The 111,523-nt window shown below is 72.9% G+C and carries 103 protein-coding genes and 3 tRNA genes (2 of these 106 only partly in view); 60 read left to right on the forward strand and 46 right to left on the reverse strand.

What is annotated here, in order from left to right; genetic code table 11:
* A protein-coding gene (locus AB0M93_RS04020) for a hypothetical protein (protein WP_364268139.1) crosses the window boundary here: on the reverse strand, window positions 1-124 show its 5' end (the start). The gene continues 395 nt to the left of window position 1, outside the view; 124 of the gene's 519 nt are visible here — the first part of the coding sequence; it begins with the start codon at window positions 122-124; its stop codon lies off the left edge, out of view.
* Window positions 125-252: 128 nt separating this feature from the next.
* On the opposite strand from AB0M93_RS04020, the gene AB0M93_RS04025 reads away from it, so the two are divergent.
* Window positions 253-1,275, forward strand: a complete 1,023-nt coding sequence (locus tag AB0M93_RS04025; protein WP_364268141.1) for an LLM class flavin-dependent oxidoreductase — start codon at window positions 253-255, stop codon at window positions 1,273-1,275.
* Between the two features lie 37 nt (window positions 1,276-1,312).
* On the opposite strand, the gene AB0M93_RS04030 is transcribed toward AB0M93_RS04025, so the two are convergent.
* The 3 genes from AB0M93_RS04030 to AB0M93_RS04040 all read right to left on the reverse strand — a co-directional run bounded on the left by AB0M93_RS04030 (window position 1,313) and on the right by AB0M93_RS04040 (window position 4,949).
* The gene (locus AB0M93_RS04030) at window positions 1,313-2,077 is read right to left on the reverse strand and encodes a polysaccharide lyase family 7 protein (protein WP_364268143.1); all 765 of its coding nucleotides are present in this window, start codon (window positions 2,075-2,077) and stop codon (window positions 1,313-1,315) included.
* Between the two features lie 149 nt (window positions 2,078-2,226).
* Window positions 2,227-4,500: a catalase/peroxidase HPI gene (katG, locus tag AB0M93_RS04035; protein WP_364268145.1), complete on the reverse strand. Its 2,274-nt coding sequence runs from the start codon at window positions 4,498-4,500 to the stop codon at window positions 2,227-2,229.
* Window positions 4,497-4,949 (reverse strand): Fur family transcriptional regulator, encoded by a 453-nt coding sequence (locus AB0M93_RS04040; RefSeq protein WP_364268147.1) that lies wholly within the window; start codon window positions 4,947-4,949, stop codon window positions 4,497-4,499. Before AB0M93_RS04040 ends, katG begins: the two co-directional genes overlap by 4 nt.
* A gap of 106 nt (window positions 4,950-5,055) precedes the next feature.
* Between AB0M93_RS04040 and AB0M93_RS04045 the strand changes: the two genes are divergently transcribed.
* Entirely contained in the window at window positions 5,056-5,853 is a 798-nt protein-coding gene (locus AB0M93_RS04045) for a thymidylate synthase (RefSeq protein WP_364268149.1), read from the forward strand.
* Window positions 5,850-6,308, forward strand: a complete 459-nt coding sequence (locus tag AB0M93_RS04050; protein WP_364268151.1) for a dihydrofolate reductase — start codon at window positions 5,850-5,852, stop codon at window positions 6,306-6,308. Before AB0M93_RS04045 ends, AB0M93_RS04050 begins: the two co-directional genes overlap by 4 nt.
* 9 nt (window positions 6,309-6,317) lie before the next feature.
* Here AB0M93_RS04050 and AB0M93_RS04055 read toward each other — a convergent pair whose 3' ends face one another.
* Window positions 6,318-9,845 (reverse strand): CHAT domain-containing protein, encoded by a 3,528-nt coding sequence (locus tag AB0M93_RS04055; RefSeq protein WP_364268153.1) that lies wholly within the window; start codon window positions 9,843-9,845, stop codon window positions 6,318-6,320.
* Window positions 9,846-9,917: 72 nt separating this feature from the next.
* On the opposite strand from AB0M93_RS04055, the gene AB0M93_RS04060 reads away from it, so the two are divergent.
* The 4 genes from AB0M93_RS04060 (at window position 9,918) to AB0M93_RS04075 (ending at window position 14,449) form a co-directional block, all read left to right on the forward strand.
* Window positions 9,918-10,274 (forward strand): hypothetical protein, encoded by a 357-nt coding sequence (locus tag AB0M93_RS04060; RefSeq protein ID WP_364268155.1) that lies wholly within the window; start codon window positions 9,918-9,920, stop codon window positions 10,272-10,274.
* Window positions 10,271-11,143: a hypothetical protein gene (locus AB0M93_RS04065; protein WP_364268157.1), complete on the forward strand. Its 873-nt coding sequence runs from the start codon at window positions 10,271-10,273 to the stop codon at window positions 11,141-11,143. Before AB0M93_RS04060 ends, AB0M93_RS04065 begins: the two co-directional genes overlap by 4 nt.
* 106 nt (window positions 11,144-11,249) lie before the next feature.
* Window positions 11,250-12,878: a GMC family oxidoreductase N-terminal domain-containing protein gene (locus tag AB0M93_RS04070; RefSeq protein WP_364268159.1), complete on the forward strand. Its 1,629-nt coding sequence runs from the start codon at window positions 11,250-11,252 to the stop codon at window positions 12,876-12,878.
* The gene (locus tag AB0M93_RS04075; RefSeq protein WP_364268161.1) at window positions 12,875-14,449 is read left to right on the forward strand and encodes a succinic semialdehyde dehydrogenase; all 1,575 of its coding nucleotides are present in this window, start codon (window positions 12,875-12,877) and stop codon (window positions 14,447-14,449) included. Before AB0M93_RS04070 ends, AB0M93_RS04075 begins: the two co-directional genes overlap by 4 nt.
* A gap of 3 nt (window positions 14,450-14,452) precedes the next feature.
* Here the strand turns inward: AB0M93_RS04075 and AB0M93_RS04080 are convergent, their stop codons facing one another.
* The 7 genes from AB0M93_RS04080 to AB0M93_RS04110 form a co-directional block, all read right to left on the reverse strand.
* Window positions 14,453-15,910, reverse strand: coding sequence for a phospholipase D family protein (locus AB0M93_RS04080; RefSeq protein WP_364268163.1), 1,458 nt, complete (start codon window positions 15,908-15,910; stop codon window positions 14,453-14,455).
* 51 nt (window positions 15,911-15,961) lie between these two features.
* Window positions 15,962-16,879: a PDR/VanB family oxidoreductase gene (locus AB0M93_RS04085; protein ID WP_364268165.1), complete on the reverse strand. Its 918-nt coding sequence runs from the start codon at window positions 16,877-16,879 to the stop codon at window positions 15,962-15,964.
* Window positions 16,876-17,037 carry a hypothetical protein gene (locus AB0M93_RS04090; protein WP_364268167.1) on the reverse strand — a complete coding sequence of 54 codons (162 nt, stop codon included), beginning with the start codon at window positions 17,035-17,037 and terminating at the stop codon, window positions 16,876-16,878. The genes AB0M93_RS04085 and AB0M93_RS04090 overlap by 4 nt, the downstream gene beginning before the upstream one ends.
* Window positions 17,034-18,065, reverse strand: coding sequence for an aromatic ring-hydroxylating dioxygenase subunit alpha (locus AB0M93_RS04095; RefSeq protein ID WP_364268169.1), 1,032 nt, complete (start codon window positions 18,063-18,065; stop codon window positions 17,034-17,036). The genes AB0M93_RS04090 and AB0M93_RS04095 overlap by 4 nt, the downstream gene beginning before the upstream one ends.
* 69 nt (window positions 18,066-18,134) lie before the next feature.
* On the reverse strand, window positions 18,135-18,899 hold the full coding sequence (locus AB0M93_RS04100; RefSeq protein ID WP_364268171.1) for an IclR family transcriptional regulator: 765 nt from the start codon (window positions 18,897-18,899) through the stop codon (window positions 18,135-18,137).
* A 22-nt stretch (window positions 18,900-18,921) separates the two neighbouring features.
* Window positions 18,922-19,863: an acyl-ACP desaturase gene (locus AB0M93_RS04105; RefSeq protein WP_364268173.1), complete on the reverse strand. Its 942-nt coding sequence runs from the start codon at window positions 19,861-19,863 to the stop codon at window positions 18,922-18,924.
* Window positions 19,864-19,951: 88 nt separating this feature from the next.
* Window positions 19,952-22,549, reverse strand: coding sequence for an alpha-glucuronidase family glycosyl hydrolase (locus tag AB0M93_RS04110; RefSeq protein ID WP_364268175.1), 2,598 nt, complete (start codon window positions 22,547-22,549; stop codon window positions 19,952-19,954).
* 178 nt (window positions 22,550-22,727) lie between these two features.
* Between AB0M93_RS04110 and AB0M93_RS04115 the strand changes: the two genes are divergently transcribed.
* Entirely contained in the window at window positions 22,728-26,060 is a 3,333-nt protein-coding gene (locus AB0M93_RS04115) for a TM0106 family RecB-like putative nuclease (protein ID WP_364268177.1), read from the forward strand.
* Here the strand turns inward: AB0M93_RS04115 and AB0M93_RS04120 are convergent.
* On the reverse strand, window positions 26,015-26,173 hold the full coding sequence (locus tag AB0M93_RS04120; RefSeq protein WP_364268179.1) for a hypothetical protein: 159 nt from the start codon (window positions 26,171-26,173) through the stop codon (window positions 26,015-26,017). The two genes, AB0M93_RS04115 and AB0M93_RS04120, sit on opposite strands and share 46 nt — an antisense overlap.
* A gap of 46 nt (window positions 26,174-26,219) precedes the next feature.
* Window positions 26,220-26,834, reverse strand: a complete 615-nt coding sequence (locus tag AB0M93_RS04125) for a DUF2231 domain-containing protein (RefSeq protein WP_364268181.1) — start codon at window positions 26,832-26,834, stop codon at window positions 26,220-26,222.
* 63 nt (window positions 26,835-26,897) lie between these two features.
* Between AB0M93_RS04125 and AB0M93_RS04130 the strand changes: the two genes are divergently transcribed.
* From AB0M93_RS04130 to AB0M93_RS04140, 3 genes are all read left to right on the forward strand, one after another.
* Window positions 26,898-27,821: a DMT family transporter gene (locus AB0M93_RS04130; RefSeq protein WP_364268183.1), complete on the forward strand. Its 924-nt coding sequence runs from the start codon at window positions 26,898-26,900 to the stop codon at window positions 27,819-27,821.
* On the forward strand, window positions 27,818-28,270 hold the full coding sequence (locus AB0M93_RS04135; protein ID WP_364268185.1) for a hypothetical protein: 453 nt from the start codon (window positions 27,818-27,820) through the stop codon (window positions 28,268-28,270). Before AB0M93_RS04130 ends, AB0M93_RS04135 begins: the two co-directional genes overlap by 4 nt.
* Window positions 28,271-28,345: 75 nt before the next feature.
* A complete protein-coding gene (locus AB0M93_RS04140) occupies window positions 28,346-29,137 on the forward strand; it encodes an FkbM family methyltransferase (RefSeq protein WP_364268909.1) in 792 nt (263 codons plus the stop codon).
* On the opposite strand, the gene AB0M93_RS04145 is transcribed toward AB0M93_RS04140, so the two are convergent.
* Complete coding sequence (locus AB0M93_RS04145; protein ID WP_364268187.1) at window positions 29,134-31,173, reverse strand: glycosyl hydrolase family 65 protein; 2,040 nt, start codon at window positions 31,171-31,173, stop codon at window positions 29,134-29,136. The genes AB0M93_RS04140 and AB0M93_RS04145 overlap by 4 nt on opposite strands.
* 196 nt (window positions 31,174-31,369) lie before the next feature.
* Between AB0M93_RS04145 and AB0M93_RS04150 the strand changes: the two genes are divergently transcribed.
* Window positions 31,370-31,723 (forward strand): hypothetical protein, encoded by a 354-nt coding sequence (locus AB0M93_RS04150; protein WP_364268189.1) that lies wholly within the window; start codon window positions 31,370-31,372, stop codon window positions 31,721-31,723.
* A gap of 448 nt (window positions 31,724-32,171) precedes the next feature.
* On the opposite strand, the gene AB0M93_RS04155 is transcribed toward AB0M93_RS04150, so the two are convergent.
* On the reverse strand, window positions 32,172-34,154 hold the full coding sequence (locus AB0M93_RS04155; protein ID WP_364268191.1) for an amino acid transporter: 1,983 nt from the start codon (window positions 34,152-34,154) through the stop codon (window positions 32,172-32,174).
* Between the two features lie 183 nt (window positions 34,155-34,337).
* Here AB0M93_RS04155 and AB0M93_RS04160 point away from each other — a divergent pair, with 183 nt between their 5' ends.
* Window positions 34,338-34,745, forward strand: a complete 408-nt coding sequence (locus tag AB0M93_RS04160; protein ID WP_364268193.1) for a ChaB family protein — start codon at window positions 34,338-34,340, stop codon at window positions 34,743-34,745.
* 18 nt (window positions 34,746-34,763) lie between these two features.
* On the opposite strand, the gene AB0M93_RS04165 is transcribed toward AB0M93_RS04160, so the two are convergent.
* Window positions 34,764-35,156: a hypothetical protein gene (locus AB0M93_RS04165; protein ID WP_364268195.1), complete on the reverse strand. Its 393-nt coding sequence runs from the start codon at window positions 35,154-35,156 to the stop codon at window positions 34,764-34,766.
* Between the two features lie 249 nt (window positions 35,157-35,405).
* Between AB0M93_RS04165 and AB0M93_RS04170 the strand changes: the two genes are divergently transcribed.
* Both AB0M93_RS04170 and AB0M93_RS04175 read left to right on the forward strand, forming a co-directional pair.
* Window positions 35,406-36,155: an ATP-binding protein gene (locus AB0M93_RS04170; RefSeq protein ID WP_364268197.1), complete on the forward strand. Its 750-nt coding sequence runs from the start codon at window positions 35,406-35,408 to the stop codon at window positions 36,153-36,155.
* Window positions 36,156-36,213: 58 nt separating this feature from the next.
* Window positions 36,214-36,594 (forward strand): hypothetical protein, encoded by a 381-nt coding sequence (locus tag AB0M93_RS04175; protein WP_364268199.1) that lies wholly within the window; start codon window positions 36,214-36,216, stop codon window positions 36,592-36,594.
* Between the two features lie 99 nt (window positions 36,595-36,693).
* Here AB0M93_RS04175 and AB0M93_RS04180 read toward each other — a convergent pair whose 3' ends face one another.
* Window positions 36,694-38,346: a glutamate--tRNA ligase family protein gene (locus AB0M93_RS04180; RefSeq protein WP_364268201.1), complete on the reverse strand. Its 1,653-nt coding sequence runs from the start codon at window positions 38,344-38,346 to the stop codon at window positions 36,694-36,696.
* 136 nt (window positions 38,347-38,482) lie between these two features.
* Between AB0M93_RS04180 and AB0M93_RS04185 the strand changes: the two genes are divergently transcribed.
* The 6 genes from AB0M93_RS04185 (at window position 38,483) to AB0M93_RS04210 (ending at window position 42,062) form a co-directional block, all read left to right on the forward strand.
* On the forward strand, window positions 38,483-39,088 hold the full coding sequence (locus AB0M93_RS04185) for a hypothetical protein (RefSeq protein WP_364268203.1): 606 nt from the start codon (window positions 38,483-38,485) through the stop codon (window positions 39,086-39,088).
* Window positions 39,085-39,387 carry a DUF1905 domain-containing protein gene (locus AB0M93_RS04190; protein ID WP_364268911.1) on the forward strand — a complete coding sequence of 101 codons (303 nt, stop codon included), beginning with the start codon at window positions 39,085-39,087 and terminating at the stop codon, window positions 39,385-39,387. The genes AB0M93_RS04185 and AB0M93_RS04190 overlap by 4 nt, the downstream gene beginning before the upstream one ends.
* Window positions 39,388-39,473: 86 nt before the next feature.
* Window positions 39,474-39,968 carry a YbaB/EbfC family nucleoid-associated protein gene (locus AB0M93_RS04195; protein WP_364268205.1) on the forward strand — a complete coding sequence of 165 codons (495 nt, stop codon included), beginning with the start codon at window positions 39,474-39,476 and terminating at the stop codon, window positions 39,966-39,968.
* Window positions 39,969-39,979: 11 nt separating this feature from the next.
* A complete protein-coding gene (locus tag AB0M93_RS04200) occupies window positions 39,980-40,315 on the forward strand; it encodes a hypothetical protein (RefSeq protein WP_364268207.1) in 336 nt (111 codons plus the stop codon).
* Window positions 40,312-41,439 (forward strand): hypothetical protein, encoded by a 1,128-nt coding sequence (locus AB0M93_RS04205; RefSeq protein WP_364268209.1) that lies wholly within the window; start codon window positions 40,312-40,314, stop codon window positions 41,437-41,439. Before AB0M93_RS04200 ends, AB0M93_RS04205 begins: the two co-directional genes overlap by 4 nt.
* A gap of 80 nt (window positions 41,440-41,519) precedes the next feature.
* Window positions 41,520-42,062: a hypothetical protein gene (locus AB0M93_RS04210; protein WP_364268211.1), complete on the forward strand. Its 543-nt coding sequence runs from the start codon at window positions 41,520-41,522 to the stop codon at window positions 42,060-42,062.
* Between the two features lie 158 nt (window positions 42,063-42,220).
* On the opposite strand, the gene AB0M93_RS04215 is transcribed toward AB0M93_RS04210, so the two are convergent.
* Both AB0M93_RS04215 and AB0M93_RS04220 read right to left on the reverse strand, forming a co-directional pair.
* Complete coding sequence (locus tag AB0M93_RS04215) at window positions 42,221-42,622, reverse strand: ATP-binding protein (RefSeq protein ID WP_364268213.1); 402 nt, start codon at window positions 42,620-42,622, stop codon at window positions 42,221-42,223.
* Window positions 42,623-42,690: 68 nt separating this feature from the next.
* Window positions 42,691-42,927 (reverse strand): hypothetical protein, encoded by a 237-nt coding sequence (locus tag AB0M93_RS04220; protein WP_364268215.1) that lies wholly within the window; start codon window positions 42,925-42,927, stop codon window positions 42,691-42,693.
* Between the two features lie 353 nt (window positions 42,928-43,280).
* On the opposite strand from AB0M93_RS04220, the gene AB0M93_RS04225 reads away from it, so the two are divergent.
* Complete coding sequence (locus AB0M93_RS04225) at window positions 43,281-44,387, forward strand: S1 family peptidase (protein WP_364268217.1); 1,107 nt, start codon at window positions 43,281-43,283, stop codon at window positions 44,385-44,387.
* Window positions 44,388-44,399: 12 nt separating this feature from the next.
* On the opposite strand, the gene AB0M93_RS04230 is transcribed toward AB0M93_RS04225, so the two are convergent.
* The 6 genes from AB0M93_RS04230 to AB0M93_RS04255 form a co-directional block, all read right to left on the reverse strand.
* The gene (locus AB0M93_RS04230) at window positions 44,400-44,660 is read right to left on the reverse strand and encodes a GlsB/YeaQ/YmgE family stress response membrane protein (RefSeq protein ID WP_364268218.1); all 261 of its coding nucleotides are present in this window, start codon (window positions 44,658-44,660) and stop codon (window positions 44,400-44,402) included.
* Window positions 44,661-44,811: 151 nt separating this feature from the next.
* The gene (locus AB0M93_RS04235; protein ID WP_364268220.1) at window positions 44,812-46,002 is read right to left on the reverse strand and encodes a hypothetical protein; all 1,191 of its coding nucleotides are present in this window, start codon (window positions 46,000-46,002) and stop codon (window positions 44,812-44,814) included.
* A 50-nt stretch (window positions 46,003-46,052) separates the two neighbouring features.
* A complete protein-coding gene (locus AB0M93_RS04240) occupies window positions 46,053-46,610 on the reverse strand; it encodes a PadR family transcriptional regulator (protein WP_364268222.1) in 558 nt (185 codons plus the stop codon).
* Window positions 46,611-46,616: 6 nt separating this feature from the next.
* Entirely contained in the window at window positions 46,617-47,006 is a 390-nt protein-coding gene (locus AB0M93_RS04245) for a nuclear transport factor 2 family protein (RefSeq protein ID WP_364268224.1), read from the reverse strand.
* A 142-nt stretch (window positions 47,007-47,148) separates the two neighbouring features.
* Window positions 47,149-48,735 carry a fatty-acid--CoA ligase FadD8 gene (gene fadD8, locus AB0M93_RS04250; RefSeq protein WP_364268226.1) on the reverse strand — a complete coding sequence of 529 codons (1,587 nt, stop codon included), beginning with the start codon at window positions 48,733-48,735 and terminating at the stop codon, window positions 47,149-47,151.
* 158 nt (window positions 48,736-48,893) lie between these two features.
* The gene (locus tag AB0M93_RS04255) at window positions 48,894-50,288 is read right to left on the reverse strand and encodes an alpha/beta hydrolase domain-containing protein (protein WP_364268228.1); all 1,395 of its coding nucleotides are present in this window, start codon (window positions 50,286-50,288) and stop codon (window positions 48,894-48,896) included.
* Between the two features lie 317 nt (window positions 50,289-50,605).
* Here AB0M93_RS04255 and AB0M93_RS04260 point away from each other — a divergent pair, with 317 nt between their 5' ends.
* Window positions 50,606-51,916, forward strand: a complete 1,311-nt coding sequence (locus AB0M93_RS04260) for a sigma-70 family RNA polymerase sigma factor (RefSeq protein WP_364268230.1) — start codon at window positions 50,606-50,608, stop codon at window positions 51,914-51,916.
* Between the two features lie 31 nt (window positions 51,917-51,947).
* Here AB0M93_RS04260 and AB0M93_RS04265 read toward each other — a convergent pair whose 3' ends face one another.
* Window positions 51,948-54,194: a PQQ-dependent sugar dehydrogenase gene (locus tag AB0M93_RS04265; RefSeq protein ID WP_364268913.1), complete on the reverse strand. Its 2,247-nt coding sequence runs from the start codon at window positions 54,192-54,194 to the stop codon at window positions 51,948-51,950.
* Window positions 54,195-54,516: 322 nt separating this feature from the next.
* Here AB0M93_RS04265 and AB0M93_RS04270 point away from each other — a divergent pair, with 322 nt between their 5' ends.
* The 4 genes from AB0M93_RS04270 to AB0M93_RS04285 all read left to right on the forward strand — a co-directional run bounded on the left by AB0M93_RS04270 (window position 54,517) and on the right by AB0M93_RS04285 (window position 59,244).
* Window positions 54,517-55,038, forward strand: coding sequence for a PadR family transcriptional regulator (locus AB0M93_RS04270; protein WP_364268232.1), 522 nt, complete (start codon window positions 54,517-54,519; stop codon window positions 55,036-55,038).
* Complete coding sequence (locus AB0M93_RS04275) at window positions 55,035-55,721, forward strand: ABC transporter ATP-binding protein (RefSeq protein WP_364268234.1); 687 nt, start codon at window positions 55,035-55,037, stop codon at window positions 55,719-55,721. Before AB0M93_RS04270 ends, AB0M93_RS04275 begins: the two co-directional genes overlap by 4 nt.
* On the forward strand, window positions 55,718-57,928 hold the full coding sequence (locus AB0M93_RS04280; RefSeq protein ID WP_364268236.1) for an FtsX-like permease family protein: 2,211 nt from the start codon (window positions 55,718-55,720) through the stop codon (window positions 57,926-57,928). Before AB0M93_RS04275 ends, AB0M93_RS04280 begins: the two co-directional genes overlap by 4 nt.
* A 65-nt stretch (window positions 57,929-57,993) precedes the next feature.
* Window positions 57,994-59,244, forward strand: coding sequence for a hypothetical protein (locus AB0M93_RS04285; RefSeq protein WP_364268238.1), 1,251 nt, complete (start codon window positions 57,994-57,996; stop codon window positions 59,242-59,244).
* Between the two features lie 6 nt (window positions 59,245-59,250).
* Here AB0M93_RS04285 and AB0M93_RS04290 read toward each other — a convergent pair whose 3' ends face one another.
* The 3 genes from AB0M93_RS04290 to AB0M93_RS04300 all read right to left on the reverse strand — a co-directional run bounded on the left by AB0M93_RS04290 (window position 59,251) and on the right by AB0M93_RS04300 (window position 61,431).
* Window positions 59,251-60,750, reverse strand: a complete 1,500-nt coding sequence (locus tag AB0M93_RS04290; protein ID WP_364268240.1) for a hypothetical protein — start codon at window positions 60,748-60,750, stop codon at window positions 59,251-59,253.
* A gap of 65 nt (window positions 60,751-60,815) precedes the next feature.
* A complete protein-coding gene (locus AB0M93_RS04295; RefSeq protein ID WP_364268242.1) occupies window positions 60,816-61,016 on the reverse strand; it encodes a hypothetical protein in 201 nt (66 codons plus the stop codon).
* Between the two features lies 1 nt (window position 61,017).
* The gene (locus AB0M93_RS04300) at window positions 61,018-61,431 is read right to left on the reverse strand and encodes a DUF6010 family protein (RefSeq protein ID WP_364268244.1); all 414 of its coding nucleotides are present in this window, start codon (window positions 61,429-61,431) and stop codon (window positions 61,018-61,020) included.
* Between the two features lie 116 nt (window positions 61,432-61,547).
* Between AB0M93_RS04300 and AB0M93_RS04305 the strand changes: the two genes are divergently transcribed.
* From AB0M93_RS04305 to AB0M93_RS04365, 13 genes are all read left to right on the forward strand, one after another.
* Window positions 61,548-62,564, forward strand: coding sequence for an SDR family NAD(P)-dependent oxidoreductase (locus AB0M93_RS04305; protein ID WP_364268246.1), 1,017 nt, complete (start codon window positions 61,548-61,550; stop codon window positions 62,562-62,564).
* 223 nt (window positions 62,565-62,787) lie between these two features.
* Window positions 62,788-63,429, forward strand: coding sequence for a TetR/AcrR family transcriptional regulator (locus AB0M93_RS04310; RefSeq protein WP_364268248.1), 642 nt, complete (start codon window positions 62,788-62,790; stop codon window positions 63,427-63,429).
* A 196-nt stretch (window positions 63,430-63,625) separates the two neighbouring features.
* A complete protein-coding gene (locus AB0M93_RS04315; RefSeq protein ID WP_364268250.1) occupies window positions 63,626-65,095 on the forward strand; it encodes an amidohydrolase family protein in 1,470 nt (489 codons plus the stop codon).
* Entirely contained in the window at window positions 65,092-66,234 is a 1,143-nt protein-coding gene (locus tag AB0M93_RS04320; RefSeq protein WP_364268252.1) for a M20 family metallopeptidase, read from the forward strand. Before AB0M93_RS04315 ends, AB0M93_RS04320 begins: the two co-directional genes overlap by 4 nt.
* Before the next feature lie 23 nt (window positions 66,235-66,257).
* Window positions 66,258-67,151 carry a GNAT family N-acetyltransferase gene (locus AB0M93_RS04325; protein ID WP_364268254.1) on the forward strand — a complete coding sequence of 298 codons (894 nt, stop codon included), beginning with the start codon at window positions 66,258-66,260 and terminating at the stop codon, window positions 67,149-67,151.
* The gene (menC, locus tag AB0M93_RS04330; RefSeq protein ID WP_364268256.1) at window positions 67,148-68,251 is read left to right on the forward strand and encodes an o-succinylbenzoate synthase; all 1,104 of its coding nucleotides are present in this window, start codon (window positions 67,148-67,150) and stop codon (window positions 68,249-68,251) included. Before AB0M93_RS04325 ends, menC begins: the two co-directional genes overlap by 4 nt.
* 19 nt (window positions 68,252-68,270) lie before the next feature.
* Window positions 68,271-69,656: a serine hydrolase domain-containing protein gene (locus AB0M93_RS04335; protein WP_364268258.1), complete on the forward strand. Its 1,386-nt coding sequence runs from the start codon at window positions 68,271-68,273 to the stop codon at window positions 69,654-69,656.
* Window positions 69,653-70,543, forward strand: coding sequence for a serine hydrolase (locus AB0M93_RS04340; RefSeq protein ID WP_364268260.1), 891 nt, complete (start codon window positions 69,653-69,655; stop codon window positions 70,541-70,543). Before AB0M93_RS04335 ends, AB0M93_RS04340 begins: the two co-directional genes overlap by 4 nt.
* A 217-nt stretch (window positions 70,544-70,760) precedes the next feature.
* Entirely contained in the window at window positions 70,761-72,416 is a 1,656-nt protein-coding gene (locus AB0M93_RS04345) for an ABC transporter substrate-binding protein (protein WP_364268262.1), read from the forward strand.
* Entirely contained in the window at window positions 72,413-73,393 is a 981-nt protein-coding gene (locus AB0M93_RS04350) for an ABC transporter permease (protein ID WP_364268264.1), read from the forward strand. The genes AB0M93_RS04345 and AB0M93_RS04350 overlap by 4 nt, the downstream gene beginning before the upstream one ends.
* A 2-nt stretch (window positions 73,394-73,395) precedes the next feature.
* Complete coding sequence (locus AB0M93_RS04355) at window positions 73,396-75,276, forward strand: dipeptide/oligopeptide/nickel ABC transporter permease/ATP-binding protein (RefSeq protein ID WP_364268266.1); 1,881 nt, start codon at window positions 73,396-73,398, stop codon at window positions 75,274-75,276.
* Between the two features lie 73 nt (window positions 75,277-75,349).
* Complete coding sequence (locus AB0M93_RS04360) at window positions 75,350-76,306, forward strand: ABC transporter ATP-binding protein (RefSeq protein ID WP_364268268.1); 957 nt, start codon at window positions 75,350-75,352, stop codon at window positions 76,304-76,306.
* Window positions 76,303-79,623: a serine hydrolase gene (locus AB0M93_RS04365; RefSeq protein WP_364268270.1), complete on the forward strand. Its 3,321-nt coding sequence runs from the start codon at window positions 76,303-76,305 to the stop codon at window positions 79,621-79,623. The genes AB0M93_RS04360 and AB0M93_RS04365 overlap by 4 nt, the downstream gene beginning before the upstream one ends.
* A 218-nt stretch (window positions 79,624-79,841) precedes the next feature.
* Here AB0M93_RS04365 and AB0M93_RS04370 read toward each other — a convergent pair whose 3' ends face one another.
* Window positions 79,842-81,284 (reverse strand): DHA2 family efflux MFS transporter permease subunit, encoded by a 1,443-nt coding sequence (locus AB0M93_RS04370; RefSeq protein ID WP_364268272.1) that lies wholly within the window; start codon window positions 81,282-81,284, stop codon window positions 79,842-79,844.
* A gap of 168 nt (window positions 81,285-81,452) precedes the next feature.
* Here AB0M93_RS04370 and AB0M93_RS04375 point away from each other — a divergent pair.
* Window positions 81,453-81,527 (forward strand) — tRNA-Val (locus tag AB0M93_RS04375).
* Window positions 81,528-81,565: 38 nt separating this feature from the next.
* Window positions 81,566-81,637: transfer RNA gene (locus AB0M93_RS04380), tRNA-Val, on the forward strand.
* A gap of 177 nt (window positions 81,638-81,814) precedes the next feature.
* Here AB0M93_RS04380 and AB0M93_RS04385 read toward each other — a convergent pair.
* Window positions 81,815-82,411, reverse strand: a complete 597-nt coding sequence (locus AB0M93_RS04385; protein WP_364268274.1) for a TetR family transcriptional regulator — start codon at window positions 82,409-82,411, stop codon at window positions 81,815-81,817.
* Window positions 82,412-82,504: 93 nt separating this feature from the next.
* Between AB0M93_RS04385 and AB0M93_RS04390 the strand changes: the two genes are divergently transcribed.
* A complete protein-coding gene (locus AB0M93_RS04390) occupies window positions 82,505-83,257 on the forward strand; it encodes a methyltransferase domain-containing protein (RefSeq protein WP_364268276.1) in 753 nt (250 codons plus the stop codon).
* Window positions 83,258-83,397: 140 nt separating this feature from the next.
* Here the strand turns inward: AB0M93_RS04390 and AB0M93_RS04395 are convergent, their stop codons facing one another.
* Window positions 83,398-84,156, reverse strand: a complete 759-nt coding sequence (locus AB0M93_RS04395; RefSeq protein ID WP_364268278.1) for an SDR family oxidoreductase — start codon at window positions 84,154-84,156, stop codon at window positions 83,398-83,400.
* 122 nt (window positions 84,157-84,278) lie between these two features.
* A complete protein-coding gene (locus AB0M93_RS04400; protein WP_364268280.1) occupies window positions 84,279-85,724 on the reverse strand; it encodes an MFS transporter in 1,446 nt (481 codons plus the stop codon).
* Window positions 85,725-85,821: 97 nt separating this feature from the next.
* On the opposite strand from AB0M93_RS04400, the gene AB0M93_RS04405 reads away from it, so the two are divergent.
* Window positions 85,822-87,024 (forward strand): cytochrome P450, encoded by a 1,203-nt coding sequence (locus AB0M93_RS04405; protein WP_364268282.1) that lies wholly within the window; start codon window positions 85,822-85,824, stop codon window positions 87,022-87,024.
* 1 nt (window position 87,025) lies between these two features.
* On the opposite strand, the gene lexA is transcribed toward AB0M93_RS04405, so the two are convergent.
* Window positions 87,026-87,679: a transcriptional repressor LexA gene (gene lexA / locus AB0M93_RS04410; protein ID WP_364268284.1), complete on the reverse strand. Its 654-nt coding sequence runs from the start codon at window positions 87,677-87,679 to the stop codon at window positions 87,026-87,028.
* A gap of 263 nt (window positions 87,680-87,942) precedes the next feature.
* On the opposite strand from lexA, the gene AB0M93_RS04415 reads away from it, so the two are divergent.
* Window positions 87,943-88,455, forward strand: a complete 513-nt coding sequence (locus AB0M93_RS04415; protein ID WP_364268286.1) for a lytic polysaccharide monooxygenase auxiliary activity family 9 protein — start codon at window positions 87,943-87,945, stop codon at window positions 88,453-88,455.
* A gap of 57 nt (window positions 88,456-88,512) precedes the next feature.
* Here AB0M93_RS04415 and AB0M93_RS04420 read toward each other — a convergent pair whose 3' ends face one another.
* The 4 genes from AB0M93_RS04420 to AB0M93_RS04435 are packed head-to-tail and all read right to left on the reverse strand — an operon-like array spanning window position 88,513 to window position 93,342.
* Window positions 88,513-91,233, reverse strand: coding sequence for a hypothetical protein (locus tag AB0M93_RS04420; protein ID WP_364268288.1), 2,721 nt, complete (start codon window positions 91,231-91,233; stop codon window positions 88,513-88,515).
* Entirely contained in the window at window positions 91,206-91,796 is a 591-nt protein-coding gene (locus tag AB0M93_RS04425; RefSeq protein WP_364268290.1) for a helix-turn-helix domain-containing protein, read from the reverse strand. Before AB0M93_RS04425 ends, AB0M93_RS04420 begins: the two co-directional genes overlap by 28 nt.
* A 4-nt stretch (window positions 91,797-91,800) precedes the next feature.
* The gene (locus AB0M93_RS04430; RefSeq protein WP_364268292.1) at window positions 91,801-92,670 is read right to left on the reverse strand and encodes an alpha/beta fold hydrolase; all 870 of its coding nucleotides are present in this window, start codon (window positions 92,668-92,670) and stop codon (window positions 91,801-91,803) included.
* A 39-nt stretch (window positions 92,671-92,709) separates the two neighbouring features.
* Window positions 92,710-93,342, reverse strand: a complete 633-nt coding sequence (locus tag AB0M93_RS04435) for an NAD(P)H-binding protein (protein WP_364268294.1) — start codon at window positions 93,340-93,342, stop codon at window positions 92,710-92,712.
* Between the two features lie 185 nt (window positions 93,343-93,527).
* Between AB0M93_RS04435 and AB0M93_RS04440 the strand changes: the two genes are divergently transcribed.
* Window positions 93,528-94,286: a D-Ala-D-Ala carboxypeptidase family metallohydrolase gene (locus AB0M93_RS04440; protein ID WP_364268296.1), complete on the forward strand. Its 759-nt coding sequence runs from the start codon at window positions 93,528-93,530 to the stop codon at window positions 94,284-94,286.
* Window positions 94,287-94,465: 179 nt separating this feature from the next.
* Here the strand turns inward: AB0M93_RS04440 and AB0M93_RS04445 are convergent, their stop codons facing one another.
* Entirely contained in the window at window positions 94,466-94,909 is a 444-nt protein-coding gene (locus tag AB0M93_RS04445) for a nuclear transport factor 2 family protein (protein WP_364268298.1), read from the reverse strand.
* Between the two features lie 50 nt (window positions 94,910-94,959).
* Between AB0M93_RS04445 and AB0M93_RS04450 the strand changes: the two genes are divergently transcribed.
* Both AB0M93_RS04450 and AB0M93_RS04455 read left to right on the forward strand, forming a co-directional pair.
* Complete coding sequence (locus AB0M93_RS04450) at window positions 94,960-95,595, forward strand: helix-turn-helix domain-containing protein (protein WP_364268300.1); 636 nt, start codon at window positions 94,960-94,962, stop codon at window positions 95,593-95,595.
* A 75-nt stretch (window positions 95,596-95,670) separates the two neighbouring features.
* Window positions 95,671-96,186, forward strand: coding sequence for a VOC family protein (locus AB0M93_RS04455; RefSeq protein ID WP_364268302.1), 516 nt, complete (start codon window positions 95,671-95,673; stop codon window positions 96,184-96,186).
* Here AB0M93_RS04455 and AB0M93_RS04460 read toward each other — a convergent pair.
* Window positions 96,183-96,611: a DoxX family protein gene (locus AB0M93_RS04460; RefSeq protein WP_364268304.1), complete on the reverse strand. Its 429-nt coding sequence runs from the start codon at window positions 96,609-96,611 to the stop codon at window positions 96,183-96,185. The genes AB0M93_RS04455 and AB0M93_RS04460 overlap by 4 nt on opposite strands.
* A gap of 425 nt (window positions 96,612-97,036) precedes the next feature.
* Here AB0M93_RS04460 and AB0M93_RS04465 point away from each other — a divergent pair, with 425 nt between their 5' ends.
* The 6 genes from AB0M93_RS04465 to AB0M93_RS04490 all read left to right on the forward strand — a co-directional run bounded on the left by AB0M93_RS04465 (window position 97,037) and on the right by AB0M93_RS04490 (window position 101,831).
* On the forward strand, window positions 97,037-97,723 hold the full coding sequence (locus tag AB0M93_RS04465) for a TetR/AcrR family transcriptional regulator C-terminal domain-containing protein (protein WP_364268306.1): 687 nt from the start codon (window positions 97,037-97,039) through the stop codon (window positions 97,721-97,723).
* Entirely contained in the window at window positions 97,723-98,847 is a 1,125-nt protein-coding gene (locus AB0M93_RS04470) for an FAD-dependent monooxygenase (protein ID WP_364268308.1), read from the forward strand. The genes AB0M93_RS04465 and AB0M93_RS04470 overlap by 1 nt, the downstream gene beginning before the upstream one ends.
* Window positions 98,844-99,512 carry an alpha/beta hydrolase gene (locus AB0M93_RS04475; RefSeq protein ID WP_364268310.1) on the forward strand — a complete coding sequence of 223 codons (669 nt, stop codon included), beginning with the start codon at window positions 98,844-98,846 and terminating at the stop codon, window positions 99,510-99,512. The genes AB0M93_RS04470 and AB0M93_RS04475 overlap by 4 nt, the downstream gene beginning before the upstream one ends.
* Window positions 99,513-99,541: 29 nt before the next feature.
* On the forward strand, window positions 99,542-100,807 hold the full coding sequence (locus tag AB0M93_RS04480) for a helix-turn-helix domain-containing protein (protein WP_364268312.1): 1,266 nt from the start codon (window positions 99,542-99,544) through the stop codon (window positions 100,805-100,807).
* 103 nt (window positions 100,808-100,910) lie between these two features.
* The gene (locus tag AB0M93_RS04485; protein WP_364268915.1) at window positions 100,911-101,141 is read left to right on the forward strand and encodes a hypothetical protein; all 231 of its coding nucleotides are present in this window, start codon (window positions 100,911-100,913) and stop codon (window positions 101,139-101,141) included.
* 75 nt (window positions 101,142-101,216) lie between these two features.
* The gene (locus AB0M93_RS04490) at window positions 101,217-101,831 is read left to right on the forward strand and encodes an NAD(P)H-dependent oxidoreductase (RefSeq protein WP_364268314.1); all 615 of its coding nucleotides are present in this window, start codon (window positions 101,217-101,219) and stop codon (window positions 101,829-101,831) included.
* On the opposite strand, the gene bla is transcribed toward AB0M93_RS04490, so the two are convergent.
* On the reverse strand, window positions 101,828-102,724 hold the full coding sequence (gene bla / locus AB0M93_RS04495) for a class A beta-lactamase (protein WP_364268316.1): 897 nt from the start codon (window positions 102,722-102,724) through the stop codon (window positions 101,828-101,830). The genes AB0M93_RS04490 and bla overlap by 4 nt on opposite strands.
* A gap of 109 nt (window positions 102,725-102,833) precedes the next feature.
* On the opposite strand from bla, the gene AB0M93_RS04500 reads away from it, so the two are divergent.
* Together AB0M93_RS04500 and AB0M93_RS04505 are read left to right on the forward strand one after the other, a co-directional pair.
* Window positions 102,834-103,703 (forward strand): LysR family transcriptional regulator, encoded by an 870-nt coding sequence (locus AB0M93_RS04500; RefSeq protein WP_364268318.1) that lies wholly within the window; start codon window positions 102,834-102,836, stop codon window positions 103,701-103,703.
* A gap of 109 nt (window positions 103,704-103,812) precedes the next feature.
* Entirely contained in the window at window positions 103,813-104,715 is a 903-nt protein-coding gene (locus AB0M93_RS04505; protein ID WP_364268320.1) for a serine hydrolase, read from the forward strand.
* Window positions 104,716-104,770: 55 nt separating this feature from the next.
* Here the strand turns inward: AB0M93_RS04505 and AB0M93_RS04510 are convergent, their stop codons facing one another.
* From AB0M93_RS04510 to selD, 3 genes are read right to left on the reverse strand one after another with little or no spacing between them, the layout of a single operon-like run.
* The gene (locus tag AB0M93_RS04510; RefSeq protein ID WP_364268322.1) at window positions 104,771-105,337 is read right to left on the reverse strand and encodes a cysteine hydrolase family protein; all 567 of its coding nucleotides are present in this window, start codon (window positions 105,335-105,337) and stop codon (window positions 104,771-104,773) included.
* Window positions 105,338-105,381: 44 nt separating this feature from the next.
* Complete coding sequence (locus AB0M93_RS04515; RefSeq protein ID WP_364268324.1) at window positions 105,382-105,594, reverse strand: DUF2795 domain-containing protein; 213 nt, start codon at window positions 105,592-105,594, stop codon at window positions 105,382-105,384.
* A gap of 59 nt (window positions 105,595-105,653) precedes the next feature.
* Window positions 105,654-106,646: a selenide, water dikinase SelD gene (gene selD, locus AB0M93_RS04520; protein WP_364268326.1), complete on the reverse strand. Its 993-nt coding sequence runs from the start codon at window positions 106,644-106,646 to the stop codon at window positions 105,654-105,656.
* Between the two features lie 54 nt (window positions 106,647-106,700).
* Here selD and AB0M93_RS04525 point away from each other — a divergent pair.
* From AB0M93_RS04525 to selB, 3 genes are all read left to right on the forward strand, one after another.
* Window positions 106,701-106,795, forward strand: a tRNA-Sec gene (locus tag AB0M93_RS04525).
* On the forward strand, window positions 106,795-108,078 hold the full coding sequence (gene selA, locus AB0M93_RS04530; RefSeq protein WP_364268328.1) for an L-seryl-tRNA(Sec) selenium transferase: 1,284 nt from the start codon (window positions 106,795-106,797) through the stop codon (window positions 108,076-108,078). Before AB0M93_RS04525 ends, selA begins: the two co-directional genes overlap by 1 nt.
* On the forward strand, window positions 108,069-109,793 hold the full coding sequence (selB, locus tag AB0M93_RS04535; RefSeq protein WP_364268330.1) for a selenocysteine-specific translation elongation factor: 1,725 nt from the start codon (window positions 108,069-108,071) through the stop codon (window positions 109,791-109,793). Before selA ends, selB begins: the two co-directional genes overlap by 10 nt.
* Here selB and AB0M93_RS04540 read toward each other — a convergent pair.
* On the reverse strand, window positions 109,790-110,632 hold the full coding sequence (locus AB0M93_RS04540; RefSeq protein ID WP_364268332.1) for a helix-turn-helix transcriptional regulator: 843 nt from the start codon (window positions 110,630-110,632) through the stop codon (window positions 109,790-109,792). The two genes, selB and AB0M93_RS04540, sit on opposite strands and share 4 nt — an antisense overlap.
* A gap of 124 nt (window positions 110,633-110,756) precedes the next feature.
* Between AB0M93_RS04540 and AB0M93_RS04545 the strand changes: the two genes are divergently transcribed.
* On the forward strand, window positions 110,757-111,523 hold the 5' portion of the coding sequence (locus AB0M93_RS04545; protein WP_364268334.1) for an SDR family NAD(P)-dependent oxidoreductase. 7 nt of this gene lie beyond the right edge of the window; the window shows 767 of its 774 coding nt (coding positions 1-767); it begins with the start codon at window positions 110,757-110,759; its stop codon lies beyond the right edge, outside the window.

Here is a 111,523-nt window from a genome sequence, read left to right on the forward strand (position 1 = left end):
CGGTCCCCTCGCCGCCGTCCGGCCCGCTCAGGTACCGCCGGCCGCCGCGGTAGAGGACCTGGCCGTCGGCCACCACGAACACCAGTCCGATGATCAGGAACCCCGTGAGGTCGTTGTCGGGCATGCGTCTCCTCCTCGTTTCCGGCGGGGTACCCGGCCGGGCCCGCGGCGGGCGCCGGTTCACCGGAACGAGCGACGGTCGGACCGCTCACACCGGGGAATCATTCCCGGCCGCCGGACGTCTGAGGGGGTGTGAAGAAGATTGGCTTCCTGTCGTTCGGCCACTGGTCGGACAGCGCGCACTCCGAGACCCGGTCGGCCGCCGACTTCCTGCACCAGTCGATCGACCTGGCGGTGGCCGCCGAGGAGCTCGGCGCGGACGGCGCCTACTTCCGCGTGCACCACTTCGCGCGGCAGGCGGCCGGCCCGTTCCCGCTGCTGTCGGCGATCGGCGCGCGGACGTCGAAGATCGAAATCGGCACCGGCGTGATCGACATGCGCTACGAGAACCCGCTGTACATGATCGAGGACGCGGGCGCCGCCGACCTCATCTCCGGCGGCCGGCTCCAGCTCGGCATCAGCCGGGGATCCCCCGAGCAGGTGATCGACGGCTGGCGCTACTTCGGGTACGCCCCCGGCGAGGGCGAGACGGACGCCGACATGGCCCGGCAGCACACCGAGGTGTTCCTCAAGCTCCTGGACGGCGAGGGCTTCGCCCAGCCGAACCCGCGGCCGATGTTCGCGAACCCGCCGGGCCTGCTGCGGCTCGAGCCGCACTCGGAGGGCCTGCGCGAGCGCATCTGGTGGGGCTCCGGTTCGAACGCGACGAGCGTCTGGGCGGCGAAGCTCGGCATGAACCTGCAGAGCTCCACGCTCAAGGACGACGAGACGGGCGAGCCGCTGCACGTCCAGCAGCGCAAGCAGATCGAGGCCTACCGCGAGGCGTGGACGGAAGCCGGCCACGAGCGCGAGCCGCGGGTTTCGGTCAGCCGCAGCATCTTCGCGCTGACCAACGACCAGGACCGCGCGTACTTCGGCCGCGACCGCCACTCGCGCGACCAGGTCGGCATGATCGACGAGAACACCCGCGCGATCTTCGGCCGTTCCTACGCCGGAGAGCCCGACGAGCTCGTGCGGCAGCTCAAGGAGGACGAGGCGATCCAGGCCGCGGACACCCTGCTGCTCACCATCCCGAACCAGCTCGGCGTCGAGTACAACGTCCACGTGCTGGAGAGCATCCTCACCCACGTGGCCCCGGAGCTGGGCTGGCGCTGACCAGCGGCGGCCCGGTGGCGGCCGGGCCGCTCTCCGGCTAGCTGTGTGAGACGTTCAGGCCGTAGAACGCGACGCGCGCGCCCTTCGTCGTGCTGTCCGAAGAGGACTGGTTGTACGAGCCGGCCTTGAAGTACTGCTTGTACGCCTTGAACGACGACGGGATGCCGTAGTGCGTGGTCGTCCCGTTGACCGTCAGGTCGATCGTGTTGCCGCCGGAGATGCCGATCGTGTAGGTCCACGTCTTGCCGAGCGAGACGTGGCCGACGGTGTGCGCCGTCTGGCCGCCGTCGGGGGAGTTCTCGGTGCCCAGCACGATGTCGCCGCTCGCCCGGTAGTACAGCTCCAGCAGCGGTTTCGTCGACGAGCCGCCGGTGCCGAGGTGCACCTGGCCGACGCACACGTTCGACGTCACGGACACCACGCGCAGGGTCGCGTTCAGCTTGTGCGACCCGCTCAGCGACCAGTTCGCGGCCGAGCCGTCGCGGTTCATTTCGCGCAGCTCCGAGCGCGCGTAGTTCGAGTTCGGCGTGGTGACGCCCTTCTCCGGCGCCCAGAAGGTCATCGCGCCGTCGCGGGTGTCGGTGTAGAAGTAGCTGTCCTGGAAGCCGTTCGGCCCCTGCAGCCGGGACGACGAGATCGTCGTCGGGCTGCCCGGCGAGCCGACCGGCTCCTGCAGCTGCCAGACCGCGAGGTCGAAGTTGCCGCCCGGGGCCACCGCCGGGTTCGCCGCCAGCGCGGGGGACGCGGTCGCCGCGGCCAGGGCCGGGACCGCCAGGAGGACGAGCAAAGCACGCACACGCATCGTTGGGTGTCCTTTCACGATAAATGGTCTGGACAACCCGGCGGCGTGGAACTCACGGTAGGTCGGCGCTCACCCCTTGTCAAGATCGCCGCACACACGAACGGGCCCGGCCGATCGCGAGGATCGGCCGGGCCCGTTCGGGGCAACGATCAGGCGAGGTCGAAGCGGTCGAGCTCCATGACCTTCGTCCACGCCGCGACGAAGTCCGCCACGAACTTCTCGCGGGCGTCGTCGCTGGCGTAGACCTCGGCCAGCGCCCGCAGCTGCGAGTTCGAGCCGAAGACGAGGTCGACCGCGGTGGCGGTCCACTTCACCTCGTCGGTCGTCACGTCGCGGATCTCGTAGACGTTCTCCGCCGACTCCGACGCCTTCCACTTGGTGCCCGGCGCGAGCAGGTTGGCGAAGAAGTCGTTGGTGAGCACGCCGGGCCGGTCGGTGAAGACACCGTGCGCGGCACCGCCGTGGTTCGTGCCCAGCGCCCGCAGGCCGCCGACCAGGACCGTCATCTCCGGCGCGGTCAGGTCGAGCATGTAGGCCCGCTCGACCAGCAGCGTCTCCGGCTGGAGCTTCTCACCGGCGCGCAGGTAGTTGCGGAACCCGTCGGCGCGCGGCTCCATCACCTTGAAGGAGTCGACGTCGGTCTGCTCCTGCGAGGCGTCGGTGCGGCCCGGGTGGAACGGCACGGTCGTCTCGACGCCGGCGTCGCGCGCCGCCTTCTCGACCGCGGCCGAGCCGGCCAGCACGATCAGGTCGGCCAGCGAGATCTGCGCGCCGCCGGCCTCGTTGAACTCGCGCCGGACGCCCTCGAGGACCTCCAGGACCTTGCCGAGCTGCTCGGGCTGGTTGACCTCCCAGTTGCGCTGCGGCTCCAGGCGGATGCGGGCACCGTTCGCGCCACCGCGCTTGTCGGTGGAGCGGAAGCTCGCGGCCGACGCCCACGCCGTGGAAACCAGTTCCGCGGTGCTGAGCCCGGAGTCGAGCACCTTCGCCTTGAGGGCGGCGATGTCGGCTTCGCCCACGAGGTCGCCCTCGACGGCCGGCACCGGGTCCTGCCACAGCTGCGGCTCGGCGACCCACGGGCCGAGGAAGCGGCTGACCGGGCCCATGTCACGATGCAGCAGCTTGTACCAGGCCTTGGCGAAGGCCAGCGCGAACTCGTCCGGGTTCTCCAGGAACCGGCGCGAGATCGGGCCGTAGACCGGGTCGAAGCGCAGCGACAGGTCCGTCGTGAGCATCGTCGGCTTGTGCTTCTTGTTCGGGTCGTACGGGTCCGGGATGATCTCCGGGGCGTCCTTGGCGACGTACTGCTTGGCGCCGCCGGGGCTCGTGGTGAGCTCCCACTCGTAGCCGAAGAGGATCTCGAAGAAGCGGTTGCTCCACTGGGTCGGCTTGTCGGTCCAGGTGACCTCGAGGCCGCTGGTGATCGCGTCGGCGCCCTTGCCGGAACCGTGCGTGCTCAGCCAGCCGAGGCCCTGGGCCTCCAGCGGGGCGCCCTCGGGCTCGGGGCCGACGTGGTCGTCGGCGACACCGGCGCCGTGGGTCTTGCCGAAGGTGTGGCCACCGGCGATGAGGGCGACGGTCTCCTCGTCGTTCATCGCCATCCGGCCGAAGGTCTCGCGGATGAAGTGGGCCGCCGCCTCGAAGTCCGCGCTGCCGCGGGGACCCTCGGGGTTGACGTAGATCAGGCCCATCTCGGTCGCGCCGACCTCGGGCGCCATCTCCGAGTCGCTGACGTAGCGCTCGTCGCCCAGCCAGTCGTCCTCCGGGCCCCAGATGATCTCCTCGGGCTCCCAGACGTCGACGCGGCCGAAACCGAAGCCGAAGGTCTCGAAGCCCATCGACTCCAGGGCGACGTTGCCGGCGAGCACGAGCAGGTCGGCCCAGGAGATCTTCTGGCCGTACTTCTGCTTGACCGGCCAGAGCAGACGGCGCGCCTTGTCGAGGTTGGCGTTGTCGGGCCAGCTGTTGAGCGGCGCGAAGCGCTGGTTGCCGTCCCCGGCGCCGCCGCGGCCGTCGTGGATGCGGTAGGTGCCCGCGGCGTGCCAGCTCAGGCGGATCATCAGGCCGCCGTAGTGCCCGAAGTCGGCCGGCCACCAGTCCTGCGAGGTGGTGAGCACCTCGGTGATGTCGCGCTTGAGCGCCTCGACGTCGAGCTTGGCGAACTCCTTGGCGTAGCTGAAGTTCTCGCCCAGCGGGTTGCCCTTGGAAGAGTGGGCGTGCAGCACGGACAGGTCGAGCTGGTTGGGCCACCAGTCCTTGTTCGTGCGCGGACGGCCCCCCGTCTTCGGCGTCGGCGAGTCGATCGCCGGGTTCTCGCTCTCGCTGCCGTGCGAAGTCACCGAGTCGTGCGCGACCGGGCAACCGGCCGCCGCCTTCTTGTCCACGCCCTGCGCGCTGGAGGGGTTGTCCTGGGTGGAGCTCATTTACTTCCTTCCGGGAGCGGCGAATCATTTCGGGGACGGTCGGCCGCGCAGTCGGGGCAGGTGCCCCAGTAGACGACCTCCGCCTGGTCGATCACGAAACCGTGGTCGTCCGAAGCGGTGAGACAGGGGGTGTGGCCGACGGCGCAGTCGACGTCGGCTATCGCCCCGCACGACCGGCACACGACGTGGTGGTGGTTGTCACCCACGCGTGCCTCGTAGCGGGCGTTCGCGCCGGCCGGCTGGATGCGCCGGACGAGCCCGGTTTCGGTGAGCGCCCGCAGCACGTCGTAGATCGTCTGGTGCGACACCGTCGGTTGCTCGGCGCGCACCAGGTCGATCACCGTCTCGGTGTCGACGTGCGGGTGGTCGCGCAGCGCGGCCAGCACGGCCAGCCGGGGCCGGGTGACCCGCAGCGAGACCGCCCGCAACTGCGCTTCGAAGTCTGACATCGCCGCCGACCCTAGGGCCTTTTCTGGAATGGGTCAAGTTTTGTCCCCCGCCGTGTGGCCCAGCCGGGGTTCACGCTGAGTCAGCGGCATGGCTAGGCTCCGGGGCATGCCGGACACGCAGTACGAAGACCTCCTCCGCCACGTCCTCGACACGGGCGCCCGCAAGGGCGACCGTACCGGCACGGGCACGCGGTCGATCTTCGGGCACCAGCTGCGGTACCGCCTGTCCGAAGGCTTTCCGCTCATCACCACGAAGAAAGTCCACTTCCGCTCGATCGCCTACGAGCTGCTGTGGTTCCTGCGCGGCGATGCCAACGTCTCGTGGCTGCGCGAGCACGGCGTCACGATCTGGGACGAGTGGGCGGCGGCCGACGGCGATCTGGGCCCGGTCTACGGCGTGCAGTGGCGCTCGTGGCCGACCCCGGACGGCGGACACGTCGACCAGATCGCCGAGGTCCTGCGCACGCTGCGTGAGAACCCGGACTCGCGGCGGATCATCGTGTCGGCGTGGAACGTCGCCGACATCCCGCGCATGGCGCTGCCGCCGTGCCACGCCTTCTTCCAGTTCTACGTGGCCGACGGGGAACTGTCGTGCCAGCTGTACCAGCGCAGCGCGGACCTGTTCCTCGGCGTGCCGTTCAACATCGCCAGTTACGCGCTGCTGACGCACATGATCGCCGCGCAGGTGGGGCTCGGCGTCGGCGACTTCATCTGGACCGGCGGCGACTGCCACATCTACGACAACCACGTCGACCAGGTCCGCACGCAGCTCGCCCGCGACGCGCGGCCGTTCCCGTCGCTGAGCCTGAAGCCGGCGGAGAGCCTGTTCGGCTACACCTACGAGCACTTCGCGCTCGAGGGCTACGACCCCCACCCGGGCATCAAGGCGCCGGTGGCGGTGTGATCGGGCTGATCTGGGCCCAGGCGGCGAACGGCGTCATCGGGCGGGACGGCGGGCTGCCGTGGCACCTGCCGGAGGACCTCAAGCACTTCCGTACGGTGACCTCGGGGGCGGCGGTCCTGATGGGCCGCCGGACGTGGGAGTCGCTGCCGCCGCGGTTCCGGCCGCTGCCGGGCCGGCGCAACCTGGTGTTGTCGTCGGCCCCGCAGGAGGATGCCGAGACCTTCGCGGACCTGCCGTCGGCCCTGGCCGCGGTGTCCGGTGACCTGTGGGTGATCGGCGGCGCGGCGGTGTACCGGGCGGCGCTGCCGTTCGCCGACCGGATCGTGGTGACCGAGATCCGGGAGTCCTTCGAGGGCGACACCCGCGCGCCGGAGGTCGGGCGTGCGCCGGAGTCGGCGGGGGAGTGGCTGGCGTCGTCGACCGGCCTGCACTACCGGTTCCTGACCTGGGGCTGAGGCCCGCGCTCAGTCGCCGACGTGGACGTGGGCGGCCCAGCGCGCCGGCAGGGCCGGGTAGGCGTCCCGCAGGCGGCGCATCGTTTCCGTGAGCGCGGCCGCCGCCCGGCCGGGGTCGGCGGGACGGCGGCCGTGCTCGGTCAGCGCCGCGTACACCGAGGTGGCCGTCTCCGAGCTGTCCCCGATGTGCCACAGCGTCCCGACCACCCCGCGGAACCCCGCGAGGTGGAACGCCGAGGCCAGGTTCAGCGGCTCGTCCAGGTGCGCCGCGTCGGGGCCCGCGGTGTCGCAGGCGGACAGGAACGCCAGCTGGGCCCGCGTGGTGCGCAGGTCGTGCACGAACGACGGCGCGAACATCCCGCGGGCGATCACCAGGCCGCCGGTGTTGGGGTGCCCGGCCCAGCCGACGGCCCGGCCGTGGCAGGCGAAGTGCGCGATCGGGTGTTCGGGCAGCTCCTGCCGGATGGCGTCGGCCGTGGCGTCGGCGTCGAGGAGCACGGTGGAGCCGGGCAGCGCCGCGGCCACCGCCTCCGCCTCGGCGCGGGCGCCGGGCAGCACGGGGACGCCCTCGCGCTCCCCGACCCCGACGACGAGCGCGGTGGAGCGGGCGCCGGGAGGCCGGGGCGTGGTGACGGTGTCGGCCAGCGCGGCGAGCGACGGCGTGTACGAGGAGACGACCCGGTCGAGCACCGTCCGGCCGGCTTCTTCGCGGTGCCGCCCGGCGGCGTGCAGCGGCAGCCCGGCCGCCACGCCGATCGGGCACCACCACAGCCGCGCGTCCGCGACCCGGTCCAGCACCGGGCCCGCCGTGGTGTCCCACAGCCACTCCAGCACGGTGTGCACGTCGAGCTGGGCCTGCTCGCGCCGGTCGAACGAAGATCCCGGGTCCTTCAGGGCGGCGAGCGCCGCCCGCAGCTTCGCGGTCTGCGCGCGGGCGGTGACCACGCTCATCTGCCGCAGGGACACGGGTTCGACGGGGCCGCCGTCGCCGGGGACGACGAACGCGGTGCCGGTCGCGCTGACGACCACCACGGTGTGCCCGGCCAGGCGCGCCCGCAGGTCCCCGAGGGACGGCGGCCGCAGCAGGTTCTCGAACCCCGGTACTGTCCGGGCGGTCTCCAGCAGGCTGTCGCGCCGGGCGGCGAGCCGCCGGATCCGTTCGACGTTCTGCGGGCGCGGATCCCAGTCACGGGCCGAGGTCCGGCCTTGGTACTTCACCTCGATGTGGAACGTCAGGTCGGCGTAGGAGTCGGCTTCGTTCAGGTCCTTCTCCACCTGGCTGAGCTTCTCGGCGAGCTCCGGCGAGGCGTCGCGCAGTTTCGCCCAGCCGCGGCGGATGCCCCACGCCTCGCCGAACAGCACGGCCCGGCACTGCTCGAGCAGCTCCACCGCCCGGTCGAGTTCGCCCGATCGCACGCCGGCGTGCACCACTTGGTCGGCGAGGCCGTCCACGACCCGGACACCGCTGAGCCGCCGGGTGTGCGGCAGGGCCCGGCTGACGGTCGCGGGAATGGCGGCGATCACGCGTTCCTGCGCGTCCAGCCACGTCGACGGGTCCGCCTCGGCGAGCATTCCGGCCTGGGCCCGCTCGACCAGCATCCGGTGCTGCGCCGTGGTCGCCGGGTGCGCCGCGACCGCCCGGTAGCGTTCGATGGCGAGTTCGCGCAGCTCGCCGGACCGTGGCCCGCCGAACGTGGCCAGCTCGCGAGCCGACCGGGCCAGGACGAAGGCCCGCAACGGCCACCAGTGGTGCTCGTGCGGGGTTTCGCGGACGGCTTTCTCGGCCAGGTCCAGCGAGTCGTCCAGCGCCTCCGGGTCACCGCAGTGCCGGTAGCGGTGGTAGAGCAGGTCCGCGATGGTGCTCTCGATGCGCGGGTGGTCGGCGTGGCCGGCCGGCAGCAACGCGAGCGCGGCCCGGTAGGCCTGTTCGGCTTCGCGGTACGGCTCCTCGTCGGTGACCTTCATGGTCGTCGCCTGGGTCTGCACGGCGGAGGCGTAGTTGTAGAGCATGCCGACGCGGCGCACGTCGTCCGCGGGGATGGTGGCCACCGCCTGCGCGCCCGCTTCCACGGCCTTCGCGAACAGCTCGTGGTCCCCCGCCTCGGCCACCCGCCGGGCCGCGGTGCACAACGTCGACCAGCGCAGCGGGAGGTTCTCGTCGCCGGGCGAGGTCAGCGCGATGGCCTCTTCCACGACTGTGACGGCTTCGTGTCCCGCCGCCGGGTTGGCGTCCAGGGCGTACTGCCGCTCCAGCGCGGACGCGAGGGTGGTGAGCCACAGCGCTCGCTGCTCGTCGTCCCGGGCGGGCAGCTCCACCAGGGCGCGGGCCGCGCCGACGGCGATTCTCGCGTCGTCCGGCGAACGGGTCTGGAGGGCAACGGTCGAGGCGGCGTGGGAGAGCGCCTTCTGCAGCCGGGCTTTCCCCGCGTCGTCGGGCAGTGTGGTGTACAGCGCTTCGGTGACCGCGTCGTAGGCGAGGCCGATCGCGGCGTCGTCGCCACCGAGTTCCCACAGGTCGACATGTCTGCTGTAGAGGTCGAGCAGGGCGTCCAGCCGGTCCTCGTGGTCGAGCGGCAGGCCGAGGGCGAGCAGCCACGTCTGGTCGCGCCGTTCGAGCAGGACGCCCGGCACGATGTCCTGCCGGCACAGGGTTTCCACCTTGTCCCGCTGCGCGCGCAGCACGCCCGGATCGCGGTGGCAGGTGCGCAGGAACCGGGCGATCTCGGGCCCGATCCGGTTGCTGACCTCGTGTTCGAGCCGGCCGAGCGCGGGGACCGCGGCCGTGTCGCCGAAGTCCCGCTCCAGCGCGTCGGCGAGGTCGCGGCACGTGACGAGCGCGCCCGCGAGGTGGATCGGCGCGGCGCCGTTCGCGTAGAGGTCGGCCTCGTACTGCGCGAGCTCCACCAGGACGTCACGCCACACCGGCCGTTCCCGCAGCGCCAGCTGGGCGGCGGCCCGGTAGCAGGCGAGCACCTGCCCCCGCCGCCGGCCCGCCGCCACGTGGGCCCGGGCGAAGTCGACCAGCCGGCGGGCGCGTTGCGGGTCGTCGCCGGGTGTCGCCCCCAGCACCCAGTTCAGCGCGTTGACGACCTTTTCGCCGTAGCGGGCGGTGCCGTCGAGTTCGTCGAGCAGGAGCAGCAGGCCGGCCTGGTCGGCGGTGAGCGCGGCTTTCATCCGGTCGTCGTCCACCGCGTCGATCGCCGCGGTGAGGGCGTTGACGAGGGAGACGACGCCATCGGCGTCCTGGAAGGTTTCGAACTCGGCCCGTGCCGCGAGGACGTCCCGGTACGGCTGCGACGAGGTGACCGCGGCGACCGCGGGATCGGGCCGCTCGCCGGTCAGGGCCGCCCAGGCTTCGCGGTCGAGCAGCCCGTCGAACCCGCTTTTCGCGCGGTACCGGTGCCAATGGGCGCGCGCGAGGTGAGGCAGCAGGTCCCGCGGGCACTGCGCCGCGGGCGGGAGCGCGGCGGCGAGCAGGGCGTCGACGTCACCGGAGTACTCGAAGACCTCGACCACCGATCGGACGTCGTCGTACACGCGCAGCCCCCTGCCCTCTCCCGGTCACGGTAGCGTGTCCGGCACGGTGGCGAAGGGGGTTCGGAGAACGGCATGGCACCTACGACCGGTCCGCGCGTCGGCATCCTGTGCGAGCAGGCGGGGGAGGCACTGGCGGAGCGCGCCGCGCGGTACGGCGTCGCGGACGTGCTGGCCAGGATCGTCGCCGCGGCTTCCCGCGGCGAAGTCGCCGAACCGGACCTCGACCGGCTCGACAGCGCGTTCGCCCAGCACGGCATCGACCACCTGACGCGGGGGAACCGCAGCTTCGAACCCTGGCGCGGAGCACGCGAAGTCGTCGTCACGGCGTGGGAGTGCCCCACCGGGGCGTGCTCGCGCGCGGCGACCGGCGAACAGCCGTCGTGCCGGCTCACCGGGCAGCCGTTCCGGGAGATCCGGGTCGAGCTGTGAACGCCTTCCTCACCGAGCTCGGCAAGAACCTGGCCGGCCGGTGGGCCGCCGCGCTCGCGGTGCCCGCCGCGGTGTTCGTGGCCGTCGTGGTGGTGGCGGTCGTGCTCGGCCCCGCGCACGCTCTGGATTTCGCCTTGCTGCGCAGCCGCGTGACGACGGTGTCCACCGGACCGGCCCTGGTGTGGGCCGGCGCCGGGTTCCTGGCCGCGACCACGCTCGCGGGCCTCGCGGTGACGGCCTTGGGCGGGGCGGTCGTCACGGCGTGGGGCGCGGCGGGCACCGGTCCCGGCAGGCCGTTCGCCGCGCTGCGCCGCCGCCGCTGGCACCGGGCGGCGGCGAAGGCGGACACCGCGACCGTGGCGGTGCTGGCCGACCGCGAGAACCGCCAGGCCAGGGTGGTCGCGCGGCGCGCGGTGCTGCGCCGCGACGCGATTTCCGAACTCGAACCGGAAGCGCCGACGTGGGCGGGGGACCGGCTGCGCGCGGTGGCCGTCCGCGTCCGCCGTGGCACCGGCCTCGACCTGACCACGACCTGGCCGCGGCTGTGGCTGGTGCTGCCGGACCCGGTGCGGGGCGAGCTGACGACGGTCCAGGAGCGGTGTGCCTCGGCCGCCCGCACGCCGGTGTGGGGCCTGGCCTACCTGGCCGTCGGCGCGTACTGGTGGCCCGCGCTCGTGCCGGGCCTGTGGCTGCTGCTGGTTTCGCGGTGGCGGATCCGCCGCTCGGTCGGGGTGTACGCGGACCTCGTCGAGGCGTCGGTCGACCTGCACGGGCGGGACGTGGCCGAGCGGCTGGGGTTCGAGCCCGCGGGCCCGCTGACCCCGGAGCTCGGCGAGCGGGTCACCGAAGCGATCCGGAAGAGCTCCTAGCGACCGGCCGTCGGCCGGGCCGTTGCGGAACCGAGCGGCGACGCTATACCGTGAGCGAACTAGAACACGTTATAGTTTGCGTGGCCGGTCGTAGCGAGGAGCGGACATGGCGAAAAGGGCGGCGCGCGGCGACGAGGCCGACTACGTCGTCGTCGGGTCGGGGAGCTCGGGGGCGGCGATCGCGGGGCGGCTGGCGCAGGCCGGGGCCAGCGTGATCGTCCTGGAAGCGGGCAAGAGCGACGAGCAGCTGCTCGTCAAGAAGCCCGGGCTCGTCGGGCCGATGCACGCCGTCCCGCAGCTCAAGAAGCCGCTCGACTGGGGCTTCTACGGCGTGCCGCAGAAACACGTTCTCGACCGCCGAATGCCGGTGCCGCGCGGGCGGGTCGTCGGCGGGTCCAGCTCCATCAACGGCATGGTCTACGTCCGCGGCAACCGCGCCAACTTCGACTCGTGGGCCGCCGAGGGCAACACCGGCTGGGACGCCGACAGCGTCAACGCCGCCTACAAGCGGATGGAGGACTTCGAGGACGGCGAGAACGCCTTCCGCGGCGCGGGCGGGCCGATCCGGGTCACCCGCGCGAAGAACCCGCAGGAAGGCTCGCTGCAGTTCGTCGAGGCCACCGCCGACGCGCTCGGCTGCAAGATCCTCGACGACTACAACGCCGAGTCCCAAGAGGGCGTCAGCCGGATGCAGCAGAACGCCGCCGACGGCCTGCGTTACAGCGCCTCGCGCGGCTACCTCCACCACCTCGCGCCCCCGACACTGCAGCTGCAGTCCGGAGTGCTGGTCGAAAAGGTGCTCATCGAGAACGGCCGCGCGGTCGGCGTCGAGGTCGTCGACGGCCGACGGCGGCGCACCGTCCGCGCCGGCAAGGAGGTCATCCTCTCCGCCGGGGTCATCGGGTCCGCGCAGCTGCTCATGCTCTCCGGCGTCGGGCACGCCGAGCACCTCAAGGAGCACGGCATCGACGTCGTCGCCGACCTGCCGGTCGGGGACAACATGCACGACCACATGTTCCACGCCCTGACGTTCCACGTGTCGACCAGCAAGAACAAGGGCACGGCGCCGTACTTCGCCCGCGGGCTGGCCCGGGAGCTGCTCCGCCCCGGCACCACGTTCCTGGCGAACTCCGTCTTCGAAGCCGTGGCGTTCCTGCGGACCTCGCAGGCCGGCGCGATCCCCGACCTGCAGCTGCACCTGCTGCCGTGGGCGTACGTGTCACCCAACCAGGACGCGCCGATCCGGCACGACGTCGACAAGCGGCCCGCGCTCACCGTGCTGACGACCCTGATCTACCCGAAGAGCCGCGGCACGCTGCGGCTCGCGTCGGCGGATCCGGCCGCGGCACCGCTCATCGACTTCCAGTACCTGTCCGACCCCGCCGACCTCGAACTGCTCGGCGAGGGCTCGGAAATGGTGCGCGAGATCTTCGCGTCGAAAGCGTTCAAGGGCGCGGTCAAAGAGGAAATCCACCCGGGCGCCCGGGTGCGGGGGCAGGAACTGCGCGACGCGATCCTCAACCGCGCGACGTCGGTCTACCACGGCGTCGGCACCTGCCGGATGGGCGTCGACGAGCTCGCGGTCGTCGACCCCGAACTGCGGGTCCGCGGCGTCGAGGGCCTGCGGGTCTGCGACGCCTCGATCATGCCGTCGATCACCGGCGGCAACACCAACGCGCCCTGCATCATGATCGGGGAAATGGGCGCCCAGCTCGTCCTCGGGAGCCGGTCATGACGCTCACACCGCTCGAACTCACCCGTCCCGCGTCGGTCACCGACGCCTTGCTGGCGCAGCTGGTCTCCCGGGTGCCCGGCTCGTCCGGCGAAACCTGGAAGCTCACCGAGGTCTACACCGGCGAGGTGCTGGTCGAGCTGCCGCAGTCGACGGCCGAAGACATCGAGCGGGCGTTCGCCGTCGCGCGCGCGGCCCAGCGGAAGTGGGCGGCGACCCCGGTCAAGGAGCGGCTGGCGGTGTTCCGGCGGGCGCACGCGCTGTTCGTCGAGCACGCGCGGACGATCGCCGACCTCATCCAGGTCGAGAGCGGCAAGAACCGGCGGATGGCGATCGAGGAGACGTGCGACCCGCCGATGGTGATGAGCCACTACCTGAAGCGGGCGGCCCGGTTGCTGGCACCGACCCGGCGCGGCGGCCCGGTGCCGCTGCTCACGACGTCGACCGAGGTCCGGCTGCCCAAGGGCGTCGTCGGCATCATCGCGCCGTGGAACTTCCCGTTCGCCACCGGTGTTTCCGACGCGGTGCCGGCGCTGATGGCGGGCAACGCGGTGGTGCTGAAGCCGGACAACAAGACGGCGCTCTCGCCCCTGTACGGCGTCCGGCTGCTGGAGGAGGCGGGCCTGCCGGAGGGGCTGTTCCAGGTGGTGTGCGGCGAGGGACCGGACGTCGGCCCGCCGCTGATCGACCGCGCGAACTACGTGATGTTCACCGGCTCGACGGCGACCGGCCGGGTGATCGGCGAGCGCGCGGGCCGCAACCTGATCGGCTGCTGCCTCGAACTCGGCGGCAAGAACCCGATGATCGTGCTGGAGGACGCCTCGATCGAGCAGGCCGTGGCGGGCGCCGTCTTCGGGGCGTTCGGCAACACCGGCCAGATCTGCATGCACATCGAGCGGATCTATCTGCCGGAGTCCCGCTACGAGGAGTTCAAGACGGCGTTCGTGGCGGCGGCCTCGGCCCTCGACGTCCGCGCGTCCTACGACTTCGGCCCCGACATGGGCTCGCTGGTCTCGGTCGACCACATGCGCCGGGTCAAGTCCCATGTGGACGATGCGGTGGCCAAGGGCGCGACCGTGCTCTGCGGCGGCAAGCCCCGCCCCGACCTGGGCCCGGCGTTCTTCGAGCCGACGATCCTGGAGGGCGTCACCACGGACATGCTGTGCGGCGTCACGGAAACGTTCGGGCCCGTGGTGGCCCTGCACAAGTACCGCACGGCCGACGAAGCGGTGGCCCTGGCCAACGACACCGACTACGGCCTGAACGCGTCGGTGTGGAGCGGCGACGTCGCGGCCGGGTGCGCGCTGGCGGCGCGCATCGAGTCGGGCAACGTCAACGTCAACGACATCCTGGCCACGGCCTATGCGGCGAAAGGGACACCGTCCGGCGGCGTCAAGAACTCCGGCGTCGGCGCGCGCCACGGCGACCAGGGGCTGCTGAAGTACACGGACGTGCAGAACCTGGCGGTGCTGAAGAAACAGGTCATGGGGCCGCGGCCGGGGCAGGGGTACGAGAAGTACGTCGAGAGCATGCTTTCCGGGCTGAAGCTGATGCGCAAGCTGCGGATCCGGTAGCGCTCAGCCGTCGACCAGCAGCCCGCGCAACGGCCCCTGCAGCCGGGCCGCGCGTCGGGAGGCGCCCGGCAGCAGCACCAGCCGGTGGGTCCGCCGCTCGCCCCGGCGTTCCCGCTCGGCCTGTTCCGCCGCCAGCGGCCGCCACAGGTTGTCCACGACGTCCGCCGGATCCCGGTTTTCCAGCTCCGACACCGGATGCCCCAGGTGTTCGGCCCACAGCCGCAGGCGGGCGGTCCGGGCCACCGCCGGGTCGTCGGTGACGAGGTTGACCTCCGTGTCGTTGAACAGCGAATGCTCGTTCAGGTTCGCCGAGCCCACCGTCAGCCACTCGTCGTCGACGATGCCGAGCTTCGCGTGGACGTACACCGGCGCCGAGGCGTCCCCGTCGTGGGCGCTGATCGTGGCCGCCACCAGCCGGTGGTGGCCGTCGTCGGCGTCCAGCAGCCGCCCGAGCTGGCCACGGGTGGTGTCCGAGCCGTTGCTCGGCTTGCGCGGCAGCAGCAGGACGACGCGGAACCGCTCGTCCGGCGGGTTCTTGAGCTTGTCGAGCAGCACCTCGGCGATCTCCGGCGACCACAGGAACTGGTTCTCGAGGTAGACCAGCCGCCGCGCCGACCGCAAGGCGCGCAGGTAGCCGTCGAGGACGGTGAACTCGCCCTTCGGCAGGAAGCGGTACGTGTCGTTGGGGATGGTCTTCTGCAGCTGCACACGGCTGCTGCCGGCCGGCGCCGGGACCACCGGCTCGGGCAGGTCTTCGCCGGTCACCTCGGTCCAGCGTCGCTGGAAGTGGCCGGCGACATCGGCGACGGCGGGCCCTTCGACCCGCGCCATGAGGTCGTGCCAGCCGATCGGCCGCGGCGGGTGTTCCGGGCTGTCGTGCCGGTCGCCTTCCAGCGCGGTGAGGTCGACGCCGCCGACGAAGGCGACGGCATCGTCGACGATGACCAGCTTCTCGTGGTGGCAGTGCAGGGTCCGCTCACGGGCGTCCAGCACGCACCGCACGCTGGTGCCTTCGGTGAACTTCCGCTGTTCGTCCTTCGCGAGCTTCCGCGACGGCTGGAACGCCGGAAAGGGCGGCCCGGCCCACAGCAGCACCCGCACCTCGACCCCCCGCCCGGCGGCCTCGGCCAGCAGCCGGCGCAGGGTGGGCGAGCCGGGCTCACGCGTCAGCCGGAAGTCGGCGCTGGCGTGCCAGTTCGCGATGTGCACGTGGGATTTCGCCTGCCGGATGGCGTCGGCGACGGCGGGCAGCGACTCCTCGCCGTCGACGAGCACCTCGACGCGGTTGCCGTCGCGGACGGGGGCCCGGCCGCCGAGGCGGTCCTGGGCACCGCCGGGCTCGAGCACCTCACCCCAGCCGAGCCGGCGCAGCCGCCGCCGGTGGTGGGCGCACAGGACGCCTTCCAGCCCGTCGCCGAGCCGCTCGTCCATCTTGTCCACGAAAGAGTGAAAGGGTCGCACCCGTCCTATGTCACTACAGATCGGCCCGGCGCGCCGTGCAGTGACGCTGCGTCAGAGGTCGAGCACGAGCCGCGGTGAGCACGCCCGCGACACGCAGAGCATCATCACCTCGCTCTCCAGCCGCTCGTCCGCGGTCAGCACCGAGTCCCGATGGTCCGGTGTCCCGCCGAGCACGCCGGTCTCGCAGGTGCCGCAAGTCCCCTCCCGGCACGACGACAACACCTGAACCCCGGCCTCCTCGACCACCTCCAGGATCGACCGGTCCGCCGGCACCGGCAGCACCCGCCCCGATCCGGCCAGCTCCACCTCGAACGCCGTGCGCGGGCCCGCCTCCTCCCGCGGCGTGAAGCGCTCGACGTGCAGGTCGGCCGGTTCCAGGGCCTCCACCGCGGCCAGCAGCGGTTCCGGCCCGCAGCAATACACCGCCGTGCCCGGTCCGGCGCCGGCCAGCAGGGCCGGCAGGTCCAGCAGGCCGTGTTCGTCCTGGGGGCGGAACACCACCCGGTCGCCGTGGCGGGCCAGCTCGGCCGTGAACGCCATCGACGCGCGCGTCCGGCCGCCGTAGACCAGCTGCCATTCGCGGCCCGAGCGAGCGACGCTGGCGAGCATCGGCAGGATCGGCGTGATGCCGATGCCGCCCGCGATGAACAGATACCGCTCGGCGTCGACCAGCGCGAAGTGGTTGCGCGGGCCCTCCACCTGAAGGGAGTCCCCGGCGGACAAGACGTCGTGCACGTACGCCGAGCCGCCGCGGCCGTCGCGCTCCCGCAGCACGGCCACCTGGTACGCCGACGCGTCCGAGGGGTCGCCGCACAGCGAGTACTGCCGCCGGAAGCCGGGGAGGACGAGGTCGACGTGCGCTCCCGGCTCCCACGGGGGCAGCGAACCGCCGCCGGGGGCGCGGAGGGTGAGCGCCACGACGTCGTCGGCCACCTTTTCCTTGCGGTCCACCAGCAAGTCGAGGGTCATCGGTGTCCTTCGGGGTGGGCGAGCAGCCAGTCCCACAGCTGCACGGGGTCTTCGAACTCGCGCTCGGCGCCGCAGTGACAGACCGCACGCAGGCGGTCGGTGCCGAGCACCCAGTGGATCCGGTTGACGCGGTCGCCGGTCAGCATCGGGCCGGTCACGACGCCGCCAGGCGCTGCAGCATCCGGCGGGCCGCCAGGCCGCCCGTGTCGATGTTGATCGACAGCTCCTGGTAGCCGTCCGGTTCGGTGGCGATCACCCGCTCGAGGACGTCGAGGGCTTCGACGTCCTGCAGCACCACCGTGCGGTTGTTCTCCGCGAGGAACGCCGACACGCCTTCGTCGTCGAGGGCGAAATCCCGGGCCACCGCCCAGAAGTCGTGCGTGGAGTGTTCGGTTTCGGGCGTGATGGCGTAGACGACCTCGACGTGGAAGGCGTCCGGGTCGGTGCCGTCCGGGTTCGGCACCGAGCCGACCGGCGCGATGCGGCTGTGCAGCTTGTACAGGCACGGCGGCGTGTATTCGATGTCCTGCCAGCGCGAGATGCGGCCTTCCAGGCCGGTCGACTTGGCGTAGAAGGGCGGGCACGCCGCGTCGGCCATGTGCCGCGAGACGTAGACGATGCCGGCGTCCTCGTCGACCTCGGTCGTGATCGGCGTTTCGGCGACCTCCGGGGTGCCGATGTAACCGCCGTGCAGGTAGGTCTCGTGGGACAGGTCCAGCAGGTTGTCCACCAGCAGCGAGTACCGCGCCTTCAGCGGTTCCATCCCGCAGACCGTGGTGTAGCCCGGCGAGGCGAGCCAGGGCGCCCGCGGGATCGCGGCCGCGTCCGCCTTCGCGGGGTCGCCGATGAACACCCAGACGAAGGAGTCCTGCTCCACCAGTGGGTAGCGCGTCAGCCGGGCGGTCCGCGGCACCCGGGTCTGCCCGGGCACGGCGACGCACTTGCCGTCGACACCGTAGGTGAAGCCGTGGTAGCCGCAGACGACCTGATCGTCGACGAGCCGCGAAGGCGCCTGCGACAACGGGAAGCGCCGATGCACGCACCGGTCGGCCATCGCGGTGACGCTCCCGTCGCGGGTCCGCCAGAACAGGATCGGCTCGCCGCAGATCGTGCGGCCGAACAGCTCGGTGCCGATCTCGGAACCGTAGGCGGCGACGTACCACTGGTCGCGGGGAATGGCGCTCATCGGGTCGTCCTTTCGTGGTGGGCCGGGTCACAGCCTGGGCGAGCGACCCGGCGCCCACGAAGGGCTATTTCATAAGACGGAAAGCGCACGCGAGATGGCCCGCGCGCTGGTCATCACCAGCGGGGCCAGCGCGTGCGGTGCCACGCTCCCGTACCGGACGACCAGCGACACCGCGGCCACCACCCGGCCCCGCGGGTCCAGGATCGGCGCGCCGACCGACAGCGCGTCCAGGGTCACCTGCCGCTCGCTGATCGAGAAGCCGTGCGTGCGGACGTCGGCCAGCATGTGCCGCACCCGGTCCGGGTCGGTCACGGTCTCGCTCGTGTACCGCTCGATCGGGCGGCCGAGGACGTCCTCCTGGACCTCGGCCGGCGCGTGGGCGAGCAGGACGAGCCCGACGCCGGTCGCGGTCAGCGCGAACCGGCCGCCGACGCGGGTCAGCACCGGCACCGCGCCGGTGCCGGCGATCCGCTCGATGTACACCACTTCGGTGCCTTCGCGGACGGCGAGCTGGACGTTCTCGCGCGTGATCTGCGAGAGGTCCTCCAGGAACGGCAGGGCGCGTTCCCGCAGGCCCAGGCCCCGCGGCGCGAGCGAGCCCAGCTCCCACAGCCGCAGCCCGACGCGGTAGACGCCGGACTCGTCCCGTTCGAGCGCACCCCACTCGCAGAACTCCCGCAGCAGCCGGTGCGCGGTCGCGGCCGGCAACCCGGTCCGGCGGGCGACTTCGCTCAGCCGCAGCGCCGGCCGGTCCGGCGAGAAGGCTTCGAGCACCCGCAGCGCGCGGCCCAGCACCGGCCCGGTGGCGCCGGGAACGCGACCTCGGTGCGGCACGGCGACCTCCGGCGGGTGTGGCTCAGAGGTCCACTATGCCCCGCGCGGCCCGGCGCGCGGCGGCCGCGTCACGGCGTTCCTCGAACCGGGACGCCTGCGTCTCCAGGCCCTTCAGGAAGGTCGCCAGCTCCTCCCGGGCGGCTTCGCCGACCGCGCCGAGGCCGGTCAGGTCGAACACCTTCCAGTACCGCAGCAGCGGCTGGACGACGTCGTCGTGGTGGATGCGCAGGTCGTAGATGCCGGCCTTGGCCATCAGCGCCGCCTTGCGCTGGAAGCTGGGGATGACCGCGCCCGGCATCGCGAAGTCCAGCACCTCGTCGGCGATCGCGCGCACCATGGCGTCCGGCGAGATCTCCAGCGCCGCCTTGACCAGGTTGCGGTAGAAGACCATGTGCAGGTTCTCGTCGGTGGACACCCGGGCGAGCAGCTTCTCGGCCAGCGGGTCCTGGGTGTAGCGGCCGGTGTTGCGGTGCGAGAGCCGGGTCGCCAGTTCCTGGAACGAGACGTACGCGCAGACGTTGAGCAGCGGCTTGTCGCCGGTGTCGTAGCCCGCCTGCATCGTCTCCATCCGCATCCGCTCCAGCTCGACGGGGTCGACGGCGCGGGTGACCAGCAGGTAGTCGCGGATGCAGATGCCGTGGCGGCCCTCTTCGGCCGTCCACCGGTGCACCCAGGTGCCCCACGCCCCGTCGCGGCCGAACGCGCGCTCGATCTCGCGGTGGTAGCTGGGCAGGTTGTCCTCGGTGAGCAGGTTGACTTCGAGAGCCGTCCGCGCGATCGGGGTGACCCGGGACTGCTCGGGGTCCCAGGCTTCCCCGCCGAGGTCGGCGAAGTCGCGCCCCTGGCTCCAGGGGACGTACTCGTGCGGCATCCACTCCTGGGCGGCGGCGAGGTGCCGGTTGAGGTTCTCTTCGACCGTGCCTTCCAGCTCGTGCAGCAGGCGGGTGGTTTCGGGGACCGGCATAGGGAACGTCCTTCCGTACCTACGCAACCGTAACTTACGGTGTCGTAGGATACGACAACGGTCGCGCGCACCGGGTGGTTCCCGGCGCTCACCGCGTGGGTGCCACCAGATCGAAGACGTAGTCCTTGAGGATGGGCCCGAAGAAACTGTTCCCGGTGATTCGCACCACAGCGCGTCCCGGGACGCCGTCAGCCTGCTCGAGGATCTCGCACTTCGCGGTGGGATCGGCCGGGACGACCTTCGTGATCCTCGGCGACGTACCGGCCGCCACCGGGATGGTGTGCGACGGCGCGCCGGCGTCGAAGCCGCCGATCGTCCGGCCGCCGAGCACGATCCCGATCGAGAGCGGACCGGCTGTCGGGACGGGCCGGCCGCTGAACTCCTGCCAGTAGCTCACGCAGGTGTCGCGCCAGGTGCCCGCGTCGGCTTCGTGGGCGGTGAGCTTGGCCTTCACCTCGGCGAAGCGCCGTGCATCGACGTGGTGTTCGAGCGAGTCCCACGCCCGGCGCATCCACGACACGTAGTGGACGCCCGTCTGGTAGCGGTACACCAGTTCGTCCCAGAAGGTCCGGCCGTTGCGCATCCGCCGGTCCCACGGCACGTGGTGGAACCACATCAGCAGGTTTTCGGGAACGGTGTCGATGTCGGCGTACCGGGCCGCGAGCACCGGGAAGTACTGCGCGGTGAAGCCGCTGCCGGTGGGGGAGCGGTCGTAGCCGAGGCCCGTGCGGTCGGCCCGGTTGTAGTACACCGGGCTCCAGTCGTCCCGCGCCAGCCGTTCGGCGGGGTTGGGGCCGTAGTGGTCGCTGGACCGGAACTGGTGCGCGACGCCGAGCGGGGTCTGGTAGCTCACCAGCGCCTCCCGCGAACCCATCATCATGGCCACGATGGTCCGGACGGCGAGGTCGCGGTTGCTCCACGTCAGCCGGACCCAGTCTTCGGCGATGCCGCGGGCGTCCAGGGTCCAGTCCCACGCCAGCCTGCCGAAGGCGTACAGGTTGGCCTGCGAGAAGTGGTGCCCGGTCAGGTCGTCGGAGTTGCCGAAGTTGGCCACGCCGACGATCGCGCTGTCCGGGTGGCCCTGGGCCGTGCCGTCCACCACGTTGCCGACGAGGCGTTTCCGCAACAGCCTGCCGTGCTCGTCGGTGGCGAACGTGTCGGACTTCAGCACCTCTTCCCACAGCGGGCCGAGGTAGCACAGCATCGTGTTCTGCCCGGTGTACTCCTGGGTGACCTGCAGCTCGATGGCCTGGTTGGTGTGCTCCATCCGGCCGAAGAGCGGATTGGCCGGCTCCCGGGCCTGGTAGTCCAGCGGGCCGTTCTTGGTCTGCAGGAACACGTTCCGGGCGAACCGGCCCTTCGTCCCGTCGGGCTGGGGCTCCTCGTCGATGGGGCCGAACTCCAGGTAGGCGCGCTTCAGCCGGTCCGCGTCCACGTCGGCGTTGTAGACGAAGGTGCGCCAGAAGATCCGCATCCCGAGCGGCGCCACCGCCGCCGCCATCCCGTTGGCGCCGTCACCGTGGTCGTAGCCCAGGTCCTGGGGACCCGGCTGGCCTTCGGAGTTCGCCTTCACGGTGAAGCCCAGGAAGTCGGGGATCGCGGCCTGCAGCTGCCGGGCCCGGCGGGTCCACCAGCCCTGGAACTGCGCGCTGTAGGGATCCAGCTGTTCCCGCGTGAGCGTGTCGGGCGCGAACCGGGCGTCCGTCGGAGCGGCGTAGTTGATGGAGACGGCCAGCTTGATCCCGTACGGGCGCAGGGCGTCCGCCAGCGCGGCTTCCTGCTCGATGGCGGCCGGGGTGAGGTAGAAGCTGTTGGCGTTGACGTTGTTGATGGTGATGCCGTTGATGCCGACGGAAGCCATCGCCCGCGCCGCCACCAGGTACCGGTCGAGGATCACCGGCAGGTTCAGCCCGGCGGACGCCCCGGTGGCGGTGAAGTCGAAGATCGCCCCGGTTTCGCCGTTCAGCCCACCGGTTCCGGCCGGGTTGTTGCCGGCGTAGAGGCGTTCGGTCTCCCAGTAGTTCAGGTGCCGGTGGTTGATCCGGGGCACCGAGGAGATGTCCAGGCCGGTGACGGATTGCTGGGCCTGGATCCGCCGGAGGAAGGCGAACGTCCCGTACAGCGCGGCGAGATCGGTGTTGCCGGCGATGACGACGGCGCGGTGGCCGCCCCGGGAGAGCGAGCGGATGAGGTAGCCGTCGGTACCGAGCGCGGCCAGTTCGTGCGGGGGAACGAGCCGGCGCACCAGCGGCGAGCTCTCCGGGGTGCCCACGACCACGGTGTGGTCGCAGAAGCCGTCGCGCACCGGTACCGGCCGTCCCAGCAGCCCGCCGAGACCGCGGACGAGCTCGTCGCGCGCCGCTTCCAAGGTGCTGCGCACCAGGTGCTCAGTGGAGCCGGGGGCCATGCTCAGGTTCGCCGTGTGGCGGTGGACCGGGGTCCGCCCGGCGTTCTCCACGACGATCGCCCCGAGCGCGGCCCGGTGCCGCGCGAGGAGGCCGGGATCGGCGACCCGCTCGTAACGCAGCCACAGGTCCGAGCCGTCGTAGTCGTCCGGGAAGGCCTCCGGCGGACCCGCGAGCGCCGGAGCGGCACCGAACACCGAGGTGGCCACGGCAGCTCCGCTGCCGATCAGGAAGGAACGCCGGCGAAACCGGCTCTGCTCGTTCTCGTCGCTGAGAGACACCGTGCCCCCATCGTGTGCACGAGTATTTAGTTCGTTTCCCGCACTATTGCCGGGCCGGGTCCGTGCTGTCAAGAATTGGCGATATACCAGGAAATTCCCGAAAGTTTCAGCGACTGCCCGGCGTGTCGGGGCCGGCGCACTCCGGCCCGGATGATCGGCCGTGTCAGACTGCCCGGCGATGGTCACCCCAGCCGATCTCGCCGACCTGCTCGAATGCGAGCACCGCAGCCTCCTCACCCAGGCACTGGCCGCGGGCCTGCCGGGGGCGCCGCGGCCCGAACCCGGCAGCCACCGGACCGCCGACGCCGAAGACCTCGCCCTCGCCGCGAAGGCGACGCAGGAGGCGTTGCGTTCCGGCGCACCGGTCATCCACCGGGCCGTCTTCCTCGACGGCGAGTTCTCGGCGCAGGCCGACATCCTGGCCCAGGACGGCGAAGGCCGTTACGAGGTGTACGACACCACTCCGGTCCGGCAGGCGACGCTCGCGGCGGTGGTCCGGCTGACCGCGTGCGCGGACGCCGTCGCCCGCGCCGGCCTGCCCGCCGGGCCGCACCTGCACCTCCGGCTCACCGACGGCGGCACCCGGACGCTGCGCGTCGAGGACTTCCGGCCGCTCGTGGCCCGCCTGCGGGCCCGGCTGGCCGGGCGGCCGCCGCGGCTGCCGGTGCCGCTGTGGGCCGACGAACGCCCGGCCTGCGCCGGCTGCGGGTTCGCCCGGCACTGCGCGACCGCCCGCGAAGCCGACCGGGACCTCTCGCTGGTGGCCGGGATGCGCGTGGACCAGCGCCGCAAGCTGGTCGAAGCCGGGCTGGGCTCGATCGACGCACTGGCCGCGGCCGGCCCGGCCGACCGGCCGCGGGACCTGTCCGCGACGGCGTTCGAGGCCCTGCGCGCCCAAGCCGCGCTGCAAGTCCGGCAGGACACCACCGGCGAGATCGCCTACGAGATCGTCGACCCCGGCGCGCTGGCCACGCTGCCGGTCCCCGCGCCGGGCGACGTGTTCGTCGATCTGGCCGGCGACCCGCACGCCCTCGTCGGCGAGGGGCTGGAGTACCTGTTCGGTGCGGTCGGCGACGGGGAGTTCACGCCGTTCTGGGCGCACAGCCGGGCCCAGGAGCGGCGTGCGTTCGAGGAGTTCGTCGACTTCGCCGCGGCGCGGGTCGCCGAGCACCCCGGCTCGCACGTCTACCACTACGCGCCGTACGAGGTGACCGCGATCAAGCGGCTCGCGGCGGTGCACGGCACCCGTGAGGAGACCGTCGACCACCTGCTGCGCAGCGGCGCGGTCGTGGACCTGCACGCGGTCGTGCGCAAGGCGCTGCGGGTGTCGCAGCGGTCGTACTCGATCCGGCACCTCGAGCCGCTCTACCAGCCCGGCACCCGCGTGAAGACGGCCGTGTCCGACGTCGACGCGTACGAGGAATTCCTGGCTCTCGCGCAGTCCGGCGAGCCGGAACGCGCCGACGAGGTCCTGCGCCGCATCGGCGAGAACACCGAGGACGACTGCGTTTCCGCGCAGCGGCTGTTCGAGTTCCTCCACCGGGTCCGCGCCGACGCCGGAATCGACGTCCCCGAGCCGCCCGAAGAATCCGCCGAGGACGCCTTGCTGCGCGCGGCCGAGGAGGACGTCGCCGCCGAGCGGCGCGCCGAACGGGCCGCGCAGCTGGCCGCCCTGGTCGACCCGCTGCTCGAGGGACTGCCGGACGACCCGGGTGCCTTCACCGGCGAGGAGCGGGCCCGCGCGCTACTGGCGGCGTCCGTCGGCTACCACCGTCGCGAGACGAACCCGGCGTGGTGGGAGTACTTCCGCCAGCTGGCCGCGCCGCTCGGCGACCTCGAAGTGGACACCGCCTGCGCGGTGCCGGTCTCCCTGGAGGCGGGGGAGTGGGTGCCCCCGGCCGGGCGGGCGCGCACCGCGAAGCGGACGCTGCAGCTGGCGTGCGACCCCGACCGGCCGCACCCGTTCGCCCCCGGCGACGACGTGCGGCTGCGCTACGGCGACACCGCCCGCGACGCGAAGGTCGTCGCCGCGTCGGCCGTGGAGCTGACGCTGGAAGAGAGCTGCCCGCCGGACGCGACCACGAACGACCGGCCGTCCGCGGTGCTGCCCGGCAGCCCGGTCCGGCCCTCACCCAAGGACGAGGCGGTCGCCGAACTCGCCCGCCTGGTCGTCGACGCGCTCCCGGTGCTGCCGCGGCACCCCGGCGTCGACCTGCTCCGGCGGACGCCACCGCGGTTGCGCGGCGGCGCGGCGCTGCCGGAACCGGGGCCGGACCTGGTCGCCACGGTGATCGAGGCGGTCGACGCGCTGGACGGGTCGACGCTGGCCGTGCAGGGGCCGCCGGGCGCGGGCAAGACCTACCTCGCCGGGAAGCTCATCGCCCACCTCGTGCGGGCCGGGCGGACGGTCGCGGTCACGTCGAACAGCCACAAGGCCGTGGAGAACGTGCTGAGCGCGGCCAAGAAGAGCGCGCCGGACCTGCCGTGCGCCAAGCGCGCGAAGCGGACGCCGGACCCGGCCGCGCCCTGGGAACAGCCGAAGAGCAACCCGGCGCTGGTGAAGTGGCGCGCGGAGCACGACACCGGGCACCTGGTCGGCGGGACGGCGTGGACGTTCGCCAACGCGGCGATCCGCGAGGAACCCTTCGACCTGCTGATCATCGACGAGGCCGGCCAGTTCGCCCTGGCCGACGCGCTCGCGGTGTCCGGGTGCGCGCGCAACGTCCTGCTGCTGGGCGACCCGCAGCAGCTGCCGCAGGTGGTGCAGGGCACGCACCCGGCGGGCGCGGAGGCGTCGGCGCTGGGCCACCTGATCGGCGAGGCCGGCATCATGCCGCCGTCGCTGGGCTACTTCCTCGACGAGACCCGGCGGATGCACCCGGCGGTGTGCGAGCCGGTGTCGGACCTCTCCTACGCCGGGCGGCTGCACGCCCACCCGTCGGCGGCCGACCGGGCGCTGGACGGGATCGCGGCGGGGTTGTACCTGGCCGAAGTGGACCACCGCGGCAACACGACCCGGTCGGTGGCGGAGGCGGACGCCGTCGTGCGCATCGTGTCCGAAGTGCACGGTCGCATGTGGACCGACCACGGCCCGCCGCGGCCGCTCGGCGACGCCGACATCGTCGTCGTCGCCCCGTACAACCTGCAGGCGCGGACGGTGACCCGCGCCCTGCAGGACGCCGGGTTCCCCGGGGTCAGGGTGGGCACGGTCGACCGCTTCCAGGGCCAGGAGGCCCCGGTGGTGATCACCACGATGACGTCGTCGTCGGCGGTCGACCTGCCGCGCGGCCTCGATTTCCTGCTCTCCCGCAACCGGCTCAACGTGGCGCTGTCGCGGGCCCAGGCGCTGGCGGTCCTGGTGTGCTCACCGCGCCTGGTGGAAGCCGACATTCGCACCGTGGACCAGATGCGCCTGGTGGCGGGCATGATCGGCCTGATGACGGCGGCCTCGCCGTGGCCGGCCGGTCAGCTGGGCGGTTCCGGTTCGCCGGCGTCGTCGTCGACGTCCTGAGTTTCGGGCTTTTCCCGGTCGGTTTCCGGAATCGGGACGTCGAGGTCGAGTTCCGGGGTGCCGGGCGGGGGCGGGACGTCGGGGGTCAGGGGGCCTTGCTCGGATTCGGTCATGGGTGGGGGTACCCCGGCGCCGGGTGATCGAAAGCCCCGGGCCGGCTCAAGCCGGGTTGCGGGGCGCGGCGGGGTCGGAGCCGGCCAGTTCGGCGGGGTCCAGGTCGTCCAGCGGCTGCCAGCGGAACACCCCGGCGCCCTGGGCGTAGGCGAGGTGCCCGCCGAGCGCGCCGCCCACGCTCGTCGCGGTGAGGCCCAGCGCGCCCAGGAGCCGTCCGCCGGCACCGCGGCGGCGAGCCAGGTAGGACGCCCCGAACAGGACCGTCGCCGCCGCGTTGGCCGTCGCGTGCACCAGGCCGACCCGGCGTTGCCGCTCGTCGAGCCCGGCGTAGTCGGCCAAGCCGAGGACGATCGCCGCCGGGGCCGCCAGCAGCCCGGTCGCGACGAGGCGGCGGGCCGTGTCCCGGCCGTCCGGGAGCAGGTCGAACACCGCCGAACACAGCCACGCGCCGATCGGCAGCGTCACCGCGAGCGGGTGCAGGGGGTGCCCCAGCGCCTGGCCGCGCAGCTGCCGGCCGGCTCCGCTGCCGGCCACCCCGGCCAGCAGCCGCCGGAGTGCGCCGGCGGGGCCGTCGAGCGCCTGGGCGTCCTCGGCCTTCTGCAGTGCCCGGTGCGCCCACGCGGGCTTCGTGCGGCTGTGATCATCGTGCGTCGGATCCATGCCGCCCCGGCTACCCCGCCCGCTCCCGGGATAACCGGCCCGCGGCCGGGGTACCAGTAGCGCGTGCCCCTTCCCGCCGGAATCGCCGCCTTCCTGCCCGGCACGGCCGTCGCCGCGGGTGCGGCCGTCCTGTTCGCCGTCGGGTCCGTCCTGCAGCACGAGGCCGCGTCGAGCAGCTCGGACGCCCGGGGTCTCGAACTGCGCCGGCTGGTCACGCGTCCGAAGTGGATGGCCGGGCAGAGCGCCACCGTGCTGGGGACCCTCCTGCAGGTCGTGGCGCTCGCCCTGGCACCGGTGGCCATCGTGCAGCCGGTGCTGGCCGGGGGACTGGTCGTCGCGCTGGGGATCCGTTCGGTGCGCGACCGGTGCCTGCCCTCCCGGCAGGCCGGTCTCGGCGCCGTCTGCACCTGCGGCGGCCTGGCCGTCTTCCTCGTCGCGGCCCGGCCCGCCGCCGGCACCGGCGACCACCTGCCGCCCTGGTTCGCGGTCCTCGCCGTCGTGCTCGTGGCCGTCGGCCTGGTCGCGGTGAGCAGCCGGTCCGGGCGCGGGGCGTGGGGCGCGCTCGCCTGCGGCGCGTCGGCCGGGATCGCCGCGGGGATCGCGGCGGTGCTGATCTCCACGGCGATCAAGACGTTCGGCGAACGCGGCCTGCTGGCCACCTTGACCGGCAGCGCGCTGTGGGCCGCCCTCGCCGTCGCCGTGGTCGCGCAGCTCGGCAGCCAGCAGGCCTACGCCCGGGGTTCGCTGTCGTGGTCGATGCCCGCGCTGGTGCTGCTCGACCCGCTCGCCGCCGTCCCCGCCGCCCGGCTCCTCACCGGGGAACGCCTCGAACCGGGTCACGCGTTCGTGTGGGTTCCTGCCGCCGCGGTGGCCGTCGTGGGCGTGGTCCTGCTGGCCCGGACCGGCGAAGGCTGCCGGCGGCCCCTGCGTGTTTCGCTGTCGCGTCAGCGGGAAGCCCGGAGGACACCGGACGAAGGAGGCCGATGACCGAGCCGAACCAGAGCTTCGACCCGCCGCAGGACACCGGCGAGCCCGACGCCGTCGAAACCGACCCGGCCGCGCTCAACAGCGCCGAGGACCTCGACGAGGACCGGATCAAGGCCGACCCGCTCGAGGAGGGCATGGACCCGCCCGAGCACTGGTCGGGCGTCACGAAGTACGGGATGACGCCGTGGGAGCAGGAGCACCCGCGCGGGCTGGGCGACCGGATCGGCGAGGAGCGCCCCGACCCGGCGAACGAGGTCCCGCCGCTGTCCGAACCGGACGACGGCGAGCTCGCCCGGGAGCCGATCCAGCTGGAACCGGTCGCGGGCGACGGCCCCCCGCTCGACACCGAGCCCGACGAGATCGGCGTGGACGCCGGTCCCGCCGTGGCCGCGGGCCCGGAACAGGACGCCCTGCACATCGAGGAAGAGGCGGGCGAGCGGGCACCTTGATCCACCGCACCGGGTAGTGCCGCCGAACGGGGGTGCCCCGCGGAAGCCGATGCTGATATCCCTCAGCGCGTGACCATGGACACGATCGCCCTGCACAGCATCAACCCGTGGGAGGTGTCCTTCCTGCGCGAGGAGGTGGGTGCCTACTTCGCCAACGGGATCGAGCTCGCCCCCGGCGCGACGGTCCTCGACGTCGGCGCGAACATCGGGGTCTTCTCCGCAGCCGTGTACGAGCGGCTGGACGGGAACGTGCGGATCTACGCGTTCGAACCGCTGCCGCCGCTGCACGCGACGCTGGAGAGCAACGCCCGCGACTTCTTCGGCGGCCGGCTGACCGCGCTGCCCTACGGCCTGGCGGCCGGCGAGGACGAGCTCGACTTCAGCTACTTCCCGGCGGCGACCATCTTCTCGTCGTCATTGCGGGACGAAGGCAACGTCGAGGCCGAGCGGCGGCGCGTCACCGCCAGCGTGGTCGAGATGATCCGCCGGGGCGGCCTGGGCGCGGCCCTGCGCCGGGTGCCGGCCCCCGTGCTGCGCGGCATCGTCGGGCGCAAGCTGCGGGTGATGCGGCAGCTCGAAACCCACCGCGTCCGGGTGCGGCCGCTCTCGGCGGTCCTCGACGAGCAGGGCATCGAACGCGTCGACCTGCTCAAGGTCGACGTCGAAGGCGCCGAGCTCGACGTCCTGCGCGGCCTCGAAGACCGGCACTGGCCGCTGGTCCGGCAGGCCGTCGTCGAGGTCGAAGGCTGGGCACGGCACCGCGAAACGGTCCGCGACGTCTTCGCCGCGCGCGGCTTCACCGTCGAGGCCGTGCAGGACCCGGTCCAGGCGGCCGCCGACATCGGGATGGTGTTCGCGGTCCGCTAGCCGCGGTACTCCAGCCAGTCGAGGTTGATCGCGCCGGTGTCGGCCGGGCCGTAGGACAGGGTCACCACCGGGTCCCGGCCGGTCAGCGGCACGTCGGCGAACGTCGTCGTGCCCCAGGCGTCCCAGCTGTCGGCGACCTTCGGGAAGCTGACCTGCCGCAGCGCCTGCCCGTCCACCGACAGCGTCATCGTGCGGGTGTCGCTGTTGGCGTTGGCGTACCGGACGGTGACCGAGCCGCGCGTCGCGGCCGTCGTGGTGCGGTGCAGGGTGAAGGACGTCGACGCGCCCTGTGCCCAGAGGCCGTCGAGGAACGCGCGGCCCGAGTAGCCCGTGTGGTTGACGTTCGTCTTCACGCCACCGGAATTGAGCGCGTCCTCGGCTTCGAGGTGCGCGGGGTCGGGACAGCCGGTGAGGGCCGCGGCGCCCGCCGTGTCGGCGCAGCGGTCCTGCGCGTCGGGCACGCCGTCGCCGTCCCGGTCACCGGCCGGTGCGCCGCCGAGGGTGATGTCCACGGTGTGGTCGCCGGTCAGCGTGGCCGGCAGCTCCGCGCGGGCGGCCCGGCCGTCGACCGTGACCGCGCGGATCGCGGTGCCCGCGCCGTGCAGCGCGAGGGTGAGGTTCGCCGCCCGGTACCGCAGGTTCCGCAGCGTGACGTCGCCCCAGCCCGCCGGGAGGCGGGGCGCGAGCGACAGCCCGCGGTCGGTGAAGGTCAGCCCGAACAGCCCGGTGTGGACCATGTCGAGGAACGCCGTGGCCGACCAGGTCTGGTCCGGCTCGGAGCCCCAGTGGAACTTCACGGTGTCGCCCAGCCGCTGCCAGCCGCCGTCGACGACGCCGGTGGTGCCGTTGTGGATCTCCCAGAACCCGCTGTTGTTCCCGGCCAGCTTGGCCAGGCGGGCGGTCTCGGCGGCGTACGCGTTCGTTTCGCCCTGCCCGGCGAGGGCCTTCGCCCACAGGCCCTGAACCAGCGGCCAGACAATGGCGTTGTGCCGGCCGGGCTGCGTGTCGCTGTAACGCGCCCAGTTCGGGAAGGTGTCCGGCATGCCCCAGGGCAGTTCCCGGGCGTGGCTCACGATCGACCGGGCCTGCGCCGGGTTCGCGACGCCGAAGAGCAGCGCGAACGCCAGCCCGGTGCCCTCCTGGAAGGCGCCGCGGCTGCCGTCGGCCAGCAGCTGGTAGTCGTAGAGCCCGGTGGCCGGGTTCCAGAAGCGGTCGTTGATCGCCGCCCGGAGCGCGTTGGCCTTGGCCCGGTACGCGGCGGTCTCCGACCCCGGCCGGTTCAGCTTCTCGGCCATGTTCGCGGCGTTGACGTAGGCGGCGTAGTAGAGCTCGTTCGTGCTCAGGTACATCCCGCTCGCGACGCCCGGCCAGGGCATGCTCCCGGTGCTGACGGACTCGGTCGCGTCCGCGGGCGGCGCGGGGTAGCCGGCGATCCCGTCGTTGAAGAACGACGCGCCGGTGAACAGCCCGTAGGCCGGGTTGAAGCCGGCCGTGGTGGCGTGTTCGCGGATCGCCAGCGTGTCCGCCGCCGTCCGGTAGGCGTTGTCCAGGAACCCCCGGTCGCCGGTGACCAGGTAGTGGTGCCAGGCGGCGGTGACCCAGACGACCTGGTCCCACTGCTGGTCGTCCTGCTGGACGCGCAGGGCGCCGGCCGCGTCCTCGTCGACGACCGCCCACAGCGTGTTCTTCGCCAGGGCCGGGTCGAGCAGGCTGGTGGCGTTCCAGCTGTTGATCGACGCGTCGCGGGTCCAGGGCTGGGCGTATCCGCCGCCCGCGCGGACGATGCCGGTCGCCGGGTCGAGCAGCCCGGCCCGGTCGTACCGGGCGTCGTAGGCGATGGTGTTGGTGCGCAACAGGTTCCGCAGCGCGGCGGCGTAGGCCGTGCCGTACAGCGCCTGGCTGCCGGGGTTGGCGAACTCGAGTGACGGAGGGGGCGCCGGGCTCGCCGTGGCCGGCGCGGCTCCGGCGAGTGCGCCGGCCGCGGTCGCCAGGGCCAGGAAGGTGTGCCCGATTCGCTGCGGGAGGCCGTTTCTCATGCGCGTACCCCTTTCGGCGGCGCCATTGCACCACGGACCGCCGGTTTCTCCCCGGAACCGGCGGAATCCTGTCCGTTTCTGTCCGCCGTCACGCTGCGCTCACCCACCGTGAGCGTTAAACGATCAGATGGGCCGACCGGGTGGCAACGCCGGGCCGGGCCCTGCATACTGCAGGAATGGCGCGAAGGAACCCGGAGTGAGTCCGCGTGAAGGAAAGCGCCCGAAGTTCGGCCGGATCGACCCGTTCTGCCTGATGGCCGTCTTCCCGGTGCTGCTCGTCGCCGGGATCCTGGGTGCGCTGGTCAACGTGGCGCTGGGCATCGGCTTCGCCGTCTTCGCGGGGTTGATCCTGCTGTTCGACTCCTGGGCCAACCGGCCCGGCCCGACGCCGCCGCCCGAAGCCCCGGCCCCCACCCGGACCCGCCGGCCGGCGACCCCGCCCCCGTCGCGCGCACCGGCCCAGGCCCGCCGCCCGGTGGGGGACCGCGGACCGGCACGAGCGCCCGCGCGGGCGCCGGTTCGCCGGGCGGGACCGCCGCCGCCGAGGTGACCACCCGCTGAACTGAGCTGGGCTGGGTTCAGCGAGATCGAACCAGTTGCCCTCCGGGCCGTGGCGGTACTCCGCGAACGGGCGGTCGCCGCGTCGGGGGACCGGGCGCGGGACACCCGCCGCCTCGAGACGGTCAGCGAGCGGCGTCACCGCCGAAACCTGCGCGAGTTGCGCCGGCTGAAGCGTGGAGTCCCGGGCGCTGTGTTCGCTCTGCCGTGACCCGCGCAGGCGCATGAGTCCTGTCCGCTGTGGCAGGGAGTTCCCGTTGTGCGGCAGGGGTTTTCCGCGACCGGGAAGTCAACCGCCCCAACCCCCGCGCGGGGGCGCCCCCCGTTTTCCACTCTACCGGCAGGCACCGACAGTTTCGCCCGCCGAACCTCCGGCAGCGCAGGGCGGCGGGGCCACGCTCGCGCTGCCCCCGCCGCCAAACCGTCGGCCGCCGAAACCGTCAGCCGCCGACGTGGATGCCTGGGCGGCGGGCGGGGTCCTTCTCGCTGCTGCGGATGATCTCGCGGACCACCGGGGCCGTGTCGCCGCGGCCGAGGAGGAGGTAGCGGAACAGGTGGCCGAGGGGGTTGCCCTCGGCCCACTCGAAGTGGCACTGAGGGCGGACGCCCGTCACGTCGCGCAGCGCCAGCAGGATCGCCGCGATCGCGTTGGGGGCCGCCGGGCTCGCCGCGCGGAGCACCCGGTAGCCGTCGATGTCGAAGCCGCGGACCTTGAGGACGTTGCTGAACTCCGAGGGGTCCACCACGTCGATCTCGAGGAACAGGACGTCGGCCGCGCCGGGGACCGGGTTCATCGCGCGCTGCTCGGCTTCCTTGGCCGAGTACTCGGCGTGGTCGCCGCCCTGGCGGCGGTTGGCGATGATGTGCAGGGCGCCGTCGTGGGCCAGGGACTCGGCGATGAACCGGCGCGACTCTTCGTCGAATTCGATGTGGTCGGCCCGCAGTTCCGTCGTCCGGGTGACCCGGGAGATCAGCGAGACGACGATGATCCCGAGGATGAACAGGGCCGAGATGGCGATGCCGTCCGGCTTTTCGATGACGTTCTCGGCGAGGGCGTAGAGCAGCACGAGGGTCAGGACGACGAAGCCGACCGCGGCGCCGCGATGCCGGTGCCGGATCGCCGAGATGCTGACCGCGACCGCGCCCGAGACCATCATCGCCAGGATGCCGGTGGCGTACGCGCCGGCCTGGGCGTTGACGTCCGCCCCGAACGCGATGGTGATCAGGATGCTGATCACCGTGTAGACGATCACCACCGGCCGGACCGCGCGGCCCCACTCCGGCGCCATGCCGTAGGAGGGCAGGTACCGCGGGACGATGTTGATCAGCCCGGCCATCGCCGAGGCGCCGGCGAACCACAGGATGAGGACGCTGCTGATGTCGTACACGGTCCCGAAGATCTCGCCGAGCTCGTGGTGGGCGAGGTAGGCCATGGCGCGGCCGTTGGCCTCGCCGCCGTCCTTGAACGCGTCGGCCGGGATCAGCACCGTCGTGACGAAGCTGGTCGCGATCAGGAACACCGACATGATGAGCGCGGCGGCGGTCAGCAGCTTGCGCGTGTTGCGGATCCGGGACTCGAGCTTCTCCTCGGGGTTCTTCCCGTCGGCCGCGACCAGCGGCATCATGCTGACGCCGGTCTCGAACCCGGACAGGCCCAGCACCAGCATCGGGAACGCGATGACGGCCGGCCCGAGGATGCCGCCGAACCCGCCACCCCCGGCGGTGAGCGCGTCGGTCCAGTGCGAGAGGGCGGCGGAGTCGCCGAGCAGGTCGATCACGCCTGCCCCCGTGACCACGGCGTTCAGCAGCAGGAACACGGCGACGAGCGGGATGGCGACCCCGACGGCCTCGCTGAACCCGAGCAGGAAGACGCCGCCGAGGATCAGCAGCAGCACGATCGTGATCAGCACCGCGTGCCCGTGCAGGAAGCCCGGCAGGTACGGGTTTTCCAGCATGTGCACGGTGGCGTCCGCCGAGGACAGCGTGATCGTGATGATCCACGACGTGGCGACGAACCCGAGCAGCGTGAGGACGAAGAGCTTGCCCCGCCAGAACGGCAGCAGGGTCTCCAGCATGGCCACCGAGCCCTGCCCGTGCGGGCTCTCGCGGGCGACCCGGCGGTACATCGGCAGCATCCCGAGCAGCGTCAGGGCGACGATCAGCAGCGTCGCCAGCGGCGACAGCGCCCCGGCGGCGAGCGCGGCGATGCCGGGCAGGTAGGAGAGGGTGGAGAAGTAGTCGACGCCGGTCAGGCACATGACCTTCCACCACGCCTGCGGCGTGCCGTGGTCTTCACCACCGGCCCGCCCGACGGGCGCCACCCGGTGCTCCAGCAGCCAACGGGCCACCCCCGAGGCGGGCGGCTGCGGCGGCACCGGGCTCTCGACCCGCTCCGGAATGGTCAAATCGGGTGAAGCACCCATTTTCGCCCTCTCGTCCCCGAAACACCGGCCACCAGCATGCCCGATCCCGGCGCGGTCCCTCACGGGAGGTTGCCCCCGGTCCTCTTCGGACAGCACCGGCCGACCCTCCGGGTACGCGAACCGGCGCGGGCGTGGCCGGCCCTCGCCGTTTCACCACCCCCGCCGCCGGGTAGCCGAGCCCGCATGCCCGGACGCGAAGACCTGCCCAGCACCCTCCTGCGGTCGCCGCGCAAGGCCCAGGACACCTGGGTGGCCGCGCACGACTCGGCCCTGCGGACCTACGGCCCCGGACGGCGGGCGCAGCAAACCGCCTACGCCGCGTTGAAGCACACCTTCGAGAAGGTCGGCGACCACTGGGAGCCGAAACCCGAACGCGGTCCTTCCGACGAGCAGGCCGCCGGGGGTGCCGGGCAGCCGGACCGGCCGACCCACGGCGGCGTGAACGCGACCGCGAGCCGGCAGCACCTCTACGAACGCGCGAAGCAGCTCGGTGTCCCCGGGCGGTCGCGGATGTCCAAGGACGAGCTCGTCGCCGCCCTGGAGAAGGAGAACCGGCGGCGCACCGACCGGGCGCGCCGCTCCGGGGACTGACCTGTCCGGTGTGGACGGTCAGAACTCGTCGGCGTCGGTGAGTTCGTGCTCGAAGGCGTCGGCGCGGGCGACGACGGCCTTCAGCGGGCGCTCGAACTCCTCCTGGATGCTGAGGTCCTCCAGCGGCACCGTGTGCTTGAGCAGCGCGACGCCGTCGACCACCGCCGCGCCGCCGACCGCCGAGGCGCCGGCGAGCTCCAGCAGCCGCCGCAGGTCGACCTTGTCGGCCCAGCCGACCGGGGAGGAGATCTCGATCCACGAGCCCCCGTCGAGCTCGGCGAGGTGGTGCACCGTCGCCTGCTGGGTGCGGTTCCGCGGGCCCTCCAGCCGGAACCGCAGCCAGCCCTCCGACTCCTCGAGGACCTCGTACCGCGTCCGGACAAAGTTGATCACGTCGATCCAGGTGGTCACCCGCTGCGCCTCCCGCCTTCGGCCTGCCTGCGCGGTCGAGCATCTCACGTCCGCGCCCGGGACGGTCCGGTGCGGCCCCCGGGCCGCCCGGTGGCCGGGTTTAGCCCGGGCAGCGGGGGTTACCCGTGGTAGTGAAAGCCTCCACTACCGTGAGGCCGATGGTGAGGAGGTTGGGGCAGTGCCGCCCTTCCGGAGTGACCTCGTGCGGGCCGGGGAGCCGCGCTCGATCGAGTCCGCGCGGCCGCCGTCATGATCGGCAGTCCCGTCCGGCTGGCGGTCGGCCGCCGCGAGCAGGCGACCGTCGTCCGGATCGCCGGCGAGCTGAACCCCGATTCGTACCCGGCGGTGCGCGACGGCCTGCTCGAGATCGCCACCGACGCGCCCGACGGCCTGGTGGCCGACGTCAGCGAGCTGGTCATCGGCGACCCGTCCCTGGTGAGCGTCTTCTCGGTGGTCGCCATGCGGATCGGCGACTGGCCGGGTATCCCGTTCTCGCTCGTGGCCGCCGAGGCCGGACACCGCGCTGTGCTGAACAGAAACCTGGCCGACCGGTCCGTCCCCGTCCGCGCCGGCGTGGCGGCAGCCACGGCGGCACTGGACCACTCGGTGCGCCGCCGGTGCGAGCGCACTTTCCCGCGCGCCGAGGGAACTTCGTCGCACATCCGCGAGTTCGTCGCGGGCAAGCTGGGCGAGTGGGCGGTGCCGGAGCTCGCCGGAGACGCCCGCCTGATCGTCACCGAGCTGGCCGAGAACGTGCTGCGGCACACCGCTTCCGAGCCGAAGCTGCGGCTCGACCTGCGCCACGGGGTGTGCACGGTCGCGGTGGCCGACCACGACGTGCGGCCGGCCGTGCTGCTGGAACGGCTGTCCCCGTTCGAGCCCGGCATGGGGCTGAAGCTGGTCGCGCAGATGGCCCGTTCGTGGGGCTGCAGCCGATCCCGGGCCGGCGGGAAGGTCGTCTGGGCGGTGCTGTTCCGCCGTCCCCGCACCGCCGGATAGCGGGGCTTCCGCCGCCGGGGATTGCGGCGGCCGTGCCCGGGGTGCTAGTCGTTGATCCATGGGGTTGACCAACGTGTGGCTCGCGACTCTCAGCGACGGGCTGCTCCGCGCCGACCAGGTCGTCGGCCTGACGGCGCACGCGACACCGGCGTTGACGGGCAAGCCGCCCCGCTGGCTGCTCGACGCGACTCTCCGGACGGCGGCGGGCAGCGGCAGCGCGGACGGCTGGGACATGGGCATTCTCCACCGCACCCTGATCCAGACGCCGGGCGAACCGGTGGGCGCACCCGAGGCGCTCGCCCGCCTTCTGGCCCGGCTGGACCGCGAGAACGCGGCGGGCCTGATCACCGCGGTGGCCGACAGCGGGGCGAGGACGCACCCGGCGAGCGTGGTGCGCTTCGCCTTCCACCCCTTCGAGGACGACGAAGGCTCAGGCTGAGGTCCCGGGGCCACTTGCTCGCCCGGCCGGACCGCGAAAGCGTGCTTGCCCCCGACGGTGACCGAGGCTCCGGCGCCTGACAGCCGGAGCCCCACCGCCCTACTTGGTCAGCGCGGCGATCCGCCCCAGGACCTCGTCCCGGCCCAGCGCCTGCGTGATCGCGTGCAGGTCGGGGCTGCGGGTCGAGCCGGTCAGGGCGATGCGGATGATCTGCGAGGCCTCGCGGATCGAACCCGGGAAGCCTTCGGGGTTCTTCTTGAACTCCTTGGCGTTGCGGGCGAAACCGTGCTTGGCCGCGACCGCGCGGATCTGCTCGAACCACTCCTGGCCGTCGTCGAGCTGCCGGTAGTCGGCGGCGAAGTCGCGGGCGACGGCCTGGACGACCGCGCGGTCGACGCCGAGCGCGGCGATCCGCTCGTCGTCGGGGCCGGTGACCGCCGCGTGGAGCTGCGGGAAGAAGAAGCCGTAGACCGCGCGGAACTCGCTCCACTTCTTCAGGTCCTTGCGCGGGTTCTCGGCCCCTTCGCGCTCGACGGCCAGCGCGCGCAGCGCGAGGTCCGGCTCTTCGTCCAGGACCCGGCGCAGCTCGGGGTCGAACTGCCCGGCCCAGCCGCGGACGGCGTCGAGGATTTCGGCGCCGGACAGCGTGGCGATGTGGTCCGCGGCGATGTCGTCGAGCTTGACCAGATCCACCAGCGGGCCGGCGACGCCGCACTCGTCGAGGTTGATCGGCTCGCTCAGCGCCTGCTCCAGCGGCATTTCCGCGAGCCGGCCGTTGGCCAGGCCGCGCAGGTAGTACAGCACCGCGTCGGCCGGGTAGCCGGCCTCGATGAAGAAGTCGACGGACGCTTCCGGGTCCTTGCGCTTCGACAGCTTGCGCTTGCTGCCGCCCTCCTGCTTCATCAGCGGGGCGATGTGCGCGTAGGTGATCGGCTCGAAGCCCAGCGCGTCGAACAGCTGCTGGTGCACCGGGACCGACGAGATCCACTCGTCGCCGCGGATCACCAGGTTCACCCGCATGAGGTGATCGTCAACAGCGTGCGCGAAGTGGTAGGTCGGCAGCCGCGGGCTCTGGTCGGAGCTCTTGAGGATGACGACGTCGTTGCGGTTGGCCTCGGCTTCCAGCGGCCCGCGGATCGCGTCGGTGAACCGGGCGCGGGCGCCGGTGTCGTCGGGGGCGCGGAACCGCACGACGTACGGGGCGCCGGCGTCCAGCTTGGCCCGGACGTCGGCCGGGTCGGCGTCGCGCCAGATGGCCCAGCTGCCGTAGTAGCCGGTGGGCAGCTTGGTGGCCTGCTGCCGCTGGGTGATCGCGGCCAGCTCTTCCTTGGTGGCGAAGTCGAGGTACGCCTTGCCCCGGCGCAGCAGGTCGCGGACGTAGGTGAGGTAGATCCGCTCGCGGGCGGACTGCCGGTAGGGGCCGTAGTCGCCGCCGCGGTCGGCGTCTTCGTCGGCGGCGAGGCGGAAGTAGCGGAAGCCGCGTTCGAACTGCTCGAGGGCGCCTTCGACCTCGCGGGACTGGTCGGTGTCCTCGATGCGGACGAGGTACCGGCCGCCGGAGCGGCGGGCGACGTCCTGGTCGATGGTGCCGACGTAGATGCCGCCGATGTGCACGAACCCGGTCGGCGACGGGCCCAGGCGCGTGACCAGCGCACCTTCGGGGAGGTCGCGAGCGGGGTACTGCTGCTCCCAGTGCTCGGGCTCGGGCAGGTCGGCAGGGAAGAGTGCGTCGATGACCGCTCGGTCCAGCATGGGTTGTTCTCCCGCGTCGTGGTGCGCTTGCTTCGGCGAAAATGGTCGTTTTCGCCGAAGACGAGCCTAGCCGTGCGGCCTCCGGCCCCACCCGGGTAGGTGGTGCGGACCGGGCGGCGGTGCTAGTTTCCGGGGAATGCGCGCTCGGTTTCCCTTCGCCAGAACGCTTTCCGCCTTGGCGGCCCTGCTCGTGCTCCCGCTGGCCGCCCCGGCGGCCGCGTCCGCGCGGCCCGGCGGCGAGTGCGCGACACCGTCGATCGACCGGCTGCAGCAGTGGCTGGCCAGCGGTGAGGGGACGACCGTCCCGGCCACCGGGAGCCTGCTCGTGCCCGAGGGACGCCGGTACGCGGCCAAGGTGACGTTCCTGAACGCCGAGTGGCACGTGGCCGTCGTCTGGCTGGGCAACGAGTTCGAGGCGCAGGCCGACCTTTCGCGGTCGGCGGGGTTCCTGCTGACCTACCGCGCGACCGACGACCTCTACGTCCAGCTGCGCCCGGCCTCCCACTGGAGCGGCGGCGACAAGTGGCTGACGCTGGTGCCCTCGACGGGCGGCCGGCTGGTGACGAAGTTCTTCGGCTTCTCGCCGCGCCGCTGGACGTCGCTGCCGGAGCTGGGGACGCCGCCGTACTCCTTCGCCTCGGCGCTGAAGGAGGCGCGGGGGCTGGTGTTCGTCGGGAAGACGCCGAACGAGCTGGAGTTCCGCGGCCTGCGGATCGACGGCTACCGGCCGCCGTGCCGCTGACCGTCGTCTTCGACGCCGAGCTCTGGGAATGGGACGCCCGGCGCACCGACAGCTGGACGTTCGTGAGCCTGCCCGCCGAGGCGTCGGACGACATCCGCGAGCGCACCGCGGGGCCCCGGCGTGGCTTCGGATCGGTCCGCGTCCGGGTGACCGTCGGGGCCACAAGCTGGCAGACCTCGATCTTCCCGGACAGCTCGCGCGGCGCCTACGTGCTGCCCGTCAAGCGGGCCGTCCGCGAAGCCGAAGGCCTCGAAGTGGGGGACACCTGCACCGTCAGCGTGGAGCTCGCCGGTTCGTGAGCGCGTGATCCGCCGAAACGCGATCCCCGGCGGGACGGATCTGCCATGATGCGGACACAGGCCCCGAACCGCGCAAGGGAGACACGATGTCCGCCCAGATGGACGAGCTGATCACTCAGTTCCAGCACTTCCAGAGCAAGGTCCGGCAGGCCGAAGCCCGCTTCGCCGGCGTGGGCGACATGCAGGAGCGGATCGCCCGGCTGGAGACCACCGTCACCTCGCCGGACGGGACCGTGACCGTCACCGCGGGGGCCGGCGGCACCGTCACCGACCTGCGGCTCACCGCCGGTGCCACGCGCGTCGAAGCCGGGCAGCTGGCCGCCACCATCATGAACACCATCCGCCGGGCCGTCGCGGGGGCCGCGCAGCAGCAGGCCGGGATCGTGGACGAAACCTTCGGCGACGCGTTCGGCGTGGACGTCTCGGCCCAGGTCCGCGAAGCCCAGGCCGAAGCGTTCGGAACCGCGGCGGCCGAACCCGCGTCGGACCCGCAGCCGCGGCAGCCGTCGCGGCCCGCCCGCCGGCCCGCCGCCGAGGACGACGACGACTTCGGTCAGGGCCCCATCCTCCGCCGATCCTAGGGAAACCCGCGATGCCAGACGGAATTCAGACGAACATCGGCGCGATCTCCGCCTACGCCAAGCAGCTGCCGTTCTACGAGCAGGAAGCCGACAAGTTCGGCGCCAAGATCGACGCCGCCGACGTGACGGACCAGGCCTGGGGGCTCGTCGGTCTCTTCGCCAAGCAGGGCTACACCGAGCGCCTCACCGAGCTGCGCTCCTTGCTCACCGACCTCAAGGACGGCGTGGACGGCTTCACCACCAAGCTGACGAAGGCCGCCGAGATGTACCAGGGGATGGAAGACGCCGGGAAGGTCACCTTCGGCCGCTACGAGGCGGAAATCGACGCGATCGGACAGGGCGAATGACCGAGCCGAAGAAGAGCATCGCCGACGCGCTGGACGTCGAACCCTACGACGAGAGCCTGGGCGCCAACCTCGACCGCGCCGCCGGGTACGTGCCGGTGGCGGGCACCGCCTACAAGGCGGGCAAGAAGATCGGGGAGCACGCGCGGCAGGCCGCCGAGGCGGACGGCCCGGGCGAACTGGCGTCCGCGGGGGCCGCGCTGGTGGGTGACGGCGCGGCGTTCGTCGGCGCCGCCGCCGGCGACATGGTCACCTTCGCCATGGACCCGATCGGCTGGCTGGTCAGCCACGGCCTGAACATGCTGCTCGAACTGGTCCAGCCGCTGCAGGACGCGCTGCACCAGGTCACCGGCGACGGCCCGGCCATCGGGCACGCCTCCGAAAACTTCGTCACGATCGCGCAGGGCTTCGTCGCGCTCGCCGAGGACTTCGAACGCACCGGCGACACCGCGCTCGCCGAGTGGGTGGACGACGCCGGCAACGCGGCGAAGGAAGCCCTCGGCGACTTCTCCGCCGGCATCCGCGGCATCGGCTCGGCCGCCGGTTCGGTGGCCGAGGTGCTGCAGATGTGGTCGATGGTCATGGTGGTCATCGAAGAGCTGATCAAGGGGATCATCACCGAGCTCGTGTCCTGGCTGATCACGCTGTGGCTGCCGGCCCTGGCCGCGTCGGTGATCAGCTTCGGCGGCTCGGTCGCGGCCGCGATGACCGCGTCCATCGCCAAGGCGGCCAGCGTGCTGCAGAAGGTGACGCGCTACCTCGGCAAGTTCGGCAAGCTGCTCGACACCTTCATGGAGTTCCTGGTGAAGTACTCCGGGAAGCTGGAGACGTTCACCCGCAAGCTGCGGATCGGCGTGATGCCGGGCGAGACGAAGTTCGGCTTCGGCGCGGCGGCCCAGGGCTGGCAGCCGAGCAACCGGGCGCTGACGACGATGTTCGGCACGTCGGCGGGGGTCAAGCCGTTCCTCGCCGGCGCGGGCGTGAAGGCCGGCATCGGGGCCGGGAAGGGCGCGTTCGCCGAAGGCAAGGAAGCCGTCACACCCGAGGGGGACGAACCGTGGTTCGACAAGAGCGAGATCGGCGGGGACCGGAGCCCGGCGGACACCCGCAAGGACCTGGACATCTGAGCGGGTTCGCCGGCCGCGCCGAGCAGTGGTCGGCCGACGCCCAGGTCCGGCCCGGGTTCCGGGAGCGCGTCGAAGCGCTGATGCGCGACCGGTGGCGTGAGCCGGTCATCGTCCTGCGCCTCGGCGACACCGACGTGGGGTTCGACGTCCCCGGCCGCCGCCGGGACGGCACGGTCGAGGGCAAGCGGCTGGTCCGCCGGTTCTTCGGGAACGTCCTGCGCGGGATCGGCACGGCCGTGTTCGCCGTCTTCGCGCTGGCGAACGGCGGCGCGCCGGGACGGCCGTTCCAGCGGGAGGTCCGGGTCTCGGGCCCGGCGAACGCGATGGTGCTCGACCTGGCCGACCGGCTCCGGTCGCTGTCCGGACCGTGGCTGGTGTGCTCGCCGTCGAGCCTGGCGGTGGTGGACACCGGGACGACGTTCACCGACCCGGCCGACGCACCGCCACCACGGATCGTCTGGGAGGCGCGGCAGCCACAGGCCCCCGCGCTGAACTTCCCCCGGCGCACGCTGACCTGGCCGGACGGCTCGGCTTTCCGGTTCCCGCTGCACGGCCGGCCGGAGGAGCAGCACCTGCGGAAGTACTTCGAGCCGCCGGCCACCGTGCACTGGAACGGCCGCTAGGGGCGACGGAACCTGGGACAACGTCATGCAGCGCCTGCTCACCGCAGCGGACATCGGCCGCGCCTGGGGCGGGTGGAGCACCAAGGTGCACGATCTCGTCGACCAGCCGTCGCCCTCCACGCCGTGGCCACCTGGACCAAGGCATTGTCAGACGCAACCTAGTCGCAGGAGAGGCGCGCCCAGACGACTTTGCCGTCGTCGTGGTGGCTCACGCCCCAGGTGACGGCGAGTTCGTCGACCAGCAGCAGGCCCCGGCCGCCGGCGTGGCCGGGGACCCGGAGCCGTGGCTCGCCGGTGCCGACGTCGGTGACCGCCACCGTCACCTCGCACGGCTCCCGCGTCAGGTGCAGCCGCAGCTGGCGGGGGCCGGCGCCGTGGACGTAGGCGTTCTCCAGCAGTTCTCCGACGACGATCAACGCGTCGACCCGGTCCGGTTCGGCGAGCGCCGCCAGCCTGACGGCGGCCCACCGGCGGGCGGTGGCCAGCCCCGCCGGGCCGGCTCCGGCCAGGTCCAGCACGTCCCAGCCCGGTTCGCGGGCCGCTCCCCAGTTCACTCGCACCGTGCGACCCCCTCCTTCTCCGGATGGCCTACCCGGAACAGCGGGAGTTACACGCGCCGGGGGCAGTGTTACGGGACTCCGCAGCGCCAGAGGAACGCCTCGCGCAGCGCGATGACGAGGGCTTCGTCGTCGACCTCGCTGGGCTGGTCGCCCATCGGCAGCCAGAGCTCGCCGTCCGGGACGCCGGCGACGACGCGGGTCAGGGTGACGCCGGGGTAGGCGAGTGTCTCGGTCGCGCCGTCGGCATCGGGCACCGCGATGTGCCGGGCCTCCGCCCGGACGAGGACCTGCCGCTGGTCGTTCATGCCGTCTCCCCGGCGGGCACGGCGCGCCCCGAGGGGGAGGAGAGCGCGCCATGTCCGTACTTGAAACGGTACGCCGCGGCCGTGCGGGCGGCCCCGGAACCACTCGTACGCCGGATCGGCGCAGCGTGACCGGGGCCCGTGGTGACCGGTTGCTCTGCGCGAAGAGCCAGTGGGCGAATTGCCCGGTACCTATCTTTTGTCCGGCCCGCCGAAAGTCGGTACCGCCGGTCCCGGCCGCGGCTCACCCTCGACCGCACCGGATCACCGGTGCCGGCCCCGCGGCCGGCTCACCCCACCGTGGCCGGCGCGGCCACCCCGCGCGCCGGCCTTGCCCGCGAAAGGGAGTTACCGGCATGCGCAGAACGTCCCCGGGACACCATCTCCTCGCCCGCTCCGCCACCACGCTGGTGGCCGCCGCCGCGGCCATCGCCTGCTTCACGCCCGTCACCGCGACGGCGACGACCATCGACGGCTACTCGGCCACCGTGCAGCGTGAAGCGGTCGCCTCGATCGCCGCGGAAGCGGGGATCAGCGAGTCCGCCGCCGTCACCCTGCTGCGCACGCAGGCGGCCAGCGTCGAAACCCTGCACGCGGTCACCGCCTCCCTCGGCGAGCGCGCCGCCGACGGCTACCTCGACGCCGCCGCCAAGCCCGTGGTCAACGTGCTCGACCAGGCCGCCGCGGACCAGGTCCGGCAGTCCGGTGCGCAGGCCCGGGTGGTCAAGCACTCCACGGCCGCGCTGGCGAGCGCGCAGAACGCCCTGCAGGCGCTGCCCGCGGTGGCGCACACCGCGATCGGGCTCGACCCGAAGACGAACCAGGTCGTGCTGACCGTGGCGGACGCGGCCAAGGGCACCGAAGCCCTCCTGAAGGCGGCCGCGGCGCTCGGCGACCGGGTCCGCGTGGAGCGGGTTGCCGGCGAGATGCACACCGCCATCTACAACGGCGAGGCCATCACCGGCGGCGGCGTCCGCTGCTCGGTCGGCTTCAACACCAACCGCGGCGGCCAGAACTACATCGTCGACGCGGGCCACTGCACCCGTGCGGTCTCGCAGTGGAACGTCGGCCCGTCGCAGGGCTCGAGCTTCCCGAACAACGACTACGGCCTCATCCGCAACACCACCGGCAGCGCGCCCGGCGCGGTCACCCTGTGGAACGGCACCACGCAGCGGATCAGCTCCGCCGGCACCGCGACCGTCGGCCAGCGGATCAGCAAGAGCGGCAGCACCACCCACCTGACGTCGGGTTCGGTGCAGGCGACCAACGTGACGGTGAACTACGCCGAGGGCTCGGTGTACCAGCTGATCCAGACCAGCGCGCTGGTCAACCCCGGCGACTCGGGCGGCTGCCTGTTCGCCGGCAGCGTCGGCCTGGGCATCACGTCCGGCAAGGGCGGCGGCAGCTCGTACTACCAGCCGGTGGGCGAGGCGCTGAGCGCGTACGGCGTCACCCTGAACTGACGGCCCCCGGCGTCAGTCGCGGCGGTGGAAGATCAGCCGGTAGCCGGCCAGGATGATCAGGGCGCCGAGGATCGCCAGACCCCAGGTCCGCAGGTCGAAGAAGGTGCCGAGCTGGGTGTGGAACAGCGTCTTTCCCACCCAGCCGCCGACGAACGCACCGGCGATGCCGAGCAGGATGGTGATGATGCAGCCGCCCGGGTCCTTGCCCGGCATGAGGGCCTTCGCGATCAACCCGGCGATCAGCCCGAGCACGATCCAGGCGATGATGCCCACGGCGGTGTCCTCTCGTCAGCGTCCCCTTGACGGCACAGGATGGCAGGAGCAGGCCCGCGGAGCGCGTCGAGCCACGCCGACGTGATCCGGATCTCACCCGGGAAAGCCGGTGGCGGGGGAGCCCCGCCACCGGCGACCCGGACGTCCGGTCTCAGCCACCGCCGTAGGTGGCCTGGGTGACCGCGAAGACGTTGCGGTTGCCGGCACCTTCCTGCAGCGACCACAGCAGGTCCGCGCTGGTGTCGTCCTCCCAGTACGAAAGGCTCTCGCCGCTGCTCACCCAGGCGAACGTGGACGCCGCCGCCGACGGCTTCCAGTAGTAGAGCTGCTTCGAACCGGAGGAGTTGAACCACCAGCGGCCGTTGTGCGAGGCCACGCCGTTGAGCTTGTACCAGGGCAGCTGCAGCGCCTGGCTCGCCGTCGTCGTCGCGGCGAAGGTGCCCGTGGCGGCGAACGGGTAGCGGATCGCGCGCGGGGCGCGGTTCGGGTAGTCCGTGCAGCCGGACGGGCAGGTGTACTCCGTCATCACGATCGACTTGCTGACGCGGTCGAGGGAGATCGACGACCACGCCAGGTTCGTGCCCGACGTCGTCTTCGAGGTGATCGTGCCGACCTGCGGCAGGACGTAGGCGTAGTTGTGGGCGTAGTACGTGCTGCCGCTCTGGTGGCCGATCTGGTCGGCGGTGCCGCCGGAGTCGGTCTTGAGGATCTTGCGCATGTCGAACACGCGCATGCCCTTGCCGGTGTCGGCGACGTAGAGGTAGTCGCCGTACCAGGACATGCCGCCCGCGTGGATCGGGATGTCCTTGAAGTCCGGCGCCGCCGCGGTGCCGGTCGGCTCGACCAGCAGGATCTTGCGGTAGGCGTTCGGGTAGGTGGCGTCCCAGTCGACCAGGGTGATCCGGCTGCGCTGCTGGTCGCCGTCGCAGCCGTCCTTGGTGTACCAGCTGACCGCGACCAGCTGGTGCCCGTCGTAGTTGCCGCCGTTCGCCGTGCCGACGGCGTCGCGGCTGGTGGTGATGCCCTGCGGGTAGCTGGCGCAGTCGGAGTTGTCGCCGCTGTCGAACCGGAACCCGGTCGAGAGGCCGGCGACGGAGAACGACGACGGCAGCGCGGTGCGGTCGTGGTTGGCGTTGTCCATCACGGTGTGGACGGCGGCGGTGCCCAGCGTCGAAACCAGGGCGCTGTTCACCGCGTCGAACTGGTTGTAGGCGGCGGTCAGGGTGTACTGGTCGGCGGGCAGGGTGGACGGTGCGGCCGCGGCGGCGGCCGCCGGCGCGGCGACCACGCCCGCGAGCAGCCCGGCGGCCAGCGCGGCCTGAGCTAGACGGTGCAATGACATGCGGAGCATCGTCGGACGCGGCCGTACAAGAGCCGTACAACTCCGGCCTGCTACCGCGCCGCCCGCCGGTCGAGCACCTTCAGCGACTGCTCGCACCACCGCAGGTTCTCGCGCTCGAACGACAGGCCGCGCATCAGCGTCAGGTACGGGCCGATCCGCTCGGCCTCGGCGAGGTAGTCGTCTTCGAACCGGCCGTCCAGCAGCCGCGCGCGGAGCCGCTCGTAGCCGGCGATCTTCGCTTCCGCGCGGGCCATCCGTTCCGCCAGCGCGCGCCGGACCGCCGGCTCGTCGCCCACGTCGACGGCTTGGACCTGCACGAGCAGCTCGTCGCGGATCACCCCGGGCCGGGGCGGCTGCGCGGTGAACCCGTGCAGCGACCGCCGCCCGGCGTCGGTCAGCGAAAACAGCCGCTTGTCCGGACGCCGTTCCTGGTGGACGACGCGGGCGTGCACCAGGCCGTCGGCCGCCATGCGGTCGAGTTCGCGGTAAAGCTGCTGCGGCGTCGCCGCCCAGAAGTTCGCCACCGAGGCGTCGAACCCCTTCGCCAGGTCGTAGCCCGACGCCTCGCCTTCGAGCAGCGCCGCCATCAGCGCGTGTCGCAGTGCCATGCTCAACTAGTTGAGTGCTTCGCGCTGGATTCGGTCGAACTGCGCCGCCATCGCTTCCGACAGCGCCTGCGCCGCCGAGAGCGGGCGGACCATGACCGTGAACTCGTCGATCAGGCCGTCGGCGTCGAGGTGGAGGAAGTCGCAGCCTTCGACGCGCACGTCGCCGATCCGGGCCTCGAAGACGAGCGCGTGGTCCCGGCCGTCGCCGCCGGTCAGCTCGCGCACGTACCGGAAGTCTTCGAACACGCGCAGGACGCCGCGCAGGATCGCGGCCGTGATCGCCTTGCCGGGGTACGGCCGGAACGCCACCGGGCTGCGGAACACGACGTTCTCGGCCAGCGCCGCGGCCATGGCGTCGGGGTCACGGGCTTCGACGGCCTTGCGGAAGCTGCTCATGCGTACCTCGGATAGTCAATTAGTTGAGTAGAGACGCCGTCAGCGTACCTCTTCCCTTTTGGTGACCGTCCGACAACAAAGTGGACCGGGCGAGCGGGTCCCCGCGCGCCCGGTCCGGCAGCAGAAGCCGCTGTATAACGCCCTACACGGCGGCTTCCTTGGGTTCGTACTGGGCGCGCAGCGCCTTCTTGTCCGGCTTGCCCAGCCCGGTCATCGGCAGGGACGGGGCCACGATCACCTGCTTGGGCACGTGCACCGGGCCCTTGCGCTCCCGCACCGCCGCCTGGATTTCGGCCGTGAGCCGCTCGAGGTCGCCGTCGGCGTCCTCCCGCAGGACCACCACCGCCGTCACCGCTTCGCCCCATTTGGGGTCCGGCGTCCCGATCACGCCCACCTGGGCGACCGCCGGGTGCTCGGCCACGACGTCCTCCACCTCGCGGGGGAACACGTTGAACCCGCCGGTGACGATCATGTCCTTGACCCGGTCGACGATGAACCAGAAGCCGTCCTCGTCCTCGCGGGCGACGTCGCCGGTGTGCAGCCAGCCGTCGCGGAACGTCTCGGCCGTCACCTCCGGCAGGTTCCAGTACCCGCCGGCGAGCAGCGGGCCCGCCACGCAGATCTCGCCCGGCTCGCCCGGGGCCACCGGAGCGCCGTCCGCGCCGAGCAGTGCGGTGCGCAGGAAGGCCGACGGGCGGCCGCAGGAGGCCAGCCGGGCGTCGTCGTGGTCGCCCTTGGCCAGGTAGCTGATCGCCATCGGGGCCTCGGACTGGCCGTAGTACTGCGCGAAGATCGGCCCGAACCGGTCGATCGCCTCGCGCAGGCGGACCGGGTTGATCGACGCGGCGCCGTAGTACACCGTCTGCAGCGACGACAGGTCGCGCGTGCGCGAGTCGGGGTGGTCCATCAGCGCGTAGAGCATGGTGGGCACCAGCATGGTCGCGGTGATCCGCTGCTCTTCGATGATCCGCAGGGTCTCGCCGGGGTCGAACTTCGGGACCACGACCAGGGAGCCGCCCTTGAGCAGGGTCGGCGCGAAGAACGCCGCCCCGGCGTGCGAAAGCGGGGTGCAGATCAGGAACTTCGGCGCCTCCGGCCACTCCCATTCGGCCAGCTGGATCTGCGTCATCGTGGTCATCGCCTGCGCGGTGCCCATGACACCCTTCGGCTTGCCGGTCGTCCCGCCGGTGTAGGTGATCGAGACGACCTGGTCCGGCGGCAGCACGGCGGGCTCCAGCGGCGCCGGCTCGAACGTCGCGGCGGTCGCCGTCAGGTCCTTGCCGACGTGGGCCAGCCGCTCCGGCACCGGCCCGATGGTGAGCACCTGGGCCAGGCCGGGCACCTTCTCCAGCAGGCCGAGAGCGCGGTCGACGAAGGCGGGCACCGGGTCGATGATCAGCGTGGTGATGCCGGCGTCGGCGAGGATGTAGGCGTGGTCGTCGAGCGACCCCAGCGGGTGCAGTGCCGTGCGCCGCGAGCCCTGCAGCTGGCCGGCGGCGATGATGAGCAGCACTTCCGGCCGGTTCAGCGACAGCAGCGCGACCGGCGCGCCGGTGCCGGCCCCGAGGGCCTCGAACGCCTGCGCGTACTGGCTGACCTGCTCGGCGGTCCGGCCCCCGGTCATCGTGGTGTCGCCCAGTACCAGCACCGGCTTGTCCCGGTGCCGCTTCAGGGCGGAAACCACCAGGTGGCCGAGGTGGTTGGGGTACCGCATCGCCTGCTCGTCCATCCCGGTCCTTCCACGGCAGCAAACTAGAACATGTTACTGTTTTCGACACCATACGCGGGCGGGTGCCGGTTTGTCAGCTGGCGGCCTGGGTGGAACGGGTTCCAGTGGGCCCGGTGCGGTGCCGGGCCCGCTGGATTCCTTTGTGGACGGTCAGTGGGTCACGGCACCGGCGCGGCCTCGGCGCGGGCCACGGCCTCGTCGCGGTCCGGCCGTAGCAGGTAGCCCGCCCGCAGCGCCCGGTCGGCCGCCGCGGTGAACTCGGCGACGTAGGTGGCGTGGTCCGGGTACAGCTGCCGGATCCGCTCCGGCGTCAGCGGCGTGGTCGTGCCCAGCAGCAGGCACGCGCCCGGCACGTTGCCGCCGCTGTTGTTGGGTGCGTAGGAGGCCACCGGGACGTCGAGGTCGGGCAGCCGGACGCCGCCGAGGGCGTTCTGGTCGCCGTCGCGCAGGATGATGAGGTTGAGCAGCATCGAGATCGGCGTCGCCGTGGGCGGGGCCGCGCCGCCGCGGGCCCAGCGGTCCAGGTACCCGAACGCCGCGTTCTCCGCGTACCGGAACGTCATGCTGTTGACCGGCTTGTCGCAGGTCGTCGGGGCGCCGTCGTTGATGGACCGGTCCCGGGCGTTGGCCGCGTTGTACAGGTCGAGCCCGTACCGGTCGGCGTGCGCGGTGCCGGCCACCTCCCAGGTGCGCACCAGCGGGGTGTCCTGCCGGACCGAGGCCGACGCGATGACGTCGGTCTCCGACTGCAGGACGAACACCGGCACGCCGAGGTCGGTGCGGATCCGGGCCGACAGGGGGCCGACGACGCCGTCCCCGATCGGTGCCGCCAGCGCCGCCCGGCCGTGGATCATGAAGCCGTCGTAGGCCCGGCGCACCGGCTGGACCGCGTTCGCGTAGGTGGTCAGCCGCAATGCGGACTGCGAGTGCCCGGTGCCGAGCACGACCGCCGGAGCCCGGCCGCCGAGCAGCTGCGGGTTCGCCCGGACCGCCTGGGCGGCCTGGGAAAAGACGTCGTAGGAAAGCGCATCCCCGCTGAGGTCCACGGCACCGTAGCGCGCCGGGTCGAGGCTCTTGAGCTTGTCGGCACCGGCTTTCTGGGTCGTCACGCCGACGTAGGCGTAGCCTTCGCGGATGAAGTGCTCGTAGGACTGCGAGAAGTCCACCGGGATGTCGACGCCGAAGCTGACGTTCAGCCACTCGACCACGACCGTGCCGTTGAACCGGGCGGCGTCGCGCGGCCGCACCACGACCAGGCGCGTGGTGTACGGGTTGCCGGTGGTGGCCACGCGCGTGGCCCAGCGGCCGTCCTCGGTCCACAGGCCCACCTGGTCGAACGTGTCGGCCTGGCCGGACAGCAGGAACTCCTGTTCGACGTATCCGCGAGCGGCGAGGTCGAGGACGCCTTGGGCGCCGCTGACCGGCCAGCCGCGGCCCGCGTTCGCGGGCACCGCCGTGACCGTCGGCGCGGCGGCGGGTGCGGCCTGGGCGATCCCGGTGGCCGCCAGTGGCGGCAGGAGCACGGTCAGCAGCACGAGCAGGGCTCTGCGCATGGGGAAACCCTTCTGGTGGTGGCCGGTGCGGGGCGGCTCCAGGCCCTTCACCGTCCACATCGGACAGTAGGTGGCAGCCGGTGTGGCCACCGCCTTCGTCTTCTACTCGCCGGTACGGTCCGCGGCAACGCGCGAGCCGCGATCCGGCCGGAACCCACCGGGGAACGCTCAGGGATGTGACAAGTCCACGCCCCGGCTGCTCGCGACCGGCTACAACTCGGAAAGTCCTTTCGGCGCCGCAACCTTGCGCAGGTGTCACTCGTTGCGCGACTATCTCCGGACGTTCTGCACGTGCATGCGCACGGCGAGGGGGTGTGGTGACCGAAGTGGCGCCGGCGGTGGCCGGGACGACGGACGTCCCGAGCGACGCGGCCTTGATTACGGCGGTCCGCGGTGGTGACATCGCTGCGTACGGCGAGCTCTACGACCGGCACCTCGTCGCCGCCCGCCGGGTGGCGGCCGCGATCGCGGCCGACCAGGCGGAGCGGGAAGACCTCATCGCCGAAGGATTCACCCGCGTACTGCGGATTCTGCGCTCCGGCGAGGGCCCCGACGAGGATTTCCGCCCGTACCTGCTGACGACCATCCGGAACACGATGATCAGCTGGCGGCGGCGCGACTCGGCCGTCTCGCTGGTGGCCGAGGTGCCGGACGTCCTGCCGGGGGCGGGCAGCGACGAGCCGGTGGGCAGCCGGCTGCACGCCACCGTCGCCGCGGACGCCTTCGCCAGCCTGCCCGAGCGGTGGCGGACGGTGCTCTGGCGGACCGAGATCGACGGCGACCCGCCCGCGCGGATCGCCGAGGACCTCGGGATGACGCCCAACGGGGTCGCCGCGCTGGCCTACCGCGCCCGCGAGGGCCTCCGGCAGGCCTACCTGGACCAGCACGTCCCCGAGGCGCGGCGGCGGAACTGCCGGATCGTCTCCGGCCAGCTGGCCAAGTTCGTGCGCGACGGGATCTCCGACCACAAGGCGCACCGGGTCGCGGCGCACCTCGAACGCTGTGCGGACTGCCGCCGGCTGGCCACCGGCCTCCGGGAGCTCAACGAGGAACTGCCCGCCACCGTCGCCCCGCTCATCCTGGGCATCCCGGTCGTGACGCACTGGCTCACCGCCGGCGCGACCGGTTCCGGTGCCGCCGGAACCGGGGCCTCCCTCATGTCCTGGGCGACCGCGGCGAAGGTGGCCGCCGCGGGCGCGGCGCTGGTCACGACGGTGACGATCGGCGCGAGCACCTCCGGCGACGCACCTTCGCCGTCGCTGCCCGGCGGCGAGGGCGCGACGAGCCAGCCCGCGCGCAACGGACCGCAGAACGGCTCTCGCGCCGGCGTTCCGGCCGGCAGTGTTCAGCCGACGTCGGACGCGCCGGCGACGTCCGGGCCCGGCGCCTCGGGCGTGGCGACGACCGGTGAACAGCAGCCGGCGGGGGAATCGGCGGGATCCGCTCCCTCCGGCCAGCCGGCGGGCACCGGGAACGGGAACGGCAACAACGGGAACGGCGTCGGGAACAACCCGGACAAGGAAGCCGCGAAGGAGTCCAAGGAGGCGGCCCGGGAGTCGTCCAAGGCCGCGAAGGAATCCGCGAAAGAGTCGAAAAAGGCCGAGAAGACGAAGAACCCGGGGGAGTGACCCGGCGCCGTTCGGCGCCGGGCCGTCCCGCTCAGCAGGGCTGCAGCAACCAGCAAAGCCGGTAGTTCGCCTGGTAGGTGGCACCCGTCGCCGGGGCGACGATGTTCTGCGTCCGTGCCCCGCCGTGCGCCCAGCTGGTGAAGGCGTACTTCAGGTTCAGCGGGGGCACGTTCTGCGGGCTGTTCGCGCTGATCGAGTTGGTGGATCCGGCGATCACCGTCCGGGAGAACGGGGTGCGCTGCTCGGTCCCGCCGACGGTGAGCATCGCCTGGCTGGGGTTCGACGTGAAGTTCAGCGTCACCGTCTTCGGCTGCAGATCGACCGTCGTGGACCCGGTGCGGCCCGTCGAGTCGGTCGCGGTCAGCGTCAGCTGCAGGTACGACGGGTACTCGTGGTCCGGGGCGACGAACGATCCCGCGGCGATGCCCGGGAAGTCCTGGACGTTGTGGGTGTGACAGGTCCCGTTGGCCGCACAATGCCGGATGGCCAGCCGCCAGGACAGCGCGGACGGCGGCAGGGCACCGTCCTGGGCGTCGGTCGCGTGGCCGGAGAAGGCCACCGTCTGCCCGACCGACCAGGTCAGCGCCGGGCTCGGGGTGTCGATGACCGGCACCGGGTCGAGCCCGGCCGGGTTACCGGCCGTCACCCGGACCGTCGTGACCGCCGTCGCGCCGTGGGAGTCGGTCACCCGCAGTCCCGCGTCGACCGCCGCCGCGGTGGTGTAGGTCCAGGTGGGCCGCGGGTCCGTGGAGTCGTCGTAGGCGCCGTCGGCGTCGAGGTCCCACGCGTAGGACAGCGTGTCGCCGGCGTCCGGGTCGGTGGAGCCGGTGCCGTCGAACTGGACGGTCAGCGGGGCCGGCCCGCTCGACGGCGTGGCCGTCGCCACGGCGACCGGCGGCCGGTTCGTGCCGCCGGGGTAGCTCACCCGGTGCAGTTCGCCGGTGCCGAGCGCGACGTAGAAGAGGTCGCCGCCGGGGCCGGTGAGCAGCTGGACCGGCGTGTTGACGCCGGTCACGAACGGCACGAGCTTGCTGGGGCTGGGCTGGCCGGCGACCGTCTGCATCGCCCAGATGCAGCCGCGGGAGGAGTCGGCGAAGAACAGCGCGCCGGCGTACTCGGCGGGGTAGTTGCTGCCGGCCTCGAAGGCGATGCCGCTGATCGAGGAGCCGCCGGTGGGACACGGGTCGGTCGCCACGACCTTGGCGCTGTGGTTGTAGGTGTAGTAGGGCGCGGTCTGCCCGCCTGCCGAGTACAGCGACTCGCACCGGTCGAGGTTCGCGCCGTCGTAGCCGGCCTGGCGGCCGGTGCCTTCGAAGCAGGGCCAGCCGAAGTTCTCCGCGACGCCGTCACCGGCGTCGGCGACCCGGTTGATCTCCTCCCAGGTGTTCCAGCCGACGTCGCCGGCCCACAGCTCGCTGGTCCCCGGCCGGAAGCCGAACCGGAACTGGTTGCGGGAGCCGTAGGCGATGACGCGCCGGGCGTTGGCGTCGGCGCTGCTCGCGAAGGGGTTGCCGGGCAGGCCGGCGCCGGTGTCGGGGTCGATGCGCAGGAGCGCGCCGTTGAGCAGGACCGGCTGGCCGGCCGCGCGCCGCGGCGACTGCGACCGCAGCGCACCGCCTTCGGCCGCCGGCGGGGTCAGGTTCGTGCCGGCGGGCGACGGCGGGTCGGCGCAGGGGTTGCCGACCTGGCCGTAGTCGGCGAAGTTGAAGCTGGCGCCGTCACCACCGCCGGCGTAGAGGGCGCCGTCCGGGCCGAAGGCCAGCGCGCCGATCGAATGGCTGGGGAACTGCTGGCACCAGCCGGTGACCAGCGGCTTCTCGCTGACGGCGGTGCCGGCCGGGCCCATGGTGAGCTGGGAGACGCGGCCGGTGACGACGCAGCCCTGGTCGGTGGCGCCCGGCGGGGTCGGGCAGGTGTCGCCCCACCGCGGCGCCGTGCCGCCCGGCTCGGCGTCGAGGGTGTAGGAGACGTAGACGTACGGCCGGGCGGGGAAGGCGGGGTCGACCGCCAGCCCGAGCAGACCGCGGTCCCAGAAGTCCTGGGTCTGGGTGCGGAGGTCGGCGAACACGGTCGCCGTCGGGTCGGCGAGGGAGTCGAACACCTTGACCAGGCCGCTCTTCTCGGCGACGAACACCCGCCCGTCGGGGGCGAACGCGGCGGCGGTCGGCGACGTGAGGCCGCCGATCGCCACGGTGTCGGCGAACCCGGTGGGCACGGCGGCGGCCGGGGCCGCGGTGGCGACGGCCACCGCGAGGGCACCGGCCAGTGGCACGATCACCCCCGCCGCCAGTGCCCGGATGGATCTTCTTGATCTTCGCGGAAGCAGGAAACGACGAGAACCCATCACGAACTCCTCGTACGGTGGGGACCGGACTGGCGCGAGCGCCGTCCCCTATGGCGCGAGAAGTCCGAAAGTTGTTACACCACAGGCAAGAATGTGCCCCGAACCGCGTAATCCCGTTGGCGGGTAATGAATTTGCCCGCACTCACTCGGCCTAAGAGCTGCGGCCATCCGGCGTTGCCGTGGATGCCGGATTGCCGGATTGCCGGATGGTGATCACTATGCACTCCGGCTATACACACGGTGTACAGTCGCCGGCATGTCGATCGGACTCACCCTGCTCGGGTTGCTGGAGAACGGCCCCCGGCACGGCTACGACCTGAAACGGGCCTACGACGACCGCTTCGGGCACGACCGCCGCGTGCACTACGGCCAGGTCTATTCGACGCTGGCCCGGCTCCTGAAGCAGGGACTCGTCGAGGCTGACGGCGTCGAGGTGGACGGCGGCCCCGAGCGGAAGCGCTACGCGATCACCGAAGCCGGGGTCGCGGACGTCGGCTCGTGGCTGGCGACCCCGGAGAAACCGGACGCCTACCTGCAGAACACGCTGTACACCAAGGTCGTGCTGGCGCTGCTGTCCGGGCGGCCCGCCGCCGACGTCCTCGACGTCCAGCGGGCCGCCCACCTCGACGCGATGCGCGAACTGACCCGCCGCAAGACCGCGGGCGACCTCGTCGACCAGCTGATCTGCGACCACGCGCTGTTCCACCTCGAGGCCGACCTCCGGTGGCTGGAACTCACCGCGGCCCGGCTCGGCCGGCTGGCGGAGGAGATCGCGTGAGCGCCGCAGAGGTGCTGCTGGAGGCCGACGGCGTCCGGAAGGCGTACGGGCCCACCGACGCACTCGCCGGTGCGGACCTGCGGGTGCGCGCCGGCGAGGTGGTGGCCCTGATGGGCCCGTCCGGGGCGGGCAAGTCGACCCTGCTGCACTGCCTGGCCGGGATCGTCCGGCCGGACGCCGGGTCGGTCCGCTACCTGGGTGCGGACCTGGCCACCCTGTCCGACCGGGCGCGCTCGGCGTTGCGCCGCACCGAATTCGGGTTCGTCTTCCAGTTCGGCCGGCTGGTGCCGGAGCTCACCTGCCTGGAGAACGTGGCCCTGCCGCTGCGGCTGAACGGCGTGCGCGGCCGCGTCGCCGCACAGCGGGCGCGGGCGATGCTGGCCGAACTCGACCTCACCGCGGTCGAACGGAAGCGGCCGGGTGAGGTGTCCGGCGGCCAGGGGCAGCGGGTCGCCGTGGCCCGGGCGCTGGTGACCGCGCCCCGGGTCGTCTTCGCCGACGAGCCGACCGGCGCCCTGGACTCCCTCAACGGCGAGCAGGTCATGCAGCTGCTGACGACGGCCGCCCGCGAGCGTGCCGCGGCGGTCGTCCTGGTCACGCACGAACCCCGCGTCGCGGCGTACTCCGACCGCGAGGTCGTCGTCCGCGACGGCCGGACCCGGCAGCTCGAGGTGACCCGGTGAGCCCGCGCTGGGCCGCCGACCTGGCGCTCGGGCTGCGCCTCGCCCTCGGCGGCGGTGGCGCGCGGACCGCGTGGGCGCGGCTGGCCCTGACCGCCGTCGGCGTCGGGCTCGGCGTCGTCGTCCTGCTGAGCGCAACGGCACTCCCGCACATGCTGGACGCGCGCGCCGGCCGCTCGGCGGCCCGCACGCCCGTCACCGAGGCCGTCGCCGGCGTCGACCCGGTCCTCGCCGTCGCGCGGAACGACGAGTTCCACGGCCGTGGCCTGCAGGGCTACCTCGTGCAGCCGACCGGGCCGCACCCGCCCAAGGCCCCGGGCGTCGACCGGCTGCCCGGGCCCGGCGAGGCGGTCCTCTCCCCGGCGCTCGCGGCCCTCCTGCGGTCCCCGGAAGGGGACTTGCTGCGCCCGCGGTTCTCGCAGCGGGTGATCGGCACGATCGGCGACGCCGGGCTGACCGGGCCGAACGAGCTGTACTTCTACGTCGGCGCCGACGCCGTCGCCCGGCAGCCGCTGGTGCACCCGGTGAGCGGGTTCGGCGGCGAACCGGTCCGGCGTGGCCTCGACCCGCTGGAAGTCCTGCTGGTCGTGCTCGGGGCGACGACGTGCCTGGTGCCGGTGTTCGTCTTCGTGGTCGCCAGCACCCGGCTCGCCGCGGCCGCCCGCGACCGGCGGCTGGCCGCCGTGCGGCTGGTGGGCGCGGACCGCGGCCAGGTCCGCCGGATCGCCGCCGGCGAGGCGCTGCTCGGCGCGTTCGCCGGGCTCGCCGTAGGCGGGGCACTGTTCCTGCTGGTGCGCCTGCTCGTCCCGGAGATCACCGTCTCGGCGTTCCGGGGCGGGATCTTCGCCGCCGACGTCGTCCCGGACTGGCGGCTCGGCGGCCCGGTCCTGCTGGCGCTGCCGCTGCTGGCGTGCGCGGCGGCGGTCTTCGCCCTGCGGAAGGTCGTCATCGAGCCGCTCGGCGTCGTGCGGCGGGGGACGCGGAGCCGGCGGAAGCTGTGGTGGCGCCTGCTGCCCCTGGCGGCCGGCGGGGCACTGGTGCTCGGCCGGCCGAGCACCGAAGACGCCCGGGATCCGTTCGTGATCGCCGGGGTGGTGCTGGTCCTCGCGGCCGTCCCCGTGCTGCTGCCGTGGCTGGTCGAGCGCGTCGCCGGACTGCTCGGCGGCGGCTCGCCGGCCTGGCTGCTGGCCGTGCGCCGGCTCCAGCTCGACAGCGCGACGGCGGCGCGGCTGGTCAGCGGCGTCGCCGTCGTGCTGGCCGGATCCATTGCGCTGCAAGGCGTTTACGCCCGAGCCGAGAGCGATCAGCCGCCGCCGTCGGGGGAGATCCGCGTGCTGGCGACGGCGTTCGCCACCAGCGTCGCCGACGCCCGGGCGTTCACCGCCGGCCTGCACGCGCTGCCCGGGCTGGGCGGCGTGCCCGTGGAAACCCGTACCCTGCTGCGGAACGCGGCGGGGGAGGTGTTCTCCGTCGTCGTGCGGACCTGCGCCGAACTCGCGGTCGCGGACTGCCGCGACGGAGACGTCTACGCATCGGGTCAACACCCTCCCGCGGCGGGTGAGCGGCTCTGGTACGACGGCGCCGACCGCACCAAGCCTCCACAATGGACAGTGCCGGTGGCGGGATACCGCGTGGCGGAACCGGAAGGATCGGGCTTGCTCGTCACACCGGCGGCGCTGGCCACGGCGACCGGCATCCGGCTGAGCGCGAACGCGAAGATCCCCGCCGCCGGGCCCGACGCGGTCGAGCGGGTGCGGAACCTCGTGGGCTGGAACGGCGTGGTCAGCTCGCTGGGCACCGAACGGGACGGTACCTCCGCGCTGATCACCCGGGTCCTGTCGGTGGGTTCGGTCCTGGTGCTGCTGTTCGCCGCGGGCAGCCTGCTGATCGCGGCGTGGGAGCAGCTGCGGGAACGGCGGCGCACGCTCGCCGCGCTGACGGCGAACGGCGTCGGGCGCGGGGTGCTCGCCCGGTCCCTGCTGTGGCAGCTGGCGATCCCGGTCGCGGTGGCGGCGGTCGTCGCGGTGCTCGCCGGGCTCGGCCTCGACTGGCTGCTGCTCTCGCTGGTGGTGCACCGCCCGATGGTGGTCGACCTGGCGACGATCGGGATCCTCACGGCGACCGCGGCCGCGGCGGTGCTGTTCGTGACCGCGGTGACGCTGCCGGCGCTGTGGCGCACGACGAGCCTGGAGCACCTGCGGGAGGAATAGCCGGTACAAGAGCCGTACAACGCCGGTGTACGGAATTTGGATCGCCGCCTGGCGTACTGGCTCCCATGCGAATCCGGAAAGTTCTCCTCCTCGCGCTGGCCGTGGCGGCCGGGGCACTGGCGTTGCCCGGGACGGCGAGCGCCGCCTACAGCGACCCGCTGACGACCACGGCCAAGCAGAGCCTCGTCTGGCACGCCACCCCGGCCGCCGCGCTGACCGCACTGGACAGCGCGCTGCCGAACGTCAGCCTCAACACCGTCGTCAACGACACCAGCTACGACATGACCGGCTGCACCAGCGCGGAAAAGGCCGCGCTGCCCAAGGCGCCGGCGGCCACCAAGTCGATGTGCTGGGACGCCGACCGCGCCGGGACGACGACGTGGAGCCCGCAGGGCATCACGACCTCCGGCGACGCCGACGACGACGGCAAGTGGGGCGACGACAAGATCATCCTGTCCGGCTGGCACGGCACCGACGCGCTCGGCCGCTACAACGACGCGCGGATCCAGGCCATCAACTACGACAACCCGGCGTCGCCGTCGTACCGCATGTTCTACCTGGCCGTGCCGAACAGCACCGGCAGCAGCTTCTCCGCGGCGCAGGCCCACATGGGCGGAATGGCCTGGTACGGCGACAAGATCTACGTGACGGCCGAAGGCAGCACCTCGACCGCCATCCGCGTGTTCAGCACCAAGCACATCCTGCAGATGACCGACACGACGTCCAACGCGATCGGCAAGACGTCGGGCGGGTACGCCGCCTACACCTACAAGTACGCGATGATGCAGGTCGGCTACTACACCTACGCCGGCGGCACCTGCAGCATGTCGTCGGACACGGGCGTGCCGTGCTTCTCGTCGATGTCGCTGGACCGCAGCACGTCCCCGGCGTCGATCGTGACGACGGAGTACTTCTCCGACCAGAGCCTCCACGGCCGCCTCTACCGCTACCCGACGGGCACGGACTTCCTGCTGTCGGCGACGTCGGGCACGGTGGCCGCGACCGAGGCGCTCCGCAGCTCGGTGGGCAACATGCAGGGCGTGCTGTCCAACAACGGCAAGTGGTACGTCGCCCACAGCTCGGCCACGATCAACGGCCAGCTCTGGACCCAGACCACGGCGAGCAGCAACTCGGCGACGTGCGGTTCGACCTCGACGGCGGCCTGCTGGGCAGTCCACCCGGAGGCCCTGACCTACGACTGGTCGACGGGCCTGGTGTGGTCCCAGTCGGAGTGGTCGACGGCCGACTGCACGGCGCAGAACCAGACGTGCGGCCGTTCGGTGTTCGCGGTGCCGCTGTCTTCGCTGGCTTCGTGACGACGCTCAGGTGACCGGCGCCGCCGGCTCGGGTTCCCGGGCCGGCGGCGCTGTCGTTTCGGTGCGGCGGCGGTTCCACAGCTCCCGGCCCCGCCGCAGCACGATCGGCGCCACCATGACGCCCAGCGAGAGGGCCGTGACGTCCAGCAGGTACGCCGCCAGCCACATGTGCTTGGCGATCTCGAAGTAACCGTCGCCGACCACCGCCATCGCGGCGATGCCGAGGGCGCTCATCACCGCCACACCGGCGACGATCCCGTAGCGGGTCGTCGAGCGGCGGCGGCGCAGCAGCGCCACCACCGCCGCGGCCAGGCCGAGCAGGACCAGCAGGGCCGGCAGCCACGGGATGCCCATCCCGTCGAGCCACTGCTGGAACGTCGTCGCGTCCCCGCCCATGTCGCCGCTGACCGGGACCGAGCTGTCCGGGGGCCGGCTCACCGGCGTCCACGGCTGGTCCGGCAGGTACGGCAGGCTCCGGCCGAGCGTCGCCTGCAGGCCGATGCCGATCGCGTGAACCAGCACGAACGGGTGTTCCAGCAGCAGGTCCCACGCCTTGTGCTTGACCTTGCTGGGGTCTTCCAGCAGCACGTCCGAGCCCGCGAGCGCTTCGGGGCCCTCCGGGTAGTACGCGTGCCCGGCGCTCCTCTGCGCGGACTCGGGCAGGCCGAGCCGGGGCGCCGAGCCGGGCAGTTCGGCGAGGGTGAAGGTGTAGACGACGTTGACCGCGTTGACGTCGGCGTAGTTGCGCTCCTGCCACGCGAGGTTCGCCCGCACCGGAGCGATGATCTCCAGCACCAGCAGGATCGCCAGGGCCGGCCCCACGAGCCGGCCGGTCCACCACTTGCCGCTGCCCGGCCGGGCGGCGGTCACCGCGCAGACGAGCACCGCCAGCACGAACAGCGGCAGGAAGCCGATCTTCGCCAGCCCGCCCACGACACCGCCGGCGGCGACGAGGACGAGCGCCGACAGCCGCGCGAAGCCGTCTCCGGCCCTGGTCGCGGCGATCACCGCGACCCCGAGCAGCAGCGTGTACGCGCCGAACAACCCGGCCGGCTCGGCGAACGTCGAGATGAACAGCCGGGCGAACGCCGGTTCGAGCAGCGGCAGCAGGGGCGGCACCAGGAACAGCAGCCGCAGCGGGCCGCGCGCCTGCACCGCCCACGCCGCCAGCAGCGTCACGAGGAAGACTAGCAGCACGTACAGCCAGCCGAGCTTCAGGAGGCTGAAGGCCCCGTCCCCGCCGGTCACGGATCCGAACAGCACGCCGGCACTGGACGGCTGCGGGTCCGGGCACGGCGTCCCCCGCCCGAAGTCCAGCACCACCCCGCCCAGCCAGCTCGCCTTGTGCGTCGGCGTCGCGGGCGTGAGCCCGGGCCCGCAGAACAACCGGTAACCGTCCCCGTTGTCCCCGGCGCCGGTCGGAGTCCCGCCCAGCAGGCCGAGGACGAGCGCCAGCGCGAGCGCGGCGACCGCCGCGGTCGCCGTGGCGATCCCCACCCTCTTCATGCCGGTCAGCGTAAGTGGTCGGTTCGCCGGGTGGTTCCGGAACACCCGAAACCGGCGATCCGTCCTCAGGCGCCGGGGTGTCCGCAGGCGTAGACGTTCGCCGACGCCAGCGTCACGCAGGCGGGGCAGGTGTGGGTCGGCCGGTCGCGGCGGCCGTAGTACGGGTTGCGGGCGCCGCACAACGCCTGGATCACGTCCCCGGGCCGCGGGTCCGGGTGGCAGCGGGGACAGTAGGCGTGCGCGGCGCGTTCGACCTCGGCGCTCATCTCACCCGGGTACCCCCGGCGACGGCGTGCCAACCCGCCGCCGCGTCCACACGGGCCGGCCGCCCGTGAAGCACCAGATCGCGATCACCGGGTCGCAGATCGCGCAGCCGAACGAGGAGCCGTGGGCGAACGGCAGGATCGGCTGGCCCTTCAGGTGGTGGACGACGTCCCAGCCGGTGTGCAGCAGCCAGCCGATCCCGATGAACGACCACGACTCGAGGCCGCGGAACGCGACGTACGTCGACACTGCGCAGAACACCAGCTCCCACGGCCCGAGCGCGCCGCCGGACAGGTACGCGGCGCCCGCGCCGCCGACCATCACCGCGTTGAACCGCCGCCGGTGCGGCTCGGGGATCGGGGAGTTGAGCAGGACGTAGAGGAGGCCGATGAGGATCGGCGCGACGATCTCGATCACGAGGTCCGACGCTAGGAACCCGGCCGTCCCGCGACCAGTGGCCGTCCGGTCAGGCTCCACCGGGATCTCGCCATCTTACGTCAATCGATTGATTTAAATTCGGGTATGCTGCGGTCATGACCACCACGGAACCGCTCACGGCGGACACCCCGATCGGCGAGTGGGCCGCCCACCCCGACGGCGGCCCGCTCATCCGCGCCCTGCTCGCCGAGGCGGGGGTCGACGAGACCGTGCTCGCCCCGGTCCGCCTGCTGCCGCTGCGGCAGCTGGTCGCCCTCAGCCAGGGCCGGCTGGCCCAGGACGTCGTCGACGAGCTGGTCAGCCGGGCCAACCACGGCGTGGTCCCGGCCCCCGGCGCCGGCCGTACCGGGTGGCGGGAGCGGATCGTGCCCGGCCGGTTCGAGGGCCGGACCGTCGTGGTGACCGGCGCCGCCTCCGGGATCGGGCGGGCCACCGCGTCGCGCATCGCCCGCGAAGGCGGCCGGGTCGTCGCGGTCGACGTCTCGGCCGGCCGCCTGGACGAGTTCGCCGCGGACCTCGGCTCGCCGGAGCTGGTCGCGGTGCCGGCCGACATCACCGACTCCGGCGGCGTGACGCGGATCCTCGCCGCCGCGGGCTCCCGGATCGACGGGCTGGCGAACGTCGCCGGCGTCGTCGACGACTTCTCGCCGGCCCACGAGGTCAGCGACGAGCTGTGGCGCCGCGTCTTCGCCGTGAACGTCGACGGGACGTTCCGGCTCATCCGCGCGGTCGTCCCGGCGATGCTCGAAGCGGGCTCCGGCGCCATCGTGAACGTCGCTTCGGAAGCGGCGCTGCGCGGCTCGGCCGCCGGGATCGCCTACACCGCGTCGAAGCACGCCGTCGTCGGCATCACCCGCAGCTGCGCGTTCATGTACGGGCCGCACGGCATCCGCGTCAACGCCGTCGCGCCGGGCGGCGTCGCCACCGGCATGGCGATGCACGCCGAGCCGTCGGAGTTCGGGCAGGGCCGGATCGGGCAGTTCCTCGGGCTCATCCCGCCGATCGCCACCGCGGAGCAGCTGGCCGCGTCGATCACCTTCCTGCTGGCCGACGACGGCGTGAACGTCAACGGCGCCCTCCTGCCGTCCGACGGCGGCTGGTCGGTGCAGTGACCGTGCCGCCGTCCGCGGTGGCGCCCGAGCTGCGCGGCCGCGTCCGGCGTCGACACGACGTTCGCCGTCGCCCCCGGCGGGCCGCACGGGTTCGAGGCATGGGCCCCGGCGAGCGAGTTCAGCCGCCGCTACCTGGCCGCGGCGCGGGCGTGGCTGGGCCGGCTCCGGTGACGGCATCCGTAAGGTGGGGGCCGGCAGAGCGTCGGGGTGACCGGGTGGGTGGATGAACGTCAAGGCGGATCGCGCGAGTGCCACGCGGGAGAGCATTCTCGGCACGGCGGAGCGGTTGTTCGCCGAGCACGGGGTGCACGCGGTGTCCAACCGGCACATCAGCGAGGCGGCCGGGCAGGGCAACAACGCCGCGGTCAACTACCACTTCGGCACCAAGGTCGACCTGGTCCGGGCGATCGCGCGCAAGCACTTCGGGCGCATCGAGCGGCTGCGCGAGGAACTCGTCGAGGCCATCGACGGCGACGGCGACCTGCGCGACTGGGTGGCGTCCCTGGTCCGCCCGACCACGAGCTACCTGCAGGAACTGGACGCGCCGACGTGGTTCGCGCGGTTCAGCGCCCAGGTGATGACCGACCCGGCCCTGCGCGCGATCGTCGCGGAGGAGTCACTGGCCTCCCCGGCGCTGGCCCGCACGGTCGAGGGCCTCAACCGCTGCCTGGACGGCCTCCCACCGGAGGTCCGCGCCGAGCGCGGCGACATGGCACGCCAGCTGATGATCCACATGACGGCCGAGCGCGAGCGGGCCCTGGCGGAGGGCACGCCGACCCCGCGCGCGAGCTGGAACGACGCGGGCACTGGCCTGATCGACGCAATCACGGGCCTGCTGCTGGCCCCGGTGACCCCGGCTTCCTGACCACTTCGGTCCGGGGCGGTCGGTTCGCGTACCCAGGGGGTCGGTTCGCGTACTTGGACGGTCGGTTCGCGTACCCAAGGAGTCAGTTCGTCCGGGCGGATGGATCCGGGCGCCGGAGTTCGTCGCCGCGCACGAACGGTGCTGCCGGAAATCCTCCTAACGTCACCCCGATCGGGTGGCGACGAGGAGGCGGCGGGTGCGGACACTCTTGCGGGGCGGCCGGGTCATCGATCCGGGGAGCGGGTTCGACGGCGTCGCCGACGTCCTGATCTCCGAGGCCGGGGTCGAGGCCGTGGGGGCCGGGCTGGACATCGAGGCCACTGAAGTCGACGTGCGCGGGCTCGTCGTCGGGCCCGGGTTCGTCGACCTGCACAGTCACGTGCACTCCGTCGCCGGGCAGCGGCTGCAGGCGATGGACGGCGTCACCACCGCGCTCGACCTCGAAGCCGGCCTGATGCCCGTCGAGCGGGCCTACGCCGAAGCCGCCGCGGCCGGGCGGCCGCTGCACTACGGCTTCTCCGCCTCCTGGGGCGCCGCCCGGGCGCAGGTGCTCGCCGGGATCGAGCCCGACGCGAACATCGACAGCGGGCTCGCCGTGCTCGGCAACCCGGCGTGGCAGCGGTCGTCGTCGCCCCGGGAACTGGCCGCCTGGCTGGCCCTGCTGGACGCCGAGCTCGCGGCCGGCGCCCTCGGCATCGGCGTCCTGATGGGATACGCGCCGCAGACCGCGCCCGCGGAGTTCCTCGCCGTCGCCCGGCTCGCCGCGACAGCCGGGGTGCCGACCTACACCCACGTCCGCGAGCTGGTCGAGGTCGACCCCGCGATCCCGGTCGACGGCTCGGTGGAGATCGTCGCCGCCGCGGGGGAGACCGGCGCCGCGATGCACCACTGCCACGTCAACAGCACCTCCGGCCACCACATCGACCGCGTCCTCGCCACCCTCGACAGCGCCCGCCGCGAAGGCTCCCGCGTCACCGTCGAGGCCTACCCCTACGGCGCGGGCAGCACCGCCGTCGGCGCCGCCTTCATCGAGCCGGAACGCCTGCGGATGAAGGGACTCCGCGCGTCGAGCGTGATCATCCTCGAGACGGGCGAGCGCGTGCGCGACGAAGGGCGCCTGCGCCAGCTTCGCCGGGACGACCCGGGTGCGCCGTGCCTCCTGGAATTCCTCGACGAGGAGAACCCTCGTGAACGCGCCCTGCTGCACCAGGCGCTCGCCTTCCCCGACGCGGTCGTGGCCAGCGACGCGATGCCCGTCTACTGGCCGGACGGCAGCACCGAAAGCACCGAATGGCCCCTGCCGCCCGGTGGCACGACCCACCCGCGCACCGCGGGCACCTTCGCCAAGACCCTGCGGCTGATGGTCCGCGAAACCGGCGCCTGGGGCTGGCTCGAAGCGTTCCGCCGCTGTTCGTACTTGCCTTCGCGGCTCCTCGACGACGTCGCGCCGGCCGCTCGCGGCAAGGGCCACTTGGGCGCCGGGGCCGACGCCGACGTCGTCGTCCTCGACCCGGACCGCATCACCGACACGGCCACCTACGCCGACCCCACCCGGCCCTCGCTGGGCGTCCGGCACCTGTACGTCGCCGGGGTCCCGGTGGTCGCCCACGGGGAACTCGACGAGAAAGCGCTGCCCGGCAAGCCGCTGCGAGGGGAACCGCGATGAGCGATCTGATCGCCGACATCGAAACGCTCGTCCGCTGCGAATCGCCGTCGGACGACCACGAAGCCGTCGCACGCAGCGCCGAAGCCGTCGCCGGCGTCGGCCGCCGCCTGCTCGGCGCCGAGCCCGAGCGCCTGGTCACCGACGGGTGCACGCACCTGCGGTGGTCGTTCGGCGACGGCCCGCCGCGCGTCCTGCTGCTCGGCCACCACGACACCGTGTGGCCCCTGGGTTCGCTGCGCACCCACCCCTTCCGGATCGAGGACGGCATCCTGCGCGGCCCCGGCTGCTTCGACATGAAGGCCGGCGTCGGGATGGCCCTGCACGCGGCCGCGGCGCTGCCGGACCGCACCGGCGTGACCATCCTGATCACCGGCGACGAGGAAATCGGGTCGCCGCTGTCCCGCTCGCTCATCGAAGAGACGGCCGGAAGCTGTGACGCGGTGTTCGTGCTCGAAGCCTCGGCCGACGGTGGTGCGCTGAAGACCCGGCGCAAAGGCGTTTCCCGTTACTGGATCGAGGTCGCGGGACGCGCCGCGCACGCCGGCCTCGAACCCGAGAAGGGCGTCAACGCCGGGATCGAGGTGGCGCACCAGATCCTCGCGGTGGCCGCGCTCGCCGACCCGGGCCGCGGCACCACCGTCGTCCCGACCGCGCTGAGCGCCGGGACGACGACCAACACCGTGCCGGCCGCGGCCACCGTCGCGGTCGACGCGCGGGTCTGGGACACCGCCGAGCAGGACCGCGTCGACCGGGCCGTGCGGAGCCTGGCACCGGTGCTCGCCGGCGCGCGGATCCGGATCGGCGGCGGCATCAACCGGCCGCCGTTGGAGGCCGCCGCATCGGCGGAGCTGTTCGCGCTCGCGGACGTACTGGCCGGAAAGCTCGGCTTCGGCCCGCTCACCCGGGCCGCGGTCGGCGGCGCGTCGGACGGCAACTTCACCGCGGGGCTGGGCATTCCGACCCTCGACGGCCTCGGTGCGGTGGGCGGGGGCGCCCACGCCGACGACGAGCACGTCGTCGTCGCCGAGCTGCCCCGGCGCACCGCGTTGCTCACCGCCCTCACCGAAACCGTTCTGGCGAACCGGACTTCGTCCGCGCCGACGAACGCACCGGGCGAATCCCGTGCGGGACAACGGTGACCCGGCGCGAGCGTCCGGAAAGGATGGTGAGCGTGACAGAAGTCGTGACGAACACTGCCCCGCCGCTGCGGGACGAGGCGGCCGCCGTGGCGGCCGGCGCCGCCCGGGCCTCCGGGGTTCGCGTCCGGACCCTGGGCGAGGTCGCCGAACTGGCCGCGGTGGCCCGCCTCTTCGAATCGATCTGGCAACCGGCCCCGCGAAACCCGCTCGTGACGGCCGAACTGCTGCGGGCCATGGTGTCGGCGGGCAACTACGTGGCCGGTGCGTTCGACGGGCCCGACCTGCTCGGCGCCTGCTTCGGGTTCTTCGGCGAGCCGGCGAAGGGAGGACTGCACAGCCACATCGCCGGCGTCGCGACGCCCGGGCACGGCCGCGGCATCGGCTTCGCGCTCAAGCTGCACCAGCGCGCGTGGGCGCTGCAGCAGGGTGTCACGGCGATCTCGTGGACGTTCGACCCGCTGGTGCGCCGCAACGCCCACTTCAACCTGACCAAGCTCGCCGCCCGCCCCGAGCGCTACCTGCCCGACTTCTACGGCCCGATGCAGGACGGCATCAACAGCGCGGGCGACACCGACCGCCTGATGGTCGGCTGGGACCTGGCGAGCCCACCGGTCCGGACGGCCGCCGCCGGCCGCCCCGACCGGGTGGACGTGACGGCGCTGCGGGACCGGGGCGCCGCGGTCGCGCTGGCGGTGGATCCCGCCGGCGCGCCGGTCGCCGGTCCCGCGGACGCGCCGGTGGTGCTCGTCGCCGTGCCGCCGGACATCGAGGCGCTCCGGCGCGCCGACCCCGGGCAGGGCCGGGCGTGGCGGGTCGCCGTGCGGGAGGTGCTCGGCGGCCTGCTCGCCGAGGGCGCCTCGGTCACCGGATTCGATCGTGCCGGCTGGTACGTGGTCGCAAGGGAGCACTCGTCGTGAAACTCACCGGGGTGGAACTCCTCCGGGTGCGGATGCCGCTGGTGGCGCCGTTCCGTACGTCGTTCGGCACGCAGGCCGAGCGCGAACTGCTGATCCTGCGGGCGGTGACGGCCGAAGGCGAAGGCTGGGGCGAGTGCGGGGCGATGGCCGGCCCGCTCTACTCCTCGGAGTACATCGACGGCGTCGAGCACGTGCTGCGGGCGTTCCTCGTGCCCGCGCTCCTCGCCGCCGGTGACCTCACGGCGAACAAGGTCGCGCCACTGCTGGCGAAGTTCAAGGGTCACCGGATGGCCAAGGCCGCGCTGGAGATGGCGGTGCTCGACGCCGAACTGCGCGTGCACGGCCTGTCCTTCGGCGCCGCGTTGGGGTCCACAAAGGACACCGTGCTGTGCGGGGTGTCCGTCGGGATCATGGACTCGATCCCGCAGCTGCTGGACGTCGTGGGCGGCTACCTCGAGGCAGGCTACCTCCGGATCAAGCTGAAGATCGAACCCGGCTGGGACGTCGAGCCGGTGCGCGCGGTCCGCGAGCGCTTCGGCGACGACGTCCTGCTGCAGGTCGACGCGAACACGGCGTACACGCTCTCGGACGTGCCGCAGCTGCAGCGGCTCGACCCGTTCGGGCTGCTGCTGATCGAGCAGCCCCTGGAAGAGGAGGACGTGCTCGGCCACGCCGAGCTCGCCAAGCACCTCCGGACGCCGATCTGCCTGGACGAGACCGTCGTGTCGGCCCGCTCGGCCGCGGACGCGATCAAGCTCGGCGCCTGCCGGATCGTCAACATCAAGCCGAGCCGGGTCGGCGGCTACCTGGAAGCGCGGCGCGTGCACGACGTCTGCGTGGCGCACGGCGTCCCGGTCTGGTGCGGCGGGATGCTCGAAACCGGGCTGGGCCGGGCCGCGAACGTGGCGCTCGCGTCGCTGCCCGGGTTCACCCTGCCCGGCGACACCTCGGCGTCGGACCGGTTCTACCGCACCGACATCACCGAACCGTTCGTCCTCGAGGCCGGGCGGCTGCCGGTGCCGTCCGGGCCCGGCCTCGGCGTCACCCCCGTTCCCGAGCGGCTGGCCGAGGTGACCACCGCGAAGTCCTGGCTCGCCTAGCGAAAACGAGAGGCTCCCCATGTCGAAACTCCCCGAAGCCGCCGCCTGGCTGGAATCCCGCCTCCCCGCGCTGCTGGCCGAGCACCACGTGCCCGCCGCGGCCGTCGCCGTCTACGCCGGCGGGGAAATCGTCGACCACGCCGCCGGGGTGCTGAACAAGGGCACCGGCGTCGAAGCGGACGTCGATTCGCTGTTCCAGATCGGCTCCATCACGAAGGTCTGGACGGCGACGCTGGCGATGCAGCTGGTCGACGACGGCCTGCTCGACCTCGACCAGCCGGTCCGCAAGTACCTGCCCGAGTTCGTGCTCGCCGACGCCGACGCCGCCGCGCGGATCACCGTCCGGCAGCTGATGTGCCACACCGCCGGCTTCGAAGGCGACATCTTCACCGACACCGGCCGCGGCGACGACCGCGTCGAAAAGTACGTCGCCACCCTGGGCGACGTGCCCCAGCTGTTCGCCCCCGGCGAGATGTTCTCCTACAACAACGCCGCGTTCTGCGTGCTCGGCCGGGTCGTGGAGGTGCTGCGCGGCAAGTCCTACGACGACTGCCTGCAGGACCACCTGTTCACGCCACTGGGACTGACGCACGCCGCCGCGAGCCCGTACGAGGCGATCCGGTTCCGGGCCGCGCTGGGGCACCTGCCGTCTTCGCCGGGCGCCGACCCCGAACCCGCGGGCATCTGGGCGCTGACGCCGTCCAACTCCCCGGCCGGCTCGATGCTCGCCATGCGCCCGCGCGACCTCGTCACGTTCGCCGCGATGCACCTGAAGGACGGCGAAGGTCCCGACGGCACCCGCGTGCTCGGCGCGGACAGCGCCCGCGCCATGCGCGAACGCCTGGTGGAGCTGCCCGACCTCGGCATCTTCGGCGACGCGTGGGGCCTCGGCTGGTCGCTGTTCGACTCGCCCGGCGGGACGGTCGTCGGGCACGACGGCGGCACGATCGGCCAGTCCGCGTTCCTGCGCGTGGCCCCGGAGCACGGGGTCGCGGTGGCCCTGCTGACCAACGGCGGCGACACGATCGCCCTCTACACCGAAGTCATCGGGCACCTCATGCGCGAGCTGACCGGCATCGAGCTGGCCGTGCCGCCGGTGCCCGACCCGGCCGCGCCGCGCGTCGACGCTTCGCGCTACGTCGGGGAGTACTCGTCGTCGGTGGCGGACATCGTGGTCAGCCAGGACGAGGACGGCCGGGTCTGGGTCGAGCGCGTCCCGAAGGGGATCTTCGCGGAGCTGGCCAAGCCGGAGAAGACCGAGCTGGTCGCGATGAACGGCGACACGCTCATCCTGGCCGAGCCGATGCAGGGCATGTACGTGCCGCACGCGTTCGTCGGCGACGACGGCACCGGCCGCGCGCTGTACCTGCACACCGGCCGCGCCGACCGGCGGGTGACCGCGTGAGCGCGGTCGAGGCGGAGATCGCGGGGGTCTTCGCCTCGGCGGGCGCGCAGGGATTCTTGCACGCCCGGGAGATCGGCGGCGGCCCTTCGGTGGCGGTCGGCGCGGACGAGCCGGTGGTGCTGGCGTCGGTGTTCAAGATCCCGGTCGCCGTCGCCTACGCCCGGGAAGTGGCGGCCGGACGGCTCGACGAGACCGCCCGGACCCGCGTCGGGCCGCGCTACCGCATCGGCGGCATCGGCACCGCGGGCTGCGCCGACGACGTGGAGATGAGCTGGCGCGACCTCGCCCTGTTCATGCTGACCATGAGCGACAACGCCGCCACCGACGTCGTCTACCACCGGATCGGGGCGGCCGCCGTCGACCGCCTCCTGGCCGACCTCGGCCTGCGCCGCACCCGGCTGGTCGGCTGCTGCGAGGACCTGTTCGCCTCCGTGCTCGCCGACCTCGGAGCGCCCGAGGGCGCCGACATCGACGCCTTGTTCGCCGGCGCGACGCCCGAGCAGACTCGGAAACTCGCGGTGCTCGACCCCGGGCGCACGACGTCGTCGACTCCGCGCGAGATCACCGAACTGCTCGACGCCGTGTGGACGGACCGGGCCGGCGAGCCGGCGGCGTGCGAGCGCGTCCGGTCGATGATGGCCCGGCAGATCTGGCCGCACCGGCTCTCGTCCGGGTTCGCCTCGGACGTCGCCGTCGCGGCCAAGACCGGCACCCTGCCGGCGATCCGCAACGAAGCCGGTGTCGTGTCCTACCCCGACGGCCGCCGCTTCGCCGTCGCGGTGTTCACCCGCGCGGACTCGCCGGCCGAACGGCAACCCGCCATCGACGCGGCGATCGGCCGGGCCGGCCGGCTCGCCGTGGACCACCTGCGGAAGGAAGCACCGTGACGGCGGCGAAGGGCAGCTTGCGGTGGCCCGGTACCGGCGAACCCGCGGCCGAGGGGCGTCGCGGGCACGCCGGCCGGGCCCCGGCGGTGCCGGCCAGAGTTTCCGGCTACCCGCCCGGAGTTCCGGCCACCGGCGGGCCGAGCCGGTCCGGCCGCGGCCCAGCGCCCCGCGTTTCCGGGGCACCCACCCCGACGAACACCGACCTTAGGGAAGCACCATGACCCACACCCACTTCTTGCGGGGGTCCGGGTGGCGGAGCCCCCGGCCCGGGGCGAAGCCCCGGTACGATGCCGGGACGGCGGTGGTCCTGCTCGGCGCGCTCGCCCTCGCGGCGACGGCCTGCGGGGGACCGGGCGGCGGCAGCGCGGCCGGCGGCGCCCTCGCCGACGGCAAGACGTTCAACCTCGGGATCGCCTCCGACCCGGGCAACCTCGACCCGCACATGTCGGTGCTGGCGGTGACCGGCCAGGTCGACCGGTTCCTCTACGACCCGCTGCTCGAACTCACCCCTGACGGCAAGCCGCTGCCCGCGCTCGCCGAAAAGTGGACCGCCACCACGACCACGGCGTCGTTCACCCTGCGTCCCGGCATCACCTGCGCGGACGGCGCCCCGCTGACCGCCGCCGACGTCGCCGCGAACATCGGGTTCGTCGGCGATCCGGCCAACAAGTCGCCGTTCGCGGGCCTGACGATCGCGCCGGGCACGAAGGCCACGGCCGACGAAGCCACCCGGACGATCACCGTGACCAGCGGCGCGCCCGACGCGTTCCTGCTCCGCAACGTCGGCGGCCTGCCGATCGTCTGCGGCAAGGGCCTGGCCGATCGCAAGCTGCTGGCCACGGGTGGCAGCGGCACCGGCATGTTCGCCGTCTCCGAGGCCGTGCCGAACGACCACTACACCTTCACCCGCCGCAAGGACTACGCGTGGGGCCCGGGGGACTGGAAGGCGCAGCAGGCGGGCCTGCCGGACAAGGTCGTGGCCCGGGTCGTGCCGAACACCTCGACGGCGGCGAACCTGCTGCTGTCCGGCGAGCTGAACGCCAGCCAGATCAACGGACCGGACCGCCAGCGGCTCGAAGCGCGGAAGCTCTTCCACGCCGACTTCCTCGCCCCGCTCGGGGAAATCTTCTACAACCAGGCGCCCGGGCGTCCCGGCCACGACGAGTCGGTGCGGCGCGCGCTGACCCAGTCGCTCGACCTGGCCCAGCTCGGCAAGGTGCTGACCAACGGCACGGGCAAGCCGTCGCAGAGCCTGGTCACCGCCGAGCCGAAGGCGTGCTCGGGCGACACCGTCACCGGCCACCTGCCCAACCACGACGCGGCCGCCGCGGCGTCCACATTGGACGCGGCGGGCTGGAAGGCCGGCGCGGACGGCGTGCGCGTCAAGGGCGGCAAGCGGCTGGCGCTCACCGTCCTCTACGGCACCCAGCTCGGCCCGACGATGGCACCCACCGCCGAACTGGCCCAGCAGACGTGGAAGTCCCTCGGCGCCGAGGTCACGCTCAAGGCCGTCGACAGCCCCGGGCTGTCCCAGGTGCTGTTCGGCACCGGCGAGTGGGAGGTCTCGCTCGGCCCGGTCGGGCTCACCCTGCCCAGCCAGCTGGTGCCGTTCGTGTCCGGCCCGGCGGCGCCGGACGGGACCAACTTCGGCCACATCGCCAACCCGGAGTACGAACAGAGCGTGAAGCAGGCGGCCGCGATGAGCGGCGAAGCCAGCTGCCCGGCCTGGCAGGCCGCGGAGACCGCCTTGGTCAAGCACGTCGACGTGGTGCCCTACATCGACTCCGTCGTGCCGTACTACGCCAGCGGTGCGCGGTTCGAGGTCAGCCAGGGCAGCGTCACGCCGTCGTCGATCCGGATGTACGCGCGATGACCACGGCGGCGGCGCCCGCGCGCCTGCGCGGCGGACCGTGGCCGGCGTTCGCCGCGCGGCGGCTGACCCGGTTCGCCGTCTCGTTGTGGGCGCTGGTGACCGCGGCCTTCCTGATGATCCACCTGGTGCCGGGCGATCCCGTGCGGGCCGCGCTCGGCATGACCGCCCCGGCCGACCTGGTCCGGGCGAAGCGGCTGGCGCTCGGCCTGGACGACCCGCTGTGGGTGCAGTACGGGCACTACCTGCGCGGCCTGGTCACCGGCGACCTCGGGACGTCGATGGCGAGCAGCCAGCCGGTCACGCAGGTGATCGGCGACCGGCTGCCGGCGACCCTGCAGCTGGCCGTGCTGGCCTTCGCGGTCGTGGTCGCCGTCGCGATCCCGGTCGGGGTGACCTTCGCGGTGCTGACCCGCGGCGGCCGGCGCCGCGGCAGCGAGCTGGCGTTCACGTCGGTGAGCGTCTTCTTCGCCGCCGTGCCGGAGTTCCTGGTGGCGGTCGCGCTGGTGGCGCTGCTCGCGGTCGGCCTCGGCTGGTTCCCGGTGGCCGGCGGCGACGACGCGAGCGCGTACGTGCTGCCGGTCGCGGCCCTGGCCACCGGGCCTTCGGCGGTGCTCGCCCGGATCGTCCGGGTGGAGCTGCTTTCCGTGCTGGGCGCCGACTTCGTCCGCACCGCGCGGGCGAAGCGGCTGCCCGCGCGGCTCGTTTACGTCCGGCACGCGCTGCCGAACGCGCTGACCGCGACGCTGACGCTGGGCGGGCTGATGCTGACCGGGATGGTCGCGGGCACGGTGCTGGTCGAGAACGTCTTCGCCTGGCCCGGCCTCGGCTCGACGATCGTCCAGTCGATCCTGCAGAAGGACTACCCCCTGGTCCAGGGGATCGTGCTGGTCTACGGCGTCGGCGTGCTGCTGGTGAACCTGCTCGTCGACGTCGTGCTCGGGCTGCTCGACCCGCGCTCGGCCATCCGGGAGGCGTGAACATGGCGCGACGCGGTTCGGTGTGGACGGCGGCCGTGCGCACGCCGGTGGGTGCGTGTTCGGCGGTGCTGCTGGCCCTGGTCGTCGTCCTGTCGGTGCTGGCGCCGCTGCTGTGGGGTGACGGCGCGGCCGCGATCGACACCGACGCGATCGGCCAGGGCCCGTCCGAGGCGCACCCGTTCGGCACCGACTCCCTCGGCCGCGACCTGCTGCTGCGCACCCTGGTCGCGACCCGGCTCTCGGTCGGGCTGGCCGTGCTCGCCACCGTGATCGGCGCCGGCACCGGCGTCGTCCTCGGGACGCTGCCGTCCGTGCTGCCCCGCCGGGTGAGCCGGTTGCTCACCGCGGTCGTCGACATCGCGGTCGCGTTCCCGGGCCTGCTGCTGGCGCTGTTCCTCGCGGTGATCTTCGGTGTCGGCACGCACGGCGCGGTGCTGGCGATCGGCTTCGCGATGGCGCCGGCGTTCGCCCGGCTCGTGCAGACGCTGTCGGCGTCGGTGAGCGGGCGCGACTTCGTCGCCGCGGCCCGGATCGCCGGCGTCGGCCGGGCGCGGCTGCTGGCCCGGCACGTGCTGCCGAACATCGGCGAGCCGCTCGTGGTGAACGCGACCATCAGCGCGGGTTCGGCGCTGCTGGCCTTCGCCGGGCTGTCGTTCCTCGGGATCGGTGTGCAGGCACCGGACTACGACTGGGGACGGCTGCTGCGCGAGGGCCTGGACGGCATCTACGTCAACCCGGCGGCCGCGCTGGGGCCCGCGGCGGCGGTGGTGCTCGCCGGGCTGGCGTTCAATCTGGTCGGCGAGACGGTCGCCGCGGTGGTCGGGGTGCGGACGCGCGTGACCCGGCGCGGGGCACCGCCGCTGCCGGCGGCGCGGCCCGCGCTCGGCGAGCAGCCCGCGGACGCCGTGCTCGTGGTGGACAACCTCCGGGTGGCGTTCCCCGGCCCGGACGGCTGGACGGTTCCGGTGCGCGGGGTCAGCTTCAGCGTCCGCGCCGGCGAAGCGATCGGCGTGGTCGGCGAGTCCGGCTCCGGCAAGAGCCTGACCGCGCTGGCCGTGTCCCGCCTGGTCGAAGCACCCGGCGTGGTCACCGCCGACCGGCTCGAGTTCGCCGGGAAGCCGCTGGCGGCCGCGTCGGACCGCGAGCTCGGCACCGCACTGGCCATGGTCTTCCAGGACCCGATGACGTCGTTCAACCCCGCCCGCCGCGTCGGCGGGCAGCTGGCCGAGGTGTCCGAGCAGCACCACGGCCTGTCGCGGCGCCAGGCGTTCGCCCGCGCGGTGGACCGGCTGGCCGCGGTGCGCGTCCCGGCCGCCGAGCGGCGCGCCCGGCAGTACCCGCACGAGTTCTCCGGCGGCATGCGGCAGCGGGCGATGATCGGGATGGGGCTGATGGGCCGGCCGAAGCTGATCGTCGCCGACGAGCCGACGACCGCGCTCGACGTCACCGTGCAGCGGCAGGTGCTGCGCCTGCTGGCCCGCACGCGCGAAGCCGAGGGTGCGGCGATCCTGCTGATCAGCCACGACATCGCCGTCGTCGCCCAGACCTGCGAACGGATGCTGGTGATGTACGCCGGCCGCATCGTCGAGGACCTGCCGACCGGGAGCCCGGCCCAGCACCCGTACACGCGGGCGCTGCTGGCCACCACGGTCGACCTCGACACCGACCGCGACCAGCCCCTCGAGGTGATCCCCGGCCGGCCGCCGGAACCCGACCAGGTGCCCGGGGGCTGCGCGTTCGCCGCCCGGTGCCCGCTGGCGTCCGAGCGCTGCCGCGCCGAGGACCCGGTGCTCGAACCGGCCGCGGACGGCCACCGGGTCGCCTGCTGGCACCCGCAGCTCACCGTCCTTTCCGGACAGTCCCATGAGGAGGGTGCCGCATGAGTGAGCCTGCGAACGAATCATTCAACACTGCGCCTGCCGCTCAGGCGGCGCCGAGCGTCAGCGAGGCGCGCGCATGAGTGCGCTGGAGTTCGACGCGGTGAGCGTCCGCTACGGCCGGCTGACCGCGGTCGACGGCGTCAGCCTGACCGTCCCACCGGGACAGGTCGTCGGCCTGGTCGGCGAGTCCGGCTCCGGCAAGTCGACCCTCGCGCGGGCGGCGGCCGGGCTCGCCCCGGTCAGCGCCGGACGGGTGCTGCTCGACGGCGTCGACGTGCGCCGGCTGCCGCGGCGGCGCCCGCTGCAGATGGTGTTCCAGGACCCGTATTCGTCGCTGGACCCGCGGATGGCCGTCGGCGAGTCGATCGCCGAGGCGATGCCGCCGGGGACGTCCCGCACCGCGCGGCGGGCCGAGGTCGCCCGGCTGCTCGAACTGGTGAACCTGGACCCGGACCGCGCCACGGCGCTGCCCGGCCGGCTCTCCGGCGGGCAACGGCAGCGCGTCGCGCTCGCCCGCGCGCTGGCGGGGCAGCCGAAGGTGCTGATCGCCGACGAGATCACCTCGGCGCTCGACGTCTCGGTGCAGGGCGCCGTGCTGAACCTGGTCCGGGAGGTGCAGCGGCGGCTTTCGCTGTCGATGCTGTTCATCTCGCACAACCTCGCCGTGGTGCGGTACGTCAGCGACGTCGTCGCGGTGATGTACCTCGGCCGGATCGTCGAGGCCGGGCCCGCCGCTCAGGTGCTCACCGATCCGAAGCACCCCTACACGCGCGACCTGCTGGCCGCCGCGCCGTCGGCGCGCCGGAACCTGCTCGACAGCACCGGCGACGACGCGCTGGCCGACACCGAACCCGCCGACCCGCACCACCCGCCGTCCGGCTGCCGCTACCACCCGCGCTGCCCGATCGGGCCGCTCGTGCACCCGGACCGCACCGTCTGCGTCACCGCCGACCCGGCCGGCGACGCGGCGGACCGGTCCCACTCCGCGGCGTGCCACTTCGCCGCCGCCCATCCCACGAGGAGATCCGCATGACCCGACGTCCCGGCATCGACGACCTGTACGCCCTCGAGTTCCCCGAGCAGCCGGCGCTCTCGCCCGACGGCACCCGGATCGTCTACGTGCTGCGCACCGCCGACCGCGACAAGGACGAGGACACGCGTTCGCTCTGGCAGGTCCCCGCCGGCAGCGGCGAGGCCCGCCGGCTGACCCGCGGCCCCGCCGACCTGGCGCCGGCGTGGTCGCCGGACGGCACCCGGCTCGCGTTCCTGCGCGCCGAGGACGGCCCGGCGCAGCTGTGGCTGCTGCCCGCCGACGGCGGCGAGCCCGAGCAGGTCACCACGCTCCCGCTCGGCGCGGGCACGCCCGTCTGGCGCCCGGACGGCGCCGAGATCGCCTTCGCCGCCCCGGTCGACCTCGACGCGGACGAAGGCGAGGACGATGCCGCCCGCGCCCGCCGGGCGGGTGCCCCGGTGGTCGCCGACCGGGTGGACTTCAAGGCCGACGGCGCCGGCCTGCTGCGGACGCTGCGCAAGCACGTCCACGTCCTCGACGTCGCCACGGGCGAGGTCCGGCGGGTGACGTCGGGGGACTGGCATACCGGCGACCCCGCCTGGTCGCCGGACGGCCGGCTGCTGGCTTTCCCGGCGGGCCCGGAGGCCGACGCCGACCTGACCTTCCGCTCCGGCGCATACGTCGTCGAGCCAGGTGACCGGGGGAGCGAGCCGCGGCCGGTCGGTTCCGGCGACGGCATGTGCGGCACGGTCACCTGGACCGCCGACGGCACCGCGCTCCTCGCCGTCGGCCGCCGCGACACCGCGCCCGGGCACCTCGGGCTCCTGCGGATCCCCCTCGACGGCGGGGAAACCACCGATCTGGCCGCGCCGCTGGACCGGAACGTCATGCCCGGGGCGGCCGGGTACCCCGGCGCCCTTCCCCAGCTTTCCGGCACTTCCGTGCTGTTCTGCGCCCGCGACCGCGGCTACACCCACCTGTACGCGGTCGAGGCCGGGGGCGGCGAGCCACGGCTCGTCTTCGGCGGCACCGGGAACGCCGTGGTCGCGATGTCCGCCGCCGGGGACACCGCGGCCATCGTGCTCGCCACGCCGTCGTCCTACGGGGAAATCGCGACGGTCGACGTCAGCGGGGGAGCGGTGGAAGTGCGCACCGCGCACGGGCCCGGCGACGTCGAGCCGTACCTGCGCGAGGAGCGGGAGTTCACCGTCTCCGACGGCACGACCGTGGCCGGCTGGCTGCTGCGCGACCCCGCCCGCACCGGCCCGCGGCCGCTGCTGCTGGACATCCACGGCGGCCCGCACAACGCCTGGAACGGCACCGCCGACGCCGTGCACCTCTACCACCAGGAGCTCGTCGCCCGCGGCTGGGCGGTGCTGCTGCTCAACCCGCGCGGCAGCGACGGCTACGGCGAAGCGTTCTACACCGCGGCGGTCGGCGCCTGGGGTGTCGCCGACGCCAAGGACTTCCTCGAGCCCCTCGACGTCCTCGTCGCCGAGGGCGTCGCCGACGCGCGCCGGCTCGCGGTGGCGGGCTACAGCTACGGCGGCTTCATGACCTGCTACCTGACCAGCCGGGACGACCGGTTCGCCGCGGCCGTCGCGGGCGGGGTCGTCAGCGACGTCGTCAGCCTGGCCGGCACATCCGACAGCGGCCACTACCTCGGCGTCGCCGAACTCGGCGCCATCCCGGCGGAGAACCGGGCGCGCTACGCGGCCCTTTCCCCGCTGGCGCAGGTGGAGAAGGTGCGCACGCCGACGCTCGTGCTGCACGGCGCCGCCGACGACCGGTGCCCGGCCGGGCAGGCCGAGCAGTGGTTCACCGCGCTGCGCGAACAGGGCGTGCCGACGCGGCTGGTGCTCTACCCCGGCGCGTCCCACCTGTTCATCCTGGACGGGAAGCCGTCCCACCGGACCGACTTCAACCGCCGCATCGTCGACTGGGCCGAGCAGCACGCGGGCGAGCCGGGCCGGCCGGCCCGGGTGCCGCTCGACGCCGCGCACTGGCGGCGGCGCCTGGCCGAGCTCGCGCGCAAGCACCGCGTCCCCGGGGCGTCGCTGGGCATCCTGCGCGGCGACGACCAGGTGCTGGCGAGCCACGGCGTGCTGAACACCGCGACCGGCGTGGCGGTGACCGACGAGTCGGTGTTCCAGATCGGCTCGATCACCAAGGTCTGGACGGCCACGGTGGCGATGCAGCTCGTCGACGAGGGCCTGCTGGACCTGGACGCGCCGGTCGCCGACGTGCTGCCCGAGCTGCGGCTGGCCGACCCCGACGTCACCAAGCAGGTGACACTCCGGCACCTGCTCACCCACACGAGTGGCATCGACGGTGACGTCTTCACCGACACCGGCCGCGGCGACGACTGCGTGGAGAAGTTCGTCGGGCTGCTGGCGGAGGTCGCGCAGAACCACCCGCTCGGGGCGACGCTGTCCTACTGCAACTCCGGGTTCGTGCTGGCCGGCCGGGTGATCGAGAAGCTGACCGGGCAGACGTGGGACGCGGCGCTGCGCGAGCGGCTGTTCACCCCGCTCGGCCTCACCCATACGGGCACGCTGCCGGAGGAGGCGCTGCTGCACCGCGCGGCGATGGGCCACGTCTCAGTGGGCGACGGCGAGCCCCAGCCGGCCCCGGCGTGGGGCTTGCCGCGCTCGGCGGGCCCGGCGGGGCTGATCACCGCGACCGCGGCGGACGTCCTGGCGTTCGCCCGGATCCACCTGGTGGGCGGCCTCGACGTGCTGTCGGAACCCACGGCGGCGGCGATGACCGAGTGGCAGGCGGACATGCCGGACAAGCACACGCTGGGCGACTCGTGGGGTCTCGGCTGGATCCGCTTCGACTGGGACGGCCACCGCGTCATCGGCCACGACGGCAACACGATCGGGCAGTCGGCGTTCCTGCGGCTGCTGCCCTCGCACGGTCTGGCTGTCACGCTGCTCACCAACGGCGGCAACACGCGCGACCTGTACGAGGAGCTGTACCGGGAGATCTTCGCCGAGCTGGCGGGCGTGGCGCTTCCTGCGCCGATCGCGCCGGCTGCCACGCCGCCTTCCGTCGACTTCGCGGAGTTCCTCGGGGTCTACGAGCGCGCGTCGATGCGGATCGAGGTGTTCGAAGGGGACGAGGGCCTGCGGATGCGGCAGACGATCACGGGCCCGATCGCGGCGCTGGTCCCGGAACCGACCACGGAACACGATCTGATCCCGATCGGCGAGTCCCAGTTCGCCTTCCGCGAGCCCGGGGCGAAGTCGTGGATTTCGGCGACGTTCTACACGCTGCCCACGGGGGAGCGGTACCTGCACAGCGGCGTCCGCGCGACCCCCAAGGTGTCGGCATGAGCCGGATCACGTCGGGGAACACCGGCGGCGCCGGGGCGTTGTAACGGGTGTCGGTACGGCGGTGTCCCCGGGCCTCACCCCTTGCCTTCACGGAATACCTGTCATGACGGAGCCGTGTTGTGCCTTTCGCCGCGAGGCGACCCCCGTACCGACGCTCGTCTCCCGCTTCCGCTCGCAGGTTCCCCCCAGCCTTCGCCGAGCGGAAGCGGGCCTTTCCTTCAGTGCTCCGAAGTGGACTGTGCCATCGGACCGCGCCGGATCAGCCAGCTGCCCGCGAACGCGACCAGCCCGACCAGCGCGGCCACGATGAACGCCGCCCGCAGGCCCGAGGCGTCCGGGCTGCTCGCTGTCGCGTCGTGGCTGCCCAGCGTCGCGATGCTCACGAACATCGCCGTGCCGAGCGCGCCTGCCACCTGCTGCAGCGTCGAAAGGATCGCGCTGCCGTGGGAGTACAGGTGGCCGGGCAGCACGCCGAGGGCCTCGGTGAACAACGGCGTCATCATCAGGCCGAGCCCCGCCATCATCAGCACGTGGATCCCGATCACCGCGATCAGCGGCGAACCCGGCCCCAGCACCGCGAACAACCCCAGCGAAACGGCCATCGCGGCCGCCCCGGGGATGACCAGCGGGCGCCCGCCGACCTTGTCGAACAACGCGCCGACCGGACGGCCCAGCAGGCCCAGCACCAGCCCGCCCGGCAGCATCGCCAGCCCGCTGACGAACGTGCTCGCGTGCAGCACCGTCTGCAGGTACAGCGGCAGCATGATCGCCGCCGCGCCGATCAGGCAGACGAACAGCAGCGCCGTCAGCACCAGCGCGACCACGAAACTGCGGTGCGTGAACGGCCGCAGGTCGAGCAGTGCCCGGTCCCGGCGCTGCAGCCGCAGCTGGCGCCAGACGAACACGGCCAGCGCCGCGACGCCCACGACGACGGGCACCCAGCCGGGCACCAGCGGCTCGGCCCCGGCCTGCTCCCCGCCGGCCGACAGGCCGTACAGCACCCCGCCGAATCCGATCGCCGACAGCAGCACCGACGGCACGTCCAGCGGCACCCGGCGGCGTTCGCCGTCCAGCCGCAGCAGCAGCGCACCGGCCACCAGCGCGGCGATCGCCAGCGGCAGCACGATCCAGAACATCCAGCGCCAGCCCAGCGAAAGCACCGCGCCGCCGATCGTCGGCCCGATCGCCGGCGCGACCGCGATGACGATGGTGATCGTGCCCATCGTCGCGCCGCGGCGCTCCGGCGGCACCAGCCGCATCACCGTCGTCATCAGCAACGGCAGCATCACCGCCGTGCCGCACGCCTGGATCACCCGCCCGGTCATCAGCAGGCCGAACCCGGGCGCGAGCGCGCACACCAGCGTGCCCAGGCTGAACGCCGACAGCGAGAAGAGGAACACCTGCCGCGGCGAGAACCGCTCCAGCAGGAACCCGGTCGTGGGAATGACCACGGCCATCGTCAGCAGGAACCCGCTGGTCAGCCACTGCACGGTCGTGGTGGGCACGCGCAGGTCGACGGTCAGGTCGCGCAGCCCGACGCTCAGGATCGTCTCGTTGAGGATCATCACGAACGCGGAAAGCACGAGAACCCCGATGAGGAGTCCCGAGCGCGCCGGAGCGCGGTTCACGTCGGCGGGCGGGGTGGACACGGTTTCGGTCATCGGGGTGGGACTCTCCTGGTCGGCCGGGACGGCCGCGGGGCACACGGGACGTCCCTCGCAGTGTGCCCGTTTCGGGCCGTTCCTGTCAGGCGGTTTTCGGTGAACCGGACCCCCTGCGAGCCCCCTCCGCGCGTCCGATATGCTTCCGCCAGTACGAAGTTCCGCAGCGCGCGATTAGCTCAGCGGGAGAGCGCTTCCCTGACACGGAAGAGGTCACTGGTTCAATCCCAGTATCGCGCACCACGAAGTCCACCCCCGGATTTCGTGGAAGTTCGTACCACGGGCGATTAGCTCAGGGGGAGAGCGCTTCGTTCACACCGAAGAGGTCACTGGTTCGATCCCAGTATCGCCCATTCCGTTCGGGGAGAGCCCTGTTCGCGCAGTTCGCGAACGGGGCTCTCTTCATTCTGTGTCCTGTGGGGGCCGAGCCCCCACACCCCCGCCGGGGGCACGCCCCCGGACCCCCGCGTCTGGTTGCGTTGCGTCGGTGGGTGCGGGTTTGATCCACTTCGGACTGTTTCGATCTTCGGTTACAGCAGGCGGCGTTGTAGTACGTCGGCCATGATCGTGCTCACCGTGGTTGTCAGTTCCTTCTCGTCTGGGAGAGTTCCTCGGCGGCGGCCTGCGAAGAGCAGGTGGGCCGCGCCTATCAGGGACAGGGACAGGGAGTCCACCTCGGCGTCCGCTGCTATGCGGCCCTGTTCGCGCTCGGCTGACAAGTAGGCTTTCAGCATGGCGCGGGCCTCCGTCAGGATCGGGAGGCCGCCTTCCTTGCGGAGGCGGGTTCGGAGCTCGTCGCGGAAGAAGATCAAGCTCGTCAGGGCCAGTGAGACCGGGTCGAACAGGTCTGTCAGGGCGTCGGTCAGGTTTTCCGTGACCGTTCGGGTGCCTGCTGCTGCTTCGAGGAGGGCGGCCTGGTCCGCCAAGCGGGTGATGCGGTCGCGGACCAGGTCCGCCAGGAAGTCGTCGAAGTCCGCGAAGTGGCGGTGCAGGACACCCTTCGCCACGTCCGCCTCCGTGGTCACCGCGCGGCTGGTCAACGCGTTCGGGCCGTCGCGGAGCAGGACCCGCTCGGCCGCGTCGAACAGCTGCTTGCGCACGTCGCGCAGGTGGACCCCGGTCGGCATGCCCCCATTCTCCGGTACAGCCGGTGGTTGTCCTAGTGGGCAAGTGCCCATTAAAGTGGGCGCATGCCCACTCAACCTCATGAAGCTCGGACGATGGCGGAATCCTTCGGGAGCGACGCCGGACGCTACGACCGGGCGCGCCCGGAGTACCCGCGCGAGCTGGTGGACCGGATCGTCGCCGCCAGTCCCGGGAGTGACGTCCTCGACGTCGGCTGCGGCACCGGCATCGAAGCGAGGCAGTTCCGCGACGCGGGCTGCCGGGTGCTCGGCGTCGACCCCGACGCGCGGATGGCCGCTTTCGCCCGCCGCGGCGGGATCGACGTGGAAGTGGCGAAGTTCGAGGACTGGGCGCCGGCCGGGCGGACCTTCGACGCCGTCGTCGCCGGGCAGGCCTGGCACTGGGTGGACCCGGTGGCGGGCCCGGCCAAGGCGGCCCGGATCCTGCGGCCCGGCGGGCTGCTCGCCGTGTTCGCGCACGTGTTCCAGCCGCCCGAGGCGGTGGCGGACGCCTTCGCCGCGGCGTGCCGCCGGGTGCTGCCGGGCTCGCCGTTCGCGGGGGAGTCCCGGCCGGCCGCGGACATCTACGACGTGATGTTCGCCGGCTTCGCCGACGCCATCGCGAAGGCGGACGGCCTCGGCGCCCCGGACCGCTGGCGGTTCGCGTGGGAGCGCACCTACACGCGCGACGAGTGGCTGGACTTCCTGCCCACGACCGGCGGGTTGACGCGGGTGCCGCCGAAGGAGCTGGCGGCGCTGCTGTCCGAAGTCGGCGCGGCCATCGACGACCTCGGCGGGAGCTTCGTGCTGCCGTACACGACGCTGGCGGTGGTCGCCCGGAAGCCTTGACGGCCCGGCCGCCCGGACCCGACCCGGGCGGCCGCCGTGATGTCCCGCCAATCACGCGTGATGTCCCGCCAATCACACGAAATCCGCGCTCGATCACGCGAGTTCCGTGTTCCCGCCCGTCCCCGGCGGCTTCGCCGGGCTCAGGCGGGCGCGATCGGCCCGAGGAACGTCCCGCCCGAGACGTCGAGCGTGCGGCCGGTCACCCACCGCCCGTCCGGGCCGGTCAGGAAGCCCACGACGTCGGCGACGTCTTCCGGCTCGCCGATCCGGCCCAGCGCGGTCATCGCGGTGAGGCCGGCCGCCGCTTCCGGGATCGCCAGCATCGGCTCCGTCATGTCGGTGCGGATCGGTCCCGGGGCGACCGTGTTCACCGTGATCCCGCGGTGGCCCAGCTCGTTCGCCAGTGTCGGGGCGAGTGCTTCGACGGCGGCCTTGCTGACCGTGTAACCGAGCTGGCTCTGCACCGCGATCCGGGTGGCCATCGAGCCGACCGTGACGATCCGGCCGCCGTCGTTCAGCAGCGGCAGCAGCCGCCGGATCAGCAGCAGCGGTGTCTTGACGTTGATCGCCAGGAGCCGGTCCAGCTCCTCCTCCGTCAGCTGCCCGATCGTGCTGTGCGAGCCGATTCCCGCGTTGTTGACCAGGATGTCCAGGCCGCCGCCGAACTCCGCGGCGACGACGTCGGCCAGCCGGTCGACCGCCCCGGCCTCGCCGAACCGGGCCGCCACGGGGAACGCGCGGCCGCCCGCCTCCTCGATCAGCGTGACGGTTTCCTTGGCGGCCGCTTCGTTGCCGCCGTGGTGCACGGCGACCACGGCGCCGTCCGCCGCCAGCCGCCGGGCGATCGCGCGGCCGATTCCCCGCGAAGCCCCCGTCACCAAGGCGTTCCTGCTCGTCATGTCCGCTCCTCCGGGCCGGTGCCGGGCCGTGGTGGCCCGGCGTCGACCCGAAGGTTTCCGCTTCGTGCTGACCGGACGTGCACCGTGCGCGCACCGCCGCGAGCGCCGCGGTGCGCGCACGGTCAGCGGCCGGCGGCGACGGCGGGCTCCGGGCGGGTGAGCGCGGGGGACCACCGCGGCAGGAACGCGGCGACGGCCAGTGCGAGCAGCGCGGCCGCCGACCCCATCCCCAGCACCAGCCGGAAACCGTTCTGCGACGGCAGGGTCGCCGGGCCGAACGAGACGGTCAGCCGGGCGAGGACCAGCCCGGCTGTGGCGCTGGAGACCGACGTCCCGATCGACCGCATCAGCGTGTTCAGGCTGTTGGCGGCGGCGGTCTCCGACACCGGCACGGCCCCCATGACCAGCGCCGGCATGGCGCCGTAGGCCAGCCCGATCCCGGCGCCGATGACGCACGAGATCAGCACCAGGTGCCAGGTCGCGCTCATCAGGACGACGCCGAGGGCGTACCCCGCCGCGACGACCACCGCGCCGAGCATCAGCGTGGTCTTCGGGCCGCGGGTCCGCGTGATGCGTGCGGACACCGGCGCCAGCGCCATCATGACCAGCCCGGAGGGCGCCATCACGAGCCCCACGACGAGCATCGACCGGCCGAGGCCGTACCCGGTGGCCGCCGGCAGCTGCAGCAGCTGCGGCAGGACGAGCGACATCGCGAACATCGAGAAGCCGAACACCGCGGACGCGATGTTCGTCAGCAGCACCTGCCGCCGCGCGGTCGTGCGCAGGTCCACCAGCGGCTGCCGGGTCCGCAGCTCCCAGCGGCCCCACAACAGCAGGACCACGACGGCCACCGCGAACAGCCCGAGCGTCGCGCCGCTGCCCCAGCCCCAGTCGGCGCCCTTCGAGATCGCCAGCAGCAGGCACACCAGCGCGACCGAGAGCCCGGCCGCACCCGGCACGTCGAACCGGCCGCCGGTGCGGACCGGCGACTCCGGCACGAGGGCGACGACCAGCCCGGTGACGACGACCCCGAGCCCGGCCGCGGTCCAGAACAGCGCGTGCCAGTCGGCGTTCTCGGCCAGCAGCGCCGCCGCCGGCAGCCCCAGCGCGCCGCCGACGCCCAGCGACGCGCTCATCAGCGCCGTGGCCGAGCCGAGCCGTTCGGCGGGCAGCTCGTCACGCATGATGCTGATCCCGAGCGGGATGACGCCCGCGGCGAGGCCCTGCAGGGTCCGCCCGGCGACCATCGGCACGAGGCTGTCGGAGAGCGCGCCGATCGCCGAGCCCACGACCAGGGCACCGAGGCTGATGAGCAGCATCCGCCGCTTGCCGTACATGTCCCCGAGCCGCCCCATGGTCGGCGTCGCCACCGCGCCGGCGAGCAGGGTGGCGGTGATGGCCCAGGTGGCGTCGGCCGCGGAGGCGTGCAGGAGCCCCGGCAGGGCCGGGATCAGCGGGATGACCAGCGTTTGCATCAGCGATACGGTGATGCCGGCGAGGGCGAGGACCGCGACGACAAGGTTCGCGCGCGGCGACGCCTCTCCGGCGGCTCTGGGTGGAACGGGCACGAGCGGTCCTCCGAACGGATAATTAAATCAGTCGCTTGACTTAGCGTAGCAGCCTTCGGTTGACTGCTGACGAACTGACGGCCACCGCGGAGGAACGATGACGACCACCGAGATTCCCGAGTTCCCGATGCCCCGGGCCGCAGGCTGCCCGTTCGACCCGCCACCCGCCGCCCGCGCGCTGCAGGAGGAGACCCCGCTCGCCCGTGTCCGGCTGTGGGACGGCAGCACGCCGTGGCTGGTGACCCGCTACGCCGACCAGCGGGCGCTGCTGGTGGATCCCCGGGTCAGCGCCGACATCACCCGGCCCGGGTACCCGAGCCCCGCGCCGTTGCCGAAGGGCGGCACCGGGTTCGGCTTCATCCTGATGGACAACCCGGAGCACGCGCGGCTGCGCAGGATGGTGACGGCTCCGTTCACGATCCGCCGGGTCGCCGCGATGCGCCCGGCCGTGCAGCGGATCGTCGACGACCTGATCGACGAGCTGCTCGCCGGCCCGAAGCCGGTGGACCTCGTCGAGGCGTTCGCGCTGCCGGTCCCGTCACTGGTGATCTGCGAGCTGCTCGGCGTCCCGTACGCCGACCACGGCTTCTTCCAGGAGAACAGCAAGGTCATCGTCCGCCGCGACGCGAAGCCCGAGGAGCGGCTGGCCGGGCACCAGGCCCTGATCGGCTACCTCGACCGGCTGGTCGGCGCGAAGCTCGAGAATCCCGCCGACGACCTGCTTTCCGGGGTCGCCGCCCGGGTCGCGGCGGGCGAGCTGACCCGGGTGGAAGCGGCGCAAATGGGCCTGCTGCTGCTCGTCGCCGGCCACGAGACGACGGCGAACATGATCGCGCTCGGCACCCTGGCCCTGCTGGAGCACCCGGACCAGTTGGCGCTGCTGCGCGAAAGCGACGATCCGGTGCTGGTCGCGTCGGCGGTCGAAGAACTGTTGCGCTACTTGAACATCACGCACAACGGGCGTCGGCGCGTCGCGCTGGAGGACATCGAAATCGCCGGGGAGACGATCCGCGCGGGCGAGGGCCTGATCATGGCGAGCGACATCGCCAACCGCGATCCGGAGGTCTTCCCGGACGGCGACCGGCTGGACCTGACCCGCGACGCGCACCGCCACGTGGCCTTCGGCTTCGGTGTCCACCAGTGCCTCGGGCAGCCGCTGGCCCGGCTGGAGCTGCAGGTCGTCTACAGCACGCTGTACCGGCGGATTCCGACCCTGGCGCCGGCCGTCGAGCTCGGGAAGATCCCGTTCAAGCACGACGGATCGGTGTACGGCGTGCACGAACTGCCGGTCACCTGGTAGCTCAGACGCTGCGCAGCACCGACACGACCGCGCCCAGGATCACGGCGCGGTCGCCGTCGATGACGTCGTAGGCGGGGTTGCGGGGCTCGAGGTAGACGTGCCCGTCGCGGCGGCGGTACACCTTGACGGTCGCCTCTTCGTCGATCATCGCCGCGACGATCTGCCCCGAGTGGGCCTCGGACTGCTGCTTCACCACGACGATGTCGCCGTCGCAGATGGCCGCGTCGATCATCGAATCCCCGCGCACGCGCAGCCCGAAGACGGTGCCGCGCCCGGTGAGGTCGCGCGGCAGCTTGAGGACGTCGTCGACGTGCTCGACGGCCGAGATCGGCGAGCCGGCGGCGATGTCGCCGACCACGGGCACCGGCACCGAGTCGCTGTCCTCGGGGGCGGCGGTGCCGTGCAGGAACGCGCGCACGTCCATCGGCCGCGAGACCCCCGCACCGCGGCGCAGGTACCCCTTGTCCTCCAGGCTCGCCAGGTGCTTCGACACCGACGACGTCGACTGCAGGCCGACGGCCTCGCCGATCTCCCGGGTGCTGGGGGAGTAGCCGTGCCGGACCACCCAGTCGCGGATCGCCACCAGGATCTTCTGCTGCCGCTCCGGCAGGATCGAGGGGTCGAGGTGCTCGAACGTGTCGTCGTAGGTGGTCACGGCCGTGATCCTAGGGGCAGCGGCCCGTCCCTCGCCGCCCGGTCCCCGGCACGCGGTCCCGCTGACCGGAACACCGGGTGACAGTTGGCGCCTTACCAACATGAACCAGGACTTTGCCAGCCGTTGACCTGGGTAACAATTGGACGTATGGTCTAGACCACAATTTTCCTTCGCTCGTAACCCTTCCGACGCGGCGGCCCACCCCGGCCGCGGCCCCGCCGTGCCCGGCGGCGGAAGGCGAGCCTGTCCCCGAAGGAGCTGGTATGAACCGCAAACTGGTCGCGGCCGCGGCGGGCGCACTCCTGGCCCCGGTGCTGGTGGTGCTGAACCCGGCGGGCATCGCGAGCGCACACGGCTACGTCAGCTCGCCGGCCAGCCGGCAGGCGCAGTGCGCCCAGCACACGGTGCAGTGCGGGCAGATCCAGTACGAGCCCCAGAGCGTCGAGGGCCCGAAGGGCCTCAAGTCCTGCAACGGCGGCCAGTCCCAGTTCGCCGAGCTGAACGACAACGGAAAGGGCTGGCGAGCGGCCCCGGTCGGCCGCACGGTGACGTTCACCTGGACCTTCACGGCCCGCCACCGCACGTCGAACTACCAGTACTTCATCGGCAGCGAGAAGCTCGCGGAGGTGAGCGGCAACAACCAGCAGCCCCCGGCGACGGTGGCGCACCAGGTGAACCTGGGCAGCCACACGGGCCGCCAGACGGTCCTGGCGGTGTGGAACATCGCGGACACGGCGAACGCGTTCTACGCGTGCATCGACCTGCAGGTGAGCTGAGCGGACACGGCCCGGGAGCGCGCGGGCTCCCGGGCCGTGCCGTCCATTGTGGAGGATTTAGGCTCGGCCGTGCGTGGACAGGCCCCGTTCGAGCAGCCGTCCGGGGTCGGGCAGGCGGTTCTGGTGGGCCGCGGCCAGGAGCGCGCGGGCCGCGTGGTGGCTTCCTTCGGTCGCGCGGGTGACGAGTTCGGTCCAGTGCTCGGACGCTGCCAGGAGATTTGCCAGTTCACGGTCGGCCCAGTCCAGCCCGGTCCGGGCGGATTCGCGCAGCATTTCGAACGCTTCGCGGGAACGCCGGTTGGAGACGAGGTGACGGACCAGTTCGGCCCCCGCGTGCTCGTTGCCCGTCTCGGCCAATCGCTTGACCTGCGCGAAGTTGCCTGCGGCGGCCAGGCGCTGCGCGACCCAGCGCCGCGCCCACTCCGAGTCCCGGCGCGCGATGGTGAGTGCCTCCTCCCAGCAATCCAGGTCGGCCAGCAGGTCGGCGACCGCTTCCGGAATCTCTTCGCCAGAGCCGAAGGAGGCGGCGGCCGGTTCACTGAGCTCCCGCAACAAGCCGACCAGTCGTTCCCGGTGACCGTGCCCGAGCAGGGCCGCGGCCACCGCGCGCAACAACTCCGCGGACCGTGGCCAATTTTGAGGGATGATCGTGTTGATCGCGAGTTCCTCTTGGCCGTGCTGGACGAGCAGTTCCAGCAGATGGCCACTCGGGTTACCCCGCTCGGCTTCGGTGATCAGCCGGACGGCCTCCGGCACCTGACCGTCTTCGAGAAGCTGTTCGGCCAGGATGAGCGAGACGTCGGTGTCACCGACTTCCGCGAGAGCTTTCAGCCGGTCCAGTCGCCCGTGGTCGGCGAACTTTCGGGCGAGCCAGGCGCGAGACCAGTGGCTGGCGCCGGTCTGCGCGGCCGCCAGCGCCTCCTCCCAGCGTCCGGCGCCGGCCAGCAGATCGGCCAGAAGCTCGCCGATGGGGTCGGCATCCAGCACCAGGTGCCGCGCTGCCGTGATCACCAGCGGCCGCGCGGTGGGCTCCTCGTCGGCCAGTGAGTCCGCCGCTGTCCGGCCTCGTGCGATGAGCCGGCGGAGCAGGTCAACGGCCTCATCGGTCCGACCCGCTTCGACGAGCAAGCCGGTCAGCGCCCGCCACACCCATCGTGGGTCCGGACCGAGTGTGACCAGCGTTTCGAGGAGAATCTCGGCCTCGGACGTGCGGCCATTGTCGATGAGCATGGTGGTCACGGTCTGGTGGGAACGCCGGGACAGCCAGGTGAACGGACCAGGACCTTCGCCTTCGCCGCCCGCCTGGAGAACTGCCGCGGCCCGCTCCACCCGGCCGAACTCGGCGAGGACATCGACCAGGTCGCTCCGGTAGCCGGGGTCGACCAGCTCGAGGGCCCGCTCCATCAGCGGATCCGCGTAGCGGTACAGCAGACGTTGGTAGGCGTTTTCCGTGAGGCGCACCAGGTCCTCGGGGTGAGCCGTGTGGGTGACGCAGGCTTCCCACAGCTCGGCCGCGGCCGGCGTCCACCGGCGGGCCGCCCGGCCGTGCTGATCCAAGTAGTCGTGCAGCTCGTAGCCGTCGGGCGGCCCGGTGCCCGGCTGCTTCCGCCGGGCGACGAGCGCTGTCACGCCCAGCAACGCCTCGTCCGCCGCGCGCCTGAGGCCGCGAGAAAACCAGTCCTCTAGCGGATTCACCCGATCGCGTTCGCCGAGATACCCGCCCGCGGCGTCTTCGAGGAGGGCTCGCGGCAGGGGCTGGAGGTGGCCCAGGCGCCGGGCGTCGACGGCGGCGGTGAGGATCGCGGCGGCGTAACGGCCGTCTTCGTCGTCGGGGTGCTCGAAGAGCTCGACGAGCATCGGGCCGCCGGCCATCGTCTGGATCACCCGGCGGCCGTCGCCGGACGCCGACGCAGCGGCCGCGAGGCGGGGGTCGGCGGCGCCGGCGGCGCGGACGCGGGCCACCTCCGCCCGGCTCAGCTGCTCGGCGACCCGGATGCGGCGCGTGCAGTGCTGGAGCAGGGCCCTGGCGTTCGCGTGTTCGTCCCGTTGCCCGCTTCGGGGCTGCGCCACGAACTCGGCCCAGAACTGCGGCCACAGCGTGCCGACGATGGCGAAGGGACCGCCGTGGGAGCCGTCCAGGAGGTCGCGGAGGGCGGCCGCGGCGAGGTCGCCAGTCGGTCCGGACAGGTGGTTGTGGGTTTCGTTCAGCCACAACACGGTTCCGGCGGCGAGCCGGCCGGAGTGCAGCAGCCGCAGCAGGTCGTCGGCGGTGCGCGGGTACCACAGCGGCCAGTCGCGCAGGGTTCTGCTCGCCAGCACCGATTCGTAGAGCGCCCGCGTCTTGCCCGTCGACGATTCGCCGCTGAGCACCACCATCACGTTCGCCGAGACGTCGTCGAGGAGGCCGGCCAGTTCGTCGTCGTGGGAACGGCGGAGGTAGCCCGGCAGGTCCGGCAGCCGCGCACCGGCCGGCGCCCCGCCCACGGTGATCGCGCGGTGCACCCCGAGGTCGAACGGATTCCACCCGGCGATCGAACGCGCCGCGACCAGAGCCGGCTCCGCAGGCGCGGAATGCAGGTGGACGTCGCCGTGGACCGCACCGGCTTGCAGGATCGGGCCGGTCGAGCCGTGGACCCGGTTGCGGGCCGAAATCCGATCGTCCAGAATCCCGCCTCCTCGCGTGGCGTTCCCACCATAGCCGCGAAGACGCCGGGCCAGCAGGAAACCGCGGCTCGACGGACGCTGCCGAGCTAGGTCCGCAGCAGGCTCCCCAGCCACCCGGCCAGCACCTGCTCGACCTCCGTCCGGGTCCGTCCCCGATCCTCGGCCGCGGCGATCATCCTCGCCGCCTCCATCACGGCGCTCAACACCAGCTGCGCCAACGCCTTCACCGGCATCGGGACGATCAGCCCCGCCGCCCGGGCCTGCTCCAGCCGGTCGACCAGCAGCCCGAGCCCGTACTCCGCCTCGATCTCGCGCCACACCTCCCAGCCCAGCACCGCCGGTGCGTCCGTCAGAGAAATCCGGCGCACCTCCTCGCGCAGGCACGCGTCCAGGAACACGCCCAGCCCCTGCAGCATGCCGGTCAACGCGTCCGGGGTCCGGTCGAACGCCGTCGCGACCTCTGCGGTCAGCTCGCGCTCCAGCTCCTCCACCACCGCGCGGAACAAGCCCTGCTTGTCGGCGTAGTGGTGGTACAGCGCGCCGCGGGTCACGCCCGCTGCCCGGGTTATCTCGTCCGCCGGGACCGCCTGGTAGCCGCGGGCCGCGAACAGTTCGCGCGCCGCCGCGATCAGCGCGGCCTTCGTGCCGGCGGAACGGTCCTGCTGGGTACGTCGCACCCGCCTAATCTGCCATGGCGCCCGCGAACTCGACGACGTGGCGGGCCAGCGCGGCCGGCTGGTCCTCCGACAGGAACGTGTACGCGTCCGGGACCTCGACCAGCCGCGCGTCCGGGAACACCGCCGCCAGCCGGTGGGCCAGGCGGATCGGGAACAGCTTGTCCTCCGTGGCCCACGCGAGCAGGACCGGCCGGTCGAACCCGCGCAGCGCCTCGGCCGCGGCCAGCGTGTGCCGCGGGTGCACCTCCCGCAGCAGCTTCCGCAGGTCGCGGCGCACACCGGCCGACCGGCGCAGCGGCGCCAGGTACGCCTGCGCCACGGCGTCCGGCAGCGGCCGCTTGACCACCCAGCCGAAGAGCACCGGCAGCGGGTACAGCGCGCGGATCCGCAGCAGCTGCCCGAGCACCGCCATCGACCCGGGGATCCGGGCCAGCGGCGGCAGGGCGCGGAAGATCGGCGGGAAGAAGTACTCGAAGCAGTCCGACGGCGTCAGCACGACCCGGGCGACCCGCTCCGGGCGGCGGCTGAGCAGGATCTGCGTCAGCGCGCCGCCCGTGTCGTTCGCGACGAGCGTGACCTCGCGCAGGTCCAGCGCTTCGAGGAAGTCCGCGATCAAGTCGGCGTTGCCGGCGGGGGAGAGGTCGGCGTCCGCGCGCATCGGGACGTCGTGCGAACCCAGCGGCAGGTCCGGGGCCAGGCACCGGAACCCGGCCGCGGCGACGTCGGGGACCACCTTCCGCCACAGCTCCGCGTTCGTCAGCACCCCGTGGACGAACACCACCGGCGCGCCGGTGCCCCGCTCGCAGTACCGCACCTCGCCCGCAGACAGCCGGACGCGGTGCTCCTGACCCAGTGCTTCGCTGCGGTTCGTCATGCGCTCAGGTTAAATACATGGTGTATGTATGTAAATGTGTCAGGTGGCCACGGTGAAGCGGGTCCGGTGGTGCCGCGGCCGTTCCGCTTCGTCCAGCAAGGCGATCGCGAAGTCCTCCATCGAGATCGCGGACCGGCCGTCCGCGTCGACGAGCAGGTCGTCGCCGCCGAGGCGGTAGCGGCCGGTTCGCTCGCCGGGCTCCAGTTGCAGCGGTGGGCTGACGTAGGTCCAGTCGACGGTGTCGTCGGCGCGGTAGACGTCGTGCTGGGCTTGGCACGCCGCGGCGATCGGACGCAGGTCGGCGGGGAAGCCCGGCGCGTCGAGCACCGTCGTCCCGGCGGGGGTGCGCAGGCTCGCCGCCCCGCCGACAGCGATCAGCCGCACGCTGGTGCCGGCCAGGCCCTTCAGCAGGCTCCGGGTCACGTCGACGAGTTCCGGTTCCCGGCCCGGCGCCGGGCGGGTCGCGGTGATCACGACGTCCTGACCTCGGCTGAGTGAAGCGACGTCGGCGGGGTCGGCGGCGTCGCCGGTGCGCACGGCAGCCCCGGGTGGCAGGGCTTCGACGCGACGCGGGTCGCGGACGATCGCGGTGACTTCGTGACCCCGGGTGACGGCTTCGGTGACGACCCGGCGGCCGACGGCACCGGCGGCGCCGAACACGGTGATGCGCATGGAGTTCCTCCCAGTAGTTTCCTTAGTCCTAAGGAGTCTACCTTAGAGCTAAGATAACTCCCCGTGGAAGGGTGGGGAATTCACGGCGCAGGCGTCCGGCCACGCCTGCACGGCAGGGCGAGTTGGCGGATCTTTGGCCCTCCGGTGTCGGCTGGAGCCCCGTCGCCGCGTTTCCGGAGGACTGCATGAGCCCGTCCCGTTTCGACCGCCGAACCCTGCTCAAGACCGGGGTCGTCCTCGCCGGCGGGGCCGCCGCGATGACGGCGTTCCCCGGTGTCGCCGCCGCCTACGCGTGGCCGGCGTCGCTGCGTTCCGGCTCGACCGGCGCCGCCGTGCAGGAACTGCAGATCCGCGTCGCGGGCTGGGCGGCCGACGGTCCTGCGCAGACTTACGTCGCCGTCGACGGCGATTTCGGCCCGGGCACCGCCGCCGCGCTGACCCGTTTCCAGGCCGCCAACCACTTGCCCGCCAACGGAATTGCGGACGCCGACGACTTCGCGGCGCTCAACGCGCTGGAGTCCGCCGACGGCTCGACCGTCCACTTCGAATGGAGCGAGTTCACCTCTAGCGACGGCACCGGCTTCGGTGGCGGCAAGGTCGGTGCCGCGACGGTCAAGGAGAACGTGCGGCGGCTGATGTACAAGCTGGAAGCCCTGCGGCTCAAGGCGGGCGGCCGGGCGATCACGATCTCCTCGGGCTTCCGCAGCATCGCGCACAACCAGGCCGTCGGCGGCGCGTCGAACAGCATGCACCTCTACGGCGTGGCGGCCGACGTCTACGTCAGCGGGCTGAGCACCCGCCAGGTCTACGTCCTCGCCGAGGCCTGCGGGTTCTCCGGCCTCGAGCGCTACACGCTGTCGGACGCGCACCAGCACGTCGACAGCCGGGTCGAGTACCCCTACGGCTCGCAGAGCTGGTGGTGGGAGAGCGGCACCGTGAACTGACTGACGCGGTGATGCCCCGGACTTGGCTTCGGGGAAAGGTCGGATCCGGGGGCATCACCGCCCGCGGGACAGCTGACACGGTGTCCTGCGGTGGACCCACCCTACGAACCGCCGGCGGCCCTGACCAGGGCCTCGATCCGGTGTCGAAGGTTTGTCGCCCGGTCGGTCACCGCACCTACTCAGAGTGGGTCTGTCCCCGGTGTCCCTTCGGCCGCGGGTTCGTCCGGCGGCCGGTCGGCGTGGCGGTGGACGATCTTCCACTCGCCGGCTTCGCGGCGGTACACGTGCGTGGCGCGCAGGGTGTAGGTCGTCCGCCGGCCGTTGATCGACACCGTGTTGTGCTCGAAGCCGATGGTGTAGGCGAGGTCGCCGCTCGCGCCGGCGGCGACGACTTCGAAGCGGTAGTCGCGCGAGTCGGCGAACTGGGCGGCGACGCGCCGGAACGCGGCGCCGACGTCCGTCCAGCCGGTCCGGATCGGCAGCCAGGCGCCGAACAGGCTCACCGGGTCGGCCGTCGACCACAGCGCGGTGCGCGGCTCCGGGTTGCCGTTGTGGATGGCCTGCTCGGCGGCGGTCTGCCGCGGCAGCATGTCGGCCAGGAAGGCGTCGGTGGGTGATGGCATGATGACTCCAATACAGTCGTGCTGTTTTCAATACAGTGAGGATGTATCCGATGAGCGGTGCCGTCAAGCGCCCGTACGACTCCAGCCGGCGGCAGGCGCAGGCGAACGAGAACCGGCGGCGGATCCTGGCCGCGGCGCAGGACCTGTTCGTCACGCGGGGTTACGGCCGGACGACCATCACGGACATCGCCGCCGAGGCGGGCGTCGCCCCCGAGACGGTCTACGCGGCGTTCAAGAACAAGCCGGCGCTGCTGCACCGCGCGTGGGACGTCGCCGTGGGCGGGGACGACCAGGACGTCCCGGTGCTCGAACGCCCGGAGCTGCGAGCCCTGTTCGCCGAGCCCGACCTGCGGGCCCGGCTCACCGGGCTGGCCGTGTTCAACACCGCGGCGATGCGCCGGACCGCGCGGCTGCACCTCGCCGTGCGCGGCGCCGCGGCGAGCGATCCCGCGGCCGCGGCGATGCTCGCCGAGATCGACCGGCAGCGGCTGGAGAGCATGGCGGAGCACGCCCGCGCGGCCGTGGCGACCGGGCAGCTGGGAGTCTCCGAGGAGGAGTGCCGGGACGTGCTGTGGTCGACGACGGACGGGACGCTGTGGCACCGGCTCGTCGAGCAGCGCGGGTGGTCCGACGAGCGGTACGCGGCCTGGCTCGGCCGGCTCTGGGTGGCGTCGCTGGTCGCTTGACCGGTCCGGGGTTCGCGCCTAGCCTGAAGTTGAAACTTCAACCGAATTGCGCGCCGCCCGGACCGGGGAGCCCCGATGTCGATCTTCCGTCTGAACCACGCCGTGCTGTACGTCCGGAACCTGGCCGAGAGCGTCGCGTTCTACCGGGACGTCCTGGGGTTCGGCTACATCCAGAACGGCGACGTCCACCGCGGCGCGGCGTTCCTGCGGGCGCCCGGCTCGGCCAACGACCACGACCTGGGCCTGTTCGAGATCGGCGCGGACGCCGCGGACTCCGGGGCCGGGCGGACGTCGGTGGGGCTCTACCACCTCGCCTGGGAGGTCGACACCCTCGGTGACCTCGAGCGGCTCGCCGCCCGGCTCACCGAGGCGGGCGCCCTGGTCGGCTCGTCCGACCACGGCACCACGAAGTCGTTGTACGCCAAGGATCCCAGTGGGATCGAGTTCGAGGTCGTCTGGATCATCCCGCGCGAGCTGCTGACCGAGGAGGACCGGGCGAAGAGCGCGTCCGCCGGCCGCCTGGACCTCGCCGCGGAGCTGGCGAAGTACGGTCCCGACGCGCGCAGCGGCGTCGGGATCTCGCGTACCTAGCCGGCGGTGACGCGGGCCCGCGCCGGCTCCGAAGCCCGCTGCAGGACCGGGATGTTGCCGAGCGCGAACCGGCCGGGGCCGACGAAGGCGACCAGGAGCAGCCCCCAGCAGAACAGGACGGCCGCTTCGCCGCCGTTCTGGATCGGGAACAGCCCGAGCGGCAGGTGGACGGTGAAGTAGGCGAAGGCCATCGAGCCGGAGCCGATCACGGCGGCGGCCCGGCTGGCGAGGCCCAGGCAGATCAGCGTGCCGCAGACCAGCTGGATCAGCGCGGCCCACCCGGCAGGCCAGGCGGTGACGGCCGTGGTGCTCTTCGCGCCGAAGAGGCCGAACAGCGTCTTGAGGCCGTGGCAGGTGAACAGGAAGCCGATGACGATGCGGTAGAGCCCGATGACGTGTTCGCGGGCCGGTTCAAGGCGGTGCATGGTGCCTCCGTAATGGGAGCGGGCGGCATCGAACCGGCCGGTGGCGCGACCGGCCGCTTGCGAATTCGGTGCTCCAGATATACCGCTCGTGGGGAGTTGTCACAAGACCCCGAAGTCGGGTAAGGCGCTTTCGAAAATTGCGAGCCTGTCCGGACGGTTGCCCACCGTCGTTGCCGGACAAGGGAAAGCCGCCGTACGGGTGATCTTGCTCGCATGGTCCAGACCAGTACCGGAAAGCGGTCGATTGTTTCGGGATTGTTTCGAGTCTTTCGATGGGGCAACTTAACGGGCCACTTAACAAAATCGTGGATCCGATTGCCGTATTCGGTGCGTCCGAACGACGTGTTATTCCGTTGTGATGCAGGGACGACGAACATGTTCGCCCCGAACGTGCTCGTGACGAACATGTTCGCTACGATGGACCCATGGCTTCGGGAAGCACGTACAACCGCCGGGAGCGCCCGGCGAAGCCGGCGTTGACGCGCGCAGGGATCGTGGCGGCCGCGGTGGCGGTGATGCGCGCCGAAGGCGTCGAGCGCGTCACCATGCGCCGGCTCGCCCAAGAGCTCGACACCGGGGCGGCCTCGCTCTACGTCTACGTCAAGGACACCGAGGAGCTGCACGCCGCGGTGCTCGACGAGCTGCTCGGCGAGGTCGACCTCGCCGGTGCGGGTGACTGGCGGGAACGTCTCTGGTCGGTGCTGGACTCCTACCGGGCGGTGCTGTTCGCGCACCCCAGCCTGGCCAGGGTCGCGCTGGTGACCCGGTTGAGCGGCCCGCACTACCTGGCGCTGGTGGAGGCGGTGCTGGCCCTGCTCGACGAGGGCGGCATGGCGCCGGGGCAGGCGGCGTGGGCGGTCGACGTGCTCCTGCTGACCGCCACGGCGACCGCCGTCGAGCACGGCAGCCGCCGGGAGAAGCCCGGGGCCGCCCGCGAGCACGAGGTCATGGTCGAGTCCGTGGCGACGGTGTCGCCGTCGACCCATCCGCACATCGCCGCGCTGGCCGACGATCTGGTGTCCGGGCCCGGCCCCGCCCGTGCGCGGTGGGCGTTCGACGCGCTGCTCAACGGCGCTCTGGCGACCCCGCGTCCCGGACCGGAGGAGACCTGATGACTCCCACTGTGGCCATCGTCGGCGGCGGCCTCGGCGGCCTGACGCTGGCGCGCGTTCTGCACACCCGCGGGATCCCTTCGGTGGTCTGCGAACTCGACGCGTCGCCCGCCGCCCGCGACCAGGGCGGCACGCTGGACCTGCACGAAGAATCCGGCCAGCGGGCGCTCGTCGAAGCCGGGCTGCTCGGCGAGTTCCGCGCGGCCGCCCGCGAAGAGGGCGAAGCCCTGCGCATCCTCGACCGCCACGGTGCCGTCCGCTTCGACGAGACGGCGGACGCGAGCGGCGGCACCCGGCCCGAAATCGACCGAGGCGCCCTCAAGCGGATCCTCGTCGAGTCCCTGCCGGAGGGCGTCGTCCGCTGGGGCGCCAAGGTGACCGCGGTGGCGCCGGGGAAGCTCACCCTCGCCACCGGCGACGTCGTCGAGGCGGACCTGGTGGTCGGGGCCGACGGTGCCTGGTCGAAGGTCCGGCCGCTGCTTTCCGGTGCGGTGCCGGGCTATTCCGGGATGTCCTTCGTGGAGGCCAGGCTGTCCGATGTGGACGAACGGCACCCCGGGCCCGCGGCGCTGGTCGGCGCCGGGTCGATGTTCGCGCTCGCCGAAGGCCGGGGACTGATCGCCCAGCGCACCGGCGGCGGGTGGATCCGGGTGTACGCCGCCGTCACCACGCCGGACCCGGACACGGTCACGGAGCTCGCCGACCGGGATCGGCTGCTTGAGGTCTTCGCGGACTTCAGCGCCGGGCTGCGGGCGCTCGTCGCCGAAAGCGAAGGCGTCCTGATCCCGCGCCCGATCCGCGCCCTGCCGGTCGGCCACCGCTGGCCGCGGCTCCCGGGTGTGACACTCCTGGGCGATGCCGCACACGTCATGTCGCCCTTCGCGGGCGAGGGCGCGAACCTCGCCATGCTCGACGCCGCCGAGCTGGCGCTCGCGCTGGCCGCCCACGACGACGTCGAAAGCGCTCTCGCGGCCTACGAGGCGGCGATGTTCCCCCGTGCGGAAGAAGCCGCCCGGAGTTCCGCGGACAACCTCGAAGCCTGCTTCGCCCCCGGCGCGCCCGCCGCGATGGTCGAGCAGATGACGCGGTTCGCCGCCGGTCACCCACGAAAGGAAAGCCCGTGACACCGACTTTCGACCTGCTCGACACCGGCGACGGCGACCGCGCCGTGCTGGTCCTCCACGGCGGTGCCGGCCCGCGCGGCGTCGCCCCGGTCGTCGACCACTTCGCGCCGCGTGCCCGGGTGCTCGCGCCGACGCACCCAGGCTGGTCGGGCACGCCGCGCCCGGACTGGTGCACCGGCGTCGACGACCTCGCCCTGGCCTACCTCGACCTCCTCGAGGACGAAGACCTCGCGGACGTCGCCGTGGTGGCCAGCTCCTTCGGCGGCTGGGTCGCGGCCGAACTGGCCGTCCGCGACCGCGGGCGGCGGCTGGGCAAGCTCGTGCTGCTCGACGCCATCGGCCCGGAGATCGTGGGCCACCCGGTACGGCTGCCGCAGCCGCCGCCCGGCGCCCCGGGACCGGACCCGGCCGACCTGGCCGCGATGCGCGTGTACACCGGAGCCGGCCTGGCCGACCCGAAGCTGCTGCGCCGCCTGGCCCGGGTCCGCAACCCGGCCCTGCTGATCTGGGGCGAGGACGACACCATCGTCCCGCCGGCGTTCGGCAAGGCGTACGCGGCCGCGTTCGCCGACGCGCGGTTCGAGGTCGTCGCGGGCGCCGGGCACGTGCCGGTGCTGCAGGCTCCGGATGCGACATTCGACTTGATCGACGACTTCCTCGGCTAGCTTGAGGCAGCACCCCCTAAGGTAGCTCCATGGTGGACGAAGAAGTCGTCTCGGAGCGCATCCGGCAGATCGCCGCCACCCTCGCGGATCGCGCGGGCGAGCTCACCGGGGAACTGGTCCAGCTCTACGCCACGGACCTGCCGCAGCTGGTCAACGACGACGAGCGCATGGTGAGCCTGCTGTCGGCGAGCGTCTACCAGAACATCGAGACCGCGCTGCAGATCTTTCGGCACGGCATCGACCCGGCGACCGTCGAGCCGCCGGCCGCGGCGATGGAGTACGCGCGCCGGCTGGCGCAGCGCGGCACGCCGGTGTTCGACCTGATCCGCGCCTACGACCTCGGGCAGGCCGCGATGCTCGACTTCGGGTTCCAGGAGTGCACCCGGCTGGTCGACGACGCGGCCCTGCTCGGGGCCATGATGCGCCGGCTGCTGCGGGTCGCCTACGAGTTCATCACCCGGGTCGTCCGCCAGCTCGTGGGCGTCTACCAGGACGAACGTGACCGCTGGCTGCTCAACCGCAGCGCCGCGCGGGCGGCGAAGGTGGCCGACCTGCTCGACGGCAACGGTGGCCCGCCCGACGTCGACGCGGCCGAGGCGGTGATCGGCTACCGCCTGCGCGGGACGCACGTGGGGATGATCGTCTGGCACGCGTCGGAGGCGTTCGTCGACGATGCGCTGTCGTTGCTGGAGTCGGTCGCGGGGTCGGTGTTCGAGCGCGTCCGCGGGCAGGGACGGCCGTTGTTCGTGCCCCGGGACGAGGCGAGTGCCTGGGCGTGGCTGCCGCTCCAGCCGGGGGCGACGGTCGGCCGCGAGCACCTCGACGCGGCGCTCGCGGAGGCCGCACCCGGGGTGCGGTTGACCGTCGGCGAACCCGGCACCGGGGTCGGCGGCTTCCGCGACACCCACCAGCAGGCCCGCCGGGTGCACGCGCTGGCGCTGGCCGCCGGCGAACACTGCGACCGCGTGCTGACCTTCCGGGAAGTCGGCACGGTGGCCCTGCTGACGAGCGACCTGAACGCGGCCCGGCTGTGGGTGGCGAGCACGCTGGGACCGCTCGCCGCCGACGACGAGAACTGCGGGCGGCTGCGCGAGACGTTGCGCGTCTTCCTCGCCTCCGGCTGCAGCTACACCGCGGCGGCCGCCGAGCTGACGATGCACAAGAACTCCGTGCAGTACCGCGTCCGCAAGGCGGAGGACCTGCTGCCGCGCGGGCTCGGCGAAGGGCGCCTCGACGTCGAACTGGCGCTCACCCTCTGCCGGCGGCTGGGCGGCGCGGTGCTCGCCCCGGCGTGACTTTGGTGTCCCGGACCACGGTGTCCCAAGATCGTTGGGCCCCGGACACGAAGTCCGCGCGGCGATCTTCGCTTACCGTGCTTCCATGGGTGAGAACGGTGGAATGCTCGCGCTGGTGCGGCTACGCCGAGGTGTCGTCGGCGAGAGCAGACGCGTCTGCCACCTGATCCCCGTTCCGGACGCCCCGGTGCCGGACCACCTGACGGCGCTGTGCGGCGAACCGATCTTCCCCGGCGACGCCGAAGTGCTCGACGGGCTGCGCGGCATGCCGTGTCACCAGTGCCTGGTGCGGAGCGCGCCGTCGGGGCCGGGCCTGCTCGCCAACGCGGGCTGACCGGCGGTCCCGCCGGGCCGCGCGCCCGTGGCAGGCTGTCGGCGTGATCGACAACGTGCTGATGGCGGTGCCGGGATGAGCGCACCGGTGATCGTGCTGCTCGCCCACCCGCGGCCCGGCAGCTTCAACCACGCGGTCGCCGAGCGGATCTGCGACACGCTGGAGCGGGCCGGGGTCCCGGTGCGGTTCCACGACCTGTACGCCGAAGGCTTCGACCCGGTCCTGACCGCTGAAGAGGCCTACACCAGCGGGACCCGGGCGGAGGAGTTCCTCGCCGCCGAACCGGATCCGCTGGTGCGGCGGCACCGGGAGGAGCTGGGCACCGCGGGCGGCCTGGTCGCGGTCCACCCGAACTGGTGGGGCAAACCGCCGGCCATCCTCAGCGGCTGGCTCGACCGGATCCTCGTCCCCGGGGTGGCGTACCGCCTCGACGACGCCGGCGGCGCACCGGAGTCGCTGCTGTCCCTGCGGCGGCTGCTGGTGGTGAACACCTCCGACACGACGGAGGAGCGTGAGCGGACGCTGTTCGGCGACCCCCTGGACGCGATCTGGCGGCGGTGCCTCGCGCCCTACCTCGGCGAGCCGGAGGTGCGACGGCTGGTGCTGCGGGTGCTGGCCGACGCCGACGCCGCGCAGCGGGCCGCGTGGCTCGACGACGTCTCGTCAGCCGCGCGAGAGCTCATCGGTTAGCTTCGCTGGAAGGTGCCGAGGACCAGCTTCGCCGCCTGCGCGATCAGCCGGTCGTCGTGATCGGCGTTTTCCGCCTGCCGGCTGGACATGACCACCAGCACGATCGGCGCCCGCCCGGGCGGCCAGACGACGCCGATGTCGTTGCGCGTGGCATAGCTGCCCGTGCCGGTCTTGTCGGCGACGGCCCAGCCCGCCGGCGCGCCGGCGCGGATCAGGGCGGCGCCGGTCGTGTTGGCGCGCATCATGTCCGTGAGCACCGCCCGCTTTTCCGGCGGCAGCGCGGCGCCGAGGGTGAAGGCCCGCAGGCTGCCGGCCATCGCGCGCGGCGTGCTCGTGTCCCGGACGTCACCCGGCGCGAGGTCGTTGAGGCCGGGTTCGATCCGGTCGACGTGGGTGGTCGTGTCGCCGATCCCGCGCAGCGCGGCGGCGAGCCCCTGCGGCCCGCCGAGCTCCCGGAACAGCAGGTTCGCGGCGGTGTTGTCGCTGTAGCGCAGGGCGGCGTCGATCGCGTCGCGCAGCGGAATGCCGGTGGCGACGTGCTTTTCGGTGACCGGCGAGTTCGGCTGCAGGTCGGCGCGGGTGTAGGAGAGGGTCTTCGTGAGCCCGTCGAGGCTGGTGCGCTGGAGGACGGCGGCGGCGGAGAACGCCTTGTGCGTCGAGGCGTAGCCGAAGCGTTCGTCGGCGCGGTGGGTGATCTCGCGGCCGGACCCGGTGTCGACGGCGTACACGCCGAGGCGGGCGTCAAAGTCGCTTTCGAGCGGGGCGAAATCCGGCGCTGTGACGGCCGGTGCGGTGACGACCGGCGGTGGTGCCGGCGCTTCGGCTGCGCAGGCGGCGAGCGGCACGAGGACGAGCGCGGCGAGCGCGACCAGCCGGACGTGGGGGAGCGGCACGGGAGATCTTCCTTCCGTCTTGATCGACATCCGCAGTCTCGCCGGTCGCGGTCATGCTGTCCAAGACGGAACTGCGCGGTTCGATGCGAAAAGCGCATAGAGTGGGGTGGTGGACCTGGTCGGCGGCTGCCGGGCGTTCGTGAGCGTGAGCGAGACGGGGAGTTTCACGGCGGGCGCTGCGCTGGCGCGCATCCCGCAGCCAGTGGCGAGCCGCCGCATCGCGGCACTCGAGCGGCACTTCGGTGAGCGGCTGTTCGACCGTTCGACCCGCCGCGCCCGGCTGACCCCGTTCGGCCGGGACGTGCTGCCCACGGCCCGCCGGCTCGTGGCGCTGGCCGAGGAGCTGGAGCAGGACGCGAAGCGCGCCCGGCTGCGTCCGATGCGCGTGGCGGTGCCGGCGACGTGCGGGGTCCGGGAGCTGGCCGGACTCGCCGCGGCGGCGCGGGCGTCGGGAGTCCACCTGGAGTTCCGCGCGGCGGGGCCGGGGGAGCGGGCCGAGCTGGTCCGCACGAGCGAGGTCCGGGTCGCGCTCACGGCGGTCCCGGCGGAGGAAGGCGTGTGGTCGGTACCGCTGGGCGTGGCCGGGACGGCGCTCCCGCCGGGCCGCGTGGTGTTCCTGGAGACGTTGCGGGCCGGCCGGTCGCCGGGAGCGCGGCGGCGGGTGTGGATCCAGCCGGAGGACGACGTACCGCACGTCCGCGACCGGCTGCTGCGGGTACGGGACGCGGTGGGCTTGTCCCCGTCGCAGGTGGCGGTGGCGCCGTCGTTGACCTCGGCGGCGGCGGAGGTGTTCGCCTCGGCGGACTTGCTGCTGTGCTCGGCGGCCCAGGCCGAGGAGCTGGGCCTGCCGTGGCGGCGGACGGGCGAGCTGGAGGTCGCGCGCGGCTTCGCCGTGGCGGCGGCGCTGGGCGAGGACGGTGACCGGCTGCGGACGACGTTGAAGGACGCGGCCGGACGGTGCTTGGGGGCGGAACGGTGAGTGCCTCGGCGTTGGTGGCCGGTCGGTGCGGTCCGGTGGGGATTGCCGGAGGGCTGCCCATCGAGCAACGCGGCCCCGGGCGTCGGTGCGGTCTCGGGGCGGTGAGCCGATGAGCGCGCCGGCGTTGGTCCGGGACCTGCGGGCCGAGCTGGACGAAGGCGGGCTGCGCGGCTCGTTCCTGGTGCGCGACCTGCGCTCCGGCGCCGAGGTGGGTATCGACCCCGACCGCGAGTACCCGATCGCCTCCCTGGTCAAGGTTCCGCTGGCCGCCGCCACGCTGGAGCGCATCCGCCGCGGCGAGCTCGACGGGGCCACCCAGCTCGAGGTGGCTCCCGGCGGCGTCACCACACCCGGCCCGATCGGGCTGACCCGGTTCCGGCACCCGGCGCGCGTGGCCCTCGAGGACCTGCTTTACCTGAGCACGTCGCTGAGCGACGGGACGGCCGCCGATGTCCTGTTCGGCCTGACACCGCCCGCCGACGTCACGCGGATGCTCGGCGAGTGGGGCCTGGGCGGGATCGCGGTGCGTCACCTGATGCGGGACCTGGTGGAGACCCCGGCCGAGCGGTTCGACGCGGCCGAAGCCGACCTGGCCCACTCGCTGGCCATCGGCGCGGCGACGGCCGGCCACGGCCACCGGCTCCCGCAGCTCGACGTCACGCGCGCGAACTCCGCATCGGCCCGGGCGCTGGTGGACCTGCTGCAGGCGCTGTGGACACCGTCGAAGATCGACCCGTCGGTGGCCGCGGGCGTACGCGAACTGATGGCCAACAACGTGATCCGCCACCGGTTGACGCCCGACTTCGCCTCCGACGCGGCCCGGTGGTCATCGAAGACGGGCACGTTGCTGAACCTGCGCCACGAGGCGGGCGTGGTCGAGCACGCGGACGGCGGCGCGTTCGCGGTGGTGGCCCTGACGGAGTCCCGCGTCCCGGCGGTCCTCCAGCCGGAGGCGGAGATCCTGGCGTCCCAGGTGGCGCGAGCCCTGCGCGACCACCTGCGCGGCAGGTGAGGAACCGGTGGGGCCCGGCCGGGCGCGCCAGACCGAGCCTTCCGCGCCACGTCGCTCAGGCCGGCGTCTTCACCCCGAATTCCACCTCCGCCGTCGGCACCGTCCCCGCGGTCCGGCCGGGCGCGGTCTGGTACTGCCAATACATGTTCGTGTGCGCGATGACCTGCCCCGGCGGCGGAGCCCCGTACGCCGACAAATCCTCCGTCGTGTGCGCATCCGCCACCAGCGTGACGTCGTACCCCCGCGTCAGCGCACCGTGCAGCGTCGACCGGATGCACGCGTCCGTCTGCGCCCCCGCCACCACCAGCCCGCCGATGCCACGCGCCGACAGAATCTCCTCGAGATCCGTGTCCTCGAACGAATCCCCGTACAGCTTGTGCACTAGCGGTTCGTCCTCGCGCCGCACCAGCTCCGGCACGTACTCCCACGTCGAACTGCCGCGTGGCAGCTCGTCGCTCGTGTGCTGGACCCACACCACCTCGGTGCCGGCCGCGCGGGCGCGGTCCACCAGAGTGACGATGTTGGCGAGGACGTTCGAACGGTCGTGTGCCGTCGCCATCACGCCGTTCTGCACGTCGATGACGAGGAGCGCGGTGTGGGGCCGGCCGGTCAGAGTGGTCATGGGCGCACCCTAGCCGCCGGCACCGACAGTTTCCGGCGGCGAACTCAGGGCGCCCCGCCGATGTGCTTGGCCGACACCGCCGTCCAGACGGCGTCGAAGTTCTCGTAACGGTCGCCGCCGGGCAGGCCGCCGAGGGAGCCGAGCACCGAGTCGCCGCCGCCCGCCGCCGCCGCGCGGCGCAGGAGCTCGTCGCGGCCGCAGGGGTACTCGGTCTCGGACAGGTGCTGTTCGAGGCTGGTCCGGTCCGGATCGGGCATCGCACACCTCCTGATCGTTTGCTTCCCCGGCGCTTACCCGGTCCGTCCGGCCGGGAAACTCAGCCGACGACGATCGTGTGCGCCGACCGCGGCTCCAGGTGCCCGATCACCGGGTGGCCCGGCAGCTCGCCGGCGACCAGCAGCCCCCCGGACGTCTGCGCGTCCGCCAGCAGCAGCGCCTCGTCCTCGGAGATCCGGGACAGGTCCGCGTGCGGGCGGACCCAGTCGAGGTTGCGCCGCGTCCCGCCGCTGACGTACCCGTCGCGCAGGGCCTCCCGCGCCCCCTCGAGGTACGGCACCGCCGCCGGGTCCAGCCGCGCGGTGACGCCGCTCGCGCGCGCCAGCTTGTGCAGGTGCCCCAGCAGGCCGAAGCCCGTCACGTCGGTGGCGCAGGTGACCCCGGCGGCCAGCGCGGCCCGGGACGCCGGGGCGTTCAACGTCGTCATCGCGTCGATCGCCTGCTCGAACCGCTCGCCGGTCGCCTTGTGCCGCGAGTTGAGCACGCCGACCCCCAGCGGCTTCGTGAGCGTCAGCGGCAGGCCGGCGCGGCCGGCGTCGTTGCGCAGCAGCCGCGCGGGGTCGGCGACGCCGGTGACGGCCAGGCCGTACTTCGGCTCCGGATCGTCGATGCTGTGCCCGCCGGCCAGGTGGCACCCCGCTTCGCCGCAGACGTCGAGGCCGCCGCGCAGGACCTCGGCGGCGAGCTCGAACGGCAGCGTCTCCCGCGGCCAGCCGAGCAGGTTGACCGCCACCACCGGCGTGCCGCCCATGGCGTAGACGTCGGACAGCGCGTTGGCCGCGGCGATCCGGCCCCAGTCGTAGGCGTCGTCGACGACCGGGGTGAAGAAGTCGGTGGTGGCGATGAGCGCGGTGTCGCCGGAGATCCGGACCGCGGCCGCGTCGTCGCCGCTCTCGAGCCCGACGAGCAGCTCGCCCGGCGGGTCCGTCGGCGAGGCGCCGGTGAGGCCGGCCACGGCCGCTTCGAGTTCGCCGGGCGGGATCTTGCACGCGCAGCCGCCGCCGTGCGCGTACTGCGTCAGTCGGTAACCCACGGGTTCATCGTGCCCGCCCGCCGCAACCTTGGCAGGATGACCCCCATGGTGCAGGGAGGCGTATCCGGCCTGGTGACCGGCGCGGTCTTCAAAACCGTCGAACGGCAGGTTCTGCCGCTGGCGGGTTCGATTCCCGTCCGCCTCCGCCATGCCTGACCCGCGCCGCGCGATCCCGCGGACCGACGCGGTCCTGGCCGAGCCCCGGATCGCCAAGGCCGCCGGCGCGCTCGGCCGGGACCTGGTCAAAGCCGTGGTCAACGACGTCCAGCGGGCGGCGCGGGCCGGGGAGCTCGCCCCGGACGACGTCGTCGACATCGTGCTGGCCCGGCTCCCGGCGGGCGCGTCCTCGCTGCGGCCGGTCATCAACGCGACCGGCGTCGTCGTGCACACCAACCTCGGCCGGGCGCCGCTCTCGGCGGCCGCGCTGGACGCCCTCGTCGCGGCCGGCGGCGCCACCGACGTCGAATTCGACCTGGCGACGGGCAGCCGCGCCCGCCGCGGCCGCGGCGCCCTCGCCGCGCTGGCCGCCGCCGTCCCGGACGCCGGCGCGGTGCACGTGGTGAACAACAACGCGGCCGCGCTCCTGCTCTGCGCGCTCGCGCTGGCCCCCGGCCGCGAGATCGTCGTCAGCCGCGGCGAGCTGGTCGAGATCGGGGACGGCTTCCGCCTCCCGGACCTGCTGGAATCGGCGGGCGCGCGGCTGCGCGAGGTCGGCACCACGAACCGGACGTCGGCCGGCGACTACGCCGCCGCGATCGGCCCGGACACCGGGTTCGTGCTGAAGGTGCACCCGTCGAACTACCGCGTCACCGGGTTCACCTCCGAAGCCACGCTCGGCGAGCTGGCCGGGCTCGGCGTGCCGCTGGTCGCCGACATCGGCTCCGGCCTGCTCGCCCCGCACCCGCTGCTGCCGGCCGAGCCCGACGCGGCGAGCGCGCTGCGGGCGGGCGCCACGGTCGTCACGGCCAGCGGCGACAAGCTGCTCGGCGGCCCGCAGGCCGGTCTGCTGCTCGGTGACGCGGCCGTCGTCGAACGGCTGCGGCGGCACCCCGCCGCGCGCGCCCTGCGCGTCGACAAGCTCACCCTCGCCGCCCTCGAAGCGACCCTGCGCGGACCCGAACCGCCCGTGCGTGAGGCCCTCGCCGCGCCGGTCGAGCACCTCAGGGACCGCGCCGACGCCCTGGTCAGAGCCCTGAACGAGGTCGACGTGCACGTCGTCGAATCGGTCTCGGCCGTCGGCGGCGGGGGCGCGCCCGGCGTCGAACTGCCCAGCGTCGCGCTGAGCCTGCCCGCCCGGTACGCGGCCGCGCTGCGGGCGGGCCGGCCCGCGGTGGCCGGCCGGGTCGTCAAGGACCGCTGCCTGCTCGACCTGCGGACCGTGCGGCCGGAAGAGGACGCGCAGCTGCGGGAAGCCGTCCGCCGATGCGGGTGATCGTCACCGCCGGGCACGTCGACCACGGGAAGTCCACGCTCGTGCGGCGGCTGACCGGGATGGAACCGGACCGGTGGGCCGAGGAACGCCGCCGCGGCCTCACCATCGACCTCGGCTTCGCGTGGACCCGGATCGGCGACGAGGACGTCGCGTTCGTGGACGTGCCCGGCCACGAGCGGTTCGTGCCCAACATGCTCGCCGGTGCCGGACCGGCGCCGGCGGTGCTGTTCGTCGTCGCCGCCGACGAGGGCTGGATGCCGCAGTCGGCCGAGCACCTCGCGGCCCTGGACGCGTTCGGCGTCCGCCGCGGCCTGCTGGTCGTCACGAAGGCCGACCGCGCCGACCCGGCGGCCGCGACGGCGCTCGCGCTGGAGGAGATCGCCAGGACGTCGTTGGGTGACGTGCCGAGCGTGGCCGTCAGCGGCACCACCGGCGCCGGCCTCGACGGGCTGCGCACGGCGATTTCCGCACTGACCGCCGGCCTGCCGGTGCCCGATCCGGACGCCGACGTCCGGCTGTGGATCGACCGCGCCTTCACGGTTTCGGGCGCGGGCACGGTCGTCACCGGCACCCTGGGCGCCGGCACGATCGCCGTGGGGGACGAGCTGCGGCTGGGGGCGTCGCGGGTGAAAGTCCGCGGCCTGCAGGCGCTGGGCGAACCGCGCGAACGGATCGCCGCGGTGGCCCGGGTGGCGGTGAACCTGCGCGGCACCGCCCGGGGCGACGTCCGGCGCGGCGACGTCCTGCTCACCCCCGGCCGGTGGCGCACCACGGCGGAGTTCGACGTCCGCCTGCGCGGCGCGGCCGCCGGGGACCTGCACCGCGAACTCGTCCTGCACCTGGGCACGGCGGCCGTGCCGGTCCGCGTCCGTCCACTCGGGACGGACACCGCGCGGCTCGCGACGGCGACCGCGCTGCCGCTGCGCGTCGGCGACCGCGGCCTGGTGCGCGACCCCGGCGAGCACCGGATCGCCGCCGGGTTCGACGTCCTCGACGTCGACCCGCCCGCGCTGTCCCGCCGCGGCGCGGCGCGGGCCCGGGGCCACGAGCTGGCCGAACCGGACCTGGCCCGGACGTACTTGCGCCGCACCGGTTTCGTGCGCGCGGAGGACTTCACGGCGATGGGGCTGCCGGAGACGGGGGAGCGGCTGGGCGAGTGGTGTGCCGATCCCGGGCGGTTCGCCGCGTTGCGCGCGCAGGCGGCCGAGATCGTGGGCGCGTGGGACAGCACGGCCGCGGGCGTGCCGGTGGAGGCGTTGCGGCAGCGGCTCGGGCTGCCCGCCCCGGAGCTGGTCGTGCCCGTGCTGCGGGGCACCGGCTTCGAAGTCGCGGCGGGGCTCGTCCGCCGTCCGGGCGCGGGACTCGCCCCGGCCGTCGAACAGGCCGTCGACGTGGTGGTGAAACGGCTCGTCGAGCATCCCTTCCGCGCGCCCGAAGCCGACGAACTGCGGTCGCTGGGCCTCGGCCGGCGGGAGCTGGCCGCGGCGGTCCGGCTGGGCCGGCTGACCGCGGTCGCCGACGGCGTCGTGCTCGGCCCGGACGCGGACGAGCAGGCGGTGGCGCAGCTGCGCCGGCTGCCGCAGCCGTTCACGGTTTCGGCGGCGCGCCGCGCCCTCGACAGCACCCGGCGGGTGATGATCCCCCTGCTGGAACGCCTCGACGCGGCCGGCCGGACCGAGCCACTCGGCGACGGCACCCGCCGGACGACCGGCTAGCTCCGGCGTTCCGCGACGAGCGACTGCGTCCCGATGACGCCCAGGAGTGCCAGCCGGTCGGCGTCGTCGGTGCCCGGCTCGGCGGTGTAGACCATGATGCGCAGGTCGCTGCCGGCGACGCTGAGGACGTCGCAGTCCAGGGTCAGCGCGCCGACGTCGGGGTGGTCGATGGTCTTGCGGGCGGCTTCGTGCCGTCCGACGGCGCCCGAGTCCCACAGCTCGGCGAAGCGGGTGCTGCGGCGCCGGAGGTCGGCGATGAGCGACCGCAGGTCGCGGTCGGCGGGGTACTGGCCGGCGGTGCGGCGCAGGTCAGCCACCAGCGCCGCCTCCAGGGCGCCGCGCGACTCGGGCGTGTACCGCACGCGGCTGCCCGCGCCGAGGAAGTTGCGCCGGACGCCGTTGAGGTCGTCGCCGTGCCGTTCCCCCATCAGGGCCGTGTAGAGCGGGTTGGCGAGCAGCTGGTTCCAGGCGGCGTCGAAGACGGCGACCGGCGTGCCGGCCAGCCGGTCCAGCATGCGGTGGACGCTCGGCGTGATGTGCCGCGGCACCGTGCCGGGCCCCGGCGCGGCGAGCCCGGCCAGCCGGAAGAGGTGGGCCCGTTCCTCCTGCGGCAGGCGCAGCGCGCGGGCCAGCGCCTCGACGACCTGGGCCGACGGGGTGGTGGCGCGGCCCTGTTCGAGCCGGATGACGTAGTCGGCGGAGATGCCGGCCAGCTGCGCCAGCTCCTCGCGGCGCAGCCCGGCGGCGCGCCGGCGTCCGCCCGCGGGCAGGCCGACCGACTGCGGGGTGACGTGATCACGCCAGTGCCGCAGGGCCGTGCCGAGTCCGGTGGACGCCATGCCTCCGATTGTGCCGACCGGACGGCCGGTTGTCCTGGTACTGCCGTTCCCAGGAAAACCGGACCACTTCCCGGACCTGCCGGACAGGCCGATGGTGGAGGGAGACCGAAAGGAACGAACAGCCATGAACCAGCTCGCCCTCGTCACCGGCGCCACCTCCGGCATCGGCCGGGCCTTCGCCGAACGCCTCGCCGCCGACGGCTACGACCTCATATTCACCGGCCGCCGCGCGGACCGCCTCGAGGAGTTCGCCGCCGCCCATCCCGGCGTGAAGGTCCGGACGGTGACCGCGGACCTGTCCACCGACGACGGCGTCGAGGCCATCGCCGCGATCTGCGCCGCGGAGCCGTTGACGATGCTCGTCAACAACGCCGGTGTCGCCCACTACATGCCGCTGGCCGAGCTGCCCACGGAGAAGGCCCGCGAACTCGTCCACGTCAAGGTCGCCGCCCCCACCATGCTCACCCGCGCCGCCGTCGCGGGCATGCAGGAACGCGGCGAGGGGAAGATCGTCAACGTGGCCGGGATGATCGCGTTCAGTGGCCCCGCCGACTCGACCGTCATGCCCCGCCGGGCCGTCTACGCCGGCTCGCTGGCCTACCTCGTCGCGCTGTCCCAGATCCTGAGCGCCGAACTCGAAGGAACCGGCGTGCGGGTGCAGGTGCTGTGCCCGGGCGTGGTCGCCACCGAGTTCCACGAGCGCCAGGGCCTCGACCTGAGCGCCGTGCCGCGGATGTCCGCCGACGACGTCGTCACGGCCAGCCTGCGCGGCTTCGAGCTCGGCGAAGTCGTCACCGCTCCCGGAGTCGAGGACGCGAGCCTGCTGGACGCCGTGTTCCAGGCCGACCTCGCCGCTTTCGGCGGGCAGCGGCCGGAACTCGCCTCCCGCTA

This window comes from Amycolatopsis sp. NPDC051102, from assembly GCF_040682815.1.
Classification (GTDB): Bacteria; Actinomycetota; Actinomycetes; order Mycobacteriales; family Pseudonocardiaceae; genus Amycolatopsis.

What these genes read in the sequence shown, in the direction of transcription:
- AB0M93_RS04205 (WP_364268209.1), top strand. Translation starts at nt 40,312, where the DNA reads ATGACCGAGCCGAAGAAGAGCATCGCCGACGCGCTGGACGTCGAACCC.
- AB0M93_RS04115 (WP_364268177.1), top strand. Translation starts at nt 22,728, where the DNA reads ATGGTCACCCCAGCCGATCTCGCCGACCTGCTCGAATGCGAGCACCGC.
- AB0M93_RS04540 (WP_364268332.1), bottom strand. Translation starts at nt 110,632, where the DNA reads ATGGCGTCCACCGGACTCGGCACGGCCCTGCGGCACTGGCGTGATCAC.
- AB0M93_RS04320 (WP_364268252.1), top strand. Translation starts at nt 65,092, where the DNA reads ATGAGCGATCTGATCGCCGACATCGAAACGCTCGTCCGCTGCGAATCG.
- AB0M93_RS04455 (WP_364268302.1), top strand. Translation starts at nt 95,671, where the DNA reads ATGTCGATCTTCCGTCTGAACCACGCCGTGCTGTACGTCCGGAACCTG.
- AB0M93_RS04075 (WP_364268161.1), top strand. Translation starts at nt 12,875, where the DNA reads ATGACGCTCACACCGCTCGAACTCACCCGTCCCGCGTCGGTCACCGAC.
- AB0M93_RS04145 (WP_364268187.1), bottom strand. Translation starts at nt 31,173, where the DNA reads ATGAGAAACGGCCTCCCGCAGCGAATCGGGCACACCTTCCTGGCCCTG.
- AB0M93_RS04210 (WP_364268211.1), top strand. Translation starts at nt 41,520, where the DNA reads ATGCGCGACCGGTGGCGTGAGCCGGTCATCGTCCTGCGCCTCGGCGAC.
- AB0M93_RS04325 (WP_364268254.1), top strand. Translation starts at nt 66,258, where the DNA reads ATGGTGAGCGTGACAGAAGTCGTGACGAACACTGCCCCGCCGCTGCGG.
- AB0M93_RS04095 (WP_364268169.1), bottom strand. Translation starts at nt 18,065, where the DNA reads ATGAGCGCCATTCCCCGCGACCAGTGGTACGTCGCCGCCTACGGTTCC.
- katG (WP_364268145.1), bottom strand. Translation starts at nt 4,500, where the DNA reads ATGAGCTCCACCCAGGACAACCCCTCCAGCGCGCAGGGCGTGGACAAG.
- AB0M93_RS04415 (WP_364268286.1), top strand. Translation starts at nt 87,943, where the DNA reads ATGAACCGCAAACTGGTCGCGGCCGCGGCGGGCGCACTCCTGGCCCCG.
- selA (WP_364268328.1), top strand. Translation starts at nt 106,795, where the DNA reads ATGCCTGACCCGCGCCGCGCGATCCCGCGGACCGACGCGGTCCTGGCC.
- AB0M93_RS04295 (WP_364268242.1), bottom strand. Translation starts at nt 61,016, where the DNA reads ATGAGCGCCGAGGTCGAACGCGCCGCGCACGCCTACTGTCCCCGCTGC.
- AB0M93_RS04370 (WP_364268272.1), bottom strand. Translation starts at nt 81,284, where the DNA reads ATGACCGAAACCGTGTCCACCCCGCCCGCCGACGTGAACCGCGCTCCG.
- AB0M93_RS04350 (WP_364268264.1), top strand. Translation starts at nt 72,413, where the DNA reads ATGACCACGGCGGCGGCGCCCGCGCGCCTGCGCGGCGGACCGTGGCCG.
- AB0M93_RS04430 (WP_364268292.1), bottom strand. Translation starts at nt 92,670, where the DNA reads ATGACGAACCGCAGCGAAGCACTGGGTCAGGAGCACCGCGTCCGGCTG.
- AB0M93_RS04310 (WP_364268248.1), top strand. Translation starts at nt 62,788, where the DNA reads ATGAACGTCAAGGCGGATCGCGCGAGTGCCACGCGGGAGAGCATTCTC.
- AB0M93_RS04505 (WP_364268320.1), top strand. Translation starts at nt 103,813, where the DNA reads ATGAGCGCGCCGGCGTTGGTCCGGGACCTGCGGGCCGAGCTGGACGAA.
- AB0M93_RS04290 (WP_364268240.1), bottom strand. Translation starts at nt 60,750, where the DNA reads ATGAAGAGGGTGGGGATCGCCACGGCGACCGCGGCGGTCGCCGCGCTC.
- AB0M93_RS04105 (WP_364268173.1), bottom strand. Translation starts at nt 19,863, where the DNA reads ATGCCGGTCCCCGAAACCACCCGCCTGCTGCACGAGCTGGAAGGCACG.
- AB0M93_RS04160 (WP_364268193.1), top strand. Translation starts at nt 34,338, where the DNA reads ATGCCCGGACGCGAAGACCTGCCCAGCACCCTCCTGCGGTCGCCGCGC.
- AB0M93_RS04480 (WP_364268312.1), top strand. Translation starts at nt 99,542, where the DNA reads ATGGTGGACGAAGAAGTCGTCTCGGAGCGCATCCGGCAGATCGCCGCC.
- AB0M93_RS04240 (WP_364268222.1), bottom strand. Translation starts at nt 46,610, where the DNA reads ATGGCACTGCGACACGCGCTGATGGCGGCGCTGCTCGAAGGCGAGGCG.
- AB0M93_RS04485 (WP_364268915.1), top strand. Translation starts at nt 100,911, where the DNA reads ATGCTCGCGCTGGTGCGGCTACGCCGAGGTGTCGTCGGCGAGAGCAGA.
- AB0M93_RS04510 (WP_364268322.1), bottom strand. Translation starts at nt 105,337, where the DNA reads ATGACCACTCTGACCGGCCGGCCCCACACCGCGCTCCTCGTCATCGAC.
- AB0M93_RS04070 (WP_364268159.1), top strand. Translation starts at nt 11,250, where the DNA reads ATGGCGAAAAGGGCGGCGCGCGGCGACGAGGCCGACTACGTCGTCGTC.
- AB0M93_RS04120 (WP_364268179.1), bottom strand. Translation starts at nt 26,173, where the DNA reads ATGACCGAATCCGAGCAAGGCCCCCTGACCCCCGACGTCCCGCCCCCG.
- AB0M93_RS04335 (WP_364268258.1), top strand. Translation starts at nt 68,271, where the DNA reads ATGTCGAAACTCCCCGAAGCCGCCGCCTGGCTGGAATCCCGCCTCCCC.
- AB0M93_RS04030 (WP_364268143.1), bottom strand. Translation starts at nt 2,077, where the DNA reads ATGCGTGTGCGTGCTTTGCTCGTCCTCCTGGCGGTCCCGGCCCTGGCC.
- AB0M93_RS04405 (WP_364268282.1), top strand. Translation starts at nt 85,822, where the DNA reads ATGACGACCACCGAGATTCCCGAGTTCCCGATGCCCCGGGCCGCAGGC.
- AB0M93_RS04305 (WP_364268246.1), top strand. Translation starts at nt 61,548, where the DNA reads ATGACCACCACGGAACCGCTCACGGCGGACACCCCGATCGGCGAGTGG.
- AB0M93_RS04085 (WP_364268165.1), bottom strand. Translation starts at nt 16,879, where the DNA reads ATGACCCTCGACTTGCTGGTGGACCGCAAGGAAAAGGTGGCCGACGAC.
- selB (WP_364268330.1), top strand. Translation starts at nt 108,069, where the DNA reads ATGCGGGTGATCGTCACCGCCGGGCACGTCGACCACGGGAAGTCCACG.
- AB0M93_RS04355 (WP_364268266.1), top strand. Translation starts at nt 73,396, where the DNA reads ATGGCGCGACGCGGTTCGGTGTGGACGGCGGCCGTGCGCACGCCGGTG.
- AB0M93_RS04490 (WP_364268314.1), top strand. Translation starts at nt 101,217, where the DNA reads ATGAGCGCACCGGTGATCGTGCTGCTCGCCCACCCGCGGCCCGGCAGC.
- AB0M93_RS04155 (WP_364268191.1), bottom strand. Translation starts at nt 34,154, where the DNA reads ATGGGTGCTTCACCCGATTTGACCATTCCGGAGCGGGTCGAGAGCCCG.
- AB0M93_RS04220 (WP_364268215.1), bottom strand. Translation starts at nt 42,927, where the DNA reads ATGAACGACCAGCGGCAGGTCCTCGTCCGGGCGGAGGCCCGGCACATC.
- AB0M93_RS04465 (WP_364268306.1), top strand. Translation starts at nt 97,037, where the DNA reads ATGGCTTCGGGAAGCACGTACAACCGCCGGGAGCGCCCGGCGAAGCCG.
- AB0M93_RS04140 (WP_364268909.1), top strand. Translation starts at nt 28,346, where the DNA reads ATGGACACGATCGCCCTGCACAGCATCAACCCGTGGGAGGTGTCCTTC.
- AB0M93_RS04125 (WP_364268181.1), bottom strand. Translation starts at nt 26,834, where the DNA reads ATGGATCCGACGCACGATGATCACAGCCGCACGAAGCCCGCGTGGGCG.
- AB0M93_RS04135 (WP_364268185.1), top strand. Translation starts at nt 27,818, where the DNA reads ATGACCGAGCCGAACCAGAGCTTCGACCCGCCGCAGGACACCGGCGAG.
- AB0M93_RS04435 (WP_364268294.1), bottom strand. Translation starts at nt 93,342, where the DNA reads ATGCGCATCACCGTGTTCGGCGCCGCCGGTGCCGTCGGCCGCCGGGTC.
- AB0M93_RS04255 (WP_364268228.1), bottom strand. Translation starts at nt 50,288, where the DNA reads ATGCGCAGAGCCCTGCTCGTGCTGCTGACCGTGCTCCTGCCGCCACTG.
- AB0M93_RS04385 (WP_364268274.1), bottom strand. Translation starts at nt 82,411, where the DNA reads ATGCCGACCGGGGTCCACCTGCGCGACGTGCGCAAGCAGCTGTTCGAC.
- AB0M93_RS04180 (WP_364268201.1), bottom strand. Translation starts at nt 38,346, where the DNA reads ATGCTGGACCGAGCGGTCATCGACGCACTCTTCCCTGCCGACCTGCCC.
- fadD8 (WP_364268226.1), bottom strand. Translation starts at nt 48,735, where the DNA reads ATGGACGAGCAGGCGATGCGGTACCCCAACCACCTCGGCCACCTGGTG.
- AB0M93_RS04345 (WP_364268262.1), top strand. Translation starts at nt 70,761, where the DNA reads ATGACCCACACCCACTTCTTGCGGGGGTCCGGGTGGCGGAGCCCCCGG.
- AB0M93_RS04170 (WP_364268197.1), top strand. Translation starts at nt 35,406, where the DNA reads ATGATCGGCAGTCCCGTCCGGCTGGCGGTCGGCCGCCGCGAGCAGGCG.
- AB0M93_RS04445 (WP_364268298.1), bottom strand. Translation starts at nt 94,909, where the DNA reads ATGCCATCACCCACCGACGCCTTCCTGGCCGACATGCTGCCGCGGCAG.
- AB0M93_RS04440 (WP_364268296.1), top strand. Translation starts at nt 93,528, where the DNA reads ATGAGCCCGTCCCGTTTCGACCGCCGAACCCTGCTCAAGACCGGGGTC.
- AB0M93_RS04060 (WP_364268155.1), top strand. Translation starts at nt 9,918, where the DNA reads ATGGCACCTACGACCGGTCCGCGCGTCGGCATCCTGTGCGAGCAGGCG.
- AB0M93_RS04040 (WP_364268147.1), bottom strand. Translation starts at nt 4,949, where the DNA reads ATGTCAGACTTCGAAGCGCAGTTGCGGGCGGTCTCGCTGCGGGTCACC.
- AB0M93_RS04045 (WP_364268149.1), top strand. Translation starts at nt 5,056, where the DNA reads ATGCCGGACACGCAGTACGAAGACCTCCTCCGCCACGTCCTCGACACG.
- AB0M93_RS04225 (WP_364268217.1), top strand. Translation starts at nt 43,281, where the DNA reads ATGCGCAGAACGTCCCCGGGACACCATCTCCTCGCCCGCTCCGCCACC.
- AB0M93_RS04200 (WP_364268207.1), top strand. Translation starts at nt 39,980, where the DNA reads ATGCCAGACGGAATTCAGACGAACATCGGCGCGATCTCCGCCTACGCC.
- AB0M93_RS04360 (WP_364268268.1), top strand. Translation starts at nt 75,350, where the DNA reads ATGAGTGCGCTGGAGTTCGACGCGGTGAGCGTCCGCTACGGCCGGCTG.
- AB0M93_RS04450 (WP_364268300.1), top strand. Translation starts at nt 94,960, where the DNA reads ATGAGCGGTGCCGTCAAGCGCCCGTACGACTCCAGCCGGCGGCAGGCG.
- AB0M93_RS04195 (WP_364268205.1), top strand. Translation starts at nt 39,474, where the DNA reads ATGTCCGCCCAGATGGACGAGCTGATCACTCAGTTCCAGCACTTCCAG.
- AB0M93_RS04235 (WP_364268220.1), bottom strand. Translation starts at nt 46,002, where the DNA reads ATGTCATTGCACCGTCTAGCTCAGGCCGCGCTGGCCGCCGGGCTGCTC.
- AB0M93_RS04390 (WP_364268276.1), top strand. Translation starts at nt 82,505, where the DNA reads ATGGCGGAATCCTTCGGGAGCGACGCCGGACGCTACGACCGGGCGCGC.
- AB0M93_RS04175 (WP_364268199.1), top strand. Translation starts at nt 36,214, where the DNA reads ATGGGGTTGACCAACGTGTGGCTCGCGACTCTCAGCGACGGGCTGCTC.
- AB0M93_RS04245 (WP_364268224.1), bottom strand. Translation starts at nt 47,006, where the DNA reads ATGAGCAGCTTCCGCAAGGCCGTCGAAGCCCGTGACCCCGACGCCATG.
- AB0M93_RS04270 (WP_364268232.1), top strand. Translation starts at nt 54,517, where the DNA reads ATGTCGATCGGACTCACCCTGCTCGGGTTGCTGGAGAACGGCCCCCGG.
- AB0M93_RS04515 (WP_364268324.1), bottom strand. Translation starts at nt 105,594, where the DNA reads ATGCCCGATCCGGACCGGACCAGCCTCGAACAGCACCTGTCCGAGACC.
- AB0M93_RS04365 (WP_364268270.1), top strand. Translation starts at nt 76,303, where the DNA reads ATGACCCGACGTCCCGGCATCGACGACCTGTACGCCCTCGAGTTCCCC.
- AB0M93_RS04185 (WP_364268203.1), top strand. Translation starts at nt 38,483, where the DNA reads ATGCGCGCTCGGTTTCCCTTCGCCAGAACGCTTTCCGCCTTGGCGGCC.
- AB0M93_RS04460 (WP_364268304.1), bottom strand. Translation starts at nt 96,611, where the DNA reads ATGCACCGCCTTGAACCGGCCCGCGAACACGTCATCGGGCTCTACCGC.
- AB0M93_RS04285 (WP_364268238.1), top strand. Translation starts at nt 57,994, where the DNA reads ATGCGAATCCGGAAAGTTCTCCTCCTCGCGCTGGCCGTGGCGGCCGGG.
- AB0M93_RS04470 (WP_364268308.1), top strand. Translation starts at nt 97,723, where the DNA reads ATGACTCCCACTGTGGCCATCGTCGGCGGCGGCCTCGGCGGCCTGACG.
- AB0M93_RS04395 (WP_364268278.1), bottom strand. Translation starts at nt 84,156, where the DNA reads ATGACGAGCAGGAACGCCTTGGTGACGGGGGCTTCGCGGGGAATCGGC.